The organism is Burkholderia sp. 28_3 (assembly GCF_003253915.1).
GTDB classification, from domain to species: Bacteria; Pseudomonadota; Gammaproteobacteria; order Burkholderiales; family Burkholderiaceae; genus Burkholderia; species Burkholderia cenocepacia.
In genome coordinates this window covers 1-113,238 of the sequence record NZ_QKZF01000019.1, presented here as the reverse complement: position 1 = coordinate 113,238, position 113,238 = coordinate 1, and the positions used below count along the sequence as shown (strand labels likewise).

General features: G+C 68.5%; 105 protein-coding genes, 1 tRNA gene, 1 pseudogene and 3 riboswitches (1 of these 110 only partly in view). Of the genes and pseudogenes, 56 read left to right on the top strand and 51 right to left on the bottom strand.

The features are described from left to right. Nucleotides 1-1,317: the 3' portion of an amidase gene (locus DFS13_RS29935; RefSeq protein ID WP_111442477.1), read on the top strand. It extends 162 nt beyond the left edge of the window; the window shows 1,317 of its 1,479 coding nt (coding positions 163-1,479); the start codon falls outside the window, past its left edge; it ends in the stop codon at nt 1,315-1,317. A gap of 101 nt (nt 1,318-1,418) precedes the next feature. Here DFS13_RS29935 and metF read toward each other — a convergent pair whose 3' ends face one another. From metF to flhD, 24 genes are all read right to left on the bottom strand, one after another. After that, nucleotides 1,419-2,249, bottom strand: a complete 831-nt coding sequence (metF, locus tag DFS13_RS29930; protein ID WP_006484036.1) for a methylenetetrahydrofolate reductase [NAD(P)H] — start codon at nt 2,247-2,249, stop codon at nt 1,419-1,421. Nucleotides 2,250-2,279: 30 nt separating this feature from the next. Beyond that, nucleotides 2,280-2,633: a phage holin family protein gene (locus DFS13_RS29925; RefSeq protein WP_006477367.1), complete on the bottom strand. Its 354-nt coding sequence runs from the start codon at nt 2,631-2,633 to the stop codon at nt 2,280-2,282. Between the two features lie 102 nt (nt 2,634-2,735). Further along, the gene (ahcY, locus tag DFS13_RS29920) at nt 2,736-4,154 is read right to left on the bottom strand and encodes an adenosylhomocysteinase (RefSeq protein ID WP_006484031.1); all 1,419 of its coding nucleotides are present in this window, start codon (nt 4,152-4,154) and stop codon (nt 2,736-2,738) included. A 32-nt stretch (nt 4,155-4,186) separates the two neighbouring features. Further along, nucleotides 4,187-4,304: riboswitch (S-adenosyl-L-homocysteine riboswitch) on the bottom strand. Nucleotides 4,305-4,405: 101 nt separating this feature from the next. Next, on the bottom strand, nt 4,406-5,140 hold the full coding sequence (locus tag DFS13_RS29915) for an RNA polymerase sigma factor FliA (protein WP_006484033.1): 735 nt from the start codon (nt 5,138-5,140) through the stop codon (nt 4,406-4,408). A gap of 22 nt (nt 5,141-5,162) precedes the next feature. After that, complete coding sequence (locus DFS13_RS29910) at nt 5,163-5,981, bottom strand: flagellar biosynthesis protein FlhG (RefSeq protein WP_006491878.1); 819 nt, start codon at nt 5,979-5,981, stop codon at nt 5,163-5,165. Next, nucleotides 5,974-7,773 (bottom strand): flagellar biosynthesis protein FlhF, encoded by a 1,800-nt coding sequence (gene flhF, locus DFS13_RS29905; RefSeq protein ID WP_111442469.1) that lies wholly within the window; start codon nt 7,771-7,773, stop codon nt 5,974-5,976. The genes DFS13_RS29910 and flhF overlap by 8 nt, the downstream gene beginning before the upstream one ends. Then, nucleotides 7,770-9,872, bottom strand: coding sequence for a flagellar biosynthesis protein FlhA (flhA, locus tag DFS13_RS29900; protein ID WP_034201111.1), 2,103 nt, complete (start codon nt 9,870-9,872; stop codon nt 7,770-7,772). Before flhA ends, flhF begins: the two co-directional genes overlap by 4 nt. Then, nucleotides 9,869-11,068: a flagellar biosynthesis protein FlhB gene (flhB, locus tag DFS13_RS29895; protein WP_006485884.1), complete on the bottom strand. Its 1,200-nt coding sequence runs from the start codon at nt 11,066-11,068 to the stop codon at nt 9,869-9,871. Before flhB ends, flhA begins: the two co-directional genes overlap by 4 nt. Nucleotides 11,069-11,497: 429 nt before the next feature. After that, on the bottom strand, nt 11,498-11,995 hold the full coding sequence (locus tag DFS13_RS29890) for a VOC family protein (protein ID WP_006485888.1): 498 nt from the start codon (nt 11,993-11,995) through the stop codon (nt 11,498-11,500). A gap of 164 nt (nt 11,996-12,159) precedes the next feature. Beyond that, the gene (locus tag DFS13_RS29885; RefSeq protein ID WP_006497451.1) at nt 12,160-13,398 is read right to left on the bottom strand and encodes a DUF3443 family protein; all 1,239 of its coding nucleotides are present in this window, start codon (nt 13,396-13,398) and stop codon (nt 12,160-12,162) included. A 16-nt stretch (nt 13,399-13,414) separates the two neighbouring features. After that, the gene (locus DFS13_RS29880; protein ID WP_012492269.1) at nt 13,415-13,918 is read right to left on the bottom strand and encodes a DUF2844 domain-containing protein; all 504 of its coding nucleotides are present in this window, start codon (nt 13,916-13,918) and stop codon (nt 13,415-13,417) included. Between the two features lie 259 nt (nt 13,919-14,177). Beyond that, on the bottom strand, nt 14,178-14,909 hold the full coding sequence (cheZ, locus tag DFS13_RS29875) for a protein phosphatase CheZ (RefSeq protein ID WP_006485885.1): 732 nt from the start codon (nt 14,907-14,909) through the stop codon (nt 14,178-14,180). A gap of 2 nt (nt 14,910-14,911) precedes the next feature. Further along, nucleotides 14,912-15,307, bottom strand: coding sequence for a chemotaxis response regulator CheY (cheY, locus tag DFS13_RS29870; protein WP_006485893.1), 396 nt, complete (start codon nt 15,305-15,307; stop codon nt 14,912-14,914). 67 nt (nt 15,308-15,374) lie between these two features. Further along, nucleotides 15,375-16,466, bottom strand: coding sequence for a chemotaxis response regulator protein-glutamate methylesterase (locus tag DFS13_RS29865; protein WP_012492268.1), 1,092 nt, complete (start codon nt 16,464-16,466; stop codon nt 15,375-15,377). Then, a complete protein-coding gene (gene cheD / locus DFS13_RS29860) occupies nt 16,463-17,221 on the bottom strand; it encodes a chemoreceptor glutamine deamidase CheD (protein ID WP_006497454.1) in 759 nt (252 codons plus the stop codon). Before cheD ends, DFS13_RS29865 begins: the two co-directional genes overlap by 4 nt. Beyond that, entirely contained in the window at nt 17,218-18,210 is a 993-nt protein-coding gene (locus DFS13_RS29855) for a CheR family methyltransferase (RefSeq protein ID WP_006493442.1), read from the bottom strand. Before DFS13_RS29855 ends, cheD begins: the two co-directional genes overlap by 4 nt. A gap of 3 nt (nt 18,211-18,213) precedes the next feature. Continuing rightward, complete coding sequence (locus tag DFS13_RS29850) at nt 18,214-20,172, bottom strand: methyl-accepting chemotaxis protein (RefSeq protein WP_034201113.1); 1,959 nt, start codon at nt 20,170-20,172, stop codon at nt 18,214-18,216. Between the two features lie 37 nt (nt 20,173-20,209). Next, nucleotides 20,210-20,725 carry a chemotaxis protein CheW gene (gene cheW, locus DFS13_RS29845; RefSeq protein ID WP_006486165.1) on the bottom strand — a complete coding sequence of 172 codons (516 nt, stop codon included), beginning with the start codon at nt 20,723-20,725 and terminating at the stop codon, nt 20,210-20,212. Between the two features lie 47 nt (nt 20,726-20,772). Continuing rightward, complete coding sequence (gene cheA / locus DFS13_RS29840; RefSeq protein WP_111442468.1) at nt 20,773-23,034, bottom strand: chemotaxis protein CheA; 2,262 nt, start codon at nt 23,032-23,034, stop codon at nt 20,773-20,775. 33 nt (nt 23,035-23,067) lie between these two features. Then, nucleotides 23,068-23,445 carry a response regulator gene (locus DFS13_RS29835; protein WP_006482646.1) on the bottom strand — a complete coding sequence of 126 codons (378 nt, stop codon included), beginning with the start codon at nt 23,443-23,445 and terminating at the stop codon, nt 23,068-23,070. 24 nt (nt 23,446-23,469) lie between these two features. After that, a complete protein-coding gene (gene motB / locus DFS13_RS29830) occupies nt 23,470-24,489 on the bottom strand; it encodes a flagellar motor protein MotB (RefSeq protein ID WP_006482647.1) in 1,020 nt (339 codons plus the stop codon). 13 nt (nt 24,490-24,502) lie between these two features. Continuing rightward, entirely contained in the window at nt 24,503-25,363 is an 861-nt protein-coding gene (motA, locus tag DFS13_RS29825; protein ID WP_006482649.1) for a flagellar motor stator protein MotA, read from the bottom strand. 180 nt (nt 25,364-25,543) lie between these two features. Continuing rightward, on the bottom strand, nt 25,544-26,098 hold the full coding sequence (gene flhC, locus DFS13_RS29820) for a flagellar transcriptional regulator FlhC (protein WP_006493184.1): 555 nt from the start codon (nt 26,096-26,098) through the stop codon (nt 25,544-25,546). A gap of 92 nt (nt 26,099-26,190) precedes the next feature. Further along, nucleotides 26,191-26,511: a flagellar transcriptional regulator FlhD gene (flhD, locus tag DFS13_RS29815; protein ID WP_011350590.1), complete on the bottom strand. Its 321-nt coding sequence runs from the start codon at nt 26,509-26,511 to the stop codon at nt 26,191-26,193. Nucleotides 26,512-27,174: 663 nt separating this feature from the next. Here flhD and DFS13_RS29805 point away from each other — a divergent pair. Then, on the top strand, nt 27,175-28,239 hold the full coding sequence (locus tag DFS13_RS29805) for a glycosyltransferase family 4 protein (RefSeq protein ID WP_006489318.1): 1,065 nt from the start codon (nt 27,175-27,177) through the stop codon (nt 28,237-28,239). Nucleotides 28,240-28,342: 103 nt separating this feature from the next. On the opposite strand, the gene DFS13_RS29800 is transcribed toward DFS13_RS29805, so the two are convergent. Next, nucleotides 28,343-28,639: an H-NS histone family protein gene (locus tag DFS13_RS29800; protein WP_006489320.1), complete on the bottom strand. Its 297-nt coding sequence runs from the start codon at nt 28,637-28,639 to the stop codon at nt 28,343-28,345. A 299-nt stretch (nt 28,640-28,938) separates the two neighbouring features. Here DFS13_RS29800 and aqpZ point away from each other — a divergent pair, with 299 nt between their 5' ends. Further along, a complete protein-coding gene (gene aqpZ / locus DFS13_RS29795; RefSeq protein ID WP_006489324.1) occupies nt 28,939-29,682 on the top strand; it encodes an aquaporin Z in 744 nt (247 codons plus the stop codon). 130 nt (nt 29,683-29,812) lie between these two features. Here the strand turns inward: aqpZ and DFS13_RS29790 are convergent, their stop codons facing one another. Further along, nucleotides 29,813-30,637 carry a Cof-type HAD-IIB family hydrolase gene (locus tag DFS13_RS29790; RefSeq protein WP_006496246.1) on the bottom strand — a complete coding sequence of 275 codons (825 nt, stop codon included), beginning with the start codon at nt 30,635-30,637 and terminating at the stop codon, nt 29,813-29,815. 161 nt (nt 30,638-30,798) lie between these two features. After that, nucleotides 30,799-31,680: a BadF/BadG/BcrA/BcrD ATPase family protein gene (locus DFS13_RS29785; protein WP_034201115.1), complete on the bottom strand. Its 882-nt coding sequence runs from the start codon at nt 31,678-31,680 to the stop codon at nt 30,799-30,801. Nucleotides 31,681-31,821: 141 nt separating this feature from the next. Between DFS13_RS29785 and DFS13_RS29780 the strand changes: the two genes are divergently transcribed. Further along, entirely contained in the window at nt 31,822-32,424 is a 603-nt protein-coding gene (locus DFS13_RS29780) for a DNA-3-methyladenine glycosylase I (protein WP_006489711.1), read from the top strand. A gap of 98 nt (nt 32,425-32,522) precedes the next feature. On the opposite strand, the gene DFS13_RS29775 is transcribed toward DFS13_RS29780, so the two are convergent. Continuing rightward, nucleotides 32,523-33,758, bottom strand: coding sequence for a PepSY domain-containing protein (locus tag DFS13_RS29775; RefSeq protein WP_080323561.1), 1,236 nt, complete (start codon nt 33,756-33,758; stop codon nt 32,523-32,525). A gap of 229 nt (nt 33,759-33,987) precedes the next feature. On the opposite strand from DFS13_RS29775, the gene DFS13_RS29765 reads away from it, so the two are divergent. Further along, nucleotides 33,988-36,111, top strand: a complete 2,124-nt coding sequence (locus DFS13_RS29765; protein ID WP_111442467.1) for a TonB-dependent siderophore receptor — start codon at nt 33,988-33,990, stop codon at nt 36,109-36,111. 166 nt (nt 36,112-36,277) lie between these two features. Here the strand turns inward: DFS13_RS29765 and rpsU are convergent, their stop codons facing one another. Continuing rightward, entirely contained in the window at nt 36,278-36,490 is a 213-nt protein-coding gene (gene rpsU, locus DFS13_RS29760; RefSeq protein ID WP_006401410.1) for a 30S ribosomal protein S21, read from the bottom strand. A gap of 530 nt (nt 36,491-37,020) precedes the next feature. On the opposite strand from rpsU, the gene DFS13_RS29755 reads away from it, so the two are divergent. The 9 genes from DFS13_RS29755 (at nt 37,021) to DFS13_RS29715 (ending at nt 47,914) form a co-directional block, all read left to right on the top strand. After that, nucleotides 37,021-38,175 (top strand): flagellin, encoded by a 1,155-nt coding sequence (locus DFS13_RS29755; protein ID WP_105866226.1) that lies wholly within the window; start codon nt 37,021-37,023, stop codon nt 38,173-38,175. 132 nt (nt 38,176-38,307) lie between these two features. Further along, entirely contained in the window at nt 38,308-39,816 is a 1,509-nt protein-coding gene (gene fliD, locus DFS13_RS29750; protein ID WP_006484094.1) for a flagellar filament capping protein FliD, read from the top strand. Nucleotides 39,817-39,841: 25 nt separating this feature from the next. Beyond that, entirely contained in the window at nt 39,842-40,141 is a 300-nt protein-coding gene (locus tag DFS13_RS29745; RefSeq protein WP_059721094.1) for a flagellar protein FliT, read from the top strand. A 257-nt stretch (nt 40,142-40,398) separates the two neighbouring features. Next, complete coding sequence (locus tag DFS13_RS29740; RefSeq protein ID WP_105866227.1) at nt 40,399-42,744, top strand: tetratricopeptide repeat protein; 2,346 nt, start codon at nt 40,399-40,401, stop codon at nt 42,742-42,744. A 28-nt stretch (nt 42,745-42,772) separates the two neighbouring features. Further along, nucleotides 42,773-43,918, top strand: a complete 1,146-nt coding sequence (locus tag DFS13_RS29735) for a DegT/DnrJ/EryC1/StrS aminotransferase family protein (RefSeq protein WP_034201122.1) — start codon at nt 42,773-42,775, stop codon at nt 43,916-43,918. Between the two features lies 1 nt (nt 43,919). Then, entirely contained in the window at nt 43,920-44,618 is a 699-nt protein-coding gene (locus DFS13_RS29730) for a WbqC family protein (protein WP_034201123.1), read from the top strand. Between the two features lie 164 nt (nt 44,619-44,782). Then, entirely contained in the window at nt 44,783-45,577 is a 795-nt protein-coding gene (locus DFS13_RS29725) for a hypothetical protein (RefSeq protein WP_241308660.1), read from the top strand. A 55-nt stretch (nt 45,578-45,632) separates the two neighbouring features. Beyond that, nucleotides 45,633-46,910 carry an ATP-grasp domain-containing protein gene (locus tag DFS13_RS29720; protein WP_077190276.1) on the top strand — a complete coding sequence of 426 codons (1,278 nt, stop codon included), beginning with the start codon at nt 45,633-45,635 and terminating at the stop codon, nt 46,908-46,910. 311 nt (nt 46,911-47,221) lie between these two features. Next, a complete protein-coding gene (locus DFS13_RS29715) occupies nt 47,222-47,914 on the top strand; it encodes a bifunctional 2-polyprenyl-6-hydroxyphenol methylase/3-demethylubiquinol 3-O-methyltransferase UbiG (protein ID WP_034201126.1) in 693 nt (230 codons plus the stop codon). Nucleotides 47,915-47,967: 53 nt separating this feature from the next. Here DFS13_RS29715 and DFS13_RS29710 read toward each other — a convergent pair whose 3' ends face one another. Further along, on the bottom strand, nt 47,968-49,974 hold the full coding sequence (locus tag DFS13_RS29710) for a tetratricopeptide repeat protein (protein WP_249197132.1): 2,007 nt from the start codon (nt 49,972-49,974) through the stop codon (nt 47,968-47,970). Nucleotides 49,975-50,213: 239 nt separating this feature from the next. Further along, nucleotides 50,214-51,833, bottom strand: a complete 1,620-nt coding sequence (locus tag DFS13_RS29705; RefSeq protein ID WP_006484107.1) for a TIGR04222 domain-containing membrane protein — start codon at nt 51,831-51,833, stop codon at nt 50,214-50,216. A 561-nt stretch (nt 51,834-52,394) separates the two neighbouring features. Between DFS13_RS29705 and DFS13_RS29700 the strand changes: the two genes are divergently transcribed. The 20 genes from DFS13_RS29700 to DFS13_RS29605 all read left to right on the top strand — a co-directional run bounded on the left by DFS13_RS29700 (nt 52,395) and on the right by DFS13_RS29605 (nt 67,577). Then, entirely contained in the window at nt 52,395-52,601 is a 207-nt protein-coding gene (locus DFS13_RS29700; protein WP_006484103.1) for a tail protein X, read from the top strand. 16 nt (nt 52,602-52,617) lie between these two features. Then, a complete protein-coding gene (locus tag DFS13_RS29695; protein ID WP_006484093.1) occupies nt 52,618-52,962 on the top strand; it encodes a putative holin in 345 nt (114 codons plus the stop codon). Nucleotide 52,963: 1 nt separating this feature from the next. Beyond that, nucleotides 52,964-53,230, top strand: coding sequence for a phage holin family protein (locus DFS13_RS29690; protein ID WP_006484102.1), 267 nt, complete (start codon nt 52,964-52,966; stop codon nt 53,228-53,230). Between the two features lie 2 nt (nt 53,231-53,232). Beyond that, the gene (locus DFS13_RS29685) at nt 53,233-54,084 is read left to right on the top strand and encodes an N-acetylmuramidase family protein (protein ID WP_181461631.1); all 852 of its coding nucleotides are present in this window, start codon (nt 53,233-53,235) and stop codon (nt 54,082-54,084) included. Next, nucleotides 54,081-54,521 (top strand): Rz-like lysis system protein LysB, encoded by a 441-nt coding sequence (gene lysB, locus DFS13_RS40945; RefSeq protein ID WP_111442464.1) that lies wholly within the window; start codon nt 54,081-54,083, stop codon nt 54,519-54,521. The genes DFS13_RS29685 and lysB overlap by 4 nt, the downstream gene beginning before the upstream one ends. Beyond that, entirely contained in the window at nt 54,409-54,645 is a 237-nt protein-coding gene (gene lysC / locus DFS13_RS40635) for an Rz1-like lysis system protein LysC (protein WP_226245313.1), read from the top strand. The genes lysB and lysC overlap by 113 nt, the downstream gene beginning before the upstream one ends. Further along, the gene (locus DFS13_RS29670; RefSeq protein WP_111442463.1) at nt 54,638-55,087 is read left to right on the top strand and encodes a phage tail protein; all 450 of its coding nucleotides are present in this window, start codon (nt 54,638-54,640) and stop codon (nt 55,085-55,087) included. The genes lysC and DFS13_RS29670 overlap by 8 nt, the downstream gene beginning before the upstream one ends. Nucleotides 55,088-55,596: 509 nt before the next feature. Next, nucleotides 55,597-56,283 (top strand): phage baseplate assembly protein V, encoded by a 687-nt coding sequence (locus DFS13_RS29665; RefSeq protein WP_111442462.1) that lies wholly within the window; start codon nt 55,597-55,599, stop codon nt 56,281-56,283. Next, nucleotides 56,280-56,642 carry a GPW/gp25 family protein gene (locus tag DFS13_RS29660; RefSeq protein WP_034201129.1) on the top strand — a complete coding sequence of 121 codons (363 nt, stop codon included), beginning with the start codon at nt 56,280-56,282 and terminating at the stop codon, nt 56,640-56,642. The genes DFS13_RS29665 and DFS13_RS29660 overlap by 4 nt, the downstream gene beginning before the upstream one ends. Further along, on the top strand, nt 56,639-57,553 hold the full coding sequence (locus tag DFS13_RS29655; RefSeq protein ID WP_006484106.1) for a baseplate J/gp47 family protein: 915 nt from the start codon (nt 56,639-56,641) through the stop codon (nt 57,551-57,553). The genes DFS13_RS29660 and DFS13_RS29655 overlap by 4 nt, the downstream gene beginning before the upstream one ends. Then, nucleotides 57,546-58,088: a phage tail protein I gene (locus DFS13_RS29650; RefSeq protein WP_006484097.1), complete on the top strand. Its 543-nt coding sequence runs from the start codon at nt 57,546-57,548 to the stop codon at nt 58,086-58,088. Before DFS13_RS29655 ends, DFS13_RS29650 begins: the two co-directional genes overlap by 8 nt. Before the next feature lie 6 nt (nt 58,089-58,094). Next, nucleotides 58,095-60,422, top strand: coding sequence for a phage tail protein (locus DFS13_RS29645; protein ID WP_111442461.1), 2,328 nt, complete (start codon nt 58,095-58,097; stop codon nt 60,420-60,422). Nucleotides 60,423-60,437: 15 nt separating this feature from the next. After that, entirely contained in the window at nt 60,438-61,136 is a 699-nt protein-coding gene (locus DFS13_RS29640; protein ID WP_060213074.1) for a tail fiber assembly protein, read from the top strand. Nucleotides 61,137-61,190: 54 nt separating this feature from the next. Beyond that, the gene (locus tag DFS13_RS29635; RefSeq protein ID WP_006484096.1) at nt 61,191-62,363 is read left to right on the top strand and encodes a phage tail sheath protein; all 1,173 of its coding nucleotides are present in this window, start codon (nt 61,191-61,193) and stop codon (nt 62,361-62,363) included. A gap of 28 nt (nt 62,364-62,391) precedes the next feature. After that, complete coding sequence (locus tag DFS13_RS29630; RefSeq protein WP_006484101.1) at nt 62,392-62,901, top strand: phage major tail tube protein; 510 nt, start codon at nt 62,392-62,394, stop codon at nt 62,899-62,901. A gap of 75 nt (nt 62,902-62,976) precedes the next feature. Then, nucleotides 62,977-63,348, top strand: coding sequence for a phage tail assembly protein (locus DFS13_RS29625; protein ID WP_006484110.1), 372 nt, complete (start codon nt 62,977-62,979; stop codon nt 63,346-63,348). Nucleotides 63,349-63,356: 8 nt separating this feature from the next. Continuing rightward, a complete protein-coding gene (locus tag DFS13_RS29620; protein ID WP_006484104.1) occupies nt 63,357-63,470 on the top strand; it encodes a GpE family phage tail protein in 114 nt (37 codons plus the stop codon). Nucleotides 63,471-63,485: 15 nt separating this feature from the next. Beyond that, entirely contained in the window at nt 63,486-66,056 is a 2,571-nt protein-coding gene (locus DFS13_RS29615) for a hypothetical protein (protein WP_111442460.1), read from the top strand. 22 nt (nt 66,057-66,078) lie between these two features. Then, complete coding sequence (locus tag DFS13_RS29610; protein ID WP_006485447.1) at nt 66,079-66,510, top strand: phage tail protein; 432 nt, start codon at nt 66,079-66,081, stop codon at nt 66,508-66,510. Further along, on the top strand, nt 66,507-67,577 hold the full coding sequence (locus tag DFS13_RS29605; RefSeq protein ID WP_006496269.1) for a phage late control D family protein: 1,071 nt from the start codon (nt 66,507-66,509) through the stop codon (nt 67,575-67,577). Before DFS13_RS29610 ends, DFS13_RS29605 begins: the two co-directional genes overlap by 4 nt. A gap of 187 nt (nt 67,578-67,764) precedes the next feature. Here DFS13_RS29605 and DFS13_RS29600 read toward each other — a convergent pair whose 3' ends face one another. Beyond that, entirely contained in the window at nt 67,765-68,061 is a 297-nt protein-coding gene (locus DFS13_RS29600) for a hypothetical protein (protein ID WP_006485449.1), read from the bottom strand. Nucleotides 68,062-68,378: 317 nt separating this feature from the next. Beyond that, entirely contained in the window at nt 68,379-68,798 is a 420-nt protein-coding gene (locus DFS13_RS29595) for a hypothetical protein (RefSeq protein WP_058902304.1), read from the bottom strand. A gap of 162 nt (nt 68,799-68,960) precedes the next feature. Here DFS13_RS29595 and DFS13_RS29590 point away from each other — a divergent pair, with 162 nt between their 5' ends. The 5 genes from DFS13_RS29590 (at nt 68,961) to DFS13_RS29570 (ending at nt 73,157) form a co-directional block, all read left to right on the top strand. After that, the gene (locus DFS13_RS29590) at nt 68,961-69,176 is read left to right on the top strand and encodes a hypothetical protein (RefSeq protein WP_006485450.1); all 216 of its coding nucleotides are present in this window, start codon (nt 68,961-68,963) and stop codon (nt 69,174-69,176) included. A gap of 181 nt (nt 69,177-69,357) precedes the next feature. Continuing rightward, a complete protein-coding gene (locus DFS13_RS29585; RefSeq protein ID WP_105866237.1) occupies nt 69,358-69,606 on the top strand; it encodes an ogr/Delta-like zinc finger family protein in 249 nt (82 codons plus the stop codon). Nucleotides 69,607-69,733: 127 nt separating this feature from the next. Beyond that, nucleotides 69,734-69,991 (top strand): hypothetical protein, encoded by a 258-nt coding sequence (locus DFS13_RS29580; RefSeq protein ID WP_034201136.1) that lies wholly within the window; start codon nt 69,734-69,736, stop codon nt 69,989-69,991. Between the two features lie 5 nt (nt 69,992-69,996). Beyond that, nucleotides 69,997-72,789 carry a toprim domain-containing protein gene (locus DFS13_RS29575; RefSeq protein WP_111442459.1) on the top strand — a complete coding sequence of 931 codons (2,793 nt, stop codon included), beginning with the start codon at nt 69,997-69,999 and terminating at the stop codon, nt 72,787-72,789. Continuing rightward, a complete protein-coding gene (locus DFS13_RS29570) occupies nt 72,786-73,157 on the top strand; it encodes a hypothetical protein (protein ID WP_080466928.1) in 372 nt (123 codons plus the stop codon). Before DFS13_RS29575 ends, DFS13_RS29570 begins: the two co-directional genes overlap by 4 nt. Before the next feature lie 51 nt (nt 73,158-73,208). Here the strand turns inward: DFS13_RS29570 and DFS13_RS40000 are convergent, their stop codons facing one another. Then, on the bottom strand, nt 73,209-73,481 hold the full coding sequence (locus DFS13_RS40000) for a hypothetical protein (RefSeq protein ID WP_034178513.1): 273 nt from the start codon (nt 73,479-73,481) through the stop codon (nt 73,209-73,211). A gap of 2 nt (nt 73,482-73,483) precedes the next feature. Between DFS13_RS40000 and DFS13_RS29565 the strand changes: the two genes are divergently transcribed. Next, nucleotides 73,484-74,560 carry a site-specific integrase gene (locus DFS13_RS29565; protein ID WP_006484045.1) on the top strand — a complete coding sequence of 359 codons (1,077 nt, stop codon included), beginning with the start codon at nt 73,484-73,486 and terminating at the stop codon, nt 74,558-74,560. A gap of 54 nt (nt 74,561-74,614) precedes the next feature. Here DFS13_RS29565 and DFS13_RS29560 read toward each other — a convergent pair. Then, a tRNA-Arg gene (locus tag DFS13_RS29560) sits at nt 74,615-74,690 on the bottom strand. A gap of 251 nt (nt 74,691-74,941) precedes the next feature. On the opposite strand from DFS13_RS29560, the gene DFS13_RS29555 reads away from it, so the two are divergent. Continuing rightward, nucleotides 74,942-75,829, top strand: coding sequence for a cytochrome c5 family protein (locus tag DFS13_RS29555; RefSeq protein ID WP_006496275.1), 888 nt, complete (start codon nt 74,942-74,944; stop codon nt 75,827-75,829). 107 nt (nt 75,830-75,936) lie between these two features. Here the strand turns inward: DFS13_RS29555 and DFS13_RS29550 are convergent, their stop codons facing one another. Further along, nucleotides 75,937-78,024: a UvrD-helicase domain-containing protein gene (locus tag DFS13_RS29550; protein ID WP_034195655.1), complete on the bottom strand. Its 2,088-nt coding sequence runs from the start codon at nt 78,022-78,024 to the stop codon at nt 75,937-75,939. Between the two features lie 310 nt (nt 78,025-78,334). On the opposite strand from DFS13_RS29550, the gene DFS13_RS29545 reads away from it, so the two are divergent. The 8 genes from DFS13_RS29545 to DFS13_RS29510 all read left to right on the top strand — a co-directional run bounded on the left by DFS13_RS29545 (nt 78,335) and on the right by DFS13_RS29510 (nt 88,732). After that, on the top strand, nt 78,335-79,042 hold the full coding sequence (locus DFS13_RS29545) for an SGNH/GDSL hydrolase family protein (protein ID WP_006496277.1): 708 nt from the start codon (nt 78,335-78,337) through the stop codon (nt 79,040-79,042). Nucleotides 79,043-79,322: 280 nt separating this feature from the next. Beyond that, nucleotides 79,323-80,375 (top strand): oxidoreductase, encoded by a 1,053-nt coding sequence (locus DFS13_RS29540; protein WP_006485682.1) that lies wholly within the window; start codon nt 79,323-79,325, stop codon nt 80,373-80,375. Nucleotides 80,376-80,577: 202 nt separating this feature from the next. Beyond that, nucleotides 80,578-80,940, top strand: coding sequence for a hypothetical protein (locus tag DFS13_RS29535; protein ID WP_006485676.1), 363 nt, complete (start codon nt 80,578-80,580; stop codon nt 80,938-80,940). 113 nt (nt 80,941-81,053) lie between these two features. Beyond that, nucleotides 81,054-81,157, top strand: a riboswitch (glycine riboswitch). Nucleotides 81,158-81,190: 33 nt separating this feature from the next. Continuing rightward, nucleotides 81,191-81,324, top strand: a riboswitch (glycine riboswitch). 83 nt (nt 81,325-81,407) lie between these two features. Next, entirely contained in the window at nt 81,408-82,526 is a 1,119-nt protein-coding gene (gene gcvT / locus DFS13_RS29530; RefSeq protein ID WP_059721115.1) for a glycine cleavage system aminomethyltransferase GcvT, read from the top strand. A gap of 126 nt (nt 82,527-82,652) precedes the next feature. Then, nucleotides 82,653-83,033 carry a glycine cleavage system protein GcvH gene (gcvH, locus tag DFS13_RS29525; RefSeq protein WP_111442458.1) on the top strand — a complete coding sequence of 127 codons (381 nt, stop codon included), beginning with the start codon at nt 82,653-82,655 and terminating at the stop codon, nt 83,031-83,033. 58 nt (nt 83,034-83,091) lie between these two features. Beyond that, nucleotides 83,092-86,019, top strand: coding sequence for an aminomethyl-transferring glycine dehydrogenase (gene gcvP, locus DFS13_RS29520; RefSeq protein WP_111442457.1), 2,928 nt, complete (start codon nt 83,092-83,094; stop codon nt 86,017-86,019). 151 nt (nt 86,020-86,170) lie between these two features. After that, nucleotides 86,171-87,313: an alginate lyase family protein gene (locus DFS13_RS29515; RefSeq protein ID WP_111442456.1), complete on the top strand. Its 1,143-nt coding sequence runs from the start codon at nt 86,171-86,173 to the stop codon at nt 87,311-87,313. Nucleotides 87,314-87,343: 30 nt separating this feature from the next. Further along, nucleotides 87,344-88,732 carry an L-serine ammonia-lyase gene (locus DFS13_RS29510; protein WP_111442455.1) on the top strand — a complete coding sequence of 463 codons (1,389 nt, stop codon included), beginning with the start codon at nt 87,344-87,346 and terminating at the stop codon, nt 88,730-88,732. A 66-nt stretch (nt 88,733-88,798) separates the two neighbouring features. On the opposite strand, the gene DFS13_RS29505 is transcribed toward DFS13_RS29510, so the two are convergent. The 3 genes and pseudogenes from DFS13_RS29505 to DFS13_RS41195 all read right to left on the bottom strand — a co-directional run bounded on the left by DFS13_RS29505 (nt 88,799) and on the right by DFS13_RS41195 (nt 89,747). Beyond that, nucleotides 88,799-89,200, bottom strand: coding sequence for a type II toxin-antitoxin system VapC family toxin (locus DFS13_RS29505; RefSeq protein ID WP_034201143.1), 402 nt, complete (start codon nt 89,198-89,200; stop codon nt 88,799-88,801). Then, nucleotides 89,200-89,436, bottom strand: a complete 237-nt coding sequence (locus DFS13_RS29500) for an antitoxin (RefSeq protein ID WP_034201144.1) — start codon at nt 89,434-89,436, stop codon at nt 89,200-89,202. The genes DFS13_RS29505 and DFS13_RS29500 overlap by 1 nt, the downstream gene beginning before the upstream one ends. A 117-nt stretch (nt 89,437-89,553) precedes the next feature. After that, nucleotides 89,554-89,747: pseudogene (locus tag DFS13_RS41195) on the bottom strand (hypothetical protein). A 368-nt stretch (nt 89,748-90,115) separates the two neighbouring features. Here DFS13_RS41195 and DFS13_RS29490 point away from each other — a divergent pair. Together DFS13_RS29490 and DFS13_RS29485 are read left to right on the top strand one after the other, a co-directional pair. Continuing rightward, on the top strand, nt 90,116-91,819 hold the full coding sequence (locus tag DFS13_RS29490; RefSeq protein WP_059721116.1) for a thiamine pyrophosphate-binding protein: 1,704 nt from the start codon (nt 90,116-90,118) through the stop codon (nt 91,817-91,819). Further along, nucleotides 91,816-92,913 carry a glycosyltransferase family 9 protein gene (locus DFS13_RS29485; RefSeq protein ID WP_111442454.1) on the top strand — a complete coding sequence of 366 codons (1,098 nt, stop codon included), beginning with the start codon at nt 91,816-91,818 and terminating at the stop codon, nt 92,911-92,913. Before DFS13_RS29490 ends, DFS13_RS29485 begins: the two co-directional genes overlap by 4 nt. A gap of 94 nt (nt 92,914-93,007) precedes the next feature. On the opposite strand, the gene DFS13_RS29480 is transcribed toward DFS13_RS29485, so the two are convergent. From DFS13_RS29480 to DFS13_RS29470, 3 genes are all read right to left on the bottom strand, one after another. Beyond that, nucleotides 93,008-94,024 (bottom strand): helix-turn-helix domain-containing protein, encoded by a 1,017-nt coding sequence (locus DFS13_RS29480; protein WP_006493582.1) that lies wholly within the window; start codon nt 94,022-94,024, stop codon nt 93,008-93,010. Nucleotides 94,025-94,229: 205 nt separating this feature from the next. Beyond that, complete coding sequence (locus tag DFS13_RS29475) at nt 94,230-94,778, bottom strand: hypothetical protein (protein ID WP_111442453.1); 549 nt, start codon at nt 94,776-94,778, stop codon at nt 94,230-94,232. 176 nt (nt 94,779-94,954) lie between these two features. Next, nucleotides 94,955-96,481: an aldehyde dehydrogenase family protein gene (locus DFS13_RS29470; protein WP_111442452.1), complete on the bottom strand. Its 1,527-nt coding sequence runs from the start codon at nt 96,479-96,481 to the stop codon at nt 94,955-94,957. Between the two features lie 321 nt (nt 96,482-96,802). Here DFS13_RS29470 and DFS13_RS29465 point away from each other — a divergent pair, with 321 nt between their 5' ends. After that, nucleotides 96,803-97,231: a pyridoxamine 5'-phosphate oxidase family protein gene (locus tag DFS13_RS29465; protein WP_111442476.1), complete on the top strand. Its 429-nt coding sequence runs from the start codon at nt 96,803-96,805 to the stop codon at nt 97,229-97,231. Between the two features lie 174 nt (nt 97,232-97,405). Here DFS13_RS29465 and DFS13_RS29460 read toward each other — a convergent pair whose 3' ends face one another. Next, a complete protein-coding gene (locus DFS13_RS29460) occupies nt 97,406-99,028 on the bottom strand; it encodes an MFS transporter (RefSeq protein WP_111442451.1) in 1,623 nt (540 codons plus the stop codon). A gap of 155 nt (nt 99,029-99,183) precedes the next feature. Here DFS13_RS29460 and DFS13_RS29455 point away from each other — a divergent pair, with 155 nt between their 5' ends. Then, complete coding sequence (locus tag DFS13_RS29455; protein WP_012492249.1) at nt 99,184-100,068, top strand: LysR family transcriptional regulator; 885 nt, start codon at nt 99,184-99,186, stop codon at nt 100,066-100,068. Here DFS13_RS29455 and eutC read toward each other — a convergent pair. From eutC to DFS13_RS29435, 4 genes are all read right to left on the bottom strand, one after another. Next, the gene (gene eutC / locus DFS13_RS29450) at nt 100,061-100,858 is read right to left on the bottom strand and encodes an ethanolamine ammonia-lyase subunit EutC (protein ID WP_034201150.1); all 798 of its coding nucleotides are present in this window, start codon (nt 100,856-100,858) and stop codon (nt 100,061-100,063) included. The two genes, DFS13_RS29455 and eutC, sit on opposite strands and share 8 nt — an antisense overlap. Beyond that, nucleotides 100,855-102,252, bottom strand: coding sequence for an ethanolamine ammonia-lyase subunit EutB (locus DFS13_RS29445; protein WP_006489528.1), 1,398 nt, complete (start codon nt 102,250-102,252; stop codon nt 100,855-100,857). Before DFS13_RS29445 ends, eutC begins: the two co-directional genes overlap by 4 nt. A gap of 139 nt (nt 102,253-102,391) precedes the next feature. Continuing rightward, the gene (gene eat / locus DFS13_RS29440) at nt 102,392-103,804 is read right to left on the bottom strand and encodes an ethanolamine permease (RefSeq protein ID WP_006496293.1); all 1,413 of its coding nucleotides are present in this window, start codon (nt 103,802-103,804) and stop codon (nt 102,392-102,394) included. A 189-nt stretch (nt 103,805-103,993) separates the two neighbouring features. After that, on the bottom strand, nt 103,994-105,457 hold the full coding sequence (locus DFS13_RS29435) for a mechanosensitive ion channel (RefSeq protein WP_034201881.1): 1,464 nt from the start codon (nt 105,455-105,457) through the stop codon (nt 103,994-103,996). 276 nt (nt 105,458-105,733) lie between these two features. Between DFS13_RS29435 and DFS13_RS29430 the strand changes: the two genes are divergently transcribed. After that, nucleotides 105,734-106,615 (top strand): GyrI-like domain-containing protein, encoded by an 882-nt coding sequence (locus DFS13_RS29430; protein WP_034201151.1) that lies wholly within the window; start codon nt 105,734-105,736, stop codon nt 106,613-106,615. A gap of 158 nt (nt 106,616-106,773) precedes the next feature. Here DFS13_RS29430 and DFS13_RS29425 read toward each other — a convergent pair whose 3' ends face one another. Both DFS13_RS29425 and DFS13_RS29420 read right to left on the bottom strand, forming a co-directional pair. Next, nucleotides 106,774-107,151 (bottom strand): zinc ribbon domain-containing protein, encoded by a 378-nt coding sequence (locus DFS13_RS29425; protein ID WP_034201152.1) that lies wholly within the window; start codon nt 107,149-107,151, stop codon nt 106,774-106,776. 10 nt (nt 107,152-107,161) lie between these two features. Next, nucleotides 107,162-109,714 (bottom strand): heavy metal translocating P-type ATPase, encoded by a 2,553-nt coding sequence (locus tag DFS13_RS29420; protein WP_111442450.1) that lies wholly within the window; start codon nt 109,712-109,714, stop codon nt 107,162-107,164. 81 nt (nt 109,715-109,795) lie between these two features. Here DFS13_RS29420 and cadR point away from each other — a divergent pair, with 81 nt between their 5' ends. Further along, nucleotides 109,796-110,227, top strand: a complete 432-nt coding sequence (gene cadR, locus DFS13_RS29415) for a Cd(II)/Pb(II)-responsive transcriptional regulator (protein ID WP_006490878.1) — start codon at nt 109,796-109,798, stop codon at nt 110,225-110,227. Between the two features lie 68 nt (nt 110,228-110,295). Next, nucleotides 110,296-110,868, top strand: a complete 573-nt coding sequence (locus tag DFS13_RS29410; RefSeq protein WP_006490876.1) for a PadR family transcriptional regulator — start codon at nt 110,296-110,298, stop codon at nt 110,866-110,868. Between the two features lie 45 nt (nt 110,869-110,913). On the opposite strand, the gene DFS13_RS29405 is transcribed toward DFS13_RS29410, so the two are convergent. Beyond that, nucleotides 110,914-112,344: an FAD-binding oxidoreductase gene (locus DFS13_RS29405; protein WP_111442449.1), complete on the bottom strand. Its 1,431-nt coding sequence runs from the start codon at nt 112,342-112,344 to the stop codon at nt 110,914-110,916. A 15-nt stretch (nt 112,345-112,359) separates the two neighbouring features. Then, nucleotides 112,360-113,148: an ABC transporter substrate-binding protein gene (locus DFS13_RS29400; protein ID WP_006488477.1), complete on the bottom strand. Its 789-nt coding sequence runs from the start codon at nt 113,146-113,148 to the stop codon at nt 112,360-112,362. Nucleotides 113,149-113,238 lie beyond the last annotated feature (90 nt).

The window sequence follows — 113,238 nt, the reverse complement described above, 5'->3', positions numbered from 1 at the left end:
CAGCGTGCGGCGAGCGCGCCCGAACCGGGCGCCGCCACGCCGTTCGCGGGCGTGCCGTATCTCGTCAAGGATCTCGGCGCGGCGGTCGCCGGCTTGCCGCTGTCGATGGGCAGCCGGCACTACCGCTACTTCGTGCCGGCCGACGATTCGCCGGTGATCGCGCGCAGCCGCGCGGCGGGTCTGAACGTGTTCGGCAAGACCAACACGTCCGAGATCGGCCAGATGCCGTATACGGAACCCGAACTGTTCGGCGCGTGCCGCAACCCGTGGAATCTCGACCACACGCCCGGCGGCTCGAGCGGCGGCGCGGCGGCGGCCGTCGCGGCCGGCATCGTGCCGCTCGCACACGCGTCCGACGGCGGCGGCTCGATCCGCATTCCGGCGTCGTGCTGCGGGCTGTTCGGCCTGAAGCCGAGCCGCAACCCGGTGCTGGTCGACCTGCCGTCGAACGGCGAACTCGTGGTCCAGCATGCGGTGTCGCGCAGCGTGCGCGACAGTGCGCTGCTGCTCGACGTGACGACCGGCCAGACGCTGCCGCCCGGCGCGCCCGGCACCTTCCTCGGCGCGCTCGATACGCCACCCGGCCCGTTGCGGATCGGTCTCGTCGTCGATCCGATGCTCGCGCCGGCGCTCGCCGACGACACGCGCGCGGCGCTCGACGACGCGGCCGCGCTGCTCGAATCGCTCGGCCATCACGTCGAGCCGACGACGCTGCAGATCGACTATGCGCGCGCGGCCGAAACCTTCCTGACGCTGTGGGCGACGATCGCCGAAGAAATGGTGCTCGGCGCGCGCGAGCTGACCGGCCGCACGCCGCGGCGCGGCGAATTCGAGGCCGCGACGTGGGCGATGGCCGTGGTCGGCCGCCGCCTCGCGCGCACGCGCCTGCCGGACGTACTCGAATGGCAGCGCCAGCTCACCGTGCAGGTCGCCGGTCTCGTGTCGCGCTACGACGCGATCCTGTGCGCCTCGCTCGCGGGGCCGCCGGTGAAGATCGGCGAACTGCAGCCGACGCCGTTCGAATCCGCGCAGATGAAGCTGGTCGCCGCGTTGCCGGTGAAGTCGCTGCTGAAGGAAATGCTCGCGAAGTCGTCGGAGAAGGCGTTCGCATGGGCCGGCTGCACCGAGCTGTTCAACCTGACCGGCCAGCCGGCGATGTCGGTGCCGCTGTACTGGAATGCGCGCGGGCTGCCGATCGGCGTGCAGTTCGCCGCGCGCCACGCGGACGAAGCGTTGCTGCTGAAGCTCGCGCGGCAGCTCGAACAGGCGCGGCCGTGGTTCGACCGCCGCCCGCCGCTGATGCAGGCGCAGCGCTGATTCAGCGGCTTCCGCCACGCGGCATGCGCGGCGCTTCACGAAAAAAAGCCCCGCCGGCGCAAACCGGCGGGGCTTTCACACAGGCAACCGCGTGACGGCGCTTACACCGCGAGCCGTTCGCAGATCGTCCGCGTGGCGGTCGCCGCGTTCAGCGTGTAGAAATGCAGCCCCGGCACGCCCGCGTCGATCAGGCGCTGGCACAGGCTCGTGACGACGTCCGCGCCGAACGCGCGGATCGACTCGCGATCGTCGCCGAAGCTCTCGAGCCGGCGCGCGACCCAGCGCGGCACTTCGGCGCCGCACATCTCGGAGAAGCGCATCAGCTGCGAGAAGTTCGTGATCGGCATGATGCCCGGCACGATCGGCACGTCCACCCCGAGCTTGCGCGCATCGTCGACGAAGCGGAAATACGCATCCGCATTGAAGAAGTACTGCGTGATCGCGGAATTCGCGCCGGCTTTCACCTTGCGCGCGAAATTCTCGAGATCGGCCTTCGGCGAGCGCGATTGCGGGTGGTACTCCGGGTAGCCGGCGACCTCGATGTGGAACCAGTCGCCATGCTCGGCGCGGATGAAGCTGACGAGCTCGGACGCATAGCGCAGCTCGCCGACCTCGCCCATCCCCGACGGCAGGTCGCCGCGCAGCGCGACGATGTGCCGGATGCCGTGCGAGCGGTACTGGTCGAGGATCGCGCGCAGGCTGTCGCGCGACGAGCCGATGCACGACAGGTGCGGCGCGGCTTCGAGACCGTCCTTCTGCATGTCGAGCACGGTATCGAGCGTGCCCTGCTGCGTCGATCCGCCGGCGCCGAACGTCACGGAGACGAATTTCGGCTTCAGCGGCAGCAGCTGTGCGCGCGTGGCGCGCAGCTTCTCGACGCCGTCCGCCGTCTTCGGCGGGAAGAATTCAAACGAGAGTTCGATCGGTTTCATGATTCGATGGGGTTGGGCCTGCGCCCGCCCTCAGCCGATGTCGCGCTGGCCGAAGATCAGGGCGGACAGCAGCCACGACACGATGCTGTACAGGATCGAACCGAAGAACGCGGACCAGAACCCCGACACCTCGAAGCCCTTCAGCAGCGACGACGCGAACCAGAAGCACAGCGCGTTCACGACGAGGATGAACACCCCGAGCGTGACGATCGTGACGGGCAGCGTCAGCAGGATCAGCACCGGCCGGATCACCGTGTTGATCAGCCCGAGCACCACCGCGATGATCAGCGCGGTGCCGAAGCTCTTGATGTGGATCGACGGCACGAGGTACGTGATGATCAGCAGCGCCAGCGCGTTGATGACCCAGGTGAGGATGACGCTCATGGAGTGCTCCGGTTCGGTTGTCGATCGGTACGATCGGTGAGCGCCGCCGCGCCGTGCGCCCGCGACGGGCGCGCACGGCACGGCGGCGGCCGCGCATCAGTATCAGTAGCGGTAGTGGTTCGGCTTGAACGGGCCGTCCTTCTGCACGCCGATGTACGCAGCCTGCTCGTCCGACAGCACCGACAGGTTCGCGCCGATGCGCGCGAGGTGCAGGCGCGCGACCTTTTCATCGAGATGCTTCGGCAGCACGTACACCTTGTTCTCGTACTGCTCGCCGCGCGTGAACAGCTCGATCTGCGCCAGCGTCTGGTTCGCGAACGAGTTCGACATCACGAACGACGGGTGGCCGGTCGCGCAGCCGAGGTTCACGAGGCGGCCTTCGGCCAGCAGGATCACGCGCTTGCCGTCCGGGAAGATGATGTGGTCGACCTGCGGCTTGATGTTTTCCCACTGGTACTGGCGCGTCGACGCGACATCGATTTCCGAGTCGAAGTGACCGATGTTGCAGACGATCGCGTTGTGGCGCATCGCCTTCATGTGATCGTGGTTGATCACGTGATAGTTGCCGGTCGCCGTCACGAAGATGTCGGCCTTGTCCGCCGCGTATTCCATCGTCACGACGCGGTAGCCTTCCATCGCCGCCTGCAGCGCGCAGATCGGATCGATTTCGGTGACCCACACGGTCGCGCCGAGGCCGCGCAGCGACTGCGCGCAGCCCTTGCCCACGTCGCCGTAGCCTGCGACGACCGCGACCTTGCCCGCGATCATCACGTCGGTCGCGCGCTTGATGCCGTCGACGAGCGACTCGCGGCAGCCGTACAGGTTGTCGAACTTCGACTTCGTGACCGAATCGTTCACGTTGAACGCCGGGAACGGCAGGCGGCCGTCCTTTTCCATCTGGTATAGGCGGTGCACGCCGGTCGTGGTTTCTTCGGTCACGCCCTTGATGTGCGCGAGGCGCTTCGAGTACCAGGTCGCGTCGACGTCGAGGTGCTTCGCGATCGACTTGTACAGCGCGACTTCTTCCTCGTTGGTCGGCTTCGCGATCACCGAACGGTCCTTCTCGGCCTTCGAGCCGAGGATCAGCAGCAGCGTTGCATCGCCGCCGTCGTCGAGGATCATGTTCGCGAATTCGCCGTTCGGCCATTCGAAGATGCGGTGCGAGAACTCCCAGTATTCGTCGAGCGATTCGCCCTTGAACGCGAACACCGGCGTGCCGGCTTCGACGATCGCGGCCGCCGCGTGATCCTGGGTCGAGAAGATGTTGCACGATGCCCAGCGCACGTCCGCGCCGAGCGCCTTCAGCGTCTCGATCAGCACGCCCGTCTGGATCGTCATGTGCAGCGAACCGGCAATGCGCGCGCCCTTCAGCGGCTGCTGCGCCTTGTATTCGTCGCGGATCTGCACGAGGCCCGGCATTTCGGTCTCGGCGATGTTGAGTTCCTTGCGGCCCCAGCCGGCCAGCGCCATGTCGGCGACGACGTAATCGGTGGATGCCTTGGAATCGATAATGGCGTTCATCACGCCCTCCTTTCTAAAAAGTTTCTAGATTGGTGACGTGAGCGCCGTTCAGGAAGCGGGGCCGGCGCGAAAAAATCGCCGCACGGCAGCTTGGTGAAGCTCTCCGAGCCTGGCGGACGCTGGTGGTCCGTCGCAACGCTCCTCGGAAAACGGAGGGGATTGTAGCAAATCGGCGCGCGGAATGCGCAAGGACCCGCACACGAGCGCGGCACGGGCGCGCGGCGCCGGCGCGCGCGGCCGTCGACAAGGGGTCAGGACTCGGCGCCGACCCACGCCTGTTCGCGCAGCCGCGCGCGCAGGCGCGCGACGGCCTGGCTGTGCAGCTGGCACACGCGCGATTCGCTCACTTCGAGCACCGCGCCGATCTCGCGCAGATTCAGACCCCGTTCGTAGTACAGCGACATCAGCAGCTTCTCGCGCTCCGGCAGCCGCTCGATCGCCTCGACCAGCGCCTCGCGCAGGTGCTCGTCGAGCAGCGCCGACAACGGATCGGCGTGATCGACGCGATAACGGTCGAGGAACGGCTCGTCGTCGGCCGCGCGGTCGAAATCCTCGTAGTAGATGAGCTGGCTGCCGTGCAGGTCCTGCAGCATCCCCTGGTATTCGTCGAGCGGCATGTTCAGGTGCTGCGCGATCTCGGTCTCGCTCGCCGAGCGGCCGAGGTGCTGCTCGACCTGGTGCACCGCGTGCTCGACCTCGCGCGACGTCTTGCGCAGGCTGCGCGGCAGCCAGTCGTTGCTGCGCAGCTCGTCGAGCATCGCGCCGCGGATGCGCTGCGTCGCATAGGTCTCGAACTGCGCGCCCTGGTCTTCCTTGTAGCGGCCGGCCGCGTCCATCAGGCCGATCATGCCGGCCTGGATCAGGTCGTCGAGATCGACGCTCGCCGGCATCTTCGCGACGAGTTGCAGCCCGAGGCGGCGCACGAGCGGCGCATATTGCGCGAGCACGTCGGCCTGGGACATCTTTCCTTGAGCGTTGTACATCATGGCTCTCTCCTTCGGGTGGCGCTCACGCGGCGTGTGCCGCGCCCGCCTCGTACGACGGCTTGCCGCCGGCGTGGACCGCCCGGCCCGCACCCGAACGCGGGCGCATCGGCCAGTACAACAGGTCGGCGGCAATCTGCCGGTAGTCGCGCGCGGCGGGCGACGACGGGAACGCGTCGACCACCGCATGCATCAGGTCGCGGGCGTGCTCGACGAGCGGATCGGCGCTCACGCAGCCCGCATCGGCGATCGACACGGTCAGGTAGCGGCTCGCGACGCCCGCGAGGTTGTCGAAGGCCGTCTTCGCGTCCGCGTGGCTGCCGACCTGATTGGTCAGCACGCGGAACTGCGCGAACGCGTGCGCGAAATGCAGCCGCTTCATGCACGCGTACGCCTCGGTGATCGCCTGCGCGGCGACCCGCGTGACGACCAGCACGTCGTGCGCTTCGCGCGCGAGCGCCGAGAACGAGCCGTCGGCGCCGAGCTGCGCGTCGACGAGCACGATGTCGGCCGGGCCGTCGATGAAGTCGCTCAGTTGCGCGTCGCTGTAGCCTGCGCGCGCGAGCCGCGCGGCGCCGCACAGGCCGAAGCCGGCCGCCACCCGCGTGCGTTCGCCGTCGCGCAGCCATGCGCCCGCGAGCGTCGCGCTGGCCGAGTGCACGTCGGCGCGCTCGTCGACGACGAGCACGTCCTTGCCGAGCGACGCGAGCGCCGCAGCAAGATTCACCACGGTGGACGTGCAGCCGACGCCCGCCGGCCCGCCCGTCACCGCGACGATGCGCGACGCGCGCCCGGCCAGCAGGCGCCGCAGCCCTTCGGCCTGATCGATGATCCGTTTATCCAAATCGCACCTCGTGCAGCTCGGCGGTGGAACGTGCGGTCAGTGCGGAAAGCAGCGTCGGCATGTCCTCGTCTTGCGGCACGAAGGGCGAGCCGTCGCGCGGCACACAGAACGCGCTCTTCAGCAGGAATTTGGTCGACGCGACGTACAGGTTCTCCGGCACCTTCTGGCCGGTCGACACGTAGTGGACCGGCAGCTTGTAGCGGATCACCGTGTCGAGCACGCCGCCGAGGTGGGTCGCCTCGTCGAGCTTGGTGAGGATGCAGCCGGCCAGGTCGGGATGCTCGCCCGCGCTGCGGTACGCCTGCACGACTTCGTTCAGCGTGTCGCCGTGGCTCGTCGCGTTGAGCAGCAGCAGGCGCTGCACCGGTGCGTTCGCGCCGTGCAGCATCGCGATCTGGTCGGACACCGCGCGGTCGCGCTGGCTCATGCCGATCGTGTCGATCAGCACGATGTGCTTGTTGCGCAGCTCGGACAGCGCGAGCGCGAGGTCGCCCGCATCCTTCACCGCGTGCACCGGCACGCCGAGGATCTTGCCGAAGATGCGCAGTTGCTCGTGGCCGCCGATCCGGTAGCTGTCGGTGGTCAGCAGCGCGACCTTGCTCGCGCCGAAGCGCATCACGCAGCGCGCGGCCAGCTTCGCGGTGGTGGTCGTCTTGCCGACGCCCGTCGGCCCCATCAGCGCGAACACGCCGCCGCGCTCCATCAGCGCGTCCTCGCTGTCGAGCACCGGCAGGTTCGACGCAAGCACCGACTGCGCCCATTCCGCGGCCTGCCCGAAGGTCTGCGCGCCGTCGCCGGACGGCAGGTTGTCGACCAGCATCCGCACGAGCTGCGCGGAGAAGCCGGCCGCGAACAGGTGCTTCGTCAGCGCGCCGTGGACGGCGCTGCGGCGCTGGCGGTCGTGCCACATCAGGCTGTCGAACTGCTCTTGCATCATCCCGCGCAGCTCGCCCAGCTCCTGCATCACCGTATCGTTGACGATCCGCTCGAGGCGCGACTTCACCGCATCGGCCACCGCGGCGGCGGTGTCGGCGGACAGGCGCGTGCGTTCCGTCGCCCTGCCGGCGTACGCGGCGCCCGTGTCGGGTGCGCGCTTCGCGGCGGCCGTCGCGCCGGCGGCCGGCGACCCGGCGGCGAGCGATCCCGCGGCCGGCATCCGGCGTTCGGCGTCGCGGACGATGTCGCGCGCCCAGTCCGGCGGCGTCGCGCTGGCCGCGGCGCGCGGCGCGGGCGCGCTCGGCTGCGGCTCGGCCGGCGCCTGCGCCCGGGCGATCAGCGCGTCGCGCTGCTGCGTGAGGCGCTTCGCGTGCTCGACCAGCCACGGTGCGGGCTCGGAAGTGGCGGCCGGCGATCCGGGCGCGGGCGTACCGGCGGCCGGCGCGGCGATCGACGGCGCTGCCGCGGCGGGCGCGTCCGCATCGCTCGACGGAGGATGCGCATCCGCGTCGTGCGCGTCGGCGCTCGCGCCGAACACCGACGAGAACACGTCCGGCAGCCCGCCTTCGCCGGCCGCGTACGGATTGACGGCCGGGCGCGGTGCGATGCCCGGGCGCGACACGATGCCCGGCACGGCGGCGGCCGGCACGGATTCCGGCACGCGCGACGTGGCGACGCGCGGACGCGCGGCCGGCGGCGCCACCGCGGCGAGATCCGAATCGGCGAGTGCAACGATTTCGACGCTGCCGTCATCGAGCGTGCGGTTCGACAGCACGACCGCGTCGGCGCCGAGCGCCTCGCGCACGAGACGAAGTGCGTCGCGGCTCGTTGCGCCGGTGAATTTGCGAATGTTCAAGCGGAACCCCCGATGACGTTAACGACTTTGATCGTGCGTGTGTCCGGCACTTCGGCATACGACAGCACTTTCAATTGCGGCAGGCTGCGGCGCAGGAAGCGCGCGAGCATCGCGCGCAGCGCGTGCTGCACCAGCAGCACCGGCGGCAGCCCGAGATTCTGTTGACGCAGCATCGCTTGCTGCGTGCCGGTCAGAAGGTTATGCGCGAGGCCGGGTTCGAGGCCCGGGTTCGCGCCGGTGGCGAGCGCCTGCGACAGCACGCGCTCCAGGTTCGCGTCGAGGCCCATCACCTGCATTTCGCCGTTGCCCGGATACCACTGCTGCGTGATCGCGCGGCCGAGCGACAGGCGCACCGCGGCGGTGATCTCGAACGCGTCGCCGCGGCCCGCATGCTCGGACACGGCCTCGAGGATCGTGCGCATGTCGCGGATCGGCACGCCTTCCTCGAGCAGGTTCTGCAGCACCTTCTGCAGCGTGGTGAGCGAGATCGTCTTCGGCACGAGGTCCTCGACGAGCGACGGTGCATCCTTGCCGGTGCGTTCGACGAGCGCCTGCACTTCCTGGCGGCCGAGCAGCTCGGCCGCGTGCTGGACGACGAGATGGTTCAGGTGCGTCGCGACGACCGTGCTCGCGTCGACCACCGTGTAGCCGTACACCTGCGCCTGCTCGCGCAGCGCGACGTCGATCCACACGGCCGGCAGCCCGAACGCGGGGTCCTGCGTGACGGCGCCCGGCAGCGCGGCCGTCACCTGGCCCGGGTTGATCGCGAGCCACTGGCCCGGGAACACTTCGCCCGCGCCGATCTCGACGCCCTTCAGCGCGATCCGGTACGCGTTCGGCCGCAGCTCGAGGTTGTCGCGGATATGGATCACCGGCGGCAGGAAGCCGATTTCCTGCGCGAATTTCTTGCGGATGCTCTTGATGCGCTTGAGCAGCTCGCCGTCGCTGTTCCTGTCGACGAGCGGAATCAGCCGGTAGCCGACTTCGAGGCCGAGCGGGTCGATCAGCTGCACGTCGTCCCAGGTCGCTTCGTGGCTGTCGGCCGGCAGCACGGCGGGCGGTGCGATGTCGGTCACGTCGCCGGCCGCCTTGCGGGCCGCCGCGCGCCTGGTCTGCGTGCGCGCCAGCCAGATCGCGCCGCCGCCGAGCGCGAGGAACGCGAAGTGCGGCATCCCCGGGATCAGCCCCATCAGCACGATAATCGCGCCGGTGATCGTCAGCACGCGCGGGTTCGTGAACAGCTGGCCGGTGATCTGCGTGCCGATGTCCTCGTCGGTCGCGACGCGCGACACGATCACGCCGGCCGCGGTCGAGATCACGAGCGACGGGATCTGCGCGACGAGGCCGTCGCCGATCGTCAGCAGCGTGTAGTTGGTGCCGGCCGCGGCGAAGCTCATGTCGTGCTGGACCATCCCGACGATCAGCCCGCCGATCACGTTGATCGCCATGATGATCAGGCCGGCGATCGCGTCGCCGCGCACGAACTTCGACGCGCCGTCCATCGACCCGTAGAACTCCGCTTCCTGCGACACGGCCAGGCGCCGCTTGCGCGCCTGTTCCTCGTTGATGAGTCCGGCGTTCAGGTCGGCGTCGATCGCCATCTGCTTGCCGGGCATCGCGTCGAGCGTGAAGCGCGCGGACACTTCGGCGATCCGCCCCGCGCCCTTCGTGATCACCATGAAGTTGATGATCATCAGGATCACGAACACGACGATGCCGACCGCGAAGTTGCCGCCGACCAGGAAGTGGCCGAACGCCTCGATCACCTGGCCGGCCGCATCCGGGCCGGTATGGCCTTCGAGCAGCACGACGCGCGTCGACGCGACGTTCAGCGACAGGCGCAGCAGCGTCGAGAACAGCAGCACGCTCGGGAACGCCGCGAAGTCGAGCGGCTTCATCGTGTACATGCTGACGAGCAGCACCATCACCGACAGCGCGATGTTGAACGTGAACAGCAGATCCAGCAGCATCGGCGGCAGCGGCAGGATCATCATCCCCAGGATCATGCAGATGAGGATCGGGCCCGCGAGCGCGCGCAGGTTCGTGCCTGCCAGCAGGTTCGGGCGCTTCGCGAACAGGCCGGTGGTCGGGGTGCTCATGCCGCGGTCCCTCGTTTGCCGAGCGTGTCCTCGGCTTCTTCACGTTCGTCGTCGGCGGCGACCGACGTGCCCTTGTCGAGTTCGGCCGGCACGTCGAGATCGACCGGCACCGCCGGGAACGCGCCGCCTTCCGAGCGGAAACGCTTGAGCTGGTACACCCATGCGAGCACTTCGGCGACCGCCGAGTACAGCGAACCGGGGATCTCGCGCTCGAGTTCGACGTTGTGATACAGCGCCCGCGCGAGCGGCGGCGCTTCGAGCAGCGGCACGTTGTGTTCGGCCGCGAGTTCGCGGATGCGCGCCGCGACGAGGTTCACGCCCTTCGCGACGACCTTCGGCGCGCGCATCTCGCCATCCGTGTATTGCAGCGCGACCGCGAAGTGGGTCGGGTTCGTGACGACCACGTCGGCCTTCGGCACGGCCGCCATCATCCGGCGGCGGGCGATCGCGCGCTGCTGCTGGCGAATGCGCCCCTTCACGTGCGGATCGCCTTCGTTCTCGCGATGCTCGCGCTTCACTTCTTCCTTCGTCATGCGCAACTTCTTGTTGTACTGCCAGAGTTGGTAAGGCACGTCGAGCCCGGCGACCACCAGCATCCCGGCGACCGTCGTGCCGCAGCACACGGCGACCAGATGCAGCGCATCGGGCAGCGCCGCGCCGAGCGGCTGGGTCGCGAGGCCGAGCAGTTCGTCCTTGCTGCGCCAGATCGCGATGCCGCCGATCCCGCCGACCACCAGTGTCTTCGCGATCGACATCCCGAGCTGGATCGGCCCCTGGATCGAGAAGATCCGGCCGAGGCCCGAGATCGGGTTCAGCCGGTCGAACTTCAGCTCGAACGTCTTTTGCGAAATCAGCCAGCCGCCGAGCGCCATCGGCGCGAGCAGCGCGGCGACGCCGGTGAGCGCGAGAAGCGGCAGCAGCGCGGCGAAGCCCTCGAGGCTCGCGCTGCCGGCCGCCGACAGCATCCGGTGGGTGTCGAACGCGGTCGCGCGATCGAACGTGAACGCGCCGCGCAGCATCGCCTGCAGATGCGCGCCCGACGGGCCCGCGAGCAGCCATGCGCCGTAGAACCCCGCCGCGAGCAGTGCGAACGAAGCCAGTTCGCGCGAACGCGCGACCTGCCCCTCCTCGCGCGCCTTCTCGCGGCGCCTGGGAGTGGCGGCTTCGGTCTTGTCGAGATCGCTCTCGTCTGCCACGGGGCCTCCAGTCGGCTACGGCGGAATGCCGTTTTCCAGTGACACCGATTATTCATGGAGGCGTCAAACGCCGATCGGTCGAGCAAAGCCGGGAAAGGGGGGTATTTCGGGGAATCGGACGAGCCGCCGCGAACGCGGCCGGAGCGGGGGCGGAACGATGCGCGGCGCGGCGGAAAAACCGGCCGGCCGGCGCATGGGGGCGGCGGCGCTCGCAGGCGGGACGGCACCGGCTGAGTGCGGGGGGACGGTGAAACGACGGGCGGGAAAACGGGAAGAGGCGGGGAAAGCGGGCCCCGACGCAACGGCCCCCGGACGGGCCGATCGCCACGTCATGCTCGTCGCGAATACGTCGAGTCTTCGCTTCGTCGCAATCCTTGCGCCCGGCCCTTTCCGGGGCCAGCGCAAGCCCGTTATTGGCGTGAACAGGCCCTAGCCAGCCGCCGCCCGCTGCAGCGCGTCGAGATCGAGCTTCTTCATCGTCATCACCTGCGCCATCACGCGCTCGGCGCGGGCTGGGTCGCCCGTCATCAGCTCGGCCATCTGCACCGGCACGACCTGCCACGACACGCCGAAGCGGTCGCGCAGCCAGCCGCATTGCTGCGCGCGCTCGTCGCCGCCTTCGGACAGGCGCGCCCAGTAACGGTCGATCTCGTCCTGGTCGCGGCAGTTGACGACGAACGACACGGCCGGCGTCATCTGGAACACGGGGCCGCCGTTCAGCGCGACGAACGCCTGCCCGTCGAGCTCGAACGCCACGGTCATCACCGCGCCCTCGGCGTTGCCGGACGCGTGCGCGCCAGCCTTGCCGTAGCGCGCGACGTGCACGATGCGCGCGTTGTCGAACACCGATACGTAAAAAGCGGCCGCCGCCTCGGCGTCGCGGTCGAACCACAGGAACGGCGTGATGCGCTGGATACGCTGGGTCATGGCGCTGTCTCCTCGATGTCGTGCCGGCACCGGTGCCGGTCTTACATCGTAGCCGCTGCGCCGGCGCCTGGCGGCGCGCCGGTCCGTAGCGCGCGCACCGCACGCCGGATAAAAAAAGGGGGCGATCGCTCGCCCCCTTCGTTCCTGCGTCCGGCCGTGCCGCGTCAGAACGCGACGAACGGCTGCGCGCCGCCGCTCGCGGTCTTGTCCATCCCGAAGTAGATCGTCTTGCCGTAGAAGTGCGGCATGCCGATGTCGAGCCAGCTGGACGAGCCGAACGGGCCCGCGATGTCGTTGAACGCGAACGTCGACGGGTTCGAGAACAGCGAATCCGCGTTCGCGACCGGCATCGACACGGTACCCGACGCGCCGTTCTGGCCCCTCAGCGTGGCCGAGTACGAGGTCGTGGTCGCGGGGCAGTAGAACTCCGTGTTCCTCGAACAGACCGTCTGCGCCGAATCGTTGAAGAAATACGCGTTCGAGCCCGTATCGAAGAACGCGGTCACGTTGCGCCCCTGGAACGTCGCGCTGACGTCGCCGGTCGTGGTCGACGTCATCACCGTCTTGCCGCTCAGGTTCGGCAGGCCGAACGTCAGCGTGCCGGTTGCGCTCCCCTGCCCGCTGGACGAGATGTCGGGCATCTGCACGCTCACGCCGTCGCTGTTCGCGAACCGATGCACGGGGTTGGCCACCTGCTGCGCGAGCGGCACGAGCGCGACCGTGCAGCTTGCGTTGTCGCCGTTCGGGCACGCGTAGTAGTTGTTGCTCGTCGACGTCGACGTCGCGCAGGTCGTGCCGCAGTCGTACGGCGCCGGCCCGATGCCGAGGATCCCGTTCGCGCCGAGCGCGCCGGTCGAGTTGGCCGACGCGCCGCCGTTCGTGCACGAGCTCGGCACGTTGGTCGTGCCGAGGTCGCCGATGATCTGCACGGGCAGCGAGCTTGCCTGCTCGGTGCCGATCGACAGGTCGACGGTGCGCACCGAGCCCCACGTGTAGCTCGACACGAACTTGCCGCATTCGGCGACCGGCGCGCCGCCGCTCGTCACCTGCGGCAGGCTGTCGTGCACGCCCGCCACCGCGCTGCCGACGAGCCGCAGCCCGTAGGACGCGGTATCGACGAGCACGTTGTTGACGATCTGGCAGTTCGACGTGCCCGGCACGCAGACCTTCAAGCTGATGGTCGGGATGTTGATCACGTTCGCGGCGCCGGCGCCGACCGTGATGACGGCCGTGTTGCCGCTGTTGCCGTCGGACCCGCCCGAGCCGTTGCCGCCCGTATTGCCGCCGTTGCCCGCACTGCCGCCGCCGCCATCGCCGCCGCCGCATGCCGTCACGAGTACGGCCGTCGCGGCCAGGAGGCCCAGCACGCCGAGCCAGCGCTTGAATGTACGAGGAATGCTCAAGGTCGCTCTCCCGCTGTCACTGGATATCGGTGCCGGCCACGCCGGCAGGCAGCGCCGACGGCAGCCATGCCTGGCCGGAGAAGGCGCCCATGTGGCCGCCCGTCCGGATCACGAGGCCGCTCGTCTCGACGGCCACCGGCGCGCGCCAGCCGCGCGCCTGGTGCGCCGCCTGGACCCCGGCGGTGTACTGCGGGAAATAGCTGCCGAGCAGCGACGCGAGATCCGGCATCGTCGGCCCGCGCCATGCGAGGCCGAACACGCTGCCGGCGGCCGACGTGTATTCGTGGATGACGGTGCCCGATCCGAGCGTGATCTCGCGGACGGTATAGGCGGCCGTGCTCGTCTGCACGCCGTCCGCCGAGCGCATCGCGCGCTGCAGCGCCCGCACGGTGGCGGCCTGATCGTCCGCCGGCGGCGACATCGGTGCGCCGCCCAGTTCCGCATGTGCGTGGACGGCCCACAGCACACTCATTGCAGCCGTCGCGTGCGCGACGGTCCAGCCCAAGCGTTTCAGCTTCACGTTCCCCCCCAAGGGACTGGCTTCGTTGCCGACGGCGCCGCCGTCGGCCCCCGCCGCCTGCCAACTTATGAATCTTACGAATGACGCTACGTTGCTGCTGACGCGTAGTATGCCTGCGGAGTGTGGCCACGTGTCAATTCGACGCAGGATCACGCCGCGCGGCGCATCGGCGGCGGACACGGGAAAACGGCGGCGGGAACGGGGAATGCGCGCATCGGCCGCCTCGCGGAAGGGGACGCGCCGATGCGTGGCGACCAGGTCAGAAGCCGAGGCTGGCGAGCAGGTCGTCGACCTGCCCCTGGTCCTGGACGACGTCGGATTTGCCTTCCGGCGCGATCTGCGGGCCGTTCAGCAGCGATTCGGGGCTGCCGGTCGCGCTCATCTGCTCGGCCGCGAACGCGGCGGCGGTGGCCGCGAACTGCTCGCGCCGCTCCGGCGCGATGTTCTCGACGAGCACCGTGAGGAGCTGCTGCTCGATCAGGTAGACCATGTCCATGATCTTCTTGATCACTTGGCCGGTCAGATCCTGGAAATCCTGCGCGAGCATGATCTCGAGCAGCTGCGCGCGAGTCGCCGACGTCGACTCGGGCAGCGTGCGCAGGAACGTGCGCGTATCGTCCATCAGCTCGCGCACGTCCGCGTGCTCGATCGGCGCCGCGTACCACTGCGCCCAGCGCGCGTCGAGCGCCTCGGCCTCGTTCTGGATGCGCTCCTGCATCGGCTTCGCGATCTCGATCGCATTCAGCACGCGCACCGCGGCCTGCTCGGTCATCGTCGCGACGTAGCGCAGCCGGTCGCGCGCATCCGGCACGGCTTCCGCCGCGCGCTCGACGTGCTTGTCGAGCCCGAGCTCGCGCATCGAATCGCGCAGCGTGCGCGTGACGTGGCCGATGCGCGCGAGGATCCGGTCGCTCGCGTAATCGGCGCCTTCGGCATGGCCGTCGGCGTTGATCGCCGCGCCGGCGAGCGCCGCATGGATCGGCTCGTTCACGTTCAGCTCCCGGCCTTGGCCATCTTGTCGATGATCTTGTTCAGCTTCTCGTCGAGCGTCGCGGCCGTGAACGGTTTCACGACGTAGCCGCTCGCGCCGGCCTGCGCGGCCGCGATGATGTTCTCCTTCTTCGACTCGGCCGTGACCATCAGCACCGGCAGGTGCGTGAGCGTCGCGTCCGCGCGGATTTCCTTCAGCATCGCGAGGCCGTCGAGGTTCGGCATGTTCCAGTCCGAGATCACGAAGTCATAGCCGCCGCCGCGCAGCCGCGCGAGGCCGGCCAGGCCGTCCTCGGCCTCGTCGACGTTCGAATAGCCCAGTTCCTTGAGCAGGTTGCGGACGATCCGGCGCATCGTCGGGAAATCGTCCACCACCAGGATTTTCATGCTCTTGTCCATCGTCGTTCCTTTCCAGATTCGTTTCCGTCGGGACGCGTATCGTGGCACGCGCCCCGTGACATTCCATTCACACGCGCTGCACGCGGTCGCCCATCGTCGCCAGGCGCGCCATCACGCGGCGGCTCATGTCGGCGAGCGGCGCGATCTCGTCCGCGCCGCCGAGCGCGATCGCCTCGCGCGGCATCCCGAACACGATGCAGCTCGCTTCGTCCTGCGCGAACGTGTGGGCGCCCGCGCGTTTCATTTCCAGCAGGCCCGCCGCGCCGTCGCGGCCCATCCCGGTGAGGATCACGCCGATCGCGTTCTTGCCCGCATGCGTCGCCGCCGAGCGGAACAGCACGTCGACCGACGGGCGGTGCCGGTTCACCGGCGGCTCGTCCGACAGTTGCGCAATATAGTTCGCGCCGCTTCGCGCGAGCAACAGGTGTGCGTGGCCCGGCGCGATGTACGCATGGCCCGGCAGCACGCGTTCGCCATGCTCGGCTTCCTTCACCGCGATCCGGCACAGGCCGTTCAGTCGCTGCGCGAACGATTTCGTGAAGCCCGGCGGCATGTGCTGCGCGATCAGCACGGCCGGCGCATCCGGCGGCAGCGGCGTCAGCACTTCACGGATCGCCTCGGTGCCGCCCGTCGACGCGCCGATGATGATCAGCTTCTCGGTACTGACGAGCGGGTTGTTGATCATCGGCGCGGCCGCGGCGCTGTCCGCCGTGCGCGCGGCGGCCTGCGGCTGCGGCGCCTGGCGCACGCGCGCGCGCGACGCCGCGCGGATCTTGTCGGCGAGCTTTTCCGCGTAGTCGAGCATCCCGTCGCGAATCCCGACGCGCGGCTTCGTGACGAAATCCACCGCGCCGAGTTCGAGCGCGCGCAGCGTGATTTCCGAGCCGCGCTCGGTCAGCGACGACACCATCACGACCGGCATCGGCCGCAGGCGCATCAGCTTCTCGAGGAAGTCGAGCCCGTCCATGCGCGGCATTTCGACGTCGAGCGTGAGCACGTCGGGGTTGTGCTGCTTGATGAGCTCGCGCGCGACGAGCGGATCGGGCGCGGTCGCGACCACCGTCATGTCGGGCTGGCTGTTGATGATCTCGGTCATCAGGCTGCGGATCAGCGCCGAATCGTCGACGCACAATACTTTGATCTTCTGCACTGCGGTCATGCCTCCTGCTTTCTTGATAGGTTCGCCGCGTACGGGCTCCCTTGCGGGCCAGCCGTCCGCGCACCGCCGCTGCCGGCCGGCGCGGCGCCACGCGCGCCGAACAGCTCGATGCGCGGGCGCGCCGGTTGCGGCGCGGCAGGCCGCTTCGCGGCGAACAGCTCGACGTGCGCACGCGTGCGTGCGGTGCGGAGGCGATCGGCCTCGCGCGCGAGCGCGGCTTCGCGCTCGGTGACGCCCGGCACCTGCAGCCGCAGCTTCTTCACCATCGCGCGCCCGCTGTGCGGCATGAACGCGACCTTGCGCGGATGCACGCCCTGCAGGTCTTCCGCGGTGATGCGGATGCGCTCGAGCGCGAGATAGCGGCGCACGAAATCCGCGTTGCGATCGCCGATGTTGATCGTCGTCATCCCGGCCAGCACGGCCGCGCCGCCGAACACCTTCGCCTCGAAGCGCTCGCGGCGCCCGCCGGCCTTGATCAGCTCGTTGATCAGCACTTCCATCGCATATGCGCCGTAGCGCATCGATTCCGACGCGGCGGCGCCCGGATCGGCGCCGTCGTCCGGCAGCATGAAGTGGTTCATCCCGCCGATGCCCGCATACGGGTCGTGCAGGCACGCGGCGACACACGAGCCGAGCACGGTCATCAGCACCATGTCCTCGGACGTCGTGTAGAACTCGTTCGGCAACAGCTTCACGCCGGGGCGCTCGAAGTGGTTGTCGAAGTAGCGATTGGTCGCGATCGGCAGTGCGCTCATCCGCGCTCTCCATAGGCGGGCGCGCCGCCCGCGGCCCGCGCACGCACGGGCGACGACATCGCGGCCGCCGCGCTCGCCTGCGCGCCGCGCGACCGTGCGCCCTGAGCGGCGTCGCGCGTCAGTTCGTACACCGTCTGCCCGCGCAGCCGGAACGCCTGCGTCACGTACGTGAAATTCTCCGAATGGCCGGCGAACAGCAGGCCGCCCGGCTTCACGAGCGGCTCGAAGCGCGACAGCACCTGCCCCTGCGTCGGCTTGTCGAAATAGATCATCACGTTGCGGCAGAAGATCGCGTCGAACGGCTTGCCGATCCCGTAGTCGGCATCGGTCAGGTTCAGTTGCTCGAAACGGATCATCGCGCGCAGCTCGGGGCGCACCTTCACGCGGCCGGCCTGCGCGCCCGTGCCCTTCAGGAAGAAGCGCTTGAGCCGCTCCGGCGACAGGTGCTTGACCTGGTCGTACGTATAGATGCCGGCTTCGGCCTTCGCGAGCACCTGCGTGTCGAGATCGGTCGCGAGGATCGACGCGCTGCGCGCCGCCGTTTCGCCGAGCGCCTCGATCAGCGTGATCGCGATCGAGTACGGCTCCTCGCCGGTGGACGCCGCCGAGCACCAGACCGACACCGGCGCCGGCCGCCCCTTCACGAATTCCGACAGGATCGGGAAATGGTGCGACTCGCGGAAAAACGCGGTCAGGTTGGTCGTCAGCGCGTTGGTGAACGCTTCCCACTCGAGCGGATCGTCTTCCTGCTCGAGCAGGTCGAGGTAGTCGCGGAACGTGTCGAGGCCGCGCGCCCGCAGCCGTCGCGCGAGACGGCTGTAGGCCATGTCGCGCTTGTGCTCGGACAGCGAGATGCCCGCGCGTTGGTGGATCAGCGCGCGGATGCGTGCGAAATCCGCGCCGGTGAACGCGAAGTCGCGCCCCGGCTCGCCCGCGCGAGGCGAGGCATCCGGTGCATCGGGTCGAAACGGCGCGCGCGCGTGCTGCATGGCTTAGAAGGTCTCCCAGTCGTCGTCGGACGTGCCGGCGGCCGCCAGCGCCGGCTTCTCGCCGTTCAGCGCCGGGCGCACGAGCGCGGGTTTCGCGGCCGGCTTGTCCGTCGCTGCGGCCGTCTTCGCCAGACGCGGGCCGTAGCCGCCTGCGGCGGCGCCGCCGCGGGAAGCCGGTGCGTCCTTCTGCGTACGCGCAGTGGCGTCGGCCGCCCGCTTCGGTTCGTGGTCGGCGCTCGCGGCGGCCGCGCGCGACGCCGGCGCGGCACGCCGTGCCGCCGGCTGGACCGCGGCCTGCGGCGCCGGCAGCGCGGCGACCGGCGCGTCGTGGCGCGCGCCCGACGGCAGCGCCGCCGGTTCATGGGCCACCGGCCGCGCGACGCTGCGCGCCGGCGCGAGCACGATGCCGCCCGCGACGCGCCAGCCCGACACGATCGCCTTCATCTGGCGCGTCTGCTCCTCGAGCGACGCGGCCGCGGCGGCCGCCTGCTCGACGAGCGCCGCGTTCTGCTGCGTGACCGCATCCATCTGGCCGACCGCGCGGTTGACCTGCTCGATGCCGGTCGACTGCTCGTCGGACGCGGCGCTGATCTCGCCCATGATGTCGGTCACGCGGCGCACGGCCTGCACGATTTCTTCCATCGTCGCGCCGGCGCGCGCGACGAGCGCCGACCCGCTGTCGACCTTCTCGGCCGAATCGCCGATCAGCTGCTTGATTTCCTTCGCGGCGCTCGCGCTGCGCTGCGCGAGCGAGCGCACCTCGCCCGCGACCACCGCGAAGCCGCGGCCCTGCTCACCGGCCCGCGCCGCTTCGACGGCCGCGTTCAGCGCGAGGATGTTGGTCTGGAACGCGATGCCCTCGATCGTGCCGATGATGTCGACGACCTTGCCCGAGCTGGCCGCGATGTCCTGCATCGTCGATACGACCTGGCCGACCACGTCGCCGCCCTGCGTCGCGATGTCCGACGCGTTCACCGCGAGCTGGCTCGCCTGCCGCGCGTTTTCCGCGTTCTGCCGCACGGTGCCGGTCAGCTGCTCCATGCTCGACGCGGTTTCCTGCAGCGACGCGGCCTGTTCCTCGGTGCGCTGCGACAGGTCGATGTTGCCGGTCGCGATCTCGCGCGCGCCGACGTCGATCGATTCGGTGCCGCGATGCACGGCCTGCACCATCGTCGTGACGGCGTCCTGCATCCGCTTGATGCCGCCGAACAGGCGGCCGATCTCGTTGGTGCTGAACACGTTCACCGGCTGCGTGAGGTCGCCGCCGGCGATGCGCTCGAAGTGCGCGATCGCATCTTCCAGCGGCTTGACGATCAGCCCGCGCAGCGCGAAGCGGATCGCGATCACGACGACGAACGCGATCGCGATGCCGGCCGCGATCAGCGCGATCATCATCGAGATCTGCGACTGCGTCGCGGCCTGGCGTTCTTCCGCGCGCTTTTGCAGCGCGGCGATCACGGCTGCCGCCGTCTGGTCGAACGCGACGAACATCGGGCTGATCTTCGCGTCGGCGATCGCGTGGTACGCGGCCATGTCGCCCGCGCGTGCCGCGGCAAATTCCGGTTCGACGCCTTCCTTCATGATCGTCGTGTAACGCGCGGTGAGCTCGTCGACGAGCGCCTGCTCGACGCCGAGCTTCGGCGTCGACTGGAACGTCTGCCAGTTCTGGTTCGACTTCGCATACAGCTCCTGCGCGCGATCGAGCACCTTCGCCGCGTCGGCCGCATTGCCGGCTTCGGTCAGCGTACGAAAGCGATCGAGCGCGACGCGCGAGCGCAGCAGGTACGCGGCCGTGTCGTCCAGCGTGTGGATCGCCGGCAGGTCGACGTGCGCGATCTCGTCGAGCGAACGGCTCGCGTGATTCAGCGCGTAGAGGCCGAGCCCGCCGACCGCGGCGGCCAGGCACACGAGGATGAGTCCGACCGCCGTGAGCGTCGTGCGGATCGACCAGTTATGCAACATTGCAGATTCTCCCGAAATTGCTGCGCGCGCGGCGCGCTTACCCGCCGAGCGTCTCGATCAGCGCCATTTCACGGCTCGACATCAGCTTCTCGATGTCCATCAGGATCAGCATCCGGCCGTCGACCGTGCCGAGGCCCGTCAGGTACTCGGTCGTCAGCGTCGCGCCGAATTCCGGCGCCGGCATGATCTGGTCGGTCTGCAGCGTCAGCACGTCCGACACGCCGTCGACCACCATCCCGACCACGCGGTTCGACACGTTCAGGATGATCACGACGGTCTGGTGGTCATACTCGACCCGGCCGAGGTGGAACTTGATCCGCATGTCGACGATCGGCACGATGATCCCGCGCAGGTTGATCACGCCCTTGATGAACTCCGGCGCGTTCGCGATGCGCGTGACGCTGTCGTAGCCGCGGATTTCCTGCACTTTCAGGATGTCGATCCCGTATTCCTCGTCGCCGAGCGTGAACACGAGGAATTCCTGGCCCGTCGCGTCGCCCTGTTCCGCGTCGCGGCGGCTGGTTGCCGCGTTCGCCGCGGCCGGATTGATCATTTGGACTTCAGCAGACACGTTTGCCCCCAATCGGTTGATGGCGAGAGTCAGAAGACGGCGAGCTCGGCGCCGGCACGGGCGCCGTGCGTCGCACGGGTTTCGCGGTTCAGCGCCGCGACGTCGACGATCAGCGCGACGCTGCCGTCGCCCAGGATGGTCGCCGCCGAGATGCCATGGACCTTGCGGTAGTTGGTTTCGAGGTTCTTCACGACCACCTGCTGCTGGCCGACCAGCTCGTCGATCAGCATCGCGAAGCGGCGCCCCTCGGTTTCCATGATCGTGACGATCCCCTGCGTCGGGTCGGTGCGCGCGTCCTCGACCGAGAACACCTCGTGCAGCGCGACCAGCGGCAGGTATTCACCGCGCACGCGCACCACGCGCTCGCCGTTGCCGACCGTGTAGATGTCGTCGTTCGACGGCTGCAGCGACTCCATCACGAAGTTCAGCGGCAGGATGAAGATCTCGCTGCCCACCTTCACCGACATCCCGTCGAGGATCGCCAGCGTGAGCGGCAGCACGATCCGCGTGGTCGTGCCGCGGCCGGCCAGCGACGTGATCTCGACGTGGCCGCCCATCGACTGGATGTTGCGCTTCACGACGTCCATGCCGACGCCGCGGCCCGACACGTCGGTCACCGTCTCGGCGGTCGAGAAGCCCGGCGCGAAGATCAGTTGCCAGACTTCGTCGTCGCTGATGTTCTCGGCGATCTGCATGCCCTGCTTCGCGGCCTTCGCGAGGATCCGCTCGCGGTTCAGGCCCGCGCCGTCGTCGCTCACCTCGATCACGATGTTGCCGCCGTGATGCGCAGCCGACAGCACGAGCTGGCCGACCGCGTCCTTGCCGGCGGCGACGCGCTTGTCGACGGTTTCGATGCCGTGGTCGAGGCTGTTGCGCACCAGGTGCGTGAGCGGATCGATGATCCGTTCGATCAGGCTCTTGTCGAGCTCGGTCGCCTGGCCGAACGTGACCAGTTCGACCTGCTTGCCGAGCTTGCCGGCGAGATCGCGCACGAGCCGCGGGAAGCGGCTGAACACGTAGTCCATCGGCATCATGCGGATCGACATCACCGCTTCCTGCAGGTCGCGCGCGTTGCGCTCGAGCTGCGCCATCCCGTTGAACAGGCGGTCGTGCAGCGCCGGATCGAACGCGCTCGCCGTCTCGGCCAGCATCGCTTGCGTGATCACCAGTTCGCCGACGAGGTTGATCAGCTGGTCGACCTTCTCGACGCCGACGCGGATCGAGCTGCCTTCGGCGCCCGCCGCGGCCGCGGCGGCCGGGCGCGCGCGCTTGTCGTCGTGATGCGCGGCGGCCGGCGCCGCGTGCTCGGCGGGCTGCGGTTGCGCGTGCTGTTGCGACGGCGGCTGCGGCTGCGCGGCGGCTGCGGCCGCCGGCTCGGCCGGCGCCGAAGCAGCCGGCTGCGCGGCGGCGGCCTGCGGCGCGAACACCTCGACGCGCGCGGGCGGCGCGGCGGCGGCCGGTTCGGCGGCCACCGCGGCGGCCGCGTCCTGCGCGGCGGCCGGTGCCGCCTGCGCGGCCGGCGCCGTGCCGTGCGCGACGCGGATCTGGCTTTCGTCGATCACGAAGCAGCACACGGCGACGATGTCGTCCGACGGGACGTCCGATTCGACCCACAGCGACAGGTCCGCGCCCGCTTCCTCGCGACCGACGATCCGGCCGAGGTTGCCGAGCTCTTCGGTGAGCAGCGCCTGGTCCTTCGCATCGACGCCGACCAGCGTGATCTTCAGGTGCGGGCCGCCGGCGCCGGCGTCGGCCGCCGGATGCGCGGCCGCGACGGCCTGTTCGACCACGTGATCGGGCGCACGGTCGCCGGCAGCGGCGGGTTCGGCAGCCGGCGCAACGGCCGCGGCGGCGACCGGCGCAACCGGCACGGCCTCGGCGGCGGCAGGCGCACCCGCGCCGCTTTCGGCCTTCAGCCGTTCGAGCTTCGCGCAGATCGCCGCGGCAGCGGCCGCGTCCGGTTCGGCGCTCGCGCGGTAGTCGACGAGCTGGTCGGACAGCACGTCCTTGGTTTCCAGGAACGCGTCGACCATGTCCTTGGTCAGCGTCAGCTCATGGTTGCGCGCGCGGTCGAGCAGCGATTCGAGGATGTGCGTCGTATCGGTCAGCGCGGAAAAGCCGAACGTCGCCGCGCCGCCCTTGATCGAGTGCGCGGCGCGGAAGATCGCCGCCAGATCCTCGGGATCGGGCGCATCAACGTCGAGGTTCAGCAGCAGCTGCTCCATCTGCGCGAGCAGCTCGTCGGCTTCGTCGAAAAAGGTCTGGTAGAACTGAGTGATGTCGAGAGTCATGCCCGGTCACCGGTTGAATTCGTCGCGTTCATGTCAGGAGGCAGCCGGTTCGGACAGCGTCGCGACCAGCTCGACCAGCACGCCCGGATCGATCGGCTTTTCGATCCAGCCGGTCGCGCCGGCGTCGCGTGCGGCGTCCTTGAAGGCATCGCTGCCCTCGGTCGTCAGCACGAGGATCGGCGTGTCCGCGTACGCGGTCAGCTTGCGCAGCGCCGCGATCACCTCGAGCCCGTTCTTGCGCGGCATGTTCTGGTCGGTCAGCACCAGGTCGTACGGCGCCGTCGCGGCCATGTCGAAGCCGGCTTCGCCGTCCGGCGCCACCGTCACGTCGTAGCCGGCCTGCGCAAGCGTGGCCTGCAGCAGCGCACGCATGGTCGCGGAGTCGTCGATGGCGAGAATGGTTCGGATCATGTCTGTCTCGGAATCTTGGAAACGTCAGGGTTTCGGCGCCACGGCGACGGCGCTCGCCACGACCGGACGCACCGCCGGCGTCGGGCCGCCGAGCTGCTGCGCGAGCAGCTTCGAACCGGCCGCGTCGGCGGACAACGTCGTCGTCGTCGCGTCGTCGCGCATCAGCGCTTCTTCGGATTTGCGATTCAGCACGATCACGCTGATCCGGCGGTTTTCCGGATCGAGCGGATCGGCCTTGTTCAGGTTCTGCGTCGACGCGAGGCCCAGCACGCGCAGCACTTTCGCCTCGTCCATGCCGCCGGAGATCAGCTCGCGGCGCGACGCGTTCGCGCGGTCGGCCGACAGCTCCCAGTTGCTGTAGCCGCCCTCGCCGCCCGCGTACGGCACGGCGTCGGTGTGGCCCTGGACGATGATCCGGTTCGGCACGTCGTTCAGCGTCTTGCCGATCTCGCGCAGGATGTCGCGCATGTACGGCTCGACGCGATCGCTCGACATCGCGAACATCGGCCGCTTCTGCGTATCGACGATCTCGATGCGCAGCCCCATCAGCGTCGAATCGATGCGGATCTGCTGCTTGAACTGGCGCAGCGTCGGATTGGCCTCGATCGCGGCCATCAGCTTGATCTGCAGGTCGTGCAGGCGCGTCTGCTCGAGCCGGTCCTGCGCGCCCTGGGCCTGCGACCGGGAATTTTCGTCGCCCGCCTTCGCGAGGCGCTCGGCGAGCGAGGTCGTGCCGTCGGTGCGGCGCAGCGTGCCGGCGTCGACGCTCGACAGGTCGCGGCCGCCGCCGTTGATGATGCTCGAGTCCTGCGAACTGCGATCGCCGCTGCCGAGAATCGCGGCCTTCAGCGGCATGTTGAAGTATTCGGCGATCCCCTTCAGTTGCACCGGCGTGACCGAACTCAGCAGCCACATCAGCAGGAAGAACGCCATCATCGCGGTCATGAAGTCCGCGTACGCGAGCTTCCATGCGCCGCCGTGGTGGCCCTTCTTCGCCGGGGCCACCCGCTTGACGACGATCGCGCGATCCTTGCTCTTGCTCATCGGTCGCTCCGCGTCACTTCGCCTTCACGCGGCGCACGTGCTCTTCGAGCTCGGAGAACGACGGGCGCTCGGTCGAGAACAGCACCTTGCGGCCGAACTCGACCGCGATCGCCGGCGCATAGCCGTTCAGCGTCGCGAGGATCGTCACCTTGATGCACTGGAACATCTTGGTCGACTCGGCGACGCGTTGCTCCGCGAGGCTCGCGAGCGGCCCGATCAGCCCGTACGACAGCAGGATGCCGAGGAACGTGCCGACTAGCGCCTGCGCGATCATCGCGCCGAGCACCGCCGGCGGCTTGTCGGCCGAGGCCATCGTGTGCACGACGCCCATCACGGCCGCGACGATCCCGAACGCCGGCATCGCGTCACCGACGCGCATCAGCGCGTGCGCCGGGCCTTCGCCTTCCGCGTGGTGCGTCTCGATCTCCTCGTCCATCAGGCTTTCGATCTCGAACGCGTTCATGTTGCCGCCCACCATCAGGCGCAGGTAGTCGGTCAGGAATTCGACGATGTGGTGATCGGCGAGGATCTTCGGGTATTGCGTGAAGATCGGGCTCTTTTGCGGATCGTCGATGTCGGCCTCGAGCGTCAGCGTGCCTTCCTTGCGTGCCTTCGCGAGCAGCACGTAAAGAAGCGCCATCAGCTCCATATAGACATCCTTCGTGTATTTCGAGCCCTTGAAGAGCGTCGGCAGCACGCGCAGCGTGGCCTTGATGGTCTTGCCGCCGTTGCCGAGGATGAACGCGCCGACGCCGGCGCCCGCGATCATCAGGATCTCGACGGGCTGGATCAAGGCGCCCAGATGCCCGCCTGCCAGCGCATAACCGCCGAAGACGGACAACAGCGTCACGAGTGTTCCCACGATAATCAGCACTGCCTGTCCCTCACGAAAGACCGGCGGGGAGACCGCCGTTAAACAGGTTTACGGCAGTCGGCAGGAAAACTTTCGCGGCCGCCCGGCGGCGGCCCGACGGTGTTTACCAGCAATGCGCAGACGATTCGTGCGGCCCCGGAGGCGCCGCTCACGCCCCGTCCGGCCCTGCCCGGCGGGCGCTCAGGCCACGGCGGCAGCCAGTTCGGCGCGCGCGGCGGCGGCCTTGCGGGTCTTGCCGGCGCGCGACGGCGGCTGGCACAGGCCGCACACGAAACCTTGATGCGGATCATGCGCATGCGCGACGAAATGGCCGCCGCAGCGCGTGCACGGGGTCATCTGCAGCATCCCCGAATCGAAGAAGCGCACCAGCGTCCATGCCCGCGTGAGGCTCAGCGCAGCCTCGTCGCCGGACAGGTTCACGTGCTCCAGATAGAGCCGGTACGCCTTCACGATCGACTGGATCGGCTCGCAGCGGCCGTGGTCCTGCATGAACCGGTAGATGTTGTAGAACAGCGACGAGTGGATGTTCGGCTGCCACGTCATGAACCAGTCGGTCGAGAACGGCAGCATCCCCTTCGGCGGCGACACGCCCTTCAGTTCCTTGTACAGCTTGATCAGACGGTCCCGCGACAGGCTCGTCTCCGCCTCCAGCAGCTGCAGCCGGGCGCCCAGTTCGATCAGTTCGATGGCGAGGGTGATTTCCTTCACCTCGATCACGACGCTTTTGCTTGCCATGGTGATAACCGTCCGCTTGACGTTATTCGAATGAATGGCCAATACGCCGCCGGCCGGCGCGACACGCCGGGACAGACGCAAGGCGGGATGGATCAGCGGACGCCTTCGACCTGCTGCCCGGCCATCAGGATGGCCGAGTGGGCGTGCGCGACGACGTCGCTGCGGCCCTTGTCGGCGAGCGACGACAGCAGCGCGTGATCATCGAAGCGGAAGCGGCACAGCATCTGGTTGGACGCGGCCAGCTTCACGGTCTGAGCGAGCGTGAGGTTGGCGAGCACGTCGGCGAGTTCCTGGGAAATGCCCATGCGGAACATACCCATCGCCTTGTCTTCCCGCAGCAGTCGTTGCGCGAGGAGGAGGTACGACAGGTTGACCTCTTTGATCTCACTGAGCATTTCGCTGGTAGCGCTCATGATTCCCCCGTTAAAGAGCTTTGCTTTGGCCATTCATGTTATGAAAACGTTTGCTCGGTCAGTGCGCACTGGACGCTCAGCCGGCTCGTTTATAGTCTTACAGGGCGAATTTTGGCCAAACGGCATTTATGCCGGTATCAGCGAAGTGGCGTATGCCGTGCAGGATTTGTCTGTAAACCGTGTAGGAATTTTTCCGACAAGGCGGATTGAAAGGGGATTCGAAAAAACGGGTTGCAACGCGGATTCGGTTGCGAGACGCCCGACGGCCGTCGCACCAGGCGTGGAAGGCTTGCCGGCAAGGCTGCCGGCAATCGGATCGGTAAAAATTATAGTGCTTTTTCACGATAGCGCAACAATAGTTGTGGCCATCTCGATTCACGATTCCGCGCCCTTTTTCTCGGGGTTTTTGCGTATTTCATCGTGTAACAAGCCTTAAGTGTTTGAAAAAACACTCGAACCCCTCAGGGCGATATCGATAATGGACTCCAATGGGCGGCGGCGCGAGCCGTGCCGGCCCGCCCCGCAGCTTGCCGTCCGGCGCTCCGCGCATCCGCCCAGGGCCCGGCCACGTACCGCCAACCGCGTGTGTCGGCAAGTTCCGCAACCTTGTACGGGATCCGCATCGGCGCCGTCGCGCCCATGGATCGACACAGGAGAACACCCATGCGAATTGCCCAGATCGCGCCGCTTTACGAAGCCGTCCCGCCGAAACTCTACGGCGGCACCGAGCGTGTCGTGTCCTACCTCACCGAGGCGCTCGTCGAACTCGGCCATGACGTGACGCTGTTCGCCAGCGGCGACTCCGTCACGTCGGCCCGTCTCGAGGCGGCCTGGCCGCGCGCACTGCGGCTCGACCCGTCGGTCCGCGATTCGATGGCGCCCCATATGCGGCTCCTCGAACAGGTCGCGCGGGTCGCGCACGAATTCGACGTGCTGCACTTCCACCTCGACTACCTGCCGTTCCCGCTGATGTCGCGCCTCGACACGCCGTACGTGACGACGCTGCACGGCCGCCTCGACCTGCCGGAACTGCAGCCCGTGTTCGACGCGTTCCCCGATTCGCCGGTCGTGTCGATCTCGAACAACCAGCGCAAGCCGCTGCCGCAAGCCGCGTGGGCCGGCACCGTGTACCACGGCCTGCCCGACACGCTGCTCACGCCGCAGCCGGACGTGAAGCCCGAATACCTTGCGTTCCTCGGCCGGATCTGTCCCGAAAAGCGTGTCGACACCGCGATCCGGATCGCCGCGCAAAGCGGGCTGCCGCTGAAGATCGCCGCGAAGGTCGACAAGGCCGACGCCGACTACTTCAAGGAAGTGATCGAGCCGCTGCTCGACCAGGCGCATGTCGAATTCATCGGCGAGATCAACGAAGCGCAAAAACCCGCGTTCCTGTCCGGCGCGAAGGCGCTGCTGTTCCCGATCGACTGGCCGGAGCCGTTCGGCCTGGTGATGATCGAGGCGATGGCCTGCGGCACGCCGGTCGTCGCGTTCAACCGCGGCTCGGTGCCGGAAGTGATCGAGGACGGCGTGACCGGCTTCATCGTCGAAGACGTGCAGGGCGCGGTCGGCGCGCTGCACCGGATCGACAGCCTGTCGCGCCCCGCGATCCGCGAACGTTTCGACACGCGTTTCAGCTCGAAGGCAATGGCGCGGCGTTACGTCGAAACTTACGAATCGCTTTGCGCGGCAACCAAGCAACCGGCATTGCGCCGGGTCGCGGGCGCCTGACACGGAAATCCGCGCCGAAATAGACCGTAAAATCCGCGCCGAAATCGGCGCGCAAAACAAAAGAGCCGCATCGTCGATGCGGCTCTTTCTATTGGGCTTTCGGTCACTCGATCAGGAAACGATCGCGGTTTTTGCCGACGATCCAATTCGGCGGCTTGCCACGCCCGCTCCAGGTTGCACCCGACTTCGGATCGCGGTATTTAGGCGGCAACGGTGCCTTCTTCGGCGGACGCCCGCGCCGTGCCCGTTCCGCGAAGCCCAGGTCCTGGGCCGTCAGGCCATATTCGGCAATCATTCGCTGGACATCGGCGATCACCGCTGCCACTTCCTGGCGGCGCACGTCGTCCGCCTGGGCCTGCAGATCGGCGATCTGCGCCTTGAGTTTCGCGTATTGAGACATTTTTCGACTCCCCTTTTCGATGATGCGGCCCCGGCGAATCCGGCCGGGACACCAACATCCGTTACGTCGTCTGCACTGCCGCCCTGCCCTTCGAAATTAATGCTGCCATCTTTAACCGAATCGTCTATATCGAGAATGCGGACTTATTCTAATAAAAGGCATTCGTCAGCCATTCAAATTTAACAATCGTTTACCCTCCCGGACCCGATTCATTTCCTATAATCCAGACCAATTCCGGACGACGAAATAAATCCGTTGCGTCGGCCGGGGTCTTCAACCCACTTGGACGAGGTCCTTACATGAATCTTTCTCAGCGTCTCGCTGCAGAGGTATTCGGCACGTTCTGGCTGGTGCTCGGCGGGTGCGGAAGCGCCGTGCTGGCCGCCGCCTTTCCGGGCCTCGGTATCGGCTTTGCCGGCGTCGCACTCGCCTTCGGCCTGACCGTGCTGACGATGGCATTCGCAATCGGCCACATCTCGGGTTGCCACCTGAATCCGGCGGTGAGCGTCGGCCTGACGGTTGCCGGCCGCTTCCCGGCACGCGACCTCGCGCCGTACATCGTCGCGCAGGTCGTCGGCGCCACGCTCGGCGCGTTCGTGCTGTACCTGATCGCAACCGGCAAGCCGGGTTTCGACGTCGTCGGCAGCGGCTTTGCGACGAACGGCTTCGGCGATCGCTCGCCCGGCCACTACTCGCTCGCCGCGTCGTTCATCTGCGAAGTCGTGATGACGGGCTTCTTCCTGTTCGTGATCCTCGGTGCGACCGACAAGCGCGGGGTGCCCGCCGGCTTCGCGCCGATCGCGATCGGGCTGTGCCTGACGCTGATCCACCTGATCTCGATTCCGGTCACCAACACGTCGGTGAACCCGGCGCGCTCGACCGGCCCGGCGCTGTTCGTGGGCGGCGACGCGATCGGCCAGCTCTGGCTGTTCTGGGTCGCGCCGCTGATCGGTGCGGTACTCGCGGGGATCATCTATCCGCTGGTCGCCGGGCGTGACGACGCCGTCGACCTGCTGCCGGCATCCGCTCGCACAAGCGAATAAAACACTACGGGGTCAAGCGAGCAGAGCAGCGAGCCTCACGCTGTCGAAGAACATCGAGGCAGGCAATTTCGACGGGCGCCCCTGGCGCCCGTTTTTCATTTCCGCGCGGAATACGCGCCCGGGCGGGCGCTCAGGACGCGACGACGTCGTCTTCGAGCGAGAACAGCGTGCGCAGGTGGCGGGCGACGCCCGCGTCGAAGTTGTTGCCGATCCGCGGGATGTGCGGCAGCCGCGCGACCAGGTCGGGGTTCGCGTTGTTCATCATGAATGCATGGCCGGCGGTTTCGAGCAGGTCGATGTCGTTCATGTTGTCGCCGAACGCGATGCAGTGGCCGGTGTCGACGCCGAGCCGCGCGAGCACCGTGCGCAGCGCGCGGCCCTTCGACACGTTCGCGGTCATCACTTCGAGGCAGTCGGGCAGCGAGTACGTGACGTACAGCGTATCGCCGAACTGCACGCGCATCTGCTCGGCGACGACCGCCAGATCGGCCGGCTCGCCGATATACAGCACCTTCGCGATATCGGCGCCGTCGTGCGCGGCCATGTCGATCACCTCGTACCGGAAGCCCGAATCCTGGTGGAATTCGAGCAGGTGCGGCGCTTCGCGGTCGATCAGCCAGCCGTCGTTGGTAAACAGGTTGACGATCACGCGGCCGTGCGCGCCGACGACTTCCGGCTGCACGAGGCTGCGCACGATCGCTGCGTCGATGTCCTGCCCGTGGATCTTCGTGTCGTCCGGCGCATGCACGCGTGCGCCGTTCGACGTGATCAGGTACGGCCGGATGCCGAGCACGTCGCGAATGCCGGCGACGTCCGCATAGTGGCGCCCCGTGGCGATCACGAACTGCACGCCGTCGCGGTCGAGCCGGCGGACGGTGTCGATCGTGTACGGGTCGAGCTGGTGGTCGCTGTTCAGCAGCGTACCGTCGAGATCGGTGGCGATGACTTTGTACATGGGACGGGAGAGTGGCGCTCGGGGCACGGAGGAAGCGTCATTTTAACGTCGGGCCCGGCAGCGCGCCGGGCGGTTGCCGAGTGGTTGCCTCGCGGTTACCGGCCGGGCGCCGCCTGCGGCGCTGCTGCGATGCGGCATTCGCCGCGCGCGCTCCGCTCGGCTTAGGCTCCCTCCGCCGCCCGCAACGCCTGGAGCGCGAGCCGCAGCGCACCATGCGCCGAATCGTCGAGCGGCGCGCGCAGCCGCGCGGCATGCCGCGCCGGCACGGCCGGCGCGAGCGCATCCGCCAGCCCGCCGCACAGCGCGACCGGCAGCGCGTGCTGCGGATCGAGCGCGTCGATCATCTTGCCGATCTCGTCGCCAGCCTGCGCGATCAGCGCGCGCGCAACCGGATGCGTGCGGTGCGCGAACACGATCGGCGCGAGACGCGCGTAGATCGTCTGGTTCGCGTCGCACGACCACTGGACGAGCGCATCGCGATCGCGCGCGCCGGTTTCCGCGAGCAGCGCCGTGGCGAACGCGTCGCGCGGCACGCGGCCGTCGAGCGCCTGTTGCGCATACGCGAGCGCGCGCACGCCGAGCCATGCGCCGCTCGCCTCGTCGCCGGACGGAAAGCCGAAGCCGCCCGCGATCCGGCACGCGCCGGCCGCGTCGAGCGCCGCCGCGATGCTGCCGGTGCCGAGCGCGACGATGAGCCCCGGCGCGCCGCCGTGCGCGCCGACGACGGTCGTATACGCGTCGCTTTCGATCGCCAGCGCGCCGAGCGGCGCCTGCGCGCGGAATGCGGCGAGCCACGCTGCGTTGTTGACGCCGGCCAGCCCGCAGCCGAGCGCGCACTGCGACCAGTCGAACGCGAGACCGGCCTGCGTGAACGCGTCCGCGCACGCCGCGCCGATCGACGCCCATGCCCGCTCGATGCCGAGACCGAGCCCCGACGGGCCGCCGCGCCCCTGCGCCAGCTCGCGCCCGTCCCGGTCGGCCAGTACCGCGCGCGTGCCCGTGCCGCCGCCGTCGATGCCGATCGCAAAAAGTAATGCCGCCATGCTTCATCCCGCTGATTCGAACAGGCGCCAAGCTTAACCGGATCGGCGCCGCGCGCCCATCTGCCGTTCGGCCGGCTATCCCGCCAAAAGGGCTTCCGCTATGCTGGCGCGATCGAATCGACACTGAAAACGAGGCAGACGATGTCGCAGCGGTGCAACTGGGTGAAGACGGAAGCGGACGCTCACTATCACGATACCGAGTGGGGCGTGCCCTCGCACGACGATCGCCACCTGTTCGAAATGCTGATTCTGGAAGGCGCGCAGGCCGGGCTGTCGTGGTCGACGATCCTGAACAAGCGCGCGGGCTATCGCGAAGCGTTCGCCGATTTCGACGTCGATGCCGTCGCGCGCTTCACGCCCACGCGCATCGAGAAATTGCTGGAGAACCCGGGCATCGTGCGCAACCGTGCGAAGGTCGAATCGGCGGTGACCAACGCGCGCGCCGTGCAGCGCATCCGCGAAGAGCACGGGTCGCTCGCCGCGTTCCTGTGGTCGTTCGTCGGCGGCACGCCGGTCCAGAACGCGTGGCAGTCGTACCGCGACGCGCCCGCCTCGACCGAGCAGTCCGACGCGCTCAGCAAGGCGCTGAAGGCGTACGGCTGCAAGTTCGTCGGCTCGACGATATGCTATGCGCTGATGCAGGCAACCGGCATGGTCAACGATCACGAAGCCGGCTGCCCGTGCCACGCGCGATGCGCGGCGCTCGGCGGCAAGCAGCCGGCCCGCCGGCGCAAGGCGGGCTGACGGCGCGGGCGCACACCCGGCGCGGGTGCCGCGCCGCGGCCCGGCGGCGGTCGCGCCGTCCGCTTGCCGCCTGCTGCTTGCTGCTTGCCCCGCGGTCCTTATCGCGCGGCGCGCGACGATGCCGGCACGGCCGGTCGCGCGCTCCGCGCAGCCCGCCCGCGTGCGCTGCGCTTCTTCACCCAGATGCACACACCCGTCACGCTCAGCATCGCGATCACGATGCCGAGCACGCTCACGGCGACACGTCCGGCGACACCGGCGATTCGCCCCGAGTGCAGCGGAAACTGCGCCTGCATGAACAGGTCGCCGGCCGAACCGCGGCCCGGCACCTGAGCCGCGACGGGCTTGCCGGTCACCGCATTCCAGTACAGCCACGCATTGCCGAGCCCGACGTCGCCATGGTCGTTGCCCGGCGTGAAGAATCCGACCGCATACGCGTTCATCCCCGGCGCGAACAGCAGCGCGCCCGGCGGCGCGGCGATCCCTGCGTCGCGGCCGGCCGAGCGCGCGATCTCGACGATCCGCTCGCGCGGCAGGATCTGGCTGCCCGGCGGGGCCGGCGGGAAATGCTCCGGATTCGTATACGGCGTTTCGGCAAGCGGCGACACCAGCGAGACCAGCGGGCGCACGACCGGAACGGCGAGGTTCATCGAGATCGATGTGATCGCAACGACGAGCAACAGCCCCCACACCCACACGCCGCCCGAGCGGTGCAGGTCGAACACGAGCGGGTAGCCGCCGCGCCGCACGCGGAACGCGAACGACTTGCGCCAGCTTTTCAGGTTCGGAAACGCCAGCACCAGCGCGATCAGGCTGTCGATCGCCCACACGATGCCGACGACGCCCATCACCCAGAACCCGAAGTTGACCCCGCCGTACACGGGCAGGAACAGCGAGTAATGCAGCCGGTAGATGAACGGCATCAGGTCGAGCCGCGCGAGCGACGGCGCGCCCCATTCGCGGCGGCCCTGCACCGCGCCGGTCGCGGGATCGACGGCGATCTGGCTGAAACCGAGTGCGTACGGCTGGCCGGTCGCCGGATCGGTACGCGGCATCACGCCCGCCTGCAGCGTGTGTCCCGGTTCGATCGCGAGCGGCAGATAGGTCACCTGCACGCGCGGATCGGCGGCCTCGATGCGCGCCGCGAGTTCGAGCGGCGCCAGCGGCGCCGCGCCGCTGCGCGCGGTGTAGAAATCCGGGTTCAGCGCCGCGTCGAGCTCATGGTCCCACGCAATCAATGCGCCGGTGAGCCCCGCGACGAACAGGAACAGCGCGATGGCGAGCCCGAACCAGCGGTGCAGGCGCACGAGAAACGGTCGCAGGAACGCATTCATCGCGTGCGCAGCGAAAGGAAGGCGGGCCGGCACGAGCGGCGGCCCCGATTCGACGGGATGCAGTTCATTTGATGTCGAGCGCCGCGCAACGGTCATCCGGTCGGGCCCGGCGAGGCCGGATGCCCTTGTACGCGGCATGGAATTGTTGCGCGGTTGGCGGGTTTTGATACGATGCGCGACATTTTAACTCAATGCGAATGATTCTTACTCGCATTTTTGCCCGCTCGCCATGACCGTCTGCCTCGCCCGCCCGCCTGTCCGTCCACGCCGCGTGGCCGCCGCCCTCGCCTGCCTTGCCGCGTCGCTCGCGCATGCGGACGATTCGCCCGGCGACGCCGCGGTACTGCCCGCCCTCAACATCACGGCCGCGCATGATTCGCCGCAACACTTGACCGACACGATCTCGACGGGTGCGCTCGGCACCCGCCGCCAGCTCGACACGCCGTTCTCGACCACCATCGTCACGTCGGAAGAGCTCGAGGCCCGCCAGCCGTACAAGCTCGGCGACGTGTTCGCGAACGACGCGTCGGTGTCGGACAACAGCGGCGCCTACAGCGCCTGGGCCAGCTACATGACGGTGCGCGGCATGCAGCTCGACTGGCAGAACGGCTACAAGATCGACGGACTGCCGTTCGTCACGTACGGCATCACGATGCCGTACGAGCAGCTCGATCGCGTCGAACTGCTGAAGGGGCTCGGCGGCTTCCTGTACGGCTTCGTGACGCCGGGCGGCGTCGTCAACTACGTGACGAAGCAGCCGGGCGCCGAACCGGTGCGCAGCGTCGACATCGGCTACCGGAGCACCAACGTGTGGACCGAGCATGTCGATCTCGGCCAGCGCTTCGGTCCCGACCACATGTTCGGCGCGCGGCTGAATGCGACGCACGAGGAAGGCAAGACGTACAACGACGGCAACATCCGCCGCGACAGCGTGTCGCTCGCGCTGCAGGCGAACCTGACGCGCGACCTGTCCGTGTCGTTCGGTGCGCTGTACCAGGACCGCCGCACGACCGGCCAGACGCCGTCGATCTTCACCGGCAGCTATCCGGGCGGCGCGCTACCCGCGACGATCAGCGGCGGATCGACGAACCTGGGCGGCAAGGACCAGTACCTGAACACGAACCTGCAGCTCTCTACGGCCGGGCTGCAATACCAGCTCGCGCCCGACTGGCAGCTCGACGTCGCGTACAGCTACAGCAAGGCGACGCGCCGGCGTAACGAAAGCACGCTCTACCTGCAGGACGCGGCCGGCAACTACACCGACAGCCGCTACGTCGGCATGGAGGATCACCGCTTCAGCCAGTGGCGCGCGATGGTCGAGGGGAAGGTGCGCACGGGCCCGTTCAGCCACCAGATCGTGCTCGGCGCGTCGTGGCAGAAGCAGGCGAACGACTATTCGGCGAACAGCGTGTTCGTGCCGCTCGGCGCCGGCAACCTCTATGCGCCGAATCCATACCGCTACGAGAGTCCGCACGGCTTCATCCAGTACCGCACGAGCGAGATCGTGCAGAAATCGCTGTTCGCGAGCGACACCGTGCAGTTGACCGAGCGCTGGTCGGTGCTGGCCGGCGTGCGCTACATGAACTACGCGCAGCGCGCGTTCCAGGCGAGCGGCGCCGAGGACCCCGGCTATCGCCAGAACGGCGTGGTGACGCCGACCTTCGCGGTGATGTTCAAGCTCGCGCCGACGACCACCGCGTACGCGAGCTACGCCGAGTCGCTCGAGCCCGGCAGCCGCGTGAACGATGTCTACGCGAACGCGGGCCAAGTGCTCAAGCCGCTGCGCAGCAAGCAGTACGAGCTGGGGATCAAGAGCGAGCGCGCGCGCTGGAGCGCGACGGCCGCGCTGTTCCGCATCGAGCGCAGCGCCGAATACGCGAACGCCGCGAACGTCTACGTGCAGGATGGCGAATCGATCATTCAGGGGATCGAGGTCGGCGCGCGCGCGAAATTCGGCGCGCACTGGAACGCGGGCGTCGACGCGATGCTGCTCGACGCGTGGTACGCGAACGGGATCGGCAACAACGGCAACCGCGTGGCCGGCGCGCCGCGCTTCGTGCTCGCCGGCGACCTCGGCTATGCGGTGCCGGGCGTGCCGGGGCTGACGCTCGGCGTCGACGCGAAATTCACCGGCGCGACGCCGCTGCGCGCGGCCGGCGGCCTCGACGCACCGGGCTTTCTCGTCGTCAACGCGGGCGCGCGTTACCTGACGCGGGTCGGACGGCACGACGTGACGCTGCGCGCATCGATCGACAACGTGTTGAACCGTCGTTACTGGGAATACCAGTACGCGGACTACGTGAAGCCGGGCGACCCGCGCACGGTGAGCCTGAGCGCGAAGATCGATTTCTGAACGCCGCGGCCGGCGGCCGCGGCCCGCTCGCCGCCGGGTCTCGCCAGCTGGCGGGAACACCCGCGCCGCAATGGCCTCTGGATTTTCCCGGCCCGCCAAAGCAAAACGGCGGAGCGGCCTCTTTCGAGGCACACTCCGCCGTTTCGCGGCGAACCGTCAGACGCGCTTAGTGGAGCTTCTTCGGCAGCATCTGGCTGCGCAGGCGCTTGTGCAGGCGCTTGACGGCTGCTGCCTTCTTGCGCTTGCGGACTGCGGTCGGCTTTTCGTAAGACTGGCGCTCACGCAGTTCAGCGATCAGGCCATTTTTTTCGATAGCGCGACGAAAGCGGCGAATCGCCACTTCGAACGGCTCGTTTTCTTTCAGAAGAATCGTCGTCATGTCGTTCCTAAATTGCTTAAACGGTCAAAAACGTAGCGGCCAAGCGCCACGCACCGGCCATCCGAGCGTCCCCACAACAGGCGAAACGAGCGGAAATACGGCCTCGGAGGCCGGAAAAGAGAGGCGGAAAGCACCGCGAGTACGCTTCACAACCGCGTGCAGCGCCGCGTTTGACTGCCAGCAGACATGCCGAAACCGGCAAAGGCGTGACAGAAAATCTCAATTCAGCCCGCCATCATAGCAGGGAATCACAGACAAAACCACCCTTTTGTCGGTCGTGTGTGCACAGCGTCACGACTGAGTGCCGGAGCCGCATCGGGCCGGTTTCTGCCCCCGTTTAATCCGGCGCCGTGCCGGGCCGGTCCGAAATGACAAAGAAGGATAAAAAATCGGGCCGAATCTCCACGTGCCCCTCAAGTTTTGTTTTGGTGCGCCGAAATCCTGCTCTGAGGCGGCCAGCAATGAACGAGTGCTTCCGCCGACGCCAAAACGGCTTTCCAGGGCTTTCGGCTTATACAGGAGATTTTTCCATGCTCGGAATTAACAGCAACATCAACTCGCTGGTTGCACAGCAGAACCTCAACGGCTCGCAAAACGCCCTGTCCCAGGCCATCACGCGCCTGTCGTCGGGCAAGCGCATCAACAGCGCAGCGGACGACGCAGCAGGCCTCGCGATCTCGACCCGGATGCAGACCCAGATCAACGGTCTGAACCAGGGCGTGTCGAACTCGAACGACGGCGTGTCGATGATCCAGACGGCTTCGAGCGCACTGTCGTCGCTGACGAACAGCCTGCAGCGTATCCGCCAGCTGGCCGTCCAGGCGTCGACGGGCACGATGTCCACGACCGACCAGGCAGCACTGCAGCAGGAAGTTTCGCAGCAGATCCAGGAAGTGAACCGTATCGCGTCGCAAACGACGTACAACGGCACGAACATTCTCGACGGCTCGGCAGGCATCGTGTCGTTCCAGGTCGGCGCGAACGTCGGCCAGACGATTTCGCTGGACCTGAGCCAAAGCATGTCGGCTGCGAAGATTGGCGGCGGCCTGGTGCAGAAGGGTCAGACGGTCGGTACGGTAACGGGTCTGTCGCTCGACAACAACGGCGCGTACGCCAGTTCGGGCGCAACGATCACCGCGATCAACGTCATTTCGGACGGCAAGGGCGGTTACACGTTCACGGATCAGAACGGTCAGGGCATTTCGGGGACTGCTGCAACGGCCGTGTTCGGCGCGGGCGCAACGTCCGGCACGGGTACGCCGGTCGCAGCTCTGGTGCTCGGCTCGGGCGTGACGGGCGCGGGCACCACCGCCGCGCAACAGACCGCAATCACCAACGCAATCGCTCAGATCAACGCCGTCAACAAGCCGGCTACCGTGTCGAACCTCGACATCAGCACGGTCAGCGGGGCGAACGTCGCGATGGTGTCGATCGACAACGCGCTGCAGACGGTGAACAACGTGCAGGCGGCACTCGGCGCGGCGCAAAACCGCTTCACGGCAATCGCCACGGCGCAGCAGGCAGAATCGACCGACCTGTCGTCGGCACAGTCGCAGATCACCGACGCGAACTTCGCGCAGGAAACCGCGAACATGTCGAAGAACCAGGTGCTGCAGCAAGCAGGCATCTCGGTGCTCGCACAGGCGAACTCGCTGCCGCAGCAGGTCCTGAAGCTCCTGCAGTAATCGCGTAGCAACCGACGGCCGGGCCCCGCGTAACGCGCGGCCCGGCCGCAGTCACTTGGCGCGCGGGGCGTTGCTCTGCCGCCAGGTCTTCATCCAGAACTTCCCGGATCACCCGCCGCACGGAGCAACACGATGTCGACGATCAATCCCGCCGTCACCGCCGCCAACAACTCGGCCAACAGCGCGCTGCAGCAAGCCGCCCAATCGATCATCAGCGGTTCGACCGGCAACTCGTCGATGGACGTCAACTCGCTCGTGACGGCACTCGTCAATGCGAAAACCGCCGGTCAGGCCGCCGCGCTCAACGCGCAGCAAAGCAGCGACAACACCCAGATTTCCGCGTACGGCGCGCTGTCGGCCGCGCTGAGCGCATTGCAGGCCAGCCTCACCACGCTGTCGAACGGCTCGCTGCAGAACACCTTCACCGCGACCGCGAGCGGCACCGGCCTCACCGCGACCGCGGGCGCCGGCGCGGTAGCCGGCAGCTATTCGGTCGGCGTCACGCAGATCGCGACGTCGCAGTCGCTGTCGTCGGCCGCGTTCGGCGCGTCGACCGCGCTCGGCACCGGCACGATGACGCTGTCGCTCGGCAGCCAGTCGTTCACCGTCGACGTGAACGGCACCAACAACACGCTGTCCGGCATCGCCGCCGCGATCAATACCGCGACCGGCAACCCGGGCATCGTCGCGTCGGTCGTCAACGGCAGCGACGGCGCGCACCTCGTGCTCAGCTCGACGCCGACCGGCGCGGCGAACACGATCGGCGTCGCGCTCAGCAACGTCGCCGGCGACAACGGCCTGTCCAGCCTCGGCGTCACGTCGACGCCCAGCACGACGGGCGGCCAGTCGACGATCACGTCCGCGAACGGCAGCGCCGCGTGGAAGCAGAGCACCGCCGCGCAGGACGCCGCGTTCACGATCAACGGGATCGCCGGCACCAGCGCGAGCAATACCGTGACGAGCGCGATCACCGGCGTCACGCTGAACCTGACCAGCGCCGCCGTCGGCGCCACGCAGCCGCAAACGTTGACGGTCGCGACCGACACGAAATCCCAGGCCGCCGCGATCAACAACTTCGCGACGCTCTACAACACGCTGGTCACGACGATGGGCTCGCTGTCGAGCTTCACGTCGGGAGCGTCGTCGCAAGGCCCGCTGCTCGGCGACTCGACGCTGAACACGATCAAGAACGCACTCGCATCGATCGTCGCGAGCGGCGTGAACAGCAACGGCTCGACGGTCAACCTCGCGTCGATCGGCGTCACGCTGCAGGCCGACGGCACGCTGAAGGTCGACAGCACGGCGCTCAACGGCGCACTGCAGAACAACCCGACGGGCGTCGCGTCCCTGTTCAACTCGAAGAACGGGATCGGCGAGCAGTTGACGACGAACATCACGAACTACACGAAGACGAACGGACTGATCGCCGCGCGCACGACCGCGCTCAGCAACGATCTGAAGAACGTCGCGCAGCAGCAGACGACGCTGTCCAACTATGCAGCCCAGCTGACGAGCCAGTACCAGGCGCAGTTCACCGCGCTCAACACGCTGATGGCGACGATGAACAGCAACTCGCAATACCTGACCCAGTTGTTCGGCGGCGCGAACAGCGCCGGCGCGATGTCGAACAACAAGGGCTGATCGCTGGCCGGACCGGAGAGCACCGATGGAACAGACCGAACTGATTGCGCAGATCGATGCGCTCACCGACGGGATCGAACATGCGGCCGCGATGGCCGACTGGGCCGAGGCCGTACGCCTCGTCGATGCGCGCTGGTCGCTCGTCGCACTGCTCTCGACCGACCAGCCGCCCGTCGGCATCGCGGCGATCCGCCGCATGCAGGCCAGCAACGACCGTATCTTCGCCGACGCGCAACGCGCGCAGCAGGAGCTGACCGACGAATACCAGGCGGCAATGAGCCGCGTGCAGGCCGTCGGTCAGTACCAGAGCATCGCGAACCGCTGATCCGCATCCGGCCGCGCGCGGCAATGCGCGCCGCCAACCCGACAACAAGAACTACACGCTGATGTGAGGGCGTGCTCGTTCGCCTCCCCGCCCGCCTCGTGCGGGCGTTTTTTTTGGGGTGTCGCCAGCCGCACCGCCCCTCCGTCGGCCGACCGGTCAATCGACCAAACTGACCGGGCTTTTCCCGTCACCTCGCGGCATCGGCGCGACGGCCCGCTACCCATAATGGTATCGACCGACTTTCCGCAGATTTCATCATGCTCCCGTCCGAATCGCCCGATCCCGCCGTGCTTACGCCTGAACAGCAGTTCGCGCAGGACATTGCGCTCGTCATGGAAAGTGCGCTCGAACGCCAGCACAGCGGCGCATTCGACGACGCGCGGGCGCTGTACGAGGCGATCGTCGACGCGATGCCCACGCATGCGGATGCGCACTACAACCTCGCGGTGCTGATGGTCGATACAGGCCGGCCGACCGATGCGCTGCCGCATTTCGAGGCCGCTCTCGGCGTGAACCCGGCCAACGGCTACTACTGGGTCAGCTACATCCACGCACTGCACCACAGCGGACAAACGCCCGCCGCTTGGATCGCCGTCGAAATTGCGCAGCAACGCGGCGTACATGGCCCCGCACTGGACGGGCTGATTACGCAAATGTCGATGCCCGACGTGGTGCTCGCAACGGCCCCGGCTACCGCCGTCGTATCGAGCGGCATCGATGCACAGATTGTCGCCGAAACCGCCACCGGCTCGACCGAGCGGGATCATCCCGGCAAGCCAGCCCGCCGGGCTCACCCGCATCTGTTGCAAAGGCATGCGGCGCTGTTCCAGAAAAACAAGTACGCCGAATGCACCGCACTCGCGAAGCGACTTACAGCTGATTATCCGGAAGACGGCGCGTGCTGGCGCGCATTGTCTGCGTCGTTGCACAAGCAAGGCCGCTATACGGAGATGATCGATGCGGGGCTGCGTACGGTCGAGCTGCTGCCAGACGAAGTGCTCGTGCGTATCCTGCTCGCCGATACGCTACGCGCGGCACTGCGTTTCCAAGAAGCGGACGAACAATGCCGCCGCCTGCTCCAGCTTCAACCCGATCACCCGGAAGGATTGCGAATCCACGGGCAGGTGCTGCTTGCGCTACGTCGAACTGCCGAAGCGAACGCCGCCTGCCGGCGCGCGGTCGAGCTCGCGCCAGGCAGTGCCGCCGTGAACAGCACGCTCGGATTCATCCTGCTCGAACAGGGCGCCACCCAGGAAGCGCTCGGCTGGCTGCGACGCGCATTCGAACTCGATCCGACCGACAGCGTGGCCCACAGCAACATGCTGTTCTGCCTCGCGCACAGCGCCGACGCCGACCCGCAATCGCTCGTCGACCAGCATCGCGCGTTCGGCCTGCGCTACGGTAACCGCAAACGGGCGGCCGCGTTCACGAACACGCGCGACCCGGCGCGCCAGCTTCGTGTCGGCTTCGTGTCAGGTGACCTGTTCAACCACGCGGTCGCGTCCTACGCGGTCCCCGTGATCGAACATCTCGCGACGGATCCCGGCATCGCGATGTACTTCTATCACAATCACCTCGCGGAAGATCAGGTCTCCGAACGCGTCAAGGCATACGCGCGCAGCTGGTACAACATCACCGGCCTGAACGATCGCGCATTTCTCGAGCGCGTGCGCAACGACCAGATCGACATCGTGATCGATCTGTCCGGCCACACGGGCCGCAACCGGCTGGTAGCGCTCGCGCAGCGCGCGGCTCCCGTACAGGCTTCGTGGATCGGCTACCCGGCCACGACGGGCGTTGCCGCAATCGACTACTACCTGTCGGACCGATTCGTCACGCCGCATGGCAAATTCGACGACCAGTTCGTCGAGCAGATCGTGCGGCTACCCGCGATCGCGACGTTCATGCCGCCGCCGCATTGCCCGCCCGTCAACGGGCTGCCTGCGCTGTACAACGGCTACACGACCTACGGCAGCTTCAACCGCCTGAACAAGCTGAGCCCAGAGGTCATCGCAGCCTGGGCCCGCGTGCTGCACGCGGATCCGACCGCGCGCATGGCGCTGGGTGCGATCGGCAACGACGACGATCAGCGTACGCTGATCGAATGGTTTACCGCCGCGGGTGTCGACACCGGCCGCCTGACGTTTCACCGGCGCTCGAGCATTCCGCTCTACATGCAGCAGCATCACGGCGTCGACCTCTGTCTAGACACGTTCCCGTACGCGGGCTCGACCACCACGCTGAACGCGCTGTGGATGGGCGTACCGACCGTGACGATCGCCGGCGCGACGCCGGCAGGATGTGGCGGCGCGGCCTGGCAGCAGCACGTCGGACTCGACGCGTACATCGCGACGGACGAGAACGATTTTGTCGCGAAGGCACTGACGCTCGGCCGCGACGTCACCGCGCTGCAAACCCTGCGCAGCGGCCTGCGCGCGCGCTGCGCCGAATCGGCCGCATTCCGCCCGGAGATCGTCGCAGCCGGACTGTCGTCGGCACTACGCACGATGTGGACACGCTGGTGCGCGGGCGAGCCTGCCACCGCATTCGACACGCCGTTGTTCGACGACGCGGCGACCGCACAGGCCGCGGTAGAGGCCTGATTTCCACGCGATAGCGAGAAAAATCACCATGACCGCCAGCCTGCCCATGTCGTCCGTCGCGCAACTGCCGCGCGAGAACATCTATGTCACGCAGCCGCACCTGCCCCCGCTCGACGAATTCCTGCCGTATCTCCAGCAGATCTGGGACAGCCGCGTGCTCACCAACGGTGGCCCGTTTCACCAGCAGTTCGAGCGCGCACTATGCGAATACCTCGGTGTCCCGCACCTGTCGCTGTTCGCGAACGGCACGCTGGCGCTCGTCACCGCGCTGCAGGCACTGCGCATCACCGGCGAGGTGATCACGACACCTTACTCGTTCGTCGCGACCGCGCACTCGCTGCTGTGGAACGGCATCAAGCCGGTCTTCGTCGACGTCGAACCCGATTCGCTGAATCTGGATCCGGCCAAGATCGAAGCGGCGATCACGCCGCAGACCAGCGCGATCCTGCCCGTCCACTGCTACGGCCGCCCGTGCAACGTCGACGCGATCCAGAAAATCGCGGACAACTACAACCTGCGCGTGATCTACGACGCCGCGCATGCGTTCGGCGTCCGTACGCACGAGGGCAGCCTCCTGCGGCACGGCGACCTGTCGGTGGTGAGCTTTCACGCCACCAAGGTGTTCAACACGTTCGAAGGCGGCGCGATCATCTGCCCCGACCTTAAAACGAAGCAGCGCATCGATCACCTGAAGAACTTCGGCTTCGTCGACGAAGTGACCGTCGTCGCGCCCGGCATCAACGGCAAGATGAGCGAGGTCAATGCGGCGTTCGGCATGCTGCAGCTGAAGCACATCGACGACGCGCTCGGCCGCCGCAAGGCGCTCGACGCACGTTACCGCGAGTTGCTGCGGGACATTCCCGGCATCCGCTGCGTCAACGATGCGCCCGATTACACCGCCAACCATGCGTACTTTCCGATCCTCGTCGAATCCGACTATCCGCTCGGCCGCGACGAGCTGTACACGGCGTTCCGCGAAAACAACATCTGGGCGCGCCGCTATTTCCATCCGCTGATTTCGGATTTCCCGATGTACCGCGGCTTGCCGTCCGCGAACCGTGCGAACCTCCCGGTCGCGGCCGAGGCCGCGCGCAAGGTGCTGTGCCTGCCGATGTATCCGGCGCTGACCGAGCACGATCTGCGCCGCATCGTCGACGTAATCCGACAGCCGTAAGATGCGGCTCGCGATCATGCAACCGTACCTGTTCCCTTACGTCGGCTATTTCCAGCTCGCCGCGGCGGTCGACAGGTTCGTGTTCTACGACGACGTCGCGTTCATCAAGAACGGCTGGATCAACCGCAACCGCGTCTTGCTGAACGGGCGTGCCCATTACCTGACCGTACCGCTCGCCGGTGCCGGTTCGTCTCAGCGGATCGACGACGTGCGCGTGCAGCCGTCCGAACGCTGGCTACCCAGGCTGCGCGAGTCGCTGCGTCATGCGTACGCGCGGGCGCCTCACTACCCGCGCATCAGCGCGCTGTTCGAACGCGTCATGTCGTACGAAACTGATTCGATCGGCTGCCTCGCCGCACACAGCGTCGCCGAAGTCTGTCGGTTCGTCGGCATCGGCCCCGAGTTCGTTGCGACATCGTCGGGCTACGGCAACAACGCACTCAAGGGACAGGCGCGTGTGCTGGACATCTGCGCGAGCGAACGCGCGCGCACCTATGTCAACTTGCCCGGAGGGCGAGCGTTGTACGATCGAACGGCATTCGCCGAAGCCGGGCTCCGCCTCGAATTCATCGAGCCCGCGCTGCCCGCCTATCGGCAATTCGGCGCGACATTCGTGCCGGGGCTGTCGATTCTCGACGTGCTGATGTTCAATCACGTCGACGAGGTGCGCGCCATGTTGCATGCCGGAGCCGTCGCATGAACGCCGACGCGATCGGCGGCTATGCCGGATTCGAACTCCCGATGCACGGACAGGAATTTCACGCAAATGCGCTGCGATTCCAGTCCGCCCGTGCCGCATTCCTGGCGTTGCTGCAGTATCGTCGGCCCACGGCCGTCTGGGCGCCATGGTATCTCTGCGAGAGCATGACCGACTCGCTTCACGCATCGGGCGTCACATGCCGACGCTACGCGATCGGCCAGGACTTCGGGTGCCCGGACATCGAACTCGGTCCCGGCGAGTGGCTGCTCTACGTGAACTATTTCGGTGTCTGCGACCGCCATGTCGATTCGGTACTCGAGCGCTACCCGCGCGAGCGCGTCGTGATCGACAACGCGCAGGCGTTCTTTGCCGCGCCGCGCGACTGTCTCGCCAACCTGTATTCGCCGCGAAAGTTCGTCGGCGTGCCCGACGGCGGGTACCTGATCTCGAATCATGCCGTTGCGCTGCCCGACGAAACCGACCACGCATCGCTGCAGCGCACGACACACCTGCTCAAGCGCCTGGCTGCCGGAGCGGAAGCCGGCTTCGCCGACTATCAAGCGGCCGAAGCGAGCCTCGACCGGCAGCCGCCGCGCAGGATGTCGTTCCTCACGCAACGCCTGCTGGCAGCGATCGACTATGAGCCCGTCCGCGACGCGCGACGCGCGAATTTCTCGTATCTGCACGATCGGCTCGGCGAGCGCAATCGCCTGCCCGTCGCGCTCGACCACGCCAGCGTGCCCCTGTGCTACCCGTTCCTCAGCACGACCGCGGCCACGCGGGCCGCTCTGATCGCGCAACGCATCTACACCCCCTGCTACTGGCCCGAGGTCGCATCGGACGACACCGTGCCGGACTTCGACGCGCAGCTTGCGCGCAGCGCGCTGTTCCTGCCGTGCGATCAGCGGCTGGATCGTGCGCAGCTGGACGAGGTCGTCGCACGCGTGCTGGACGAGTAACTACTCCATGGATTCCGTCATCACACGTTGCGCGCCGACACGTGCGTCCACCACCATGAACGACAAGATCAACGTACTCGTATTTCCCTGCGGATCCGAAAACGCATCGGAAATCCACCAGGCGTTACGCTATTCGCTGCACGTCGAGCTAATCGGTGCATCGAGCGTCGACGATCACGGCCGCTTCCGCTTCCCGCGTTATGTCGGCGGGCTACCGAAGATCGCCGACGCTACGTTCGATGCCGACTTCGCCCGGTTCGTCGCGCGCCATGAAATCGATGTCGTGTTTGCGACACACGACACGGTGCACGAATATCTGTCGACGCGCGCTTCCCGGATGGGCATCACGCTCATCAACGGCGCAGCACAAAGCGCGGCCATCGCCCGCCGCAAGAGCATGACGTACCGCCATTTCGCCGATCGCGACTGGGTACCGCGGGTGTACGCATCGGTCGACGACGTCGACGCGTGGCCGGCGATCGTGAAGCCCGATCTCGGCCAGGGCGGTCAAGGCGTGACGCGCGTCGACGATGCGCGTGAGGCCACCGAAGCGATGCAGCGCGTCGAACAGCCGCTGCTCGTCGAGTACCTGCCCGGCGACGAAGTGACCGTCGATTGCTTCACCGACCGTTCGCGCCGCCTCCTGTGGATCGGGCCGCGCACGCGCGAGCGCGTGAAGGCCGGGATTTCGATGCGCTCGCGCCTGCTGCCGCAGTCTCCGCGCATCACCGAAATCGCGCATCAGATCAACGACGGGATGCCCCTGCGAGGCCCCTGGTTCTTTCAACTGAAGCGCGACCGTCACGGTGCGTGGAAGCTGCTGGAGATTTCCTGTCGTGTCGCGGGCACGATGGCCGCTCAACGCGCGGCCGGCATCAACCTGCCGCTGATGGCCATCCAGGACTACCTCGGACGCGATCTCGTTGCACTGCCGAACCCGCACGTCACGCTCGTCGATCGCAACATCGCGACACGGGCAGCGCTCGACTGGGAATACGACACCGTCTGCGTCGATCTCGACGACACGCTGATACTGAACGGCCACGCCGTCCCGCAGACCATCGCGTTTCTCTACCAATCGGTCGCGGCGGGCAAGCAGATCGTCCTGCTGACACGCCATGCGCACGACGTCGCGCGCACGCTCGCCGCCGCCCGGATCGATGCCGGACTGTTCGATCGCATCATCGTCCTGCGTAACGGCGAGTCCAAGGCCGATCACGTGACGCCGCGCTCGATTTTCATCGACAACCACTTTCCCGAGCGGCTCGCTGTCGCACGCAAGTGCGCGGTGCCGGTGTTCGACGTCGACTCCGTCGAATTCCTCATCCGGTAAAGGCGTCCGCATGGACAACGCTGCTCTGATCTCCCGATTCGCTTGCGCACCCGCGTACCGCGCGCCACGCGCCGTCGAATCGGCCCATCGCCCCGATCGGCCAAATCGGCGAACCTCCGGCCCACCCGGACGGCGCGATGTTCGGCGGGGAAAGCGCAATCCGAATCAATGGCAAGCACTGAAATCGACATGACGCATCGCGATATCCGACCCGCCTGCAACCAGAACAGACACACATGCGCGGCGATACGCCCGTCGATTGTCCAACCCGAACGCGTGCCCTGCCGCTTCGCCGCGAATCGAGACGCCCAATGAAGACCCCTGCTCACTACCAGTCACTCGAGTACGGCCGCATCCTTTCGTTGATGCGGCAACTCCAGCATCCAGGACAGCGCGCGCTCCGCGTACTCGACTACGGTTGCGGACCCGGAAAATTTCTCGACGGCTTCGGCAAGCTGGGTTGCGCCGTCACTGGCGTCGACGCGAACGTCGACTACGTCGAACGCGCGCGTGCCAATGGATTCGCGGCATACGAGCCGGAGGCTTTTTTCGCCGCCGAGCACGCACCGTTCGATGTGGTGTTCCTGAGTCACCTCATCGAGCACGTCACGCCGGACGCGCTGTTCGCGCTCGTGCCGCGCCTTTGCGCTTTGATGCACCGGGACAGCCGACTGATCGTCGTCAGCCCGACCCCCGGCGATCGGTTCTATCACGACTTCACTCACGTGCGCCCCTATCTGCCGCAGAGCTTCCGTCATGCATTCGGCACGACGGGAATGCCGATCTCGTTTGGCGAGGCGGGGTTGCTCGAAATGACGGACATCTATTTCTTCAAGGATCCGTACCGCACCCGGATGTGGCGATCGTTCTACACCGGCGGCGGCGTCAAACGCGCACTGACACGCACCTACAATCGGCTGCTCGACGTTGCGTGGCGGGTATCGCGCGGACATATCGGCGTGACGGCCTCGTGGCTCGGCGTCTATCAGTTGAAGGTGCGCTGACGCGACAGGTCGATGGGTGCATCGACCACGAGCAACAGCTTGACCGGCCCACGCTATCGCAAGCCGTCTCCGCCGACATTTCCGCCGACGCATGCCATGGGCATTCGACGCGCACTGACGGACGCGGGCAACGGGGCGTCGGGTTTTACGAACTGCTCCGTGAAATGCGCGGCAAACGCCGCCCGCAGCCGCTCCGCCATCTGAATCCAGCTGTCGCCGCGCCCGCGCCGGAACAACCGCACCGTGCCCGGATACCAGGGCGAATCCTCACGGTCGTGCATCCATCGCCAGTCCACGTCCTGATTCGGCAGCAGCACCCAGCAGGGCTTGCCGAGCGATGCGGCCAGATGCGCGGTCGACGTGTCGACGCACACCACGAGATCGAGTTGCGCGACGATCGCGGCCGTATCGGCGAAATCGTCGAGTTCCGAGCCCAGGTGCAGCAACGGCAGCCCGCCCGGCGGCTGGCGCGCTTCGTCCTCGCCCTGCCCTTTCTGCAGACTCACGAAATTCACGCCCGGCACGCTCCACAGCGGCGTCAGCAATGCCAGTGACGGCAGCGAACGGTGCGCGTCGTTGTGATGCTTCGGATTGCCTTTCCACACGAGTCCGACGCGCGGGCCGGGCGGCAGCGCATCGAGGCGCGCGCCCCAGTGCGCGACGCGCGCCGGATCGGGTACGAACCGCACCGGTGGCGGGATCGTGTCGAGCGTCGTGCCCGCGTGCATCGGCGCGCTCAACAGACTCGTCCAGTAATCGAATTGCGCGGCCTGCGCGGTAGCCGCCTCGTGATCGAGCACCGCGTCGACGCCATCGACTGTCTCCATCAGCCGATGCAACGCCGGCTGGCACGCAAACACCACCCGCGCCGCCTGCCGCGCGCGAAATTCCGTGAAATAACGGCTGAACTGCAGCATGTCGCCGAGGCCATCCTCCTGCCACACGAGCAGCGTCTTGCCGGCCAGCGGCTCGCCTCGCCACTGTGCGCACCGCAGCACCTCGCGGGTTCGTCGGTGGACGAACGTCGACTGCTCGTAGCGCGATTCGTAGCGGCGCCAGCCTTCCTCGAATCGTCCACGGCTGAGCAGCAGCGTCGCCAGCCCGAAGCGCGCGTCGTCATAATCGGCACGCAGTTCGAGCGCGCGACGGTATGCGCGTTCGGCTTCGTCGAGTTGGCCCGCATGCGCGAACGTCGTGCCGAGGTTGTAGTGCACCTCGGCCATCTGCGGCGCGAGTGCCAGCGCGTCGGTAAACGCGACGGCCGCTTCGTCGTGGCGGCCCTGCGCACGCAGGACGCAGCCGAGATTATTGTGCGCCTGCGGCAGGCCGGGCCGGCAGCGGATGGCGTCGCGATAGGCCGCTTCCGCTTCGGGCAGGCGATCGAGGTTCTGCAGCGCGACGCCGAGGTTGTAATGCGCTTCCGGATGATCGGGACACAATGCGATGGTCTGCCGGCTCGCCGCCTCCGCTTCCGGCAGCCGCTGCATGTCGACGAGGATCGCGCCGAGATTCGCGTGCGCGAGTACGTGGTCGGCGCGAACCGCGATCGCGAGCCGGTACGCGAGTTCCGCCTCCGCCGGCCGGGCAAGGACGCGAAGCAGGTTGCCGAAATCGGTCAGCACGTCGGGCGACCGCGGCTCGATCGACAGGGCCTGCCCGAACGCCTGCTCGGCTTCGTCGAGCCGGCCGAGCGCTTCGAGCACCTTGCCGAGCCGGTGATGGTGCGACGCGCGCAACGGCGCGACGCAGGCAAGCTGCCGGCGCAGGATCACTTCGGCGTCGGGCAAGCGGCCCTGCGACATCAGCAGCGCGTGAAGGCCGTCGTAGGGGGGCTCGAACGCCGGCATCGCATCGATCGCGCGCCGCCACGAGGCTTCTGCGTCCGCCAGATGGTTCAGGCCGAGCGCGCAGACGGCCGCGACGTGCAGCACCGCGACGTCCACCGCAGACGCGTCGAGCTGCGGCGCCACAAGCGACAGTGCGTCGGCAAACTGTCCGTTCTGGCACAAGGTCGCGGCGTGTCGAACGCACGCGGATACGTCGGAAGCTGGCGTCGTCATGGAGGGCTGGGCAAAGCGGCGGACAGTCATCGCGTCCGGCCGCCACGGCGGCAGCCCGGCATGCGCGACGCGTGTCGCGCCCGGGCGACCGTTTCGGCACGGAGAGCGTCGATTGACAGGTTACCGAAGCATGCACGCACGCGATGCGACGATCTGAGCCCATTCCATGCGGTTGTTCGGGCGATGGCCCCGTCACCCCGTGCGTGGCGGGACCTCGCTGAACGACACCGGCCGGCCGCTCAGCTCGACGAACACCCGCCGCAACTGCTCGAACTGCACGAGCTGGAACTGCACGAACTCGACGAACTGCAGCTCGACGACGCGCCGCCGCCGTCGGACGAGTCGAACGAAGTGCCACCGCCCGCTTTCGCCGCGGCGACCGACGGCATCCGCGACGCGGCCAGCACCGGGCCTGCATACGCCGACCATACGGTACCGGCCAGCGCGCCTGCGCCGAACAGCGCGGCGGTCCACAGCAACGGATCCGGATCGTCACGTTCGGCGTCGCGTATCCCGGACGCTCCCTGCGCGCTGCGTACGTGCCGCGCGTCGCGCGCAGCCCGCGGATCGTGCGCGTTCCTGCGCTCGAGCAGCGCGGCGCGCCCGGCCGCCGTTGGGCCGCCGCGCCGGAAGCCGGTCAGCCTTCCAGCGACGATCCGGTACGCGATCGCGAACACCGCCATGCAGATGCACAGCAGCAGCACGGGCCGCCCGCGGCTCAAACCGACCGCAAGCTTCACGGCGCCCGTGCCGAACACGAGCAGCGCGATCGCGCGCGCGGCCATCCGGGACGCGCGCAACTCGCCGGGCGCCCAGAACCAGCCCTGCGCACGCATCCCGTCGACGACCTCCTGCGCATACCTCGCGAGCCGCTCGCGAAACACGCCGTAGCGCACGGTGCCGGACGGTTGCTCGTTGAGCCACGCGCAGTAGTCGTCGTATCGGCCCGCGCGTTCCAGATCCGCGATCTTCACGTAGCTGCCTTGCAGGTGAACGCTCCACAGATCGACCGCGCCCGCATGCGCGAGCGACATCGTCACGACCTGCGCGACCCGTGCTTCGCCGCCGGTGAGATAGGCGACTTCGTCGGCGCTCAGCCCGGACGAAGCCTTGCGCGTGCGCCGGCCCCAGCGCCGGATGCGAAATTCGATGGCATGCAACGCGACGATCAACGACAACGCGACAACGCAGGCCGGGACGTAAAACGCGAGAAACTGCGGCCCGGTGTAGTCGAGCACGTCGAGATCCTGCGCCGATGCGCAGGTCGCGGCGACACTGGCGGCGGCCGCCGGCCACACGAGTTTCGGCAGACGGTCGCGCCACGCACGGCGCGGCGCCACGGCGACCATGCGCTCGGGCTGCTGCGTCTCGACCTCCGCCCCGCCCTCGACTGCCCGGTCGACGGGACGCGGCCAGATCGATGCCGGCGGCTCGCAGCCGAACAGCCGGCGATAGCTGTCGAGCGTGTCGCGATAGCGCTGCGCGTACACGGCGGCCTCGTCCGGCGCGCCGGTGCCGGGCATGTGGTGCAGCCGCGCGCGCAGCACGCCGGCGCAGAACACGTCCCAATATTCGAGCGTGTATTGCAGATGGAAATGCCACGCGGCATCGACCGCGACCGACGGCGTGACCGGATGCCCGGCCACCTGTGCGAGAAACGCGAAGCGCTTGTATTCGTCGATCACGGCCAGCGCGTGGTCGTGCGACCAGCCTTCGGCGTCGGCGAGGCGCCGGCTGTACGGCAGCGGCGCGTCGGGATCGTCGGGGGAATACGCGTGCAGACGCGCGAGCAGCGCCTGCTGCGCATCGGTCAGCGGGCAGGCAGCGACTGCGGTCGAGGTAGACGGAATGGCAGCCATCGGGAGTCGGCGCGATGCGCGGACGGCCGCCGCGATCGACGCTTGGAGTGGTCGTTGTGGGCGATTCTCGCACACCGGCAAATGCGTCGGCACGCCCACGCAAAATCGCCGTGCGGCAATCGCGAGCGCATCCGGGATCGAACCAGCAACCCCTGCCTTCGGAGTTTTATCTGCGCGTGCCGAACCCTTGCCCGGCAAGGCTCCGCCGGCATCTCCCGCGGCAAAACCAAGGTTGCACAAGATCACCCAAGCCCGCCCCGGTTCACCCAGGCTGCAATCTGGCTGCACGGCACGCACGGCCCCACCCGTGACCCTCGGCACCCGTCCATGAAGCGTAAGGCGCGCCGCACGCCACGACACGCGTCGCGCTGCGTGTCCGCCCGGACCACGCACGCATCTCGTTGAACCCCGCCCCGCGAAGCTCGACCATGAGAGCCATCTTCACTGCCTCACGGCCCGAGACCTCGCCATGGCAAGCAGCACGACTTCGATACGCGTTCGCGGCACGCCGGCCGGCACCGCCGCCGACCACCGGCCCCTTCGACATCGGCAGGCCCGGCCATGATCGCGCGCACCTTGCAGGGCGACACGGTGGACACGCTGTGCTGGCGCCACTACGGCCGGACCGACGGCACCGTCGAGACCGTGCTCGAAGCCAACACCGGACTCGCCAGCCTCGGCGTCGTGTTGCCCGCCGGCACGCCCGTCTACCTGCCGCCGTTCGATACCGTGACGAGCGCGCGCCCGTTGCTGCAACTGTTTGACTGACCCTGGAATCGCCGTCATGGCCGAACCGAACCTCACTACCGCCGCGATGCTGTCCACCGCGATCGGCGTCGCCGGGCTCGCGCCCGGCATCGACGGCAACGCGCTGATCGGCGCATTCACCGGCGCGGCGCTCGTGGTCGTCACGTCGAAGGAGATCGGCGTGGCGCGGCGTGCGGCCTATCTGCTGATCTCGCTCGTGATGGGCTATCTCGCCGCGCCGGAAATCGTCGGCGCGACGCCGATCCACTCGACCGGCGTCGCCGCGTTCTTCGCGGCCGCGCTCGTGATCGCCGTCACGCTGCAGCTGATCGAGCGGATCAAGACGCTCGATCTCCTGGCGCTGTTCCGCAAAGGAGGGTGACGTGGCGTTCCCGTTCGCGCTGATCGCGCTCGCCGCCCACCTCGCCGTGCTCGTGCGCGTGCTCACCTATCGACGCAACGGCGCACGGCACCGGCGCCACGCATCATGGTTCGCGTGGATGCTCGTCGCCGTCACCGGCGGTGCGTCGATCGAGTGGCTGCTGCATACCGGCGCCGTCGGCTTCTTCGACGCGGCCACCGCGGTCTTCCTGGCGATGTTCGTCTGCGGCACGCGCGGCAACGTCGCGCGCCTCCTGAGGAGCGAATGACGATGAAAACCCGCCGCCTCGGCGATCACGGCGACGACGTGGGCCTGCTGCAACGCAGACTGATCCGCGCCGGCTATGCGGTGCAGATCACGCACCTCTATGACGCGGCGACCGAAGCCGCCGTCATCGCGCTGCAACGCAAGACCGGCCTCGTCGACGACGGTATCGCCGGCCCGAAGACCTATGCCGCGCTGGCCACCGGCCTGCGCGATCCGAAACACCTGGGGCTCGCCGATCTCGAGCGCGCCGCGCGCACGCTCGACGTGCCGCTCGCGTGCATTCGCGCGGTCAACGAAGTCGAGTCGCGCGGCGCCGGCTTCCTGCCCGACGGCCGGCCCGTCATCCTGTTCGAACGCCACGTATTCTGGAAGCGGCTCCAGGCGCGCGGGATCGATCCCGCGCCATTCGCGGCGCGGCAGCCGGACATCGTGTCACGCACGCGCGGCGGCTATCGCGGCAGCGCCGCGGAATACGTGCGTCTCGCCACGGCCGAGTCGATCGATGCCGGCGCCGCGTGGGAATCCGCGAGCTGGGGCGCGTTCCAGGTGATGGGCTATCACTGGGAACGCCTCGGCTACGCGGGCATCGACGCATTCGTCTCGTGCATGGAAGACGGCGAAGCGCAGCACCTCGACGCGTTCATGCGCTACATCGCGGCGGACGACACACTGCGCCGCGCACTCGGCGCACGCCAGTGGGCCGCATTCGCCCGCGCGTACAACGGGCCCGACTATGCGGCGAACCTGTACGACGTGAAGCTCGCACGCGCTTTCGACCGCTATGCGTCGCAAGCGGCTGCGGCGACGCAGGCCGCATCCGGATCGCCCGACGCTACCGTCGCGTCCCGCGCATGAACGGACTCGCCGCGAAAATCATCGCGTGGATCGTCGCGCTCGCCACGTGCGCCGTCGTCGCGCTGTACGTGCATGGGCTGCGCGCCGAGCGCGCGACCGCGCAACGGCAACGCGTCGAGGCGCAACAGGCGCTCGCCGCGCGCGACGGCATCATTGCGCGCCTGCGGCAGGACGCCGCCGAACGCGCGCAACAGCAGGCGCGGCTCGACCACGCGCAAACCGCCATCGCGTCGAAGCTCGACGCCATTCGATTTGAAAACCGGAGATTAACCGATGAAAACGCCGCGCTTCGCGCCTGGGCTGATACTCGCCTGCCTGACGACGTTGTCCGCCTGCAAGCCAGTCCCGCTCTCACCGGCGCCGGCGATTATGTCGAACACGTGCCAGACGGTGAAGCCGTGCACGCTGCCGAGGCTCGCGCCGCGGACCAACGGTGAGCTCGACGGTGCGCTCACGCTGGTCAAGGCCGCGTGGGCGACGTGCGCGGCGACCGTCGACATGATCGCGGCGTGCCAGGCCGGCGCGGCTGCCCCCGACCACGGAGCCCATTCGCATGATTAAGCCGGACAGCCTGCGGCGGGCGCTTGCCGCCGCCATCCCGTCGATCGACGACGAACCCGGCGCGTTGACCGTGCTCGTCGAGCAAGGCTCGATCGCGACGACCGGCACGCTGACGCCATCGTTCGAATACCGGTACACGGCCCACGTCCTCGCGACCCACTTCTCCGGCGACACCGATCCGGTGTTCGTCGCCCTGATCGAATGGGTGTGCGCGAACCAGCCGGACCTCGTGACGAACCCGGCCGCACGCGCGAGCGGCATCACCTTCGAGATCGGCATTCGCGACCAGACCGCGGTCGACCTGTCGATCCGGCTGGCGCTGACGGAAAGCGTCGTCGTGACGACCGGCCCGGACGGACGGCCGGTGATCACGCACGTCGACGACACACGGGTCGACCCGGCCGATACGCTGACCTGGGTCGCGCTGCCGCAGATCCGCTGAGCCGGGCGGGCATCGGCCCGCCTTCGCTCACGCCGCGGCATCGCGCCCGGCAACGGCTGCTCGTCGCAGCCAACCCTCTCGCCTCGGCCCGCCACCGCGGAGCCCCCCCGCCGATCGCCCTTGCCGGGCATCCGGTCCCGTCTTCCCGTCGACTCGGCCATCGCCGACGACAGGCATCCTGACGACAGCCTCGCTGCATAACCTGCATCGACGGCCCGCACGATGTCTCTGCGGCACGCCCGTCCAGCCATTCACGCGGCATCCGTTCGCCCGTCGCCGCGGCGCAATTCATCGAGCGCCCGTCCCATCGCCGCGTCCCGACATCGATCGGCATCCACGCATTCAGACCGCGTGACGACGTCGCGCAGACGCACGACTCCATCCTCATGCGAACCGGTGCTGCGATTGTCGACGCACGACTCGATGCCGGCATCCGGCGCGCACTGTCCCCGCCGCGACGACACAGGCCATCGCTCGCGCCGCGCGCCCCCCGCCGGCACCATGGCTGCATGGACGCAAATGAAATTCAACGGCAGGCACGCAACGCAGTGCGCAAGGGCACGATCCTCGCGGTCGACCATGCGGCTGCGTTGTGCCGCGTCTCGGTCGGCGACGCCGATTCCGATGGCAGCGGACTGCAGACCAACTGGATTCCGTGGGTGGCCGGCACCGCCGGCGCGACCCGCGACTGGCTGCCGCCGACGCCCGGCGAACAGGTCGTGCTGCTCTGCCCGATGGGCGACCCGGCGCAGGGTGTCGCGCTGCGCGGCGTCTATTCGAACGCCGCGCCGGCACCGGCCTCGAGCCCGGATACCCATGCACGGGTCTATCCGGACGGCGCCCGCATCACGTACGACCATGCCGCGCATGCGCTCACGGTCGAGCTGCCGGCCGGCGCGACCGTGCGCGTCGTCGCGCCCGGGTCGGTCGTCGTGCAGACCCGGGACGCCACCGTGCAGGCCGAGCGCATCACGCTCGATGCACCGCAGACCATCTGCACCGGCGCGATGACCGTCAAGGGGCCGTTCGCGTTCGAAGCCGGCATGACCGGCACGGGCGGGGCCGGCGGCGGCGCCACGATGCAGATCGACGGCGCGGCCACCTTTACCCGCGAAGTGACCTCCCGGGGCATCAGCCTCCCGCATCACACGCATCGCGAACAAGGCGATGGACAACTCGTGAGCGAACCGCAATGAAAGGCATGAACGCGAACACCGGCCGCTCGATTTCGGGCCTGGACCATTTCTATCAGTCGATCGGCAAAATCGTGACGACGCCGCTCGCGTCGTGCGTGAAGCGCCGTACCTTCGGCTCCGAGCTGCCCGACCTGATCGACGCGCCGGGCAACGGCACGGTGCGCACGCGGCTGTATGCCGCCGTCGCCACGGCGCTGATGCGCTGGGAACCGCGCCTGACGCTGACCCGCGTCGTGCTCGCCGCGGACGACGCGAACGCGGCCGCCGGCTCGCTCTATCTCGACATCGAAGGCTGGACCGGCGAGAACGGCACGGCAGTGTCGACCCGCGTGCCGGTTGCGAACGGGAGTCCGGCATGAGCGTGACGCCGATCGACCTCTCCCAGCTGCCGTCGCCCGACATCGTCGAAACGCTCGACTACGAGACGCTGCTGGCCGCACGCAAGGCACGGCTCGTGTCGCTCTACCCGGCCGCCGAACAAGCCGAGATCGCCGCGACGCTCGCGCTCGAGTCGGAGCCGCTCGTGAAGCTGCTGCAGGAAAACGCGTACCGCGAGATCGTGCTGCGCCAGCGCGTGAACGACGCCGCGCGTGCGGTGATGCTCGCGTACGCGGTCGGCACCGACCTCGATCACCTCGCGGCGCTGTTCGGCATCCGCCGCCTGACGATCTCGCCTGCCGATCCGGCTCACGACCTCGCGGCCGTGATGGAAAGCGATGCCGACCTGCGCGCCCGCACCCAGCTCGCCCCGCAGAGTTTCTCGGTCGCCGGCCCCGAGGGCGCGTACGTCTCGCATGCACGCAATGCCGATGGCCGCGTGCTCGACGCGTCGGCGGTCAGCCCGGCCCCGTGCGAGGTGCTCGTCACGGTACTCGCCCGCGATGGCGACGGCACGGCGGCGCCGGCGTTGATCGATGCGGTGGCCGCCGCGCTGCAGGCCGACGACGTACGGCCGCTCACCGACAAGGTCACCGTACGCGGCGCGGAGATCCTGCGCTACCAGGTGCGCGCGCGGCTGGTGTTCTTCGCCGGCCCGGATCGCGCCGTGGCGCTCGCGCAGGCCAACCGGGCGATGAAGCAGTACACCGATTCCATGCACCGCCTCGGGATGGAAGTCACGCTCGACGGCATCTACGCGGCCGCCCGCGCAGCCGGCGTGCAGAAGGTGATCCTCGAAAGCCCGCTTGCCGGCCTGCCGGCGACGAAGCAGCAGGCGCCCTATTGCACCGGGATCGAGCTGATCGACGGCGGGGTGTACAGCAATGAATGACATCCTGCCGCCGAACGCGACGCGGCTCGAGCGCAGGCTCGCCGCGACGAACGCCCGTATCGACGACGTGCCGACGCCGCTCGCGACGCTGACGAACCCGGACACCATCCGGTCCGACCTGCTGCCGTGGCTCGCCTGGCACCTCGGGGTCGATGCGTGGAAGGACTACTGGCCCGAATACGTGAAGCGCGCCCGCGTCGGGCAGGCGATTCCGATCGCCCGCCGCAAGGGCACCGCGGCGTCGGTGCGCGAGGTCGTCGCGGCGTTCGGCGGAAACATCGTCCTGCGTGAATGGTTCGAGCAACAGCCGCCGGGCGCGCCCGGTACGTTCGACCTCGTGATGACGGTCAGTGGCCAGGAGGGCGAACCGCCGACCGCCGAATACGTGGCCGACATCCTCGCGGAGATCGATCGCACCAAACCCGTCCGCGCGCACTACACGTTCACGCAGGGCTTCGAGATGCGGGGCCGACAACCGATCGGCGCCGCCGCGCGCGTGGCGGCCTATCGCCGCGTCAACTTCACCGACTACTGATCGCACATGGCAACCCAGATCATCATCACCGACGCCGGCCGCGCGGCGCTCGTCGCCGCCGGCAACGGCGGCACGAACGCCCACCAGGTCGTGGAAATCGGCCTGGCGAACGCCCCGTTCGTCGCCGACAAGGGGCTCACCAAGCTGCCGAACGAGCTGAAGCGGATCAAGTCCTTCGGCGGCGCCAACGTCGCGCCGGACACGATCCACACGACGCTGAAGGACGACTCGACAGACCAGTATTCGCTGTACGGATTCGGCCTCTATCTCGACAACGGCGTGCTGCTGGCCGCGTACGGCCAGGCGACGCCGATCATGGAGAAATCGCCGGCCGCGTTGCTGCTGCTGTCGTCCGACATGCAGTTCGCGACGATCGACGCGACGCAGCTCGTGTTCGGCGACGCGTCGTTCCTGAATCCGCCGGCGACCACCGAGCGGCAGGGTGTGGTCGAGCTGGCGACGCAGGGGGAAGTGAATACCGGCGCCGACGATACGCGCGTGCTGACGCCGAAGACCGCCGCGTCGCGATACGCGGCGCTGACCGGCGCGAAATTCACCGGTCCGGTCGTCACCGAATTCGATGCGGGTCCGGACACCGCACACGTGTCGATTCGCCCTCCGTCGGGCAAGAACGGCCGCGAAGGTCGCGTGCGTCTGCACGGCACGTTCGGCGGCGGTAACCCGGATACGGGATCGCGCCTGGTCGCAACGATCCGCTCCGGTTTCGACAACGGCGCCTGGGGCCGTGAATACGTCGATCTGTGGCTGAACAAAACGGCCAACGACGCCGAGACAGACGCGTACCAGGCGCGCGCCGTGCGTGTCACCTATGGCGGCCGGATGCTCATTGGCGACGTCAAGAACGACGACGGCCGCAACGTGATCCAGGCCGGCGGAGGCGCGACTTTCAACGGCGGCATAACCGCCCGCGGAATGGACGCCCAGGGTGCGCACTTCCGAGCAATCTTCGGCGACTACGGTGCATTCTTTCGCAACGACGGCAAGGATGCCTACCTGTTGTCGACTGGAAAGGGCGATCCGGACGGCTCGTGGACCAGTCTCCGCCCGTTCTCGTGGTCGCTCGCCGACGGGACCGTCCGCATCAATGGCACCGGTGCCGTGACGAACATCGGTGGCGACGTCGAAATCGGCCGCACGACGAACGAAGGGCACATTCGGCTCGGCCCGGTCGACGGGTACTTCTACGCCAATGCCCGTTCGGTCGGCTGGTGGGGCAAGGCCGACGCGTTCCAGTACATCTTCGACGACCACACCTTTCGTATCAACGACAATCCCGTGTGGCACTCCGGCAACCTGTCGCCGCTCGATCGCACGAAGGGCGGCACGATGTCCGGCGATCTCTGGTTCGACCCGGGCAAGCGGATCTACCTGTCGGAAGGCAGCGCGCAGGCGCCGTCCCTGACGTTCACCAACGACGGCGCGCCGGACACGGGCCTGTACCACATCAGCGACGGGTCGTTCGGCATCACGTGCAACAGCGTCTCGCAGGTCTCGTTCACGCCGGGCGGCACCACGTTCCAGACGCCCGTTCAGGGCCAGACGCCCCCGGCGGGCGATCGCTCGACGCGGCTCGCGACGACGGAATGGGTGGTCGCCGCGATTGCGTCGGCCGCGATCGGCACGGTCGTTTTCGAGCCACGCACGACCGCTCGCGCCGGCTTCCTGAAGCTCAACGGCGCGCTGCTGAAGCGCGCCGACTATCCCGCACTCTGGGCCTATGCACAGGCCAGCGGCGCGCTCTCCACCGAAACGGACTGGGCCGCCGGATGGTCCGGCACGTTCTCGACCGGCGATGGCACGACGACCTTTCGCATCCCCGAATTGCGCGGCGAGTTCGTGCGCTGCTGGGATGACACCCGCGGGGTGGACCCGAATCGCGGTCTCGGCGCATCGCAGAACTTCGCCAATGCGTGGCACGCGCACGGCGCCTCCGCGGCGGCGAGCGGGGACCACGTGCATTCGGCCTGGACCGACGTGCAAGGGTGGCACGGTCACCACGGCTGGACCGCCAGCGTGGGCGATCACCAGCACGTCGCGCCATACAGTGAATCGGGCATCGCGCCCTTTGGCACCCATTCGACGAATCAAGTCGGCTCGCACGGCGGCGTCGACAACGACAACCCGTGGGCATTCACGTCCGGAGCCGGCGGGCACAACCACGAATTCAACACGGAAGGCGCCGGCAATCACGGCCACAACGTCAGCATCGGCGCCGCCGGCAATCACAGCCACGCGATCACCGTCAACGGCGACGGCGCCAACGAAGCACGGCCGCGCAACGTCGCCTTGCTCGCCATGATCCGCGCCTACTAACCAGGACCCCGAACCATGCTGATCCACCACTACAGCCCGTCGACCGGCGAATACCTGAGCAGCAGCCAGCCCGACGCCGATCCGCGCAACCCCGAACGCTGGCTCATCCCGGCCTCGGCCACGCTCGACGCGCCGCCGGCGCGCACGCCGACGACCTGGCCGTTCTACCGCAACGATGTCTGGACGCTGCTGCCGGACTTCCGCGGCCGGATCTGCTATCGCACCGATACCGGCGAGCCCGTCGAGATCGCGACCGCCGGCAAGACGCCCGACGAGCTCGGGCTGACGACCGAACCGCGGCCGTCGCCACGCCATGCATGGCTCGACGGTGCATGGACGGTTCCGCCCGAGCTGCTCGAGCGCGAGAAACGCGACGCCGCGATGGCCGAGTTCGAACAGCGCCTGGAAACCGCGCGCAAGGCGAACGCCGGCAAGGCCGATGCGTACGCCGCGGGCTTGCTCGACGACGAGGGCGTCTACTACTTCAAGGCCTGGTCGGCCTACCAGATGGCGCTCGTCAGGGTCATCCAGGCGGACACGTTCCCGGATGCGATCGCGTGGCCCGCCACGCCGGCGCCCTACGTGCCGCCGCCGCCGACACCCGTGCCGCCTGCGCCGTCCGAGCCGATCGAGTCGCCCGCTCCGACCGAGCCATCGTCGCCGCCGGCCGACCCGGCCACACCTGCAGTTCCGGTCGCGGATAGCGCGGCCTGATCCGCCCGGGAATCCTCCCGTTTCTCTCACTTGATCACATAGGAGTCGCACACCATGCCGCAGGATTATCACCACGGCGTACGCGTCATCGAAATCAACGAAGGCAGCCGCCCGATCCGCACGGTGTCGACGGCCGTCGTCGGCATCGTCTGCACGGCATCCGACGCCGACGCCACCGCCTTCCCGCTCGACACGCCGGTCCTTCTGACCAACGTCGTTGCCGCGCTCGGCAAGGCCGGCACCAAGGGCACGCTGCGCCGCACGCTGGACGCGATCGGCCGGCAAACCAAGCCCGTCACGATCGTCGTGCGCGTCGCCGAAGGCAAGGACGCCGGCGAAACGGCGACCAACGTGATCGGCAGCGTCACCGCCGACGGCAAGTACACCGGCATGAAGGCGCTGCTCGGCGCGCAGGCACGCTTCGGCGTGAAGCCGCGCATCCTCGCGACGCCGGGCCTCGACACGCAACCGGTCGCCGCCGCGCTCGCATCGATCGCGCAATCGCTGCGCGCGTTCGCGTACGTGTCGGCCAACGGCTGCAAGACGAAGGAAGAAGCCGTCGCCTATCGCAAGCAGTTCAGCCAGCGCGAGCTGATGGTGGTCTGGCCGGACTTCCTCGCGTGGGACGACACGACCAACACGACCGTCGTCGTGCCGGCCACCGCGTATGCCGCCGGCCTGCGCGCGAAGATCGACAACGACACGGGCTGGCACAAGACGCTGTCGAACGTCGGCGTGAACGGCGTCACCGGCATCAGCGCCGACGTGTCGTGGGACCTGCAGGATCCGGCGACGGACGCGGGCTTCCTGAACGAACAGGACGTGACCACGCTCGTGAACCGCAACGGTTTCCGCTTCTGGGGTTCGCGCACGTGCTCGGACGATCCGCTGTTCGCGTTCGAGAACTACACGCGCACCGCGCAGGTCATCGCCGATTCGATCGCCGAAGCGCAGATGGCCATCATCGACGGCCCGCTCAACCCGTCGCTGCCGCGCGACATCATCGAGACGATCAACGCCAAGTTCCGCGAGTGGATCTCGCAGGGCTACCTGATCGGCGGCTCGGCCTGGTACGACCCGGAGCCGAACACGACCGACGTGCTGAAGTCCGGCAAGGCGTATCTCGACTACGAATACACGCCGGTTCCGCCGCTCGAAAACCTGATGCTGCGCCAGCGCATCACCGACCGTTATCTCGCCGATTTCGCCGCGCGCGTGAGCGCGTAACGACCGGCCTCACCAGGAGTCAAACACGATGGGTATGCCTCGCAAACTCAAGGGATTCAACCTGTTCCAGAACGGCGAGAACTTCGTCGGCCAGGTCGTCGAAGTCACGCTGCCGAAGCTCACGCGCAAGATGGAGGACTACCAGGGCGGCGGCATGAGCGGCCCGATCAAGGTCGACTTCGGGCAGGAGGGGATCCAGCTCGAATGGACCTGCGGCGGCTTCATGCGCTCCGTGCTCGGCCAGTACGCGATCACGAAGCACGACGGCGTGCTGCTGCGCTTCGCCGGCGGCTATCAAGCCGAGGATTCGACCAACGTGGACGCGATCGAGATCGTCATCCGCGGCCGTCACAGCGAAATCGACCCGGGCACCGCGAAGTCGAAGGAAGACACCGCGTTCAAGGTCACGACGGTGGCCAGCTACTACAAGCTGTCCGTGAACGGCCAGGACGTGATCGAAATCGACTTCGTCAACATGATCGAGAAGGTCAACGGCAACGACCTGTTCGCGGCGCTGCGCAACGCGATCGGCCTGTAACCGGCCATCCGGCCGGTGACGCCGGCCGGGGCCGCCTTCCCCTTCCTTCCGACTGATCACACGCACAGGACCACCATGAATCCGATCCAATCCGACGCCGCCGCGCCCGACCTGCAGGCCGATGCGGCCGCCATCGCGACACCCGCGCAGGACGATCCGGCGACGCATACGCTCGACACGCCGCTCGTGCGCGGCACCCAGACGATCACGTCGATCACGCTGCGCAAGCCCAAGTCGGGCGAGTTGCGCGGCGTATCGCTGTCCGACCTCGTCAGCCTCGACGTGGTCGCGCTGTCGAAAGTGCTGCCGCGCATCAGCTCGCCGATGCTGACCGAAGCCGACGTCGCCAGCATCGATCCAGCCGACCTCGTACAACTGGGGGGCATCTTCGCCGGTTTTTTGATGCCGAAGGCCGTGAAATCCCGACTGGCCTCCCAGACCGCGTAGAAGACCCGATGGCGGACATCGCGACGGTGTTCGGCTGGACACCGCCCGTGATGGACGCCTTCAGCCTGGCCGAGCTGATGGACTGGCGCGAACGCGCGCGAGTGCGTGCCGGCGCCCAATGAGCGAAACGATCGACGATGGACAACACCCTGAAACTGCGCGTCATGGTCGACATGATCGACAACATGACGAAGCCCCTGCAAATGATGCTGACCGGCAACAAGGGGCTGGCCGACTCGCTGCGCGCGACCCGCCGCGAGCTGGATGACATGGCGAAGACGCAGAAGCGCATCGGCGAGTTTCGCGACTTGCGCAGCGGTGTGGCGAAAACCGCGACCGAACTCAAATCAGCGAAGCTGCGTGCCGGGGAGCTGCGCGTCGCGCTGCGTGCGTCCGGCCCGCCGTCACGCCAGATGGTCGAGGACCTCGCCAAGCTCGAACGCACGGCCACGGATTTGACGGCCGCGCAAAGCCGGCAGGTCGCGCGCATCCGCGAACTGCGCACGCAGCTCGTCGGCGCGGGCATCGACACGCGCCGCCTCGACCTGCACGAATTCGCGCTGGCCACGAACAGCGCGCGACGCCAGGCGAAGATGACGGCCGACGTGCGCGCGTTCGACGACGCGCGCCGCAAGCGCGCCGAGGCCCGGCGCGCGAAGATCGACGCACTGAGCGGCGTCGGCAAGCAATGGGCGGAGCGCGGCAAGACGATCGCGGGCGCCGGCAAGAGCATGTTCGGCATGCTGTCCGAGCCGCTCGACGTCGCGAAGCAGGCCGAAAGCGAAACGCTGCGCCTGCGGGCGCAAGGCGCGTCGGCCGACGCCGTGACATTCGCGCGCGCGCAGCAGGTCGGCGGCCAGTCGGTCGTCGACAACCTGGCGCTGATGCGCGAATCGCTGGCGGCGCTCGGCGGCGACGAGCAACGCGCGCGCGTCGTGATGCCGATGCTCGCGAACATGAAATCGGCGAACGAGGCGCTGTTCGGCAAGGACGACGCGAAGGCGAACGTCGACAAGTTCATGGCCATGCTGAAGGTGATCGACCTGCGCGGCGGCACGAAGAACGAAGCCGCGTTCGGCGCCGAAGCGAACATCGTGCAGAAGATGCAGACGGCGACCGGCGGCAAGGTCAGCGGCGACGAGTGGAACAGTTTCGCCGAATCGGGGGGCAGCGCGGCCAGGAAGTTGCGCACGGATGCGTTCTACTACCAGATGCAGCCGCTCATCGAGATGCTCGGCGGCAAGGCGGCCGGCGAAGGCCTCGCCGCGCTGTCCGGCAGCCTCTTCGGCGGCAAGGTGACGGCGCCCGCCGCACGGCAGTTGACGGCGCTCGGCCTGGTCGATCCGAAGCGGGTCCTGCATGCGAGGAACGGCGCGATCCGCGGGCTCGGGCCGGGGGCGCTGGCGGGCAGCGACATGCTGCAGGCCTCGCCGCTCGAATGGCTCGAAAAGGTGCTGCTGCCGAAGCTCGCCGCGAAGGGCATCACCCAGCCCGACGAGGTGAAGGCCACGCTGGCAAAGCTGTTCCCCGACAAGGCCGCGGGCACGCTGCTCACGACGATGTACGAGCAACGCGAGCAGATCCACGACACCGAGAGGCAGAGCGCCGCCGCCGACGGCGTCACCGGGATGCGCGCGAAGGCCGCGGATTCGACCGCGGGACGCGAGCTCGCCGTGCTCGCGCAGCTGCGCGACCTGAAGCTCGAGATCGGCGAGAAGATCACGCCGGTCTACAACGCGGCGCTGGACGTCACGGCCAGGATGCTCGAGAAGATCGTCCGGTTCGTGCGCGAACACGGCACGGCCACCCGGATCCTCGTCACGACCTTCGCGGCGCTGGGCGGCGCACTCGCCGTCGCCGGCACACTGGCGAGCGTCTTCGGCGGCCTGCTCGGCTCGGTCAACGTGCTGCGCTTCGCGACGTCGATGGTCGGCGCGTTCAGGCTCGTCGGGCAGGCGCTGCTGATGCTCGGCCGGCTGGCGATGGCGAATCCGCTGCTGGCCGTGATCGGGCTGATCGCGATGGCGGCCGTCTACGTCTGGCAGAACTGGGACACGCTCGGGCCGAAGTTCATCGCGCTGTGGGAAACGATCAAGGGCGCGTTCGGCGCGGCCAGCGACTGGATCGCCGCGAAATGGGACGCCACCGTCGAGTGGGTGAAGACCTCGCTCGGCGGCATCGGCGACTGGTTCGGCGACATCGGCACGCGTTTCCAGGAAATCGGCGCGAGCATCGTGTCCGGCCTGGTCGACGGCATCACGAATCGCCTCGGCGCGCTGAAGGATACGGCCGGCAACCTGGGCAGCTCGACGCTCGGCTGGCTCAAGGAAAAGCTCGGCATGCAGGCGTCGCCCACGCCCGACAACGGGCCAGGCGGCGCCACCACCGGCACCCCGACCCGCATGACGCGCACCGCCGCCGCGCTCACGTCGGCCGCCGCGCTGGTCGGCCCGCCCGCGTTCGCGGCGAGCCCGGCGATCGCCGCCGCCGCGCCGCTCGAACGCTACAACCTGTCGCTCGACTATCGCCCGCCGCTCACGGCGCCGGCCGCCGTGGCAAGCGCCGCGCCCGCGGCCGGCCCCGTCACCATCAACATCGCGCCGCCGCCCGGTGCCGATGCGGCCGAAATCGCCCGCATGGTGCGCGCCGAGCTCGAACGCGCCGAACGCGCGAAGGCGTCGCGCACCGCGTCGCGCCTGTCCGATTGATTCCGCTGGAGGAAACCCGCCCATGATGATGTCGCTCGATCAGTTCGTTTTCAGCCTGGCGACCACGCCGTACCAGGAGCTCCAGCGTCAGCGCAACTGGAAGCATCGCACCAGCTCGCGCATCGGCGTGCGCGACGCGAGCCAGTTCACCGGCGCCGGCGACGACACGATCACCCTCACCGGCATCGTCGCGCCCGAGAACGGCATCGGCGAGATCGCGTCGATCGAGGCGCTCGCCCGCATGGGCGATGCCGGCGACGCGTACGTGCTCGTCGACGGCAACGGCAACGTGTACGGCGCGTACGTCATCGACAGCCTCAACGAAACGGCCACGTATCACACGAAGGAAGGCATGGCGCGCAAGATCGCGTTCACGCTGACGCTGAAGCGCGTCGACGACGGCGTGCTCGCCGAAGTGCAGCAGGACGACGACAGCGGAGCGGCAGAGCAATGAGCACGCAGGAACGCACGCCGGCCGACGCACCGGCCCGCGCGGGCCGCGTGCAGCCGCAGGCCGACTACCGCATCACGCTCGACGGCCGCGACCTGTCGCGCCTGATCGCGCCCAACCTCATCAGCCTGTCGCTGTCGGAATCGCGTGCGGACGAGGCCGACATGCTCGACCTGGTGCTCGACGATGCGCAAGGCACCTTCGCGATTCCGAAGCGCGGCGCGAGCATCAAGCTGTCGATCGGCTGGGTCGGCGAGCCGCTGGTCGACAAGGGGGCGTTCACGGTCGACGAAGTCGAGCACAGCGGCGCACCGGACGTCATCACGATCCGCGCCCGCTCCGCATCGATGACGAACGACATGCACGAGCGCCGGGAGAAAAGCTGGCACCGCCAGACGATCGGCGCGATCGTGCGCACCATCGCCGCGCGCTACGGGCTCACGGCCGCCGTCGACGCGACGCTCGCCGCGACGCGGATCGACCACGTCGACCAGACGCAAGAGTCCGACATGTCGTTCCTGACACGCCTCGCGAAACGTTACGACGCGGTGATGACCGTGAAGGACAAGCACCTGCTGTTCACGCCGATCGGCAGCGGCAAGACGGTCAGCGGCAAGCCGCTCGACGTGCTCGCCATCACGCGCGCGAGCGGCGACCAGCATCGCTATCACGTCGCGCAGCGCGACAGCTACACGTCGGTGCGCGCGCACTATCACTCGAACGGCAGCGCGCGCCGGCTCCCGGTGGTCGTCGGCGACGCCAAAGGCAAGAACGTCAAGGTGCTGCCCGAGGACTACGCGACCGAGGCCGAGGCGCGCGCGGCCGCGCAAGCCGAATATGCGCGCACGCAGCGCGGCGAGTCGACGCTGAGCTACACGCTCGCGCTCGGTCGGCCCGAGCTGTTTCCCGAGATGCCCGTCACCGTGACCGGGTTCAAGCCCGACATCGACGACACGCCGTGGCTCGTGAAGAAAGCGACGCATACGATCGGCGACGGCGGCTTCACGACCGCGCTCGAGCTCGAGGTGCGCGACGCGCCGAAGAAGACGCGTCGCACCGGCCAGCGCTGACCGGAAGGCTGCGCCGGCGACCGATGCGCGACCACGCCGCGACGCGCGATCGCAGGGCGTCGATCGCGGTGGCGAAGGCAGGATGTCGCGGGAGGGGAGTGAGGCCACGCGCGAGGGGGCGCGGCCCGGATTCGTTGCAGCGGCCGGAGCGAATGCCGGCCTGCGGGAGATCAGTGTGGGGGGCGGTTCAGCTCGATTGCTGACGCCCGCCGAGCGTCATGCGCAGGTCGCGCGCGTCGCCACATTGCTGCAACGTGGCGCGCGCATCGCGCAGATTGGCCATCGCCTGCAGCGCGGCCTCGAGCACCTGCCCGACCGACAGCATCGCGTTGTCGATCGCTGCGTGCGCATCGGCCCGCTCGTCGTCGGTCAGGTCCGAACGATATCGCGGCGGGCCCATCGTCGCTCCACGCGCGTCCGCGCGATGGTCGGCGTGCGCCGACGCGCCGATCGTCCCGTTGTCGTGCTTCCTGTTGGTGTCCATTTTTCCGGTCTCCGCAAACTCAGTCATCAACCGGGGGGCCGCCTGACACGACGGGGCGCCTCGGAACGCCCCGCCGCCAGCTCACCGGCTTTCAGAATGCTAAACCAATACTGTATGGATATACAGTGTTTCATCCGATTTTATCCGATGCCCTTGTGCGGTGCGCCGAGCGCACCCGGGCAACATCGGAAAACGGGAACTGCGCTGCCCCGCCGTCGCACACGCAACGGTTCGAACCGGGCAGAGGGACGGCCGCGCGGGGTGTGTCGCATGCATGCGCGCCGGGTGATGGGGCGGGGCGCCACCCCGCGGATGCGTTACTTCTTCGGCTGCTTCGCCGCGCGTTCGGCCTTCAGCCGTTCGATCTCGGCCATCGCGCGATCGACGTTCTCCGCCGTGCGCTGATCGAGCGCCGCGCGACGTTTCTCCGGCACACGCTTCGCGCGCCGCGGCGTCGCGGTCTGCACCATCGCGCCGGTGCTGATGCAACTCGCGAGGAAGGCATGCAGCGACGCCTTGCCGGTGTCGTTGAGCTGCCGGTACATCGCGAGCACCTCGGCTTCGTCCGCGTCGCGGGCGCCGGCCTCCGGCGCCGCTTCGCCCGCGGCGAACCGCTCGCCGGTCAGCACGTAGCCGATATCGACGCCGATCTCGCGAACGGCCAGCAGATAGGCCGCGTCGGGAGCGCGCTCGTCCGACTCGTACGCCGACTGCGAGCGTCTCGCGACGCCGCCCACGGTCGCAAACTCGTCCTGGCTGAGCCCGATCCGCAAGCGCTCGTCCCGCAAGCGACTCCCGATTTGTGTCATAAATTACCCATTAACAATTGACGCGCCGTTTTTTGCTCATTAGACTAGCCTCACCGTAACGCAAGACTATCTCCGCAAAGTATACCGACCATGACTACTCCCAAAGGCCCACGCCGTTCGCCGCGCGGCACGATGTCGGACAAGCCCGTTTACGTGGGGCTCACGCCTGTGGAGCGCGGCGAGCTCGAGCAGCTTGCCGCGCAACGCAATCGCTCGATCTCGAGCATGGCGCGCGAACTGATCCGCCTCGGCGCCAGCCACCTGCGCGCGATCGCCGCGCCGCGCTCGCGCAGCGCGCGCCCGTGAGCCGGAGCGTCTTCATGTTCGCCGCTTTCGAACGCACCCGACCGTCCGGGCCCGCAGCATCGATTGTGAGCCGTGTGTGCGCCCGCAACCATTCGCCGATCGGCCAGGGCTGCACGCTGGCCACCGGCGCGACCCGCGACTGGCCCGGCCATCGGCAGTCTTTCGTCCGGAGTGAGCCCTCATGCGAATCCTGAACCGCTGCCCGCACTGCCGCACCCGCGCCACCGCGCGCAGCAGCCGTGAAATGTCGCTGACCTTCCGCGAGATCACGTTCCAGTGCTCGAATCCCGAGTGCGGCCACACGTACGTCGTCAACATGGAATTCGCGCGCACGCTGTCGCCGTCCGCGATCCCGAACCTGACGTTGCAGCTGCCGCTCTCGCCGCACGTGCGCGAACGCCTCGCCGCGCAGCTCGAGCTGCCCGTCTGACGCCCTAACCCGTCACCCTCTCCCGTTTCCCTCGCATCGTGCCCGAGCGGCGCGAGGGATCGTTTTTGCCATTGAAAGGATTCCTCATGATCTCGAACCGCGCGAGCCATGGCCCCGAGGTGCTCACATGAACCGCTACGCCGAACCCACACCGCACGACGTCGCGCTGCGCGCCGCCATCGCGGCCGCCGCCGACACGCTGCGCGGCGACCCCGCATCCGGCAGCGCCGCACGCCAGCCCGCGCTCGGCCCCTTCGTGTCGGCGCTCGCCGATCGCCTTGCGCTCGGCTTCCCGCAATCCGCCGCCGCGCTGCACGCGCTCGTCGCGCCGCCGGCCTGCGCCGGCGGTCCCGCACGGCACGCCCAACCTGAACCACAGCAATAACGAAGATGGCTTCGATCGACGAACTGAAACGACACATCGACCTGCACGATCTTGCGAGCCGTCTCGGCCTGAAGCGCGGCCGCGGCGGCGACCGCGCGCTCTATCACTCGCCGCAGCACGCGGACCGCAGCCCGTCATTGTCGATCTATGCGAACCACCCGAAGTACGGCACCGGCTGGCGCGACCACAGCGCCGATGCCGGCGGATCCTGCATCGATCTCGTGATCCATGCGCGCGGCGGCACCGTCGCCGACGCCGTCCGCTATCTCCACGACGCATACGGTCTCCCGTCCGAGCGGCCGGCGCCGCTCGAGCGCCGCGAGAAGTCGACCGTCGAATACATCGCCGATCGCTGCGTGGCCGAGCGCGAGCGCGTGCGCGACTACCTCGGCGGCCGCGGCATCGCCGCCGCCGCGATCGACGCGGCGCTCGCCGCGCGCACGCTCGGCTTCAATACGTGGACGAGCCCGAAGGTCGCCGCCGGCGAAGTCGGCCACGGCGGCCCCGCGGCCGCATTCGTCGTACGCTCGCCGGGCGATGCGCGCGTCGTCGCGGTCGACATGCGCTACGTCGATCCCGCGCTCAACGGCGGGGTCAAGACGCAGACCCAGGGCGACAAGGCCGGTTATGCGTGGACCGCCGACGCACGCCGGCTCGAGCGCGCGAAACGCGTGGTGATCGTCGAGAGCGCGATCAACGCGCTGTCGATCGACACCTGCGCGCTGCCCGGCACGGCCGCGCTCGCGCTGCGCGGCCTCGCGAACGTCGAGCGCATCGACTTCGCGTTCCTGCGCGGCAAGCAGGTCACGATCTGCCTGGACAACGACGAACCGTTCGCCGACGGCCATTCGCGCGCCGGCCAGCGGCCCGGCCCGGAGGCCGCGTGGGCGCTCTACGAACGGCTGACGGCGCTCGACATCAGCGCCGTGCTGGTCGACCAGTCGGACTGGTTCGCGGATCTGGCGGACGGCGACACCGCGCGCAAGCCGATCAACGACGTGAACGACTACCTGCAGCTGCGCGGCCCGGCCGATCTGGCGCGTGCGCTCGACCAGCTCGAGCCGTGGCTGGTCGCCGGCCTGCCGGGCGACGCATCGCGGCGCGGCCGGCCGCGCCTGTTCCTGCCGCCGCACGACTTCGCGCAATACTGGCGGTTTCGCGTGCGGCCGGATTTCACCAGCTACATCACCCGGATGGACCGCAACGAGGAATCGGGCGTCGACACGCCGGTGATGACCGACCTGTGCGGCTTTCGCATCGCCGGCATCAGCCGCGTGGCCGTCGCGAGCGCGACCTCGACGATGACGGGCGACGCCGACCAGGCGCCCACCGTCTACTTCGCGGTATCGGTGCAGGCGCCGCGGCACGGCGCACAACTGATCCGCCGCGTGATGCTCGACGATCAGCTGCACAACGTCGATCAGTGGGGCAAGTTCGGTCCGATCTGGGCGCCCGCGCCGTTCAAGCGGATGGTCAACATCCTCGAGCGCGGCGCCGACCTGGGCGCGCGCCGCGCGGCGAACTTCGTCGGGCTCGCCTGGCGCGACGGCCGGCTGATCGTCAACGAAGGCCCCGACTGCTATTTCACCGAAGCGGACAAGCAGTGTCCGTATCACAACCTGACGTTCCCGGGCGGCCCGGTGAGCGACGCGCGCCGCGTGATCGCGGCCTACCAGACGACGTTCCGGCAGAACGCCGCGACGATCCCGCTCGTCTGGGCGCTCGGCGGCCACCTGAAGGCGCTGCTCGGCTTCTGGCCGCACCTGACGATCCAGGCGAACAAGGGCGCGGGCAAGTCGACGCTGATCAAGCGGCTCGAGCGCTCGCTCGCGTTCACGATGTTCTCCGGGCAGTCGCTGCAGACCGAATTCCGGCTGCTGACCAGCATCAGTCACACGAGCCATCCGGTCGGCTGGGAAGAACTGTCGGCACGCCGGCAGGACGTGATCGACAAGGCGGTCGGGCTGCTGCAGGAGAACTATCAATACACGGTGACGCGGCGCGGCACCGACATGACCGAATACCTGCTGTGCGCGCCCGTGATGCTCGCCGGCGAGGACGTGCCGGTGCGCAGCCTGCTCGGCAAGCTGGTGCGCACGACGCTGACCGGCAAGCGCGGGCCGCTGCTGCCCGACGACCTGCCGCGCTTCCCGGTCCGGCAATGGCTCGAATTCCTGACCGGGCTCGACCGGCGCACGGCGCTGGATCAGTACGCGACGCTGCGCGACCAGGCGCTCGCCGGCTGCCGCGCAAGCGGCGAGGACGACGGCGCGCGGCGCATGGCCGCCAATTACGCGGCGCTCGGGCTGGCGTGGCGCTACCTGTGCGAATTCGCCGGAATGGATCCGGGCGAAGGCGAGTTCCCGCGCGATCTGCTCGCCGAGATGAACGGCCACGTCGCCGAAACGAGCGCCGACCGCGAACCGTGGGTCTGGATCATGGAAACGGTGCTGTCGGAAATCGACGGCGGCAACTACAAGCATCCGTACACGTTCGACACCGTCGACGGCGAGTTCTGCCTGCTGCTGCGCACCGGGCACGTGATGGATCACCTCGCCCACACGAGCGCGCTGCGCGACAAGTGGAACGGCCTGCCCGTGAAGTCCGACCGCGTGTTCAAGGCCCAGTTGAAGCATGCCGGCGTCGTGGTCGGCGAGAAGGAGGTCGAGCGCCGCATCTACATGCGCCGCGTGCCGTACCTGACGCCGGTGTCACTCGAGCGCCTGGCCACCTTCGGCCTGCACGTATCGGTGCGCGAGGACCTGGCGACCGACGCGCTGCACGGAGGCCGCGCATGAGCCGCGATCGGGCCAACCGGCTGGAGCGTTCCGGACGTCGCGGGGAGCGGGCGGGCGACACGCGGGAGTCGTGGATTTCGCCGGTCGAGGTGCGCAAGTCCTTGATTGTTGAGGAAAGTGCCGCCGCGCGTTGCACGAGGATCGCCACGAGTCGGGCCGCTTTTGCCACGGGTCCGGCTTGCCCGCAGGCCGCCATGCGCCTCTCTTCTTCTCTCTTCAAAGCATTGAAAGAAAAGAAGAAAGCGTACCGGGAAGCCGCAGCAGCCGGCCGCCGTCGCGCACCACGAGTCAGGCGCGCGCCGCCATCGGTCGCGCGCGGTAGCGCGACTTCACGCCATGGGTTCCACGCGGCCGCCACGTCTGAATGATGGCAACCCATGGCAAACAAAACTCTTGAATATCAACGTGTTATGCGCCCTTCACACGCGATCCACCATGCCATCAGTTGCGCTGCGTGCCCGCCCGGCGCGCGGCCTGCCGACGACGCGCCCCCCGCGACCGTCGACTTGTCCGGCGCAGCGGCCCTGCTCGGCGCGCACCCCGAAACGGTGCGCCTGAAGGCCCGCGCCGGCATGCTGCCCGGCCGCAAGGTCGGCAAGCGCTGGATCTTTTCCATCATGGCCCTGCAGCGCTACCTCGCCGGGGACTGGCTCCCGCGAGCCGCGCAGGCCGATCAGCACGAGGAAACCCACCCATGTCGCTCTACAAACGAAAAACCAGCCCGAACTGGCAATACAAGCTGTACCCCCCTGGCGGCGGAACGCCGGTACAGGGAAGCACTGGCACCCGCGACAAAGCGCAGGCCCAGGAATTCCACGACCGGCTGAAGGTCGACCTGTGGAACCAGGCGCGGCTCGGCACCCAGCCGCGCCATTCGTGGAACGACGCGGTCGTCCGCTATGTCGGCGAACGAGCGGGTCTCGCGAGCCTGGAGACTTCGAAGATCCATCTGCGCTGGCTCGACCGGCACCTGTCCGGCGTCGCGCTCGCCGACATCGACCGGAGCCGCATCGATGCGATCGCGCTCGCCAAGCGTCGGGAACCGCGCACGGTGCGCACGCGGCACGGCGTCGTCGCGACCGACCGGCCCGTCAGCGACGCCACGGTGCGCCGCGTGATCGGCGTGCTGAAGGCCGTGTTGAACGCGGCCGTCGAATGGGAATGGCTGGCGCGCGCGCCGGTCACGAAGCGCGCGAAGGTCGTCTCGAAACGCATCCGCTGGCTGACGCCGGCCGAGGCGGAGCGGCTGCTCGCCGAGCTGCCCGCGCACCTCGCGGACATGGCGCGCTTCAGTCTCGAAACCGGCTTGCGGCGCGCCAACGTAACCGGGCTGCAGTGGTCGCAGGTCGACCTCGCGCGGCGCGTCGCGTGGATTCACCCCGACCAGGCCAAGGCCAGGAAGGCGATCACGGTGCCGCTGTCGGATACCGCGATCGCCGTGCTGCAGCGCCAGCGCGCGAACCCGCGGGCGCCGGCATGCGCGGACAGCGTGTTCGTCTATCGCGGCAAGCCGGTCTACCAGACGGCCACGGCCGCCTGGGCCAAGGCGCTGCGGCGCGCCGGCCTGCACGATTTCCGCTGGCACGACCTGCGCCACACCTGGGCGAGCTGGCACGTGCAACGCGGCACGCCGCTGCAGGTGCTGAAGGAGCTGGGCGGCTGGGAGACGATGGAAATGGTGCAGCGGTACGCGCATCTGTCGGCCGCGCATCTGGCGCAATGGGTCGCGCCGCTGACGGCCGAGCCCGCACCGATTCCGGCTGCAATTTAGCTGCAACGGTACTGCACGACGATGGGAGGAAACCGCTGAGAGCCTGATCAGGCTTGGCGCGCCCGGCTGGGATCGAACCAGCAACCCCTGCCTTCGGAGGGCAGTACTCTATCCATTGAGCTACGGGCGCGTGTGACAGTGAAGCGACCCCATATACAGGCCGCCCACGATTGGCAAGACGGCAAGGATACCCGGTTTCCCATGACGCGTCCACCTTGCCTGCCGAATCGCCGCCGGGCCGTGCTGCGTGCGGGTAAACACGCGCCATCGCGCCGCTCGCCGTGATGTAAACGTTCCGTCTATAATCGTCCGTGCTTCATTGGACTGCCATTTTGCCGTTGCACCGCGCTCACAATTCCTATTCATGGAGACGAGGCAAGCATGAGCGAAGCACCCCACGAATCTCCCGTCAAAACCCCCGGGCAGTTGATTGCCGTCATCATCGCGTCGTTCGCGATTCCGATCATCCTGATCGTCCTGTTCGCCAATTATGCGAACCATGCGTTCCGTTCCGGCGCCGGCACGGACGCGCTATCCGACGAGCAGGTCGCCGCACGGATCGCCCCGATCGCGAAGGTCGACGTGAAGGACGCCAACGCGCCCCGCACGTACAAGACCGGCGAGGAAGTCTACAAGGCCGTCTGCGTGACCTGCCACGGCACCGGCGCCGCCGGCGCGCCGAAGTTCGGCAACAAGGACGACTGGGCGCCGCGCATCTCGCAAGGCTTCGACACGCTGCTGAAGACGGCCCTCGCGGGCAAGGGCGCGATGCCGGCGCGCGGCGGCACGAGCCCCGACGACGTCAGCGACTATGAAATCGCCCGCGCGATCGTCTACATGGCGAACAACGACGGCGCGAACTTCCCCGAACCGGCAGCGCCGGCCGCCAACGCGGCGCAGCCCGCGAGCGGCGCGCCCGCGTCGGGCGCCGATGCGTCGAACGCGCAGGCCGCGGCCGCCATGGCCGCGATCGCCGCGATCCCGAAGGCCGGCGAAAAGCCCGCGGCCGCCCCGGCCGGCGCCGATGCGGCAACGGCCGGCAAGGCGCTGTACGCGTCGACCTGCCAGGCCTGCCACGCGGCCGGCGTGCTCGGTGCGCCGAAGTTCGGCAGCAAGGAAGACTGGGCGCCGCGCCTGAAGGACTCGATGGATACGGTCTACAACTACGCGCTGCACGGCAAGGGCGCGATGCCGCCGAAGGGCGGGTCGAACGCGTCGGATGCCGACGTGAAGGCGGCCGTCGACTACATGGTCAACGCGGCGAAGTAACGACGTCGCCCGGCCATCCGTCAAAAACCCCCGCGACGCACGCGCATCGCGGGGGTTTCCTTTTTTGGGTTGCCGGTTCGCCGCGCCATCGTGCGCGCGGAGCCGCGTCACTTCTGCAGCAATGCCTTCAGGCTCGCGAGCCGGTCCTTCGGCGACATCGGCGCCTCTTCCGGCGTCGGCGGCGGCGCTTCGTCGAGCCCCATCTCCGGGATGAAGCGCGACGGTTCGCACACGACCGTCTCGCGCGCCCGCTTGCGCTTCTTGCACCAGTTCAGGTGCAGGCTGCGCTGCGCACGGGTGATCGCGACGTACATCAGCCGGCGCTCCTCCTCGATCCGCTCGTTGTCGATCGGGCCGTCGTCCTCGCTGCCGCCGCGGTGCGGCATGATGCCTTCCTCGACGCCGACCAGGAACACGTGCGGATACTCGAGCCCCTTCGACGCATGGACGGTCGACAGCCGCACGGCGTCCGGGTCCTCGTCCTTGCCCTCGAGCATCGACATCAGCGCGACGGTCTGGATCAGGCCGAGCAGGTTCTTGCCCGTGTCGGCGAGCCCGTCCGCGTTGTGGAAACCGTCGGCCTCGCCGTCGACGGCCTCCGTCTCGGGCTTCGTGCCCTTGCGCTTCAGCCATTCGAGGAATTCGAGCACGTTCTGCCACTTCGACTGCGCCTGCCGCTCGTCGAACGCGTCGTACAGGTACGCCTCGTAGTGGATCGCCTCCATCATGTCGTCGAGCACGACGGTCGCGGGCTCCTTGTCCGCGCGCTCGGTCAGGCGCTGGATGAAGTCGCAGAACATCCGCAGCGGTTCGACCTGGCGCGCCGACAGCCGCGCCTCGATCCCGCCCATGTACACGGCCTCGAACAGCGACACCTTCGCCTGCCCCGCGAACGAGCCGAGCGCTTCCAGCGTCGTGTTGCCGATGCCGCGGCGCGGCGTGGTGACCGCGCGGATGAACGCGGGATCGTCGTCGGCGTTCGCGATCAGCCGCAGGTACGCGCACAGATCCTTGATCTCGGCCTTGTCGAAGAACGACTGGCCGCCCGACAGCACGTACGGAATCCGCTCGCGCCGCAGCACCTGCTCGAAGATGCGCGCCTGGAAGTTGCCGCGGTACAGGATCGCGTAGTCGCGGAACTGCGCGCGCCGCTCGAACTTGTGGGCGGACAGCCGGAACACGACCGATTCGGCCTCGTGTTCCTCGTCGTTGCACGCCGTGACGGTGATCGAATCGCCCATCCCGTGCTCGGACCACAGCTTCTTCTCGAACAGCTTCGGGTTGTTCGCGATCACGTTGTTCGCGGCGGTCAGGATCCGCACCGTCGACCGGTAGTTCTGCTCGAGCTTGATCACGTGCAGCTTCGGGAAATCCTTGCCGAGCTGCGCGAGGTTCTCGAGCGTCGCGCCGCGCCAGCCGTAGATCGCCTGGTCGTCGTCGCCGACCGCCGTGAATGCGGCGCGCGGGCCCGCGAGCTGCTTCAGCAGCTCGTACTGGCACGCGTTGGTGTCCTGGTATTCGTCGATCAGCAGGTAGCGCAGCTTGTTCTGCCAGCGGTCGCGCACCTGCTCGTTCTTCGCGAACAGCTCGGCCGGCAGGCGGATCAGGTCGTCGAAGTCGACCGCCTGGTACGCGTGGAGCGTCGCCACGTAGTTGCGGTAGACCAGCGCGGCCTGGTGTTCGTCCTCGTTCGCCGCGATCGCCATCGCCTCGTCGGGCATGATCAGGCCGTTCTTCCACAGCGAGATGATGCTCTGGATCTTGCGGATCAGCCCTTTGTCGGTCGTGCCGAGCTGCTCCTGGATCATCCCGAAGCAGTCGTCCGAATCCATGATCGAGAACTGCGGCTTCAGGCCGACGTGCTCGGCCTCCTGGCGCAGGATCTGCACACCCAGCGAATGGAACGTGCAGACGGTGAGCTGGTTGACGGGCACCTTGCGGCCTTCCTTGCCCGGCGTGGTCAGCGTCTTGCCTTCCAGCAGCTTCGACACACGCTCGCGCATTTCGGCCGCCGCCTTGTTCGTGAACGTGACGGCGGCGATGTGGCGCGGCTCGAAACCTTTCGCTTCGATCAGGTGCGCGATCTTCTGCGTGATCACGCGGGTCTTGCCGCTGCCCGCGCCGGCGAGCACGAGACAGGGACCGTCGAGGTAGCGCACCGCTTCGTTCTGAGCGGGATTGAGGCCTGCTGACATGATGGCGGATGGTGTTGCGGGTTGACGGCGGAACGCCGGGAGGATGCCGTGCGCGGCAGGCTGGCGAAGCAGGCGGACACGCAGGCAGGACGCGCATGTTAACACGTCGGCGGCGGGTATTTCGGGCGCGCCGCCGGACGGGGCGCGCAGGCTTGCCGGGCGGGCGCCCCCCGTCCGTTCGGCGTTGTCGTGGCCGTCCGTTCGGCCAATCGGGCCCGGTCCGCGCCGTGATCGGACACAATACGCACTCCGCTGGCGCCACCCGCGCCGGCCCGCTTCAATGCGTTTCAACCACCGCCGGATCGACCTCATGGGATACCCGTTCGCCACCGCCGCCCTCGGCCCGCTGCTGTTCGCGCAAGGGCGCTACGTGCGCCGCGTCACGCCGCGGCTGCCCGAAGCGGCCGGGCCGCGCGACGGCTCAGTCGGCGACGGCCCGCCGCTGCGCGTGCTGGTGGTCGGCGATTCGGCCGCCGCGGGGGTCGGCGTCGCGACGCAGCACGACGCGCTCGCCGGGCAACTGGCGAGCGCGCTGGCGGCCACGCACCGAGTGCGCTGGAAACTGCTCGCGCGCACCGGCCTGACCACGCGCGAGCTCGTCGACTGGCTCGCCGCCGAGCCGGCCGAGCCGTTCGACGTGGCCGTGACGTCGCTCGGCGTCAACGACGTGACGGGCGGCGTGCCGCCCGCACGCTGGCTCGCGCAGCAGACCGAGCTGGTGCGGCTGCTCGCCGCGCGTTTCCAGGTCGGGCACGCGATCCTGTCGGCGGTGCCGCCGATGGAGCGCTTCCCGGCGCTGCCGCAGCCGCTCGCGTGGTATCTGGGGCGGCGCGCGAAACGGCTCAACACGGCGCTCGCCGGCTGGGCGGGCGCGCAGCCGCACTGCACGTTCCTGCGGGTCGACCTGCCGCTCGAACGGCACCTGATGGCCGCCGACGGCTTCCACCCCGGCGCAGCCGCCTGCGCGGTGTGGGCCGCGCAGGTTGCGGCTGCGGTGCGGCAGCGGATGGACGGATGATGCGGCACATGCCGAGGCCGGTTGGCCGCCCCGGCTCACCGGGCGGGGTGCCGGGTGCCGGGTGCCAAGAGCCAAGAGCCGGGTGCCGCGCGTTCGACAGTCGCACCGCGCGCCCCCGCTCCTGCGCAAAATGCCGGTATTCCTTGCGCAAGCGTCGCATCGCTCCGTGCATTTCGCCCGACGCGTCTGTGCAAGCGGCAGCGCCATGCCAAAATAGCCGGTCGTCTTCGCGCCGCTCCGGCGCGCCATCCTTTAGTTTCCTTCGCAGCCAGGAATTGCCATGTCGTCATTGCTCAGGATTGGTTTGATGGGTTTCGGTTTCGCCGGCGCGACGTTCCACGCGCCCGTGATCGCCACGAGCGGCCGCACTGAAGTCGCCGCGATCGCGACGGGCCAGGGGGAACGCGCGCAGGCCGCCTATCCGGGCGCGCGCATCGTCCCCGACCTCGACACGCTGCTCGGCCTCGACGATATCGAATGCGTGGTGATCGCCACGCCGAACGACACCCATTTCGCGCTCGCGCGCCAGGTGCTCGAAGCCGGCCGCCACGTAGTGGTCGACAAGCCCGTCACGCTCACCGCCGACGAGGCGCTCGCGCTCGCGCGGCTCGCGAACGCGCGCAGCCGGCTGTTCGCGCCGTTCCACAACCGCCGCTGGGACGGCGATTTCCTCACCGTGCGCCGCATCGTCGAATCGGGCGAGCTCGGCCGCCTCACGTACTTCGCGTCGCACTTCGACCGCTTCCGGCCGACGCCGCGCACGCGCTGGCGCGAGGAGCCGGCCCGCGGCGGCGGCCTGCTGCTCGACCTCGGCCCGCACCTGATCGACCAGGCCCTCGCGCTGTTCGGCACGCCGGAAACGGTGAGCGCCACCGTCAAGACGCGCCGCGACCACGGTACGGCGCCCGATTTCGTGCACCTGCTGCTCGGCTATCCGGACAAGGACGTCGCGCTGCATGCGAGCGCGCTGTCGGCGATCGAACCCGCGCGCTTCACGCTGCACGGCACGCGCGGCAGCTACCAGAAGTTCGGGCTCGACACGCAGGAAGACCAGCTCAAGGCCGGCCTCACCGCGGACGACGTCGAATTCGGCGGCGGCAACCCGCCCGGCCTGCTGCGCGTGCTCGACGGCGACGTCGAGGTCGAGCGGCCGGTGCCGACGCTCGACGGCCAGTACGCGGAGTTCTACCGCGCGCTCGCCGCGTCGATCCGCGACGGCGCGCCGTTCCCCGTCACCGCACAGGACGCGGTCGACGTGATGACGATCATCGAGCTCGCCGCGCAGAGCGAACACGACGGCCGCCGGGTGCCGTTCGTGCGTCGCCCGGTCTGACGCCGCCGGCCGGGTCGGTGCCGACCCGGCCGCCCTCCCGCGCCACACGCCCGCGGCAGCGCTGCCTCTTCCTCCCTGCGCCGCCCGCCCGCTCGGCGCCGAACATTCCGTTACAAATGGTGCGGGAACGAAAGTCAGCGGTCGTTCGGTCTGACGCGTTTCTCAAAAAGTCGATCCGACACCCATCCGTCAGGAGAATGTGATGCAACGGTTGATTCGCGCAGCGGCATGCTGCGTCCTGGTTTCCTCGCTCGCGGCGTGTATCGTGCAGCCGCAGCGGCCGGCCCGGCAGGCGCCCCCGCCGCGACCGAATCCGCAGGTCGTCGCGAACGACCGCATGCAGGAGGTCCAGGGACGGATCGACAACCTGCATCGCCGGATCGACGCGCGCGTGAACGGCGGCTACTACCCGCCGCCCTATGGCGCGCAGCTGCACCATCGCCTCGACGTGATCCGCCAGGAAGCGAACGACATGTCGGCCCAGCACAACGGCGGCCTGTCCGGCGACGAGCAGCGCGTGCTGAACCAGGAACTCGACACGGCCGCGCGCGCGATCGGCGAGTAACGCGCCGGCACCTGCCGGCGCGGATGAAGCGGCGGCGCCGGCCGCCGCCGCTTGTCGCGAAGCGACATTCTTTTGCTCAAATTGACAATGCCCACCTGCTCGCGTACAGTCGCCCGCACGCGTCGGGAGAGCGTGTGACCGGGTTGTTCCGACACCGGTTGCGCCGCCGAAGGGGCACACCCGCAAACTCTCAGGCAAAAGGACCGACCGCGTCGGGAAACCGCATCCGCGCACCGCGCGAGCAATACGTTTCCCGCACTCTGGAGAGCGGCAGTAGCCCGCAGCGCATTGGCTGCGCGGGCAGGCTGCCCACCGAAGGGGCGCGCGTTCGCCGGGCTTGGCCCGCAGCGCAATCTCTCAGGTATCGAGGACAGAGGGGCATGTACCGGATCGCGTGAGGCCATCGGCCGCGGCGGTCGGCACATGGCCGTTCTGATCCGCGCGCAAGCGCCTTGCCTGAGGCCTCGATGACTGCACTGAATCACACCCCGCTCAACGCCGCGCACCGCGCGCTCAATGCCCGCATGGTCGACTTCGGCGGCTGGGACATGCCCGTCAACTACGGCTCGCAGATCGAAGAACACGCTGCCGTGCGCACCGACGCCGGCATGTTCGACGTGTCGCACATGTGCGTCGTCGATTTCACCGGCAGCCGCGTGCGCGCGTTCTTCGAGCATGCGATCGCGAACAACGTCGGCAAGCTCAAGACGCCCGGCAAGGCACTCTACTCGTGCCTGCTCAACCCGCAGGGCGGCGTCATCGACGATCTGATCGTCTACTACTTCACCGAAGAATTCTTCCGCGTGGTCGTCAACGCCGGCACCGCCGAGAAAGACATCGCGTGGTTCAACCAGCTGAACGAGCAAGGCGGCTACGGCCTGACGATCGCGCCGCGCCGCGATTTCGCGATCGTCGCCGTCCAGGGTCCGAACGCCCGCGAAAAGGTCTGGGCGACGGTGCCTTCCGCCCGCGCCGCCACCAGCGAACTCAAGCCGTTCAACGCCGCGCAGGTCGCCGGCACGCCGTTCGGCGATCTCACCATCGCCCGCACCGGCTATACCGGCGAAGACGGCTTCGAAGTGATCGTCCCGGCCGCGCACGTCGAAGTGCTGTGGAATGCGCTGCAGCAACACGGCGTGCGTCCGTGCGGGCTCGGCGCGCGCGACACGCTGCGCCTCGAGGCCGGCATGAACCTGTACGGCCAGGACATGGACGACACCGTCTCTCCGCTCGACGCGGGCCTCGCATGGACCGTCGACCTCGCCGCGCCGCGCGACTTCGTCGGCCGCGCCGCACTCGAAGCCAACGGCACGCGCGCCGCGTTCGTCGGCCTGATCCTGCAGAAGGAAAACGGCAAGGCGGGCGGCGTGCTGCGCGCGCACCAGAAGGTCGTCACGCCGCACGGCGAAGGCGAGATCACGAGCGGCACGTTCTCGCCGTCGATGCAGGAATCGATCGCGTTCGCGCGGGTGCCGGCGGCCGTCCAGATCGGCGACACCGTCCAGGTGCAAATTCGAGACAAGAATCTTCCCGCGCGCGTGGTAAAACTGCCGTTCGTGCGCAACGGCAAGGTCCTCGCTGCGTAACGACCGAGAAGCGGCCGCGGGGCCGCCTCCCGGCAAGCCGGGAGATGGCGCCCGGCGCAACCCTATCCGGCGTGCCATGGCGGCGCGCCAGCAGAACGAACACACCCTTTTATCCAGGAGCATCCGATGAGCAACGTCCCGGCCGAGCTGAAATACACCGACGAACACGAGTGGATCCGCACCGAGGCGGACGGCACGCTGACGGTCGGCATCACCGATCACGCGCAGAGCACGCTCGGCGACATCGTCTTCCTCGAGCTGCCCGAAGTCGGCAAGTCGGTGAACGCGGGCGACGCCGTCGGCGTCGTCGAATCGGTGAAGGCGGCCTCCGACATCTACTCGCCGGTGTCCGGCGAGATCGTCGCCATCAACGAAGCAGCCACCGATGCGCCGGAAGAAGTGAACGGCGATGCGTACGGCGTGTGGCTCTTCAAGATCAAGCTCGCGGCCGGCGCGGCGACCGACAAGCTGATCGACGCCGACGCCTACAGCAAGCTGATCGACTAATTTCCCTACCCGAACCGCGCGGCGCCGGCCTCGGCGCGCGCGGGACCAGAGTCACGCCATGAAGCTCGAACACCCGGACCGCCTGATGAACCGCACGCCCCTCTCGCTCGCCGTGCTCGAAACGCACGACGCGTTCGCCGAACGCCACATCGGCCCCGACGCCGCCAGCCAGCAGGCCATGCTCGACACGCTCGGCTTCGCGTCGCGCGCCGCCCTGATCGACGCCGTGATCCCGGCCTCGATCCGCCGCGCCGAAACGCTGCCGCTCGGCCCGTTCGCACAGCCGAAGAGCGAGGCCGAAGCCCTCGCCGCGCTGCGTGCGCTCGCGGACAAGAACCAGGTGTTCCGCTCCTATATCGGCCAGGGTTATCACGACACGCACACGCCGGCCGTGATCCTGCGCAACGTGCTCGAAAACCCGGCGTGGTACACGGCCTACACGCCGTACCAGCCCGAAATTTCCCAGGGCCGCCTCGAGGCGCTCCTGAACTTCCAGCAGATGGTGGCCGACCTCACGGGCCTCGCGATCTCGAACGCGTCGCTGCTGGATGAAGCGACGGCCGCGGCCGAAGCGATGACGCTGCTGCAGCGTACCGGCAAGCCGAAGTCGAACGTGTTCTACGTGGCCGACGATGTGCTGCCGCAAACGCTCGAAGTGATCCGCACGCGCGCGCTGCCGATCGGCATCGAAGTCAAGACGGGCCCGGCGGCCGACGCCGCGCAGGCGAACGCGTTCGGCGTGCTGCTGCAATACCCGGGCGTGAACGGCGACGTGCGCGACTACCGCGCGCTCACCGAGGCGATCCACGCGGCCGGCGGCCACGTGGTCGTCGCGGCCGACCTGCTCGCGCTCACCGTGCTGACGCCGCCCGGCGAATGGGGCGCGGACGTCGCGGTCGGCAACACGCAGCGCTTCGGCGTGCCGATGGGCTTCGGCGGCCCGCACGCCGCTTACATGGCCGTGCGCGACGAATTCAAGCGCCAGATGCCGGGCCGCCTCGTCGGCGTGACGGTCGACGCGCAGGGCAAGCCCGCGCTGCGCCTCGCGCTGCAGACGCGCGAACAGCACATCCGCCGCGAAAAGGCGACGTCGAACGTGTGTACCGCACAGGCGCTGCTCGCGATCATGGCCAGCATGTACGCGGTCTACCACGGCCCGCACGGCCTGAAGACGATCGCGCTGCGCGTGAACCGCATCGCGGCGCTGTTCGCCGCCGGCGTGAAACAGCTCGGCTTCGCGACCGTCAACGACACGTTCTTCGACACGCTGACGATCGACACCGGCGCGCGCACCGCGCAGGTCCACGAATTCGCGAAGGCGAAGCGCATCAACCTGCGCCGCGTGAGCGCCACGCAAGTCGGCGTATCGGTCGACGAAACGACGACGCGCGACGATCTCGCCGACCTGCTCGACGTGTTCGCGCAGGCCGCGGGCGGCACCGCGCCGGCCGTCGATGCGCTGGACGCGGGCCTCGCCGGCGTCGCCGCGCTGCCGGCCGGCCTCGAGCGCACGAGCGCGTACCTGACGCACCACGTGTTCAACCGCCACCATTCCGAAACCGAAATGCTGCGCTACCTGCGCAGCCTGTCGGACAAGGATCTCGCGCTCGACCGCTCGATGATCCCGCTCGGCTCGTGCACGATGAAGCTGAACGCGACGTCGGAAATGCTGCCCGTCACGTGGCCCGAGTTCGGCCGGATCCACCCGTTCGCCCCGGCCGAGCAGACCGTCGGCTACCGCGAGATGATCGACCAGCTCGAGCAGATGCTCGTCGCGGCCACCGGCTACGCGGCCGTGTCGCTGCAGCCGAACGCGGGCTCGCAGGGCGAGTACGCGGGTCTCTTGATCATCCACGCGTACCACGCATCGCGCGGCGAAGGCCATCGCGACGTGTGCCTGATCCCGGCGTCCGCGCACGGCACGAACCCGGCGTCCGCGCACATGGCCGGCATGAAGGTCGTGGTCGTCGCCTGCGACGCGCAGGGCAACGTCGACATCGCCGACCTGAAGGCGAAGGCCGAACAGCACTCGAAGGACCTCGCGGCGATCATGATCACGTACCCGTCAACGCACGGCGTGTTCGAGCAGAACGTCCGCGAGATCTGCGAAATCGTCCATGCGCACGGCGGCCAGGTGTACGTCGACGGCGCGAACATGAATGCGATGGTCGGCCTGACCGCGCCGGGCCAGTTCGGCGGCGACGTGTCGCACCTGAACCTGCACAAGACCTTCTGCATCCCGCACGGCGGCGGCGGCCCGGGCGTCGGCCCGGTCGCGGTCGGCGCGCACCTCGCGAAGTTCCTGCCGAACCAGCGCTCGACCGGCTACGCACGCACGGAAGACGGCATCGGCGCGGTGTCGGCCGCGCCGTACGGCTCGGCGTCGATCCTGCCGATCTCGTGGATGTACATCGCGATGATGGGCGCGAAGAACCTGACCGCCGCGACGGAAACCGCGATCCTCAATGCGAACTACATCGCGAAGCGCCTCGCGCCGCATTACCCGGTGCTGTATTCGGGCCCGGGCGGGCTCGTCGCGCACGAGTGCATTCTCGACCTGCGTCCGATCAAGGAAACGAGCGGCATCAGCGTCGACGACGTCGCGAAGCGCCTGATGGACTACGGCTTCCACGCGCCGACGATGAGCTTCCCGGTGCCGGGCACGCTGATGGTCGAGCCGACCGAATCGGAATCGCAGGAAGAGCTCGACCGCTTCATCGCCGCGATGATCGCGATCCGCGAGGAAATCCGCGCGGTCGAGGAAGGCCGCGCCGATCGCGAGGACAACCCGCTGCGTCACGCACCGCACACGGCGGCCGTCGTCACCGCGAACGAATGGCCGCACGCGTACTCGCGCGAGCAGGCCGCGTACCCGGTCGCATCGCTCGGCACGAACAAGTACTGGCCGCCGGTCGGCCGTGCGGACAACGCGTACGGCGACCGCAACCTGTTCTGCTCGTGCGTGCCGATGTCGGACTACGCATAACGCGCGCCAGGCCCGGAGCCGACCAATGGTGACCGCACCGCACGCAACCCGGGGTTGCGTGCGGTTTTTGCGTTCGCCGGGCCGACCGGTTCACGTTCATCCGCCAATCCGGCTAACATCACACGCGATCCAGCCAATGAAGGAGTTCCGCATGGTGCGTCCGATGTTTCCGGGCCATGGTGCAACCGAGCGGCGGCCGCGCATCCGCGCAGGCCGCTACGTGCCGATGCTCGTCGCGTCGCTGTCGCTGGCCGCCGCCGGCCTCGGCGTCGCCGGCAGTGCGCGCGCGGCGATGAATTTCTGCGCGGCGCCGGCGCTGCAGACGAGCGAGACGACGCAGGCCGAGCCGGGCGTGCAGGCGCTGATCCGCAGCGTCGACGCGCGCATCGGCGAGCAGCCGAAAGCGATGGCGCGCGTGCACACCGAGGGCACGCTGCCGCACGAAGGCATCTACGACCAGAGCGCGGCCGCGCTCAAGGACATGGACCTGATGCGCGACGCGGCGCTCGCGTGGCGCGTGACGAACGCGCCGCGCTACCTGCAACTCGTCGACCGCTTCCTGTCCGCGTGGGTCTCGACCTACCAGCCGAGCTTCAACCCGATCGACGAGACGCGCTTCGAGAGCCTGATCGTAGCGTACGACATGACCGCGAGCGCGTTGCCGGTGAAAACGCGCAACGCGACGGCCGCGTTCATCGCGAAGCTCGGCGCCGGCTATGTCGCGCAGGTCGACGCGCAGAAGCGCCCGCTCACCGGCACCTGGCGCAACAACTGGCAGAGCCACCGGATCAAGCTGATCGCGCTGTCCGCGTTCACGCTCGGCGACCGCAAGATGATGAACGCCGCGCAGCGGCTGTTCGTCGAGCATCTCGCCGACAACATCGGCCCGGACGGCAAGACCTGGGATTTCGAGGAACGCGATGCGCTGCATTACGCGGTCTACGATCTGCAGCCGCTGGTAACGGCCGCGCTCGCCGCGCGCCGCTTCAACCGCAACTGGCTGCGCGAGCGCGGCGCGAATGGCGCGACGCTCGCGGCCGCGCTCGACTGGCTCGTGCCGTATGCGCTCGGCGAGAAGACGCACGAGGAATTCGTGAATTCACCGGTGCCGTTCGACGCGAAGCGCCGCGAGGCCGGCTTGCCGGGTTACACGGGGCAGTGGGACCCGAAAAACGCCACCGAACTCTTTCATCTGGCCGCGCGGCTCGACGGGCGCTATGCCCGCGTCGCGCAGCAGCTTTCCCCAACGCCGCCCGCATGGCTCGCCGCGTGCCTGCCATTGCAGGCGCGCTAGCATCATTCTTATCGCAAGGCAGGTATCGAAATGGCAGTCAGCGTGTTTGACCTCTTCAAGATCGGCATCGGTCCGTCCAGTTCGCACACGGTCGGACCGATGCGCGCGGCGCTGATGTTCGTCCAGGGCCTCGAGCGCGACGGGTTGCTCGACGCGACGGCCCACGTGAAGGTCGAGCTGTACGGTTCGCTCGGCGCCACCGGCAAGGGCCACGGCACCGACCGCGGCGTGATGCTCGGCCTGCTCGGCGACGCGCCCGACACCGTCGATCCCGACACGATCGACGCGCGACTCGAAGACGTCCGCAAGACGAAGCAACTCGCGCTGCTCGGCACGCATCCGGTGCCGTTCGTGCTGAAGGACAACATCGCGTTCTACCGCCAGGCGCTGCCCGAACATCCGAACGGGATGAAGCTGCGCGCGAGCGACGCGAACGGCGTGGTGCTGGTCGAGCGCACTTATCTGTCGGTCGGCGGCGGCTTCGTCGTGACGGCGGGCGCGCCGAACACCAAGGTGCTGAGCGCGGCCGAGCAGATGACGCATCCGTTCCGCACCGGCGCGGAGCTGCTCGCGCTGACCGCGTCGACCGGCAAGTCGATCGCGCAACTGATGTGGGAAAACGAGCGCGCGTGGCACACCGAGGAAGAAACGCGCGACGGGCTACTGAAGATCTGGGCCGTGATGCAGTCGTGCGTGTCGCGCGGCTGCGGGATCGGCAACCCGGACGCCGACGGCAACCTGCCCGGCCCGTTCCAGGTCAAGCGCCGCGCGCCGCAGCTGTACCGCACGCTGACGGGCAGCCCTGAGCGCGCGCTGCAGGACCCGCTGTCGATGATCGACTGGATCAACCTGTACGCGATCGCGGTCAACGAGGAAAACGCGGCTGGCGGCCGCGTCGTCACCGCGCCGACCAACGGCGCGGCCGGCATCATCCCGGCGGTGCTGCACTACTACACGCGCTTCACGCCCGGTGCGAACGAACAGGGCGTGATCGATTTCCTGCTGACGGCCGCCGCGATCGGCATCCTGTACAAGCTCAACGCGTCGATCTCCGGCGCGGAAGTCGGTTGCCAGGGCGAAGTGGGCGTCGCGTGCTCGATGGCCGCGGGCGCACTCGCGGCCGTGCTCGGCGGCTCGCCGCAGCAGGTCGAGAACGCGGCCGAGATCGGGATGGAGCACAACCTCGGCCTGACCTGCGACCCGGTGGGCGGGATGGTGCAGATCCCGTGCATCGAACGCAACGCGATGGCGTCGGTGAAAGCCGTCAACGCGGCGCGCATGGCGCTGCGCGGCGACGGCTCGCACTACGTGTCGCTCGACTCCGTGATCAAGACGATGCGCGAGACGGGCGCCGACATGAAGACCAAGTACAAGGAAACGTCGCGCGGCGGGCTGGCGGTGAATATCGTCGAGTGCTGATGCCCGACCGGCGGTAGTGCGGAGTGGATCGATACCCTGCATTGCCGCCGGACATGGCGCCCGACGCTAATCGTTCAGCCAGTTCTCCAGTCGCAATCCCGGATAGCTGACGAAATCGCGCTCGTTGTTGGTGACAAGGACGACATCGAGCGACACCGCATGCGCGGCAATCAGTTTGTCGAGGTGATCCTTCTTCCGCTCGCGGGTGGCCTCGCGAACCGGGCCATACGCTTGCGCGGCAGCCGCGTCGAAAGGCGCGACGGGAATATCCTCGATCAATGCGGCGAGATGGCGGCGCTCCCGCGCGGGATTCACACAAGCGGTCAGGCCGTACTCGAGCTCCGCATAGGTGATCGCCGACATGACGACGTCGCCCGTGTAGCACCGCGCAAACCGTCTCGCGACCTGCTCAGGCTGATTTTTCATCAGATAGATACACATATTGGTGTCGAGCATGAAGCGCGGCATCACAAACCCTCGCGTTCGGCCTGCTCGTGGTCGCCACGCCCATCGGCCATGAAGTCCGGCCCGAATTTCGCGAACTTCGCCAGTACCTGAGTCAAAGGCCGCCGCATCGGCCGAATGCGGATTTCGTCACCGACGCGCTCAATTTCCAGTTCGATATCGCTGCGCTCATAGGCAAGGTCCGCAGGAATTCGCACGGCCTGCGAGTTGCCGTTCCTGAATACCCTCGTGGTATGCATGTTGATCTCCGTCCGGATGTACTCTGTATGTACATTATCCGATGCGGGCCGAGATGTAAATCCATGTGTGTACATAACAGTCTTCCTTGGCTGACGAGCCGGCAATGCATACGCGCATCACGGCCACTGCCGTCGCGCATGCAGCGCCCGGAGAACCTCCACGATGCCCCCGGCCGGCCGAATGCGGTACACGAGTACATCGTTCAGCACGATCACCCACTCGCGTGGGCCGGTAACGCCCCCGCCCTTTCTTCCAGCAGTTCGTCGAGTTCGAGCGCGGCCAGCGGGTCGTCCTCGGCGCTGTATTCCATGATCGCGGCGCGATCCTCGTACGCCTTCGAGTTTCAGTGCAGCGCGAGCGTCAAGAAGCATCCCCGCGCCTGCCCGCGAGTCGCTCACGCGGCGCCGCGCGGCGCGGCGCGAAGTCGGTGCTGACTTCGGCGTCCGGAATCGACGCACGCGGGTCGTCCCCTCTTTCGGATCGAGACAAGCGTCAGCCCGCCATCCGTAGCGCTCACTTTCCGCTCTCCCACAAGCGTGCACAAGCTGGCCGGATGGCCAACCGAAGCCGGCGCGCACTCGCCCACCCACCGGTCCGACACTTTTCACCGGCCGGCATACCGGCGGCCGGCCATCCGGCGTAAGCTGTACGTCCCGCTACCCAGGGAGACGGCAGCCCATGTCGCATTCCAAGGATCTCGAGCCGCGCACCACCACCGGTGCGCGACTGCTCGTCGATGCGTTGCTCGCCAATCACGTCGAACGCGTGTTCTGCGTGCCGGGCGAGAGTTTCCTCGCCGTGCTCGATGCGCTCGCGGACGACACTGCCCGCATCCAGACGGTCGTCTGTCGCCACGAGGCGGCCGCCGCGAACATGGCCGAAGCGGTCGGCAAGCTGACCGGCCGCCCGGGCATCGCGTTCGTCACGCGCGGGCCCGGCGCGACCCATGCGTCGATCGGCGTGCACACCGCGTTCCAGGATTCGACGCCGATGATCCTGTTCGTCGGCCAGTGCGCACGCGAACACCTCGACCGCGAAGCCTTCCAGGAAATCGACTACCGCCGGATGTTCGGCCAGATGGCGAAATGGGTCGCGCAGATCGACGACCCGCGCCGCATCCCCGAATACCTGAGCCATGCGTTCCACGTCGCGACGTCCGGCCGGCCCGGCCCGGTCGTGCTCGCGTTGCCGGAGGACGTGCTGTCCGACGCGTGCGCGCCGCAGCCCGTCGTGCCGGCCGCGAAACGCATCGCGGCGGCGCCGTCGGCCGCGCAGCTCGACGAGCTGCGCGAGCGGCTCGCGCGCGCGGAACGACCGTTCGCGATCGTCGGCGGCAGCGGCTGGACGCCGGACGCGTGCGCGAACCTGCGCACCTTCGTCGAACGCTGGCAATTGCCGGTCGCGTGCGCGTTCCGCTTCCAGGACACGATCGACAACGCGCACCCGAACTACGCGGGCGACGTCGGGCTCGGGATCAACCCCGCGCTCGCGAAACGCATCCGCGACGCCGACCTGCTGCTCGTGATCGGGCCGCGCCTCGGCGAAGCAACGACCGGCGGCTACACGCTGCTCGACATCCCGAAGACGCGCCAGACGCTGATCCACGTGCATCAGGGCGCGGACGAACTCGGCCGCGTGTACGCCGCCGACCTGCCGATCGTGTCGGGCATGCCCGAGATCGCCGCGCCGCTGGCCGCGCTCGAACCGCCGGAACGGCCCGCGTGGGCCGGCGCGGCCGCCGACGCGCACCGCGCATACCGCGAATGGCATGCGCCGCTGCCGATGCCCGGCGACGTGCAGCTCGGCGACGTGATGGTGCAGTTGCGCGAGCGCCTGCCGCACGACGCGATCCTGACCAACGGCGCGGGCAACTATGCGATCTGGCTGCATCGCCACTTCGCGTACCGGCACTACCGGTCGCAGCTCGCGCCGACGAGCGGCGCGATGGGCTACGGGCTGCCGGCCGCGCTCGCCGCGAAGTCGCTGTATCCGCAGCGCGCCGTCGTCGCGCTCGCGGGCGACGGCTGCTTCATGATGGCCGGCAACGAGCTCGCGACCGCGATGCAATACGGGCTGAACATCGTCGCGATCGTCGTCAACAACGGCCATTTCGGCACGATCCGCATGCATCAGGAGCGTAACTACCCGGGCCGCGTGCACGGCACGGGGCTCACGAATCCGGATTTCGCCGCGTATGCGCGTGCGTTCGGCGCGCATGGCGAGACGGTCGAGCGCACCGCCGATTTCGCGCCCGCGCTCGAACGCGCGTTGACCTGCGGGCTGCCCGCGGTGATCGAGATCCGCATCCCGCAGGACGCCAGCACACCCGCCGCGACGCTCGAGCAGATCCGCGAGCAGGGCCGCCGCGCGCGCGGCGCATGACGTCGGGCGACATGCACGCCACCCCGCCCGTCGCCGCGCTGTCGCACGACGGCGCGCTGACCTGCCCCGGCACGCTGCTCGCGCCCGACGGCACGCTCGTCGCGCCGTACGACCTCGAGCAGGGCGACGCGCGCACCGAAGGCCATGTAGCGGCCGCGCCCGCGCTCGGCCTGCGGCACGCCGCGTCCCGACCGTTCCGGCTCGACTACGGCGCGGCGCGGCACGTGCACGTGATCAACGGAATGGGCGTCACGCTCGGTGATTCGGTGATCGGGATGACGGCCCTCGCCGCGTTGCGGGATGCCCATCCGGGCCTGCGCTTCACGCTGTACCGGCCGGCGCGCGCACCGCGCTATGTCGATGCGCTGTACGCGCTCGCGGCCGACGTCGTCGCGCCGTCGCGCGCGCTGCCGTACCCCGCCGAAGCGCTGGCCACGGAGACGCACTGCATCGACGTCGGCAATCACCTGTACTGGCCCGCGTTCGCGCAACTGCCGATGATCGACTTTTTCCTCGACGCGCTCGGCGTCGATCCGGCCGCCGTGCCGGCCGCCGCGAAGCGCAACCGCTGGCTCGCGCGGCTGCCGTTGCCCGCACTGCCGGCCGAATGGCAGCGGCCGTACGTGCTGTTCTGCCCGAGTGCGAGCACCGCGGTGCGCAGCGTGCCGCCCGCGCTGCGCGTCGCGTTCGTGGATCGGCTCGCGCAGCGTTACGGATTGCCGGTAGTCGGCTTCGGTCCGCTCGCGCATCCGGCTTACGTGGATGTGAGCAGCGACGCGGCCGACACCGCGCGCTTCATCGCCTGGATCAAGGGCGCGAGCCTGCTGTTCGCGCCGGACACGGCGGCCCTGCATCTCGCCGACGGTTTCGACGTGCCGACGCTCGCATGCTTCACGACGATCGGCCCGGCGCTGCGCGTGCGCGACTATCCGCATTGCGTGCCCGTCACGCTCGACGTGCCGGCCGCATTGCACGGGCTGCATCGCAGCGAGCGGCCGGACGATCTGGCGGCGGTCGAAGCCGCTTACCGCGCAATCGACTGGGACGCGCTCGCGTGGCCCGCACCGCGCGACGTGACTGCACAGGCCATCTGAGCGAAGCCTGCGCAGCGGCGGGCGGAACGATCAAGCCAGTAGCGGCACGCCCACCGCGTCAGCACCACTGCCGCCCGCCTTCCCGCCAAGCCCCTCACGCGCGATCGCGCAGCGTCTCCGACGGCCGCTTGCCGAACAGGCGCCGGTAATCGGTCGCGAACTGGCTGAGATGCCAGAAACCCCACGCCTCCGCGACGTCCTGCACCGACCCCGCCGCGCGCCCGCACAGGTCGCGCCGCGCGCCGTTCAGCCGCAGCGTGCGCAGGTAGGTCGCGGGCGCCATGCCGAGCACGTCCTGGAAACAGTACTGCAGCGTGCGCCGGCTCACGTGCAGCTGCTCGCACAGCTCGGGCACGCCGACCGGGCGCGTGCGGTGCGCGAGCACGTAGTCGCGCGCCTGGTCGACGAGCCAGCGGCGCGTCGACGGCGCGCCGCCGCTGCCGTCGTCGGCCGGCTGCGCGCAGGCATCGAACAGCGCGGCCAGCACTTCGGCCTGCAGGTCGTCGCGCTGCGCATCGGGCAGCGGGCCGGCCATCGCCACCGCGCCGTCGAGCCGGCGGCCGAGCAGCGCGCACAGCCGCGCGAGCCGCGCATCGCCGACCTGCATCACGCGCTGCGTGAACAACCGCTCGTCGAGCGCGCGGCGCTCGACGTCCTCGGCATAGCGGCGCAGCACGTCGCCGCGCACGACGACGCCGTAGATCGAGAACTGCGCGGGCGTCACCAGTTCGAATTCGACGTTGCCGGGCCGGAATGCGAGCGCGCCGGGGCCGATGCGGCACGCATCGACGCGCGCCGAGCCGTCGCACACGAGCGGAATGCCGAACCAGTACGCATCGCCGCGCACTTCGCACGCCTGGCGCAGCAGATGGCTGGTCGATTCGCGAAACAGCTTCATCGTGTCGAGCGGCAGCTCGGTCAGCGTGCCGACGAAGCGGCCGGCGGCGAGCTGGTCGTAGGTCTGCCGCCAGCCGATCAGGTTGCGCGCCTGCTCGTCCGCATCGTGCGCGACGCTGACGACGGCCTGCCCGGCGAACGCATCGTCGCCCTGCGCGCTGCGCCGCGTGTCTTCGGCGGTCGGTTCTTCCGTACTCACCACGTGTTGATCCATCGTGTCCTCCCTCACCTGCGCGGAACCCTGCGTGCCACGCAAGTCCCGTGCCGAACCGCACGGCCCGGCGAGCAACCCGCCATTCCACGCTGTCCGGCCGCCGCGCGCCATGCGGGCGCACCCGAAGGCGGCATGCCGCGCACGCCGCCGGTGCGATCCGCGCGGCGACCGCGCATGCGCGCCGCCGCCCGCGCCCGGATGCCGGCTACCGGGCCGGCTTCAGCCGCACGACCCGCGTGCCGCAATTGCCGTATGCGTGCGCGATCGCCAGCTCGACGATCGCGCTGCCCGCCGCCCACGGCGCCGCGTCCGCTTCCGGCAGATCGGCGCGCAGCGTGGCGCGACCGTTGATCCGGTAGCGCAGGCCGCGCACGAAATCGACGAACAGCAATCCGACGCCGCTGCCGTCGCAGGCGGCCGCGTCGATCCGGCCGCCGTCGCCGCCATGCGCGGCGGGCAACGCGAACCGCAGCGTCTTCGTGTCGATCACGCGTACCACCGGCAGCAGATCGCCGTTCGCGTCGCATCGGCTCTGCACGATGTCGCAGGTCATCGACGCACCCGCGCCGGATGCCATGCCGACGAACATGAACGGCTGCGATTCGACGAACTGCCGCACGCCGAGGCTCAACCGCGTCGTCACGGCGTCGCTCATCCGCTCGGCTTCGTCGGCGACGCCGAAGCGGTGTTGCGCGTCGAGTTCGCCCGGATGAAATACCGGGTGACGGGGAAAGGATCGGGGCGGTTCTGCCATGCTGGGGGTCGTCGTATGCATCGGCGCGCCGTACCGCCGCGCATGCGCGGCGGTCGGCAGCGTGGCCGGCGCCGGCCGCCAACAACGCAGCCCGCGCCGACTGTCGAACAGGGAAATCGAACCGGGCGACGTACGGGGCCCAACCGGCCCCCGACACGTCGCGCCGGCGTCGGCGATCAGAAGAACCCGAGCGCCTCGGCCTGGTAGCTGACCAGCAGGCACTTCGTCTGCTGATAGTTCGACAGCGCCATCTTGTGCGTCTCGCGGCCGATCCCCGACTGCTTGTAGCCGCCGAACGCCGCATGCGCGGGGTACAGGTGGTAGCAGTTGGTCCACACGCGGCCGGCCTCGACCTCGCGGCCCATCCGGTACGCACGCGTGCCGTTGCGCGTCCACACGCCGGCGCCGAGCCCGTAGAACGTGTCGTTCGCGAGTTCGATCGCTTCCTGCTCGTCCTTGAACGTCATCACCGACGCGACCGGCCCGAAGATCTCCTCCTGGAACACGCGCATCTTGTTGTTGCCGAGCAGCATCGTCGGCTTCACGTAGTAGCCCGTGCCGAGGTCGGCGGCCGGCGCCGCGCGCTCGCCGCCCGTCAGGCATTGCGCGCCTTCGCCGCGGCCGATGTCGATGTACGACAGGATCTTGTCGAGCTGCTGCTGCGACGCCTGCGCGCCGATCATCGTCTGCAGGTCGAGCGGGTGGCCGGACTTGATGCGCTCGACGCGCGCGACGGCCTTCTCGATGAAGCGTTCGTAGATCGATTCCTGGATCAGGATCCGCGACGGGCACGTGCACACCTCGCCCTGGTTCAGCGCGAACATCGCGAGCCCTTCGAGCGCCTTGTCGAGGAACGCGTCGTCCTGGTCGAGCACGTCGGCGAAGAAGATGTTCGGGCTCTTGCCGCCCAGCTCGACCGTCGACGGGATCAGGCTGTTGGCCGCCGCGCGCAGGATGTGCTTGCCGACCGGGGTCGAGCCCGTGAACGCGATCTTCGCGATCCGCTTGCTGGTCGCGAGCGCTTCGCCCGCTTCCTTGCCGAAGCCGTTCACGATGTTGATCGTGCCGGCCGGGAACAGGTCGCCGATCAGCTCCATCAGCACGAGCACCGACGCGGGCGTCTGCTCGGCCGGCTTCATCACCACGCAGCAGCCGGCCGCGAGCGCCGGCGCGAGCTTCCACGCGGCCATCAGCAGCGGGAAGTTCCACGGGATGATCTGGCCGACCACGCCGAGCGGCTCGTGGAAGTGATACGCGACGGTGTTGTCGTCGATTTCGGAGATGCCGCCTTCCTGCGCGCGGATGCAGCCCGCGAAGTAGCGGAAGTGGTCGATCGCGAGCGGCAGGTCGGCCGCCATCGTCTCGCGCAGCGGCTTGCCGTTGTCGATCGTCTCGGCCACGGCCAGCAGCTTCAGGTTCTTTTCCATCCGGTCGGCGGCGGCGAGCAGCAGGTTCGCGCGCTCGGCGACGGACGTCTTGCCCCACTTGCGGCGCGCGGCATGCGCGGCATCGAGCGCCAGCTCGATGTCGTCGGCGCCGGAGCGCGGGATGCGGCAGAACGGCTGGCCGTTGATCGGCGACACGTTCTCGAAATACTCGCCCTTCACGGGCGCCACCCACTTGCCGCCGATGTAGTTGTCGTATTGCTGACGGTACGGGTATTCGACGTCGAGGCCCAGTTGCTTCAGGTCAAACGGGTTCATACATGTCTCCTGTTCATCGTGCTTGTGTGAGTACAGCGCCGGTTGGAATGCGCTGGTCCCGTTTACGCAACATGCGTGCCAAACGGACCGGGGGCACGTCGATCGCGGCCGGCCCGTGTTCGCACCGTGCGGTGTTCACGCACGCAACACGGCGGGTGTACCGATTCTGAACACCGCTATTGCGCAGCGACGGGATCGCTGTTCGGAATTTCCACAGTGCGCGCAGGGGCGCTGCCCGTGGAGGCGCGCCGCCGCGCGTGGCATGTCGCTTGCGTGCGGATCACCGATCCCCACGCCACGGCGCACGCGCCGACCGACACCATGAACGATCGCGGCCCCCTGACCGACGACGCCATCGCATTCATCCGCGAGCAGGCTTTCCTGATCGTCGCGACCGCCGACGCGGCCGGCAACGCCGACTGTTCGTACCGCGGCCGCCAGCCGCGCGCCGACGGCTCGTTCACGCCGCTCGTCGATATCCCGGATCGCCGCACGCTGGTGTTGCCCGATTTCGCGGGCAACAACCTGCTCAACACGATCGGCAACCTGCTCGTGAATCCGGCCATCGCGCTGCTGTTCGTCGATTTCGTGCGCCAGACGACCTGGCTCGTGCAGGGCCACGCGACGCTCGACGAGGATGCGCAAGCGCGCGCGCACCTGTGGCCGGACGCGTTGCGCTATCTGGTGATCGATGTGGAACGTGCGCAGGCGCGCGCGGATGCGGCGCTGCCGCCGCTCGTGCTGGCGTGATGCGCGACGGGTGACGCGCTGGCCAGCCAACCATGCGGGCACGGCGGCTGCATCGACCGAAATGCCGATGTGCCGATGTGCCGATGTGCCGATGTGCCGATGTGCCGATGTGCCGATGTGCCGATGTGCCAACGCGTCGAAGTACCGACGCGTCGACGCGTCGCGATGCAACACTCACCGCCCGTGCGTCTCCGCGCAGGCCGGCTCGATCCGGCTGCGCGCCGACGCATCGGCGGGCGCGCGGCCGTCCGCATCGTCGCCCGTTTCATCGGCGGCCGGCCGCAGGCCGAGAAACCCGAACACCACCACCGCGCACAGCACGGTGACGACGGCCAGCCCCATCAGCAGCCGGTCGAACGCGTGCGTGTAGCTCGCGATCAACGCTGCCCGACCGACGCCCGGCAACGCGGCCGCCGCGCCCGCGAGATCGCCGGTCGCGAGCCGCGCGGCGGCCCGCAGCGTCGCATCCGGCGCATCGGCAGCACCGGCCGCCCCTGCCGCGTGCGCGAGCCCCGCTTGCGCGAGCGCGGCCAGTACCGCGCCGACGATCGCCAGCGCGATCCCCTCGCCGGCCACGCGCGTCGTGCTGAAAATGCCCGTCGCCATCCCCGCGCGCTCCTTCGGCACGACGCTCACCGACAGCCCGTCCATCAGCCCCCACGGCATGCCGGCGCCGACACCGATCGCGAGCATCGGCGCGATCGCCGCCGGCCCCGCGCCGCCGCGCAACGCGATTCCGAGCCACACGAGCCCGGCTGCCGCGACCAGCAGCCCGAGCCCTGAAATCACGCCGGCCGACAGCCAGCGCGTGAGCGTCGCCGCGACGAGCGGCACGACCAGCATCGGCGCGGAAATCGCGAGCATCAGCCAGCCGGCGTCGATCTCGCTGAAACCGTCGATACCGATGAAGCGCAGCGGCAGCACGACGAGCAGCACGATGTAGCAGCAGCAGGTCGACACCGGCAGCACCTGCACGCCGACGAAGCGCGCGATGCGAAACAGCGACAGGTCGAGCATCGGCCGCGCGACGCGCGTCTCGATCGTCACGAACGTGCACGCGCCGAGCGCCGCGCCGGCCAGGAGCGCGATCACGAGCGGGCTCGACCAGCCGCGCGCGGGCGCCTCGATCACGCCGAACGTGAACAGCGTCAGCGCGGTCGTGAACGCCGCCGTGCCGGGCCAGTCGAGCCCGGTCGCGTGCGGATCGCGCGACTCGTGCATGCGCGGCAGCCCGAACGCGAGCGACAGCACGCCGGCCACCGCGCTCGTCACGAAGATCGCGCGCCAGCCGTAATGCCCGATCAAACCGCCGGCGAGCACCGGCCCGAACGCGAGTCCGATCCCGAACGTCGTGCCGAGCAGGCTGAACGCGCGCGTGCGCGCCGCGCCGTCGAATTCCTGCGCGAGCGCGGCCGTGCCGCCGGCCAGCGCCGCGGCGGCGGCGAGCCCCTGCGCGGCGCGCAGCAAGTCGACCGCGAGCATCGACGGCGCGAACGCGAGCGCGACCGACATCAGCGTGAAGCCGCCGACGCCGATCGCGAACAGGCGCTTGCGGCCGAACTGGTCAGCCAGCGCGCCCGACGCCATCAGGAAGCTGCCGAACGCGAGCATGAACGCGTTGGTGATCCAGTTCATCGCGACCGGGCTGCCGTGCAGGTCGCGGCCGATCGCCGGCGTCGCGACCGCGCCGCCCGAAAACGACAGCGGCAGCGCGACGGCGGCCATGCAGACGGCGGCCAGCACCCACGCGCGCCGACGCGCCGCCAGGGCCGAAACGGCTGAAACAGGGTGATCCATCATCGCTCCTCGAAAAGCCGGCGCGGATGCGCCATCAGAGCGACAGACGATAAATCCGATTCAATCCGCGAAAAACCCCGCGAAGCTCCACATATAACGGACTAAAATTCCGTAATTCACCTGACAGCGTGCGTCGCTGCACGTCGTTCGATTCGATGGAAAATCTCACCGGCATCGTCGCGTTCGTCCGCGCCGCCGAAGCGCTGAGCTTCGTCGCGGCCGGCCGCGCGCTCGGCATCTCGGCGTCGGCGGTCGGCAAGACGATCGCGAAACTGGAGCAGTCGCTCGGCGTGCGGCTGTTCAATCGCACGACGCGGCGCGTGACGCTCACCGAAGAGGGGCGGCATTTCTACGAGCGTTGCCAGCGCATCCTCGAGGATTTTCGCGACGCGGAGGCGACCGTGACGGCGTCCGCGCAGCGCCCGCGCGGCAAGCTGCGCGTGAGCCTGCCGGTGATCGGCTACCGCTTCCTGCTGCCGGTGCTGCCCGAATTCCGGCAGCGCTACCCGGACGTCGAACTCGATCTCGATTTCAACGACCGGATGGTCGACGTGGTCGAAGGCGGCTTCGACGCGGTGATCCGCAGCGGCCCGCTGTCCGATTCGAGCCTGATGTCGCGGCGGCTCGGTCCGTTCGCGTTCGTGCTGTGCGCGACGCCCGCGTATCTCGCGCAAGCCGGCACGCCGCGCACGCCACGCGAGCTCGAAGCGCACGACTGCGTGCGCTACTGCTTTCCGACCACCGGCAAGCTGCAGGACTGGGCGCTCGCGGCCGACGACGGCACACCGCTGAAGCTGCGCACCGCGATGACCTGCAACAACATGGAGGCGCTGCGTGGCGCCGTGCTCGCGGGGCTGGGCATCGGCTACATGCCCGACTTCCTCGCGCGCGACGCACTCGAACACGGTGCGCTCGTCACCGTGCTCGACGACTACCGGATCGCGCCGGGGCAGTTCTCGATCGTGTGGCCGTCGAGCCGGCAGTTGTCGCCGAAGCTGCGCGTGTTCGTCGATTTCCTGTGCGAGCGGCTGTTCAGGTAGTCACGCCGATCCGCTCCGCTTCCGCCGCCGGCAACAGCGCGTCGCTGTCGTCCTTCAGCCCGACGCCCGTCAGCCCGAGCCTGCGCGCATGCGTCATCAGGTAATGCAGCTTGTGCGCGGCGGCCGCGTGCGGCAGTCCTTCGGGCCGCACGTTCGAGATGCAGTTGCGCAGCGCGTCGTGACAGCCGACCTTCGGCGCCCACGTCAGATACACGCCGAGGCTGTCCGGCGAGCTGAGCCCGGGCCGCTCGCCGATCAGCATCGCGACGACCTTCGCGCGCAACAGCTCGCCGATCTCGTCGCCGAGCGCGACGCGCGCCTGCGTCGCGACCACCACCGGGCCGATCCGCCAGCCATCCGCATCGAGCCGCGGCCGCACGGCCTGCAACAGCGGCAGCGCCTGCTTCGCGGCCGCGAACGCCGACAGCCCGTCGCCGACCACGAACACGACGTCGGGCGCCTCGTCGAGCGCCGCCCCGTAACCCGCCAGCAGCCCGCGGCTGTCGTCCGACAGCTTGCGGCCGAGATCAGGCCGGCGCAGGTAATGGTCACGGTCGGGCGCAGCGCTCTGCACGCGCAGCGTCGGCAGCATGCCGGCCGCCTCGATCTCGCGCCGCAGCGCATCCGCGTCGAGCGGCTGGTGCACCGCGTCGCGCGCCTGCGCATGCGACAGGTTGAAGGCCAGCAGCGGCGCGGTCGGCAGGCTGTTGCCCGCGCGGCCGAGCGCGATCCGCGCGTTCGTGAACGACTTCAGCTGCGCCCAGGGGTTCTTTTCGACGGCGTCGCTCATGCGGACACCCCCATCCAGTCGTTCGCCCCCGCGAGCAGCGGCACGCGCGCCGTCGCGGCGCGCAGCGCGCCGTGCGCGTCGGCGATCTCCATCGTCTCCAGCCATTCCTCGAACTCGGGCGCGCGGCGCAGCCCGAGCACCTCGCGCACGTAGAGCTGGTCGTGGAACGACGTGCTCTGGTAGTTCAGCATCACGTCGTCCGCGCCCGGAATGCCCATGATGAAGTTGATGCCGGCCGCCCCCAGCAGCGTCAGCAGCGTGTCCATGTCGTCCTGGTCGGCTTCCGCGTGGTTCGTGTAGCAGATGTCGCAGCCCATCGGCACGCCGAGCAGCTTGCCGCAGAAGTGATCCTCGAGGCCCGCGCGGATGATCTGCTTGCCGTCGTACAGGTATTCGGGCCCGATGAAGCCGACCACGGTGTTCACGAGGAACGGCTCGAACTTGCGCGCGACCGCATACGCGCGCACTTCGCAGGTCTGCTGGTCGACGCCGAAATGCGCGTTCGCCGACAGCGCGCTGCCCTGGCCCGTCTCGAAGTACATCAGGTTGTTGCCGACCGTGCCGCGCTTCAGCGCCAGTGCGGCCTCGCGCGCCTCGCCGAGCAGCGCGAGCGAGATCCCGAAGCTGGCATTGGCCTTCTCGGTGCCCGCGATCGACTGGAACACGAGATCGACCGGCGCACCCTTCTCGATCGCCGCGATCGTGTTGGTCACGTGCGTGAGCACACACGACTGGGTCGGCACGCCGTAGCGCTCGCGGAAGCCGTCGATCATCGCGAGCAATTTCACGATCGCCGCGAGGCTGTCGGTGGCCGGGTTGATGCCGATCATCGCGTCGCCGCAGCCGTACATCAGCCCGTCGAGCATCGATGCGGCGATGCCCTTCACGTCGTCGGTCGGGTGATTCGGCTGCAGCCGCACCGACATCCGGCCGGCCAGCCCGACCGTGTTGCGAAAGCGCGTGACGACGCGGCGCTTCCTCGCGGCCGCGATCAGGTCCTGGTTGCGCATCAGCTTCGACACGGCCGCGACCATCTCGGGCGTGAGGCCGGGCGCGATCCGCTCGAGCGCCGCGCCGTCGGCCGCGGGCGACAGCAACCAGTTGCGGAAATCGCCGACGGTGAGGTGCGAGATGTCGGCGAACGCCTGCGCGTCGTGATCGTCGATGATGAGGCGCGTGACCTCGTCGTCTTCATACGGGATCACCGCTTCGTTCAGGAACGCCTTCAGCGGCACGCCCGCGAGCGCGATCTTCGCGGCGACGCGCTCCTCCTCGCTCGCCGCCGCGACGCCGGCGAGCTGGTCGCCGGAACGCAGCGGGCTCGCCTTCGCGAGCAGCGTCTTCAGGTCCGCGAAGCGGTACGTGCGCGGACCGATCGTCTCCGTATAGGACATCGTGCGAGTCTCCTTGTCCATCCCGGGGCCGGTTCACGCCCCCGATCAAAAGCCGACGGCGCGCCCGTTCGACGGGGCGCGCCGGATGCCGTCAGGAACGGCCTTTCACTTTCACCTTCGCCTGCACCGTCGGCATCGCTCACTCCTCGAGCAGCGCGTCGCCGGGCGCGCTTGCGCGCTGCGCGCGGGTCGCGAGGAAGTACGCGTAACCGACCGCGAGGAAGCCGACGAACACCAGCGCGACCAGCCCGTTGAAATACACCATCGTACCGAGGCAGACCAGCGCCGCGAGGATCGCGAATGCCGGGAAGATCGGATACAGCGGCGCGCGGAACGGTCGCTCCAGGTTCGGCTGCGAGCGGCGCAGCTTGAACAGCGCCGCCATGCTCACGATATACATCACGATCGCGCCGAACACCGACATCGTCACGATATTCGCGGTGAGCGTCTGCCCGCCGAACTGGATCAGCTCGTCGCTGTAGATCGCGGCGATCCCGACCACGCCGCCCGCGAGGATCGCGCGGTACGGCGTCTTGAAGCGCGGATGCACCTTCGCGAGCCATTCGGGCAGGTAGCCTTCGCGGGCCAGCGCGAAGATCTGGCGCGAATAGCCGAGGATGATCCCGTGGAACGACGCGACGAGCCCGAACAGCCCGAGCCACACGAGCATGTGCATCCAGCCGCTGTTCGCGCCGACGATGTACTTCATCGCCTGCGGCAGCGGATCGTTGATGTTCGCGAGCTTGGTCCAGTCGCCCGCGCCGCCGGCGAACACCATCACGCCGATCGCGAGCGCCACGAGGGTCAGGATCCCGGCCACGTACGCGATCGGAATCGAGCGCTTCGGGTTCTTCGCTTCCTCGGCGGCCATCGCGACGCCTTCGATCGCGAGGAAGAACCAGATCGCGAACGGAATCGCCGCGAACATCCCGTGGAACGCGCCCAGGCTGAAGTGATCGGCGCCCGACCAGCCGCCCTTCGTGAAATTGCTCCACGCGAACCCCGGCGACACGACGCCCATGAACACCAGCAGCTCGAAGATCGCGAGCAGCGTGACGACGAGCTCGAAGGTCGCCGCGATCTGCACGCCGACGATGTTCAGCGCCATGAACACGAGATACGCGCCCATCGCCGCGTGTTTCGGTTCGAGCCCCGGAAACTGCACGTGCAGGTACGCGCCGATCGCGAGCGCGATCGCGGGCGGCGCGAACACGAACTCGACGAGCGTCGCGGCGCCGGCCAGATAGCCGCCGGTCGGGCCGAACGCGCGGCGCGCATACGCGAACGGGCCGCCCGCATGCGGAATCGACGTCGTCAGCTCGGTGAAACTGAAGATGAAGGTGGTGTACATCGCCGCGACGAACAGCGCGGTGATCACGAAACCCAGCGTGCCGGCGCTCGCCCAGCCGTAGCTCCAGCCGAAGTATTCGCCGGAAATCACGAGGCCGACCGCGATGCCCCACAGTTGCCAGGTCCCGAGCGTCTGCTGCAGCGCGGGCTGGCCGGACAGCTTGGCGCCGGCGGCGGGCCGGCCATTCGACTCTGCTTTCATCGGACTCTCTCCTCAAAGGCGCCGGGCCTGCGGACCAGCGCGACTGAGAATCGATGCTAGAGAGTCATTAAACGACGTGTTATCGAAATTCGGCAAAGATCGCGGCTGACGTTTCGCTTGCGGAAACGCCGGCCGCGTCCGTTGCGACGTCGATCCCGGCCCGCGCGACGCAGGCCCGATCGTCCGTGCTTACTGGCCGCCGCCGCGCTGGTTGAACCAGCGGTCGAGCAGCTTGCCGGCCGCCTCGCGACCGCCGAGGCCGAACGACAGCGCAACGGCCACCGCGATCGCGCCGAGCACGAGACCGAACGCGAGCTGGACGATTTCGTTGGCGATGCCCATCGCGCGCAGCCCCATCGCGAACACGAGGCCGAGGATCGCGAATTGCGCGATGCGTGCGAACAGCACGCTGTGCTCGCGGTCGGCCTGCTCGATCACGCGGCGGGCGAGGCCCGCGAGCCACACGCCGATCACGAGGATCACGCCGCCCATCAGCACGTGGCCGCCGAATTCGATGAACAGCGTGACGACGTCGCGCACCTGCGAGAAACCGAGCCGGTTCGCGGCCTCGACCGACGCGAACAGCATCGCGAAAAACACGATCAGCCGCGCGACCAGCACCGACGGCTGCAGGATCCCGGAGAACACGCGCTCGACACCGAGCACGGCCGGCAGCCCGTCGACGCCGGCGGCTTCCAGCAGCTTCTGCGCGAGCGACGCGACGAAGCGGGCGAAGTAGAACGTGACCAGCACGATCACGATCGCCGCGACGATGTCCGGCACCGCGCCGAGGAACTGGTTCAGCATGTTGGTCGCGGGGATCGAGATCGCGTCGATCTTCAGCGCGTCGAGCGCGGAGATCAGCGTCGGCACGAACACGAACACGTAGACGATCGTGCCGACCAGGCTCGACACGCGCACCGGCGTCGGGCTGTCGATTCCTTGCGTGAGGCGGTCGGCGCCGGCCGCGACCAGCAGGTTGGTCACGAGGCCGCGCAGCACGCGCGCGACGACCCAGCCGACGAAGCCGATCACCGCGGCCGCGAAAATGTTCGGCACGATCGCGAGCAGCTTGTCGACCATCCCCTGCACCGGCGACAGCAGCCCCGACAGCGCGAACGACGCGAGGATCGCCGGCAGGAACATCAGGATCACGAGCCAGAACAGCACGTCGCCGAGATAGCCGCTCATCGGCTGCATGCCGGCGCTTTCGGACAGCGTGGCGTCGACCTTGCTCGCCTTCAGCGCGCGGTTCGCGAGGCTGCGCAGCAGCGATGCGATCAGCCACGCGATCAGCGTCAGCGCCGCGCCGCCGATCAGGTTCGGCAGGTAGTTGACGATGTGCGTGACGAGCAGCGAGAACGGATTGGAGACCGCGTACAGGTTGAGCACGTTGAAGATGCCCACCGCGGTGACGAGCAGCACGAGCCAGAACAGGCCGCCGGCGATGATGCGTTCGACGCACGCGCCCTGGCCGGTGCTGTCGGTGATCCGCTGATCGACCTTCAGCGCGTTGAGCAGGCGCAACGCGCCGGCCCGCACCGCCACGGCGATCAGCCAGCCGATCACCAGGATGCCGATCGCGCCGGCGATCTTGGGCAGGTATCCGCCTAGCGTGGTCTGCAGCGACGTGATGAAGCTGGAAGCATCCATTTCTTCTTCTCCCGAAAACGTGGCGTTGCGATTGAACATCGACGAACTACCTGCGTACTTCGAAAAACGTGCGTTGCCGCCGGAGCAACTTACCTGAGAAAAATGACGCGTTCACCCGATTTCACCGTCTTTAACTTTAGTCATAGATCCCGGAGGGGCAAGACCCCATTTCGTCAAAATTAAAAAGGGATCGATGATTCGGGGTCCCGCATTTCCGCAAGATTTATCCATTCGGGCCGTGCTACCGTGGCGTCGGTGCTTGCCCCGGACACGTCGATGCCCCCCACCGAAACCAACCCCGAGCCGCCCGCGTGGGCCCGCTACGCGGCGAGCGTGGCGCGCGTTCACGCGTACATCAGCACGCATCTCGACGGCCCGCTCGACCTGAACCGGCTCGCCGAAGTCGCGTGCCTGTCGCCGTATCACTGGCAGCGCGTCTATCGCGCGCTGTACGGCGAGTCGATCGTGCTGACGGTGCGGCGGATGCGGATCGTGCGGGCGTCCGAGGATCTGGTCTGCACCACGCGGCCGCTCGACGAGATCGCGCGGCGGGCCGGCTACGGGTCGACTCACGCGTTCGCGCGGGCGTTTCGCGACACGTACGGCGTGCTGCCCGCGCAGCACCGGCGCACCGGCAGCCACCGGCCGATTTATCCACTACAGCGAGGAGAGGAAGACATGTTCAAGCACGAGGTCGAGATCCGGCGTCTGCCGGCACTGCGCGGCTACGCGGTGGCGCACACCGGTGCGTATATGAAGGTGGGCGACGCGTTCGGGCGCATCGGCGCGTGGGCCGGGCAGCACGGGCTGATCGGCCCGGGCGCGAAGATGATCGGGATCTTCTACGACGATCCGGACACGACGCCCGAAGCGCAGTTGCGCGCGAAGGCCTGCCTGATGCCGGCCGACGGCGCGCCGGACGTGGCGCCCGTGCCGCCGGTCGAGCGCGCGACGATCGCGGGCGGCGAATACGCGGTGCTGCTGCATACGGGGCCGTATGCGGACCTGAAGACGGCCTACCAGTGGCTCTACGGCGACTGGCTGCGTCATTCGGGCCGCGAAGCCGCCGACGCGCCGCCGTTCGAGCTGTACCTCAATACGCCGATGGACACGGCGCCGGCCGATCTGCGCACCGAAATTCACCTGCCGTTGCGCTGAGCGACGGGTGTGCCGCGCAGCCGTGTATCTTGACGAACCGCGACGATATTGCGGGTGCGACGATGCCCGGGACGACACCGGGCATGCCGGTGCGCCGGCCTTGAACGAAGCGCGCCGGCCCGTGCGTATGCGTAGCCGGCGCGAATTCGCGGAGATCCTTAAGCCGCCGGCGTCCCGCAGCCGGGGCAGAACCGCGCGTCGGCCGCCAGCGCCGCATGGCAGCGGCTGCAAGCCTTGCCGCGTTGCGCCGTGCCGCATTGCGCGCAGAAGCGTGCATCGGCTGCGTTGAGTGCGCCGCAACCGGCGCAGGCGAGCTGGCTCAGCGCCAGATTCCCGCCCCGACCACCGTTCGCCGCATCGGCCGGCGCCTGCCAGCCCCAGCCGTGGCGATCGCGGCCGCGCGCATCGTGGCCACCATGGCCGCCCTGGCGCGACCCGCCGTGATGCCCGCCACCGTGCCCCCCGTTTCCGCTATTGCCGTGCCCGCTGCCATGACCGCCGCCGTGGCCGCCGAGAATCCGTTTCAGAAAGCTCATCGTCCGCTCCTCAACGCTGGGCCCGGGCGCCGCCGAACGCCCCGGAGGACGACAGCAGCCGCAAGCCGTTGGCCACGACGATCAGGCTCGCGCCCGCATCGGCGAAGACCGCCATCCACATCGTGCCGAGCCCCGCGACCGTGAGACCGAGGAACACGACCTTCACGCCGAGCGCGAAGCCGATGTTCTGCACCAGCACGCGATGCGTCGCGCGCGACAGCCGCACGAACGCGGGAATCTTGCGCAGGTCGTCGTCCATCAGCGCGACGTCGGCCGTCTCGATCGCCGTGTCGGTGCCCATCGCGCCCATCGCGAAGCCGATGTCGGCGCGCGCGAGCGCCGGCGCATCGTTGATCCCGTCGCCGACCATCCCGACCGCACCCGCGCCGCCCGCCGACAGTTCCTCGACCGCCGCGAGCTTGTCTTCCGGCAACTGGTTGCCGCGCGCGTCGTCGATGCCGGCCTGCTGCGCAATCGCCTGCGCGGTATGCGGGTTGTCGCCCGTCAGCATCGCGGTGCGGATGCCGAGCGCATGCAGATCGGCGATCGCGTCGCGGCTCGTGTCCTTGATCGTGTCGGCCACCGCGAAGAGGCCGAGCACGCGCGTTTCGTCGACCAGCACGACGACGCTCTTGCCCTGCCGCTCCAGCGCGTCGAGCTTCGCCTCGAGCGCCGTCGAGCAGCGTTCGAGTTCCTCGACGAGCCGATGGTTGCCGAGCCAGTAGCGCGTGCCGTCGATCGTGCCGCGCACACCGCGCCCGACGATCGCTTCGAAGTCCTGCACGTCGGCGAATGCCGTCGTGCCGGCGTCGCGCGCCGCGGCGGCGATCGCCTGCGACACCGGGTGGTCGGAGCGCGCCGCGAGGCTCGCGCCGAGGTGCCGCACGCGCGCCGCATCGGCGTCGTCCGCATGCACGTCGAAGTCGGTCTGCACCGGCTTGCCGTGCGTGATCGTGCCGGTCTTGTCGAGCGCGAGCCACGCGAGCTTGCGCCCTTCTTCCAGATAGACGCCGCCCTTCACGAGAATCCCGCGCCGCGCGGCGGCCGCGAGCCCCGACACGATCGTCACCGGCGTCGAGATCACCAGCGCGCACGGGCACGCGATCACGAGCAGCACCAGCGCGCGGTAGATCCAGTCGTGCCACGCGCCGCCCATCACGAGCGGCGGCACCACCGCGACCAGCAGCGCGACCGCGAACACGATCGGCGTGTAGACGCGGGCGAACTGGTCGACGAAGCGCTGCGTCGGCGCCTTCGCGCCCTGCGCTTCCTCGACCGCGTGAATGATCCGCGCGAGCGTCGAGTTCGCCGCGACGGCCGTGACGCGGTAGTCGAACGAACCCGATTCGTTGATCGTGCCCGCGTACACGGCGTCGCCGCTCGCCTTTTCGACGGGCAGGCTCTCGCCGGTGATCGGTGCCTGGTTGACCGTCGAGCGGCCCGCGACGACTTCGCCGTCCAGCCCGATCCGTTCGCCCGGCTTCACGCGCACGACCGCGCCGAGCGCGACCTGCGCGGCCTCGATCGTGCGCCACGCGCCGTCGGCCTGCTGCACGGTCGCGGTGTCCGGCGCGAGCTGCATCAGCCCCTGGATCGCGTTGCGCGCGCGGTCGAGCGACTTCGCCTCGATCAGTTCCGCGATCGTGAACAGCACCATCACCATCGCGGCTTCCGGCCACTGGCCGATCGCCATCGCGCCCGTCACCGCGATGCTCATCAGCGCGTTGATGTTCAGGTTGCCGTTGCGGATCGCGATCCAGCCCTTCTTGTACGTGGTGAGCCCGCATGCGAGCACCGCGGCGAGCGCGAGCGCCGCCGACAGCCACACCGGCAGCCCGGCCCAGGTCGCGCCTTCGGACGCGATCGCGGCGACGCCGGCGAGCGCGAGCGGCCACCACGGCTTCGCGGGCGCGTCGGCGACGCGCGCCGCCGGGGCGCCGGCCGTCGCGGCCTCCGGCGTCATCCCGAGCGTGCGGATCGCGCTTTCGATCGCCGGCTGCGCGCCGGGCGCGTGCTCGACGGTCAGCATCCGCTGCATCAGGTTGAATTCGAGCGCCGACACTTCGCTCATCCCGCCGAGCTTCTTGCGAATCAGCGTTTCCTCGGTCGGGCAGTCCATCTGCATGATCCGGAACGCGGAGCGCACGTGGCCCGACGCGGTCGCCCGCGCGACCGGCAGCGGCGCGAGCGTCAGCGCGGCGGGCGCGCAGCAGTCGCCGGCCGCGTGGTCGTGGTCGTGGTCGTGGTCGTGGTCGTGGTCGTGGTCGTGGTCGTGGTCGTGGTCGTGGCCGGCATGGTCATGCGCGGCGTGGTCGTGCGAACACGTCGCGCCGTGCACATGCTGGTCGTCGCCCGCATGGCCGTGATCGTGGTCATGACCGGCCTCGCCATGCGCGACGTGATCGTGCCCATGATCGTGGTCATGGCCGTGCGCGCGCTCGCCGGCCGCCGGCGCCGCGTCGGCAACGGTCGCCGTCTGCGTGTCGCGCGCCTCGGCGCAGCACGCGTCGGCGCCGCCGGCATGACGGTGTCGTGGGTCGTGGGGACGCTTGGCGTCGGTCATGACAACCTCCTTTGTGGCTTGACGGTGTAGAGTTAACACCCTGAAGCCACTACAAGGTCAACCCTTACACGGGAGAAAGGCATGAAGATTGGCGAACTGGCCAAAGCGGCCCGCTGCACGCCCGAGACGATCCGTTTCTACGAGAAAGAGGGTCTGATGCCGGACGCGGAGCGCACCGATTCGAACTACCGCAACTACACCGACGTGCACGTCGAACGGCTGCGCTTCATCCGCAACTGCCGCGCGCTCGACATGGCGCACGACGAGATCCGCGCACTGCTGCGACTCACCGACACGCCGGCCGACCGCTGCGATTCGATCAATTCGCTGCTCGACGATCACATCGGACACGTCGATGCGCGCCTCGCGGAACTCACGCAGTTGCGCGACCAGCTCACCGAATTGCGGCGCCAGTGCGTCGGCGAGCATTCGGTCGAGGATTGCGGGATCGTGCATGGCCTCGCGACGATGGAAACCGTCGCGCCGGCCGCGAAGCGCTCGCACCTCGGCTGAAACGCTTGTCAAATCTGATAGTCTGATCGAGAATAGTTATATTATTACTAGATATACTTTAACTATTCATGTCTACGAGCCGTCCGTCCCCGCTCGCGCTGGCCGTCCTCGCGACGCTCACCGAAACGCCGATGCATCCGTACGGGATGCTGCAGCAACTGAAGGCCCGCGGATACGACGAAGTCGTCAACGTGCGGCAACGCACGAGCCTCTACCAGACGATCGACCGGCTGCTGCGCGACGGGCTGATCGCCGTGCACGACACCGAGCGCGACGGCGCGTTTCCGGAGCGCACGCTGTATGCGCTGACCGAAGCCGGGCACACGGCCGGGCAGGCGTGGCTGCACGCGCTGCTCGCGGAGCCCGCGCGCGAATTTCCGGCATTCGGCGCCGGCCTCGCGTTCCTGCCGCTGCTCGATGCCGAGGACGCACGCCACCAGCTCGAGTTGCGCATCGCCCGGCTCGACGCCGAACGCGAGCGGCTGGAAGCGCTGCGCGCGACCGCGCAGGCCGATCAGGTGCCGCGCCTGTTCCTGCTGCAGAACGAGCATGCGCTCGTGCTGCTCAATGCGGAGCTCGACTGGGCGCGCAGCGTCGTCGAGCACCTGAAGATCGGCGCGCTGCGCTGGGTGGACGGCTGACGCGTCGCGCCGCCCGATGCGGGTCGGCAACGGGCGGCGGCCGCGTCAAAGGACCTTGCCCGGATTGAGGATGCCGCGCGGGTCCAGCGCGGCCTTCAGGCGTCGCATCAGCCCGATTTCCGCGTCGCTGCGCGTGTGCGCGAGATAAGGACGCTTGAGCACGCCGATCCCGTGCTCGGCCGATACCGAACCGCCCATGTCGCGCACCACCGCATACACGCAGTGATCGAGCGCATCGGCGTCCGCGTCGGTCATCGCGGCCAGCGACACGCCGATATGCACGTTGCCGTCGCCGACATGGCCGAAGAACAGGCACGTGAGCGCCGGCCAGCGCGTCCGCAACGCCGCCTCGCAGCGCTCGGCGAACGTACCGAGTTCGCCGGTCGGCAGACTCACGTCGAAGTTGACGAGATGGGGCAGCGCATCGATCGCGAGGCCTTCGCGCAGCGTCCACAAATCGCGCGCCTGCCGCTCGGAAGTCGCGAGTACCGCATCGTCGACGAGCGCTGCATCGACCCCCGCGGCGAGCGCCGTTTCGAGCGCATGATGCGCATCGCCGCCCGGCGCGCTCGTCGCGCATTCGATCAACACCACGAAACCGCCGTCGCCGACGAACGGCGCCGACACACCGGGCGTATGCCGCGCGACGTAGTCGTAGAACGCCGGCCACATCGCCTCGAAGCTGACGACTTCCGGCAGCATGCGCACGCGGTTCCACAGCGCGACCACCGCGTCGTAGTCGCGCACGCGGCAGAGCGCCGTGGCCGGCGCCGCGAGCAACGGATGCAGCCGCAGCACCGCGCGCGTGACGACGCCGAGCGTCCCTTCGCTGCCGATGAACAGCTGCTTCAGGTCGTAGCCCGCGTTGTTCTTCAGCATCCGGTTCATCGACGACACGACCGTGCCGTCCGCGAGCACCGCTTCGAGCCCCAGCACCTGCTCGCGCATCATTCCGTAGCGGATCGCACGCGTGCCGCCCGCGTTGGTCGCGAGCATGCCGCCGATCTGGCACGAGCCGCGCGCGCCGAGATCGACGCCGAACGTGAAGCCCGCCGCTTCCGCGGCGTCCTGCACGGTCTGCAGCGGCGTGCCCGCGCGCACGGTGATCGTGCCGGCCGCCGCGTCGAGCGCCTCGATGCCCGCGAAGCGCTCCATCGACAGCACGACCTCGCCGCCCAGCGCGACCGCCCCGCGCGCGAGCCCGGTCAGCCCGCCTTGCGGCACGACCGGCTGGCCGAGCCGCATGCACAGCGCGAGCGCGCGAGACACGTCGTCGACGCTGCGCGGGCGCACCAGCGCACGCGGCCGCACACCGGCCGGCTCGTTGTACGCCGTGAAGTAACGTGGATCGATATCGGCCGCGCGCGTGACGAGCGCGTCGCCCAGTTCGGCGGCGAGCACCGCATCGACGGCGTCGTCCGGCAACGGCCTGCCGTCCGGTGCGCGGCCCGCGACGGTCGGGTTCGGGGTCGGCATCGTGCGCGGCCCCGCTTACTTCGTCGAGATGTCGATATCGCCGAAATACTTGAGGCCGAGCGACTTCACCGTGCCGTCCGCCTTCAGCTTGTCGATCGCCGCGTCGAGCTTCGCCTTCAGCGCATCGTCGCCCTTGCGCAGGCCGAACGCGATGCCGCTGCCGAGGATCTTGTCGTCGTGCACCGGCTGGCCGACGAACGAGAAGCCCTTGCCGTCCGGGCGCGACAGGAAGCCGCGCTGGCCGGACGGCGCGAGCACGAGCGTCGCGTCGAGGCGGCCCGCGACCAGATCCGCATACGCCTGGTTCTGGTCCTGGTACGCGACGATCGCGACGCCGGCCGGCTCCCAGTGCGCCTTCGCGAAGGTTTCCTGGATCGACGCCTGCAGCACGCCCACGCGCTTGCCCTTCAGCGATTCGGGCGTCGGCAGCAGTCCGCTGCCGGTACGCGCGATCAGCTGGGTCGGCACGCGATAGATGATCGTCGTGAAGTCGATCGCCTGGCGCCGCTGCTCGGTCGCGTTCATCGCCGAGTTGATCGCGTCGAACTTGCGGCCCTTCAGCGCCGGGATCAGCCCGTCGAACGACGTCTCGACCCATTTGCACGACAGCTTCGCCGTCTGGCAGACGGCGTTGCCGACGTCGATGTCGAAGCCCTGCAGGTCGCCGTTCGGCGCCTTCGATTCGAACGGCGGATATTGCGCTTCGAGGCCGAAGCGCAGCGTCGGCGCATCGGCGAGCGCCGCGCCGGAGCCGATGGCGCACGCGAGTGCGAACGCGAGTTTCAGGGTGGCCGTGTGTTTCATCGTGATCTATATGAACGCGTCCCGTTTGCAACAGTTTTCGTGTGTTCAGACAGACAGGATGGGCTGCAGCTCTATATCCGGCCTTGTTGC

Bases quoted from the DNA above. Each gene is read 5' to 3' on its own strand.
- DFS13_RS29455 (WP_012492249.1), top strand. From the start codon at position 99,184: ATGGAAAATCTCACCGGCATCGTCGCGTTCGTCCGCGCCGCCGAAGCG.
- flhD (WP_011350590.1), bottom strand. From the start codon at position 26,511: ATGAGCGCTACCAGCGAAATGCTCAGTGAGATCAAAGAGGTCAACCTG.
- DFS13_RS29535 (WP_006485676.1), top strand. From the start codon at position 80,578: ATGCAACGGTTGATTCGCGCAGCGGCATGCTGCGTCCTGGTTTCCTCG.
- DFS13_RS29805 (WP_006489318.1), top strand. From the start codon at position 27,175: ATGCGAATTGCCCAGATCGCGCCGCTTTACGAAGCCGTCCCGCCGAAA.
- DFS13_RS29855 (WP_006493442.1), bottom strand. From the start codon at position 18,210: ATGCAGCACGCGCGCGCGCCGTTTCGACCCGATGCACCGGATGCCTCG.
- DFS13_RS29470 (WP_111442452.1), bottom strand. From the start codon at position 96,481: ATGAACCCGTTTGACCTGAAGCAACTGGGCCTCGACGTCGAATACCCG.
- DFS13_RS29660 (WP_034201129.1), top strand. From the start codon at position 56,280: ATGAAAGGCATGAACGCGAACACCGGCCGCTCGATTTCGGGCCTGGAC.
- motB (WP_006482647.1), bottom strand. From the start codon at position 24,489: ATGAGCAAGAGCAAGGATCGCGCGATCGTCGTCAAGCGGGTGGCCCCG.
- DFS13_RS29640 (WP_060213074.1), top strand. From the start codon at position 60,438: ATGCTGATCCACCACTACAGCCCGTCGACCGGCGAATACCTGAGCAGC.
- DFS13_RS29510 (WP_111442455.1), top strand. From the start codon at position 87,344: ATGGCAGTCAGCGTGTTTGACCTCTTCAAGATCGGCATCGGTCCGTCC.
- flhC (WP_006493184.1), bottom strand. From the start codon at position 26,098: ATGGCAAGCAAAAGCGTCGTGATCGAGGTGAAGGAAATCACCCTCGCC.
- DFS13_RS29865 (WP_012492268.1), bottom strand. From the start codon at position 16,466: ATGACCGCAGTGCAGAAGATCAAAGTATTGTGCGTCGACGATTCGGCG.
- rpsU (WP_006401410.1), bottom strand. From the start codon at position 36,490: ATGACGACGATTCTTCTGAAAGAAAACGAGCCGTTCGAAGTGGCGATT.
- DFS13_RS29610 (WP_006485447.1), top strand. From the start codon at position 66,079: ATGATGATGTCGCTCGATCAGTTCGTTTTCAGCCTGGCGACCACGCCG.
- DFS13_RS29730 (WP_034201123.1), top strand. From the start codon at position 43,920: ATGCGGCTCGCGATCATGCAACCGTACCTGTTCCCTTACGTCGGCTAT.
- DFS13_RS29695 (WP_006484093.1), top strand. From the start codon at position 52,618: ATGGCCGAACCGAACCTCACTACCGCCGCGATGCTGTCCACCGCGATC.
- DFS13_RS29715 (WP_034201126.1), top strand. From the start codon at position 47,222: ATGAAGACCCCTGCTCACTACCAGTCACTCGAGTACGGCCGCATCCTT.
- DFS13_RS29705 (WP_006484107.1), bottom strand. From the start codon at position 51,833: ATGGCTGCCATTCCGTCTACCTCGACCGCAGTCGCTGCCTGCCCGCTG.
- DFS13_RS29410 (WP_006490876.1), top strand. From the start codon at position 110,296: ATGTCTACGAGCCGTCCGTCCCCGCTCGCGCTGGCCGTCCTCGCGACG.
- cadR (WP_006490878.1), top strand. From the start codon at position 109,796: ATGAAGATTGGCGAACTGGCCAAAGCGGCCCGCTGCACGCCCGAGACG.
- DFS13_RS29600 (WP_006485449.1), bottom strand. From the start codon at position 68,061: ATGGACACCAACAGGAAGCACGACAACGGGACGATCGGCGCGTCGGCG.
- DFS13_RS29800 (WP_006489320.1), bottom strand. From the start codon at position 28,639: ATGTCTCAATACGCGAAACTCAAGGCGCAGATCGCCGATCTGCAGGCC.
- DFS13_RS29555 (WP_006496275.1), top strand. From the start codon at position 74,942: ATGAGCGAAGCACCCCACGAATCTCCCGTCAAAACCCCCGGGCAGTTG.
- flhA (WP_034201111.1), bottom strand. From the start codon at position 9,872: ATGAGCACCCCGACCACCGGCCTGTTCGCGAAGCGCCCGAACCTGCTG.
- DFS13_RS29570 (WP_080466928.1), top strand. From the start codon at position 72,786: ATGAGCCGCGATCGGGCCAACCGGCTGGAGCGTTCCGGACGTCGCGGG.
- DFS13_RS29670 (WP_111442463.1), top strand. From the start codon at position 54,638: ATGATTAAGCCGGACAGCCTGCGGCGGGCGCTTGCCGCCGCCATCCCG.
- DFS13_RS29475 (WP_111442453.1), bottom strand. From the start codon at position 94,778: ATGGCAGAACCGCCCCGATCCTTTCCCCGTCACCCGGTATTTCATCCG.
- DFS13_RS29925 (WP_006477367.1), bottom strand. From the start codon at position 2,633: ATGAGCGTCATCCTCACCTGGGTCATCAACGCGCTGGCGCTGCTGATC.
- DFS13_RS29725 (WP_241308660.1), top strand. From the start codon at position 44,783: ATGACCGACTCGCTTCACGCATCGGGCGTCACATGCCGACGCTACGCG.
- DFS13_RS29505 (WP_034201143.1), bottom strand. From the start codon at position 89,200: ATGCCGCGCTTCATGCTCGACACCAATATGTGTATCTATCTGATGAAA.
- DFS13_RS29460 (WP_111442451.1), bottom strand. From the start codon at position 99,028: ATGGATCACCCTGTTTCAGCCGTTTCGGCCCTGGCGGCGCGTCGGCGC.
- DFS13_RS29625 (WP_006484110.1), top strand. From the start codon at position 62,977: ATGAATCCGATCCAATCCGACGCCGCCGCGCCCGACCTGCAGGCCGAT.
- DFS13_RS29490 (WP_059721116.1), top strand. From the start codon at position 90,116: ATGTCGCATTCCAAGGATCTCGAGCCGCGCACCACCACCGGTGCGCGA.
- DFS13_RS29650 (WP_006484097.1), top strand. From the start codon at position 57,546: ATGAATGACATCCTGCCGCCGAACGCGACGCGGCTCGAGCGCAGGCTC.
- DFS13_RS29745 (WP_059721094.1), top strand. From the start codon at position 39,842: ATGGAACAGACCGAACTGATTGCGCAGATCGATGCGCTCACCGACGGG.
- lysB (WP_111442464.1), top strand. From the start codon at position 54,081: ATGAACGGACTCGCCGCGAAAATCATCGCGTGGATCGTCGCGCTCGCC.
- DFS13_RS29480 (WP_006493582.1), bottom strand. From the start codon at position 94,024: ATGGATCAACACGTGGTGAGTACGGAAGAACCGACCGCCGAAGACACG.
- DFS13_RS29835 (WP_006482646.1), bottom strand. From the start codon at position 23,445: ATGATCCGAACCATTCTCGCCATCGACGACTCCGCGACCATGCGTGCG.
- eat (WP_006496293.1), bottom strand. From the start codon at position 103,804: ATGAAAGCAGAGTCGAATGGCCGGCCCGCCGCCGGCGCCAAGCTGTCC.
- gcvH (WP_111442458.1), top strand. From the start codon at position 82,653: ATGAGCAACGTCCCGGCCGAGCTGAAATACACCGACGAACACGAGTGG.
- DFS13_RS29400 (WP_006488477.1), bottom strand. From the start codon at position 113,148: ATGAAACACACGGCCACCCTGAAACTCGCGTTCGCACTCGCGTGCGCC.
- DFS13_RS29565 (WP_006484045.1), top strand. From the start codon at position 73,484: ATGTCGCTCTACAAACGAAAAACCAGCCCGAACTGGCAATACAAGCTG.
- DFS13_RS29665 (WP_111442462.1), top strand. From the start codon at position 55,597: ATGGACGCAAATGAAATTCAACGGCAGGCACGCAACGCAGTGCGCAAG.
- DFS13_RS29465 (WP_111442476.1), top strand. From the start codon at position 96,803: ATGAACGATCGCGGCCCCCTGACCGACGACGCCATCGCATTCATCCGC.
- DFS13_RS29620 (WP_006484104.1), top strand. From the start codon at position 63,357: ATGGCGGACATCGCGACGGTGTTCGGCTGGACACCGCCCGTGATGGAC.
- DFS13_RS29645 (WP_111442461.1), top strand. From the start codon at position 58,095: ATGGCAACCCAGATCATCATCACCGACGCCGGCCGCGCGGCGCTCGTC.
- DFS13_RS29425 (WP_034201152.1), bottom strand. From the start codon at position 107,151: ATGAGCTTTCTGAAACGGATTCTCGGCGGCCACGGCGGCGGTCATGGC.
- DFS13_RS29710 (WP_249197132.1), bottom strand. From the start codon at position 49,974: ATGACGACGCCAGCTTCCGACGTATCCGCGTGCGTTCGACACGCCGCG.
- cheA (WP_111442468.1), bottom strand. From the start codon at position 23,034: ATGACTCTCGACATCACTCAGTTCTACCAGACCTTTTTCGACGAAGCC.
- DFS13_RS29485 (WP_111442454.1), top strand. From the start codon at position 91,816: ATGACGTCGGGCGACATGCACGCCACCCCGCCCGTCGCCGCGCTGTCG.
- DFS13_RS29790 (WP_006496246.1), bottom strand. From the start codon at position 30,637: ATGTACAAAGTCATCGCCACCGATCTCGACGGTACGCTGCTGAACAGC.
- DFS13_RS29780 (WP_006489711.1), top strand. From the start codon at position 31,822: ATGTCGCAGCGGTGCAACTGGGTGAAGACGGAAGCGGACGCTCACTAT.
- DFS13_RS29605 (WP_006496269.1), top strand. From the start codon at position 66,507: ATGAGCACGCAGGAACGCACGCCGGCCGACGCACCGGCCCGCGCGGGC.
- DFS13_RS29630 (WP_006484101.1), top strand. From the start codon at position 62,392: ATGGGTATGCCTCGCAAACTCAAGGGATTCAACCTGTTCCAGAACGGC.
- eutC (WP_034201150.1), bottom strand. From the start codon at position 100,858: ATGAGCGACGCCGTCGAAAAGAACCCCTGGGCGCAGCTGAAGTCGTTC.
- DFS13_RS29890 (WP_006485888.1), bottom strand. From the start codon at position 11,995: ATGACCCAGCGTATCCAGCGCATCACGCCGTTCCTGTGGTTCGACCGC.
- DFS13_RS29735 (WP_034201122.1), top strand. From the start codon at position 42,773: ATGACCGCCAGCCTGCCCATGTCGTCCGTCGCGCAACTGCCGCGCGAG.
- DFS13_RS29785 (WP_034201115.1), bottom strand. From the start codon at position 31,680: ATGGCGGCATTACTTTTTGCGATCGGCATCGACGGCGGCGGCACGGGC.
- cheW (WP_006486165.1), bottom strand. From the start codon at position 20,725: ATGATCAATCCGGCCGCGGCGAACGCGGCAACCAGCCGCCGCGACGCG.
- DFS13_RS29580 (WP_034201136.1), top strand. From the start codon at position 69,734: ATGAACCGCTACGCCGAACCCACACCGCACGACGTCGCGCTGCGCGCC.
- DFS13_RS29430 (WP_034201151.1), top strand. From the start codon at position 105,734: ATGCCCCCCACCGAAACCAACCCCGAGCCGCCCGCGTGGGCCCGCTAC.
- DFS13_RS29590 (WP_006485450.1), top strand. From the start codon at position 68,961: ATGACTACTCCCAAAGGCCCACGCCGTTCGCCGCGCGGCACGATGTCG.
- DFS13_RS29755 (WP_105866226.1), top strand. From the start codon at position 37,021: ATGCTCGGAATTAACAGCAACATCAACTCGCTGGTTGCACAGCAGAAC.
- cheY (WP_006485893.1), bottom strand. From the start codon at position 15,307: ATGGACAAGAGCATGAAAATCCTGGTGGTGGACGATTTCCCGACGATG.
- DFS13_RS29720 (WP_077190276.1), top strand. From the start codon at position 45,633: ATGAACGACAAGATCAACGTACTCGTATTTCCCTGCGGATCCGAAAAC.
- cheD (WP_006497454.1), bottom strand. From the start codon at position 17,221: ATGAGCGCACTGCCGATCGCGACCAATCGCTACTTCGACAACCACTTC.
- DFS13_RS29740 (WP_105866227.1), top strand. From the start codon at position 40,399: ATGCTCCCGTCCGAATCGCCCGATCCCGCCGTGCTTACGCCTGAACAG.
- DFS13_RS29550 (WP_034195655.1), bottom strand. From the start codon at position 78,024: ATGTCAGCAGGCCTCAATCCCGCTCAGAACGAAGCGGTGCGCTACCTC.
- fliD (WP_006484094.1), top strand. From the start codon at position 38,308: ATGTCGACGATCAATCCCGCCGTCACCGCCGCCAACAACTCGGCCAAC.
- ahcY (WP_006484031.1), bottom strand. From the start codon at position 4,154: ATGAACGCCATTATCGATTCCAAGGCATCCACCGATTACGTCGTCGCC.
- DFS13_RS29540 (WP_006485682.1), top strand. From the start codon at position 79,323: ATGTCGTCATTGCTCAGGATTGGTTTGATGGGTTTCGGTTTCGCCGGC.
- gcvP (WP_111442457.1), top strand. From the start codon at position 83,092: ATGAAGCTCGAACACCCGGACCGCCTGATGAACCGCACGCCCCTCTCG.
- DFS13_RS29445 (WP_006489528.1), bottom strand. From the start codon at position 102,252: ATGTCCTATACGGAGACGATCGGTCCGCGCACGTACCGCTTCGCGGAC.
- DFS13_RS29655 (WP_006484106.1), top strand. From the start codon at position 56,639: ATGAGCGTGACGCCGATCGACCTCTCCCAGCTGCCGTCGCCCGACATC.
- DFS13_RS29775 (WP_080323561.1), bottom strand. From the start codon at position 33,758: ATGAATGCGTTCCTGCGACCGTTTCTCGTGCGCCTGCACCGCTGGTTC.
- DFS13_RS29585 (WP_105866237.1), top strand. From the start codon at position 69,358: ATGCGAATCCTGAACCGCTGCCCGCACTGCCGCACCCGCGCCACCGCG.
- DFS13_RS29615 (WP_111442460.1), top strand. From the start codon at position 63,486: ATGGACAACACCCTGAAACTGCGCGTCATGGTCGACATGATCGACAAC.
- DFS13_RS29500 (WP_034201144.1), bottom strand. From the start codon at position 89,436: ATGCATACCACGAGGGTATTCAGGAACGGCAACTCGCAGGCCGTGCGA.
- DFS13_RS29405 (WP_111442449.1), bottom strand. From the start codon at position 112,344: ATGCCGACCCCGAACCCGACCGTCGCGGGCCGCGCACCGGACGGCAGG.
- DFS13_RS29515 (WP_111442456.1), top strand. From the start codon at position 86,171: ATGGTGCGTCCGATGTTTCCGGGCCATGGTGCAACCGAGCGGCGGCCG.
- DFS13_RS29635 (WP_006484096.1), top strand. From the start codon at position 61,191: ATGCCGCAGGATTATCACCACGGCGTACGCGTCATCGAAATCAACGAA.
- DFS13_RS29915 (WP_006484033.1), bottom strand. From the start codon at position 5,140: ATGATGTACAACGCTCAAGGAAAGATGTCCCAGGCCGACGTGCTCGCG.
- aqpZ (WP_006489324.1), top strand. From the start codon at position 28,939: ATGAATCTTTCTCAGCGTCTCGCTGCAGAGGTATTCGGCACGTTCTGG.
- gcvT (WP_059721115.1), top strand. From the start codon at position 81,408: ATGACTGCACTGAATCACACCCCGCTCAACGCCGCGCACCGCGCGCTC.
- DFS13_RS29850 (WP_034201113.1), bottom strand. From the start codon at position 20,172: ATGTTGCATAACTGGTCGATCCGCACGACGCTCACGGCGGTCGGACTC.
- DFS13_RS29420 (WP_111442450.1), bottom strand. From the start codon at position 109,714: ATGACCGACGCCAAGCGTCCCCACGACCCACGACACCGTCATGCCGGC.
- DFS13_RS29685 (WP_181461631.1), top strand. From the start codon at position 53,233: ATGAAAACCCGCCGCCTCGGCGATCACGGCGACGACGTGGGCCTGCTG.
- DFS13_RS29575 (WP_111442459.1), top strand. From the start codon at position 69,997: ATGGCTTCGATCGACGAACTGAAACGACACATCGACCTGCACGATCTT.
- DFS13_RS29700 (WP_006484103.1), top strand. From the start codon at position 52,395: ATGATCGCGCGCACCTTGCAGGGCGACACGGTGGACACGCTGTGCTGG.
- DFS13_RS29545 (WP_006496277.1), top strand. From the start codon at position 78,335: ATGGGATACCCGTTCGCCACCGCCGCCCTCGGCCCGCTGCTGTTCGCG.
- metF (WP_006484036.1), bottom strand. From the start codon at position 2,249: ATGAAACCGATCGAACTCTCGTTTGAATTCTTCCCGCCGAAGACGGCG.
- DFS13_RS29435 (WP_034201881.1), bottom strand. From the start codon at position 105,457: ATGGATGCTTCCAGCTTCATCACGTCGCTGCAGACCACGCTAGGCGGA.
- DFS13_RS29765 (WP_111442467.1), top strand. From the start codon at position 33,988: ATGACCGTCTGCCTCGCCCGCCCGCCTGTCCGTCCACGCCGCGTGGCC.